The organism is Paenirhizobium naphthalenivorans, assembly GCF_007992095.1.
Taxonomy (GTDB): domain Bacteria; phylum Pseudomonadota; class Alphaproteobacteria; order Rhizobiales; family Rhizobiaceae; genus Allorhizobium; species Allorhizobium naphthalenivorans.
The window spans coordinates 56,204-158,564 of sequence record NZ_BJZP01000009.1 but is presented as its reverse complement, the minus strand read 5'-3'; the positions used below and the strand labels follow the sequence as shown (position 1 = coordinate 158,564).

Here is a 102,361-nt window from a genome sequence, read left to right as displayed (position 1 = left end):
CAAATGTGAGTCAGAGCCACGTCTCGGTGGAAGTCAACATCGCTATCACCCTTGCGGGAAGTGCTGATTTTCTCTTGACCCCGATTAGACCGGCAGTCTAATCGAGGTCAAGAGCATTGTGAATACAGCTGCGGATCATCTTATGGACCATCGACATCAGGCACGCGAACGCTTGCGGAAACTGCCGGACGGCCAACGCACCGCCTGGCTCGATACGGCAGAAGAGGAGTTCAGGGAGCGCGGGTTCGAAAGCGCATCACTGAACCGGATTCTCACGCGTGCCGGCATCAGCAAGGGCCAAGCCTACTATTACTTCGCCGACAAGGGAGAACTCTATCGCGCTGTGATCGAGCGGGCGATCACAGAACTGACCGGGCTAATCGACGCGCGCCTGCCAACCCCGGATTCCGCCGTGAGCTACTGGCGTCAGACGGGCGCGCTCTTCGGCAAAGTGACGACGATCCTCAAGCGGAATGATCGTCTGGCCGAACTCGGGCGTGGCATCTACCGCGAAGCGGCTGCACAGACCGCCATTGCCGACCTGCTCGTCCCCTTGCACGACCACCTCGAGCGGCTGATCGAAACCGGGCAGCAAATCGATGCCGTCCGCTCGGATTTACCCCTGACCTTGCTGGCCGACATGACCTTCGCCGTGGCGCGCCAAATCGACCAGTGGTTTGCCCTGAACACGCAAGACCTCGACGAGCAACGCGCGCTCGACCTCAACCACAGGGCTGTGGGCCTCGTGATCGCCATGCTGGCACCCGATGGATGCAGCCACCGAGCTGGCCTGTTCGGCCACGTCACCTTGAAGGATTGAACTCATGACCATCTCCCGTTTCGCCGTCGTCGCCCTTCTCGTCGCTTCGGCCCTCAATCTGAGCCTGATGGTGCCTGGAGGGTTCGTCGAGACCCGCGATTTCAGCGCTTATCCTGCGATTGTGCTCGGCGCATTCAACGTGTTCCTGACCGTGCTTGGCCTGGGAAGCTTGGTGCTCGCCTTTGTCCTCGCACGCAACGGCAAAGGATATGGCTTGTCGGCGCTTGCCGGTCTCGCCTTTGTCTGCGTTTATCTGCTCGACCTCATCCGTGTTTTCCCGGTGACGCCCAACCCTATGTCGCTTCTTTTGGCCACACTCGAATGGCTCGGTACCGGCCTCGGCGGGGCCTTGGTCGTGGTGGCGATCACGCTTGCCCGGCACGAGGCAACGAATTCGGAAACCTTGGACGGACTATCGTTTCCCGCGCCGGTGATAGTCGGTCTTGTCCTCGTGACGCTGATCATTGTCGCCTATGCGACCAGGTCCGCGATGGGCATATAGGTCATGGTGTGTCTGACCTGCACGGCCCGCCATATTCTCCATTTCCTCGACAAAACCGATCCCTAGTCGCCCATTATCAGGGTGCGTAAGCGGACCAGCACCTTTCTCCAGCGAACCTCCTCGATGAAGGGCGGCCGGCGGGTGAGGCCTTTGTTTTTCGTCTCCGGCAACGCTGGTCGCGGCGGCGACGGCGCGCTATGAGGACGACAGGAGACCGCCATGTTCACCCTCGAGCACACCGAGACATTTTCCCAGGACATCAAGAAGAGCCGGTTCATCGCGCGTGCGGCGCCGGTCGCGAGCGAGGATGAGGCCAAGGCCTTCCTCGCCGCCATCAACGATGCGTCGGCCAATCACAATTGCTGGGCCTGGCGCGTCGGCCAAGCCTATCGCTTCAGCGATGATGGAGAGCCGAGTGGGACCGCCGGCAAGCCGATCCTGCAGGCCATCGACGGCCAGGCGCTGGATGGTGTCGCGGTTGTGGTGACGCGCTTCTTCGGCGGCATTCTCCTCGGCAGCGGCGGTCTCGTGCGGGCCTATGGCGGCACGGCGGCGATGTGTCTCCGGGCGGCGACCAAAGTCGAGATCATTGCAAGGGTCGAGGGCGAGATTGTCGCCGTTTTTTCCGACCTTGCCGTGCTCAAGGCAAGGCTCTCAGCCCTGCCCGACCTGATCATCCTCGGCGAGGAATTCACCGCGACCGGCGCGATCCTGAGCCTAGCCCTGCCCGCCGAAGGCGCGGAAAGGGCCTGCATGCTGGTGAGCGATGTCACCAGCGGACGCGCGGTTCTGCGGCTTGCCGACGCCTAGCACCGACCGGGCGGTCGAAAACAGATCAGTGGACGGTGGTTTCGGGCGATTCGCCGCGCAGCAGGTTGAAAGCCTCGGCAAGTGCGGCGACGAGAATATCCGTCAGTTCATCGCCCTTGTTCTCAACCAGGAGCATCTGGATCGCGGCGTCCTGTCGCTCGAAGAATTGATCCGGTTCATTCGTCATTCTATCAGTCCCCTCATGGTGCCGATTCAGTCTGCATCGTTCGGGACTGTTTAACGCCAGCAGGCTTGCGCCGGGCTGTGATGCCCGGCTCGGCCCATGCCGGACGAGGGGGGGTCAGGCGGTTTGCGGCTCCCCACCTGCTCCATCTCCGGCGACGATCTCGCCGAATTTGGCGAAGAACTGACCGGCCAGCTTCTTAGAAGTCGAATCGATCAGCCGGCTTCCCAGCTGGGCAATCTTGCCGCCGACCTCGGCCTTGACCGTGTAGGTGAGGATCGTCGCATTGGGACCGTCGGCGGCAAGAGAAACGTCGGCGCCACCCTTGGCGAAACCGGCAAGCCCACCCTTGCCCTCACCCGCAATCGTGTAGGAATGTGGCGGATTAAGATTCTGCAGTTCGACGGAACCCTCGAACTTCGCCTTGATCGGACCGACCTTCAAAACCACCTTGGCGGTCATACTAGTGTCGGACGTCTTATCCAGGCTTTCGCAGCCGGGTATTGCCTGACGCAATACATCCGGATCGTTCAGGGCCCGCCAAACCGCCTCTACCGGTGCTTCGATCCGTTCGCTGCCATTCATATCCATGATGCTTTTCCTCCCAGGGCGAGCGTCCCACTGGCGCTCCGCCCCTCCCCGGGCCGAACGGCAGCTCTTAGAAGGCCAGCTTACAGACGGCCGCGCGGATCGCAAGGGACCCGCCGCAACGATCGAACGATCAGACGAGAACGGCCTGTTCGATACGGTCTTCGGCACCGAAGAATTTCAGATAGCGTTCGACCTCGGCCGGATCGCCGGTTGCCTTTCTCGGGTTATCGGAAAGCTTGACGGCCGGATGGCCATTGGCCTCGCTGACCTTGCAGACCAGCGAAATGGGTTTCAGCCCCTCGATCTCGCGCGGCGCGCAGCCAGCGAAATCATTGGTCAGGTTGGTGCCCCAGCCAAAGCTCATGCGCACCCGACCCTCGAAATGACGATAGGTATCAATGATAGCATTAACATCGAGACCGTCGGAAAAGATCAGCAGTTTCTTCCGGGGGTCGCGCCCCATCTTCTGCCACCATTCGACAATCTTCTCGCCGCCCTCGATCGGTGGGGCGCTGTCGGGACGAAAGCCCGTCCAGTCCGCAACCCACTCCGGCGCATTGCGCAAAAAGGCGGCGGTTCCGTAGGTGTCGGGGAGCACTATAAGAAGATTGCCGCCATAGAGGCGGTTCCAGTCACGCATGACGTTATAGTTTGCGGCGAGCAGTTCCGCATCGGTCTGGGCGAGAGCGGCGGTAACCATGGGCAGTTCGTGAGCGTTGGTGCCGACGGCCTCCAGATCGGAATCCATGGCAAGCAATACATTGCTGGTACCGGTGAAACCCGGACCGATGCCTTCCTTCAGTGCCTCGACGCACCAGCGCTGCCAGAGGAAGCTGTGCCGGCGACGGGTGCCGAAATCGGAGATCCTGAGGCCGGGCAATTCGCGCAGTCGCTCGACCTTGGCCCACATTTTGGCCTTGGCGCGGGCATAGAGCACGTCGAGAGTGAAAAGGCCCATGTTCCTGGACACCGTGCGCGAGCGCAACTCGTTGATGATGGCAAGGGCCGGGATTTCCCACATCGTCGTTTCCTTCCACTTGCCGTGAAAGTTGAGGACGAACTGGCCATCCTTCTTGGACAACTCGTATTCGGGCAGCTGGAAGTTGGCGAGCCAAGCGAGAAACTCCGGCTCGAATATCTGCTTGGTGCCGTAGAACGTATTGCCGGCCAACCAGATACCTTCCTTCTTGGTAAGGCGCAGGGAACGGGCGAAATCGAGCTGCTCCCGCAGTTCCCCCTCGTCGATCTCCTCGGCGAGACGCACGCTCGTGGTCCGATTGATCAGGGTGAAGGTCGCGTCAACATCCGGGTAGAGCTTCCAGATCATCTGTAGCATCAGCAGCTTGTAGAAATCAGTATCAATCAGGCTGCGGATAATCGGATCGAGCTTCCAGCTGTGGTTGAAAACTCGAGTCGCTATGTCAGTCTTGGTCATTGGGGGACCGCCCTGCAGGTCTCGGCCGGTGGGGCCGTCGTCGGCCGAGATTCGCCCCTGCCGCTTCCGCGTTACTTATCGGAAATCCACCCTGCAAAGTCCATAGGGGCCAATTGCTGCTGGACCGGCGTCTGCAAAACCCTGACGGGCCTCGGTCGGAGTCAAAGTCCATGAACGCATGCGGCGCTTAGCGCTGTCAGACAGGTCAACTCTGCTGTTCATCGGACGTCTCCCTCTGGTTCTGAAACGCGGCACCGCAGTGCCGCTGTCTTAGATCAAACGGAGGCAGCGCGCGATTTTTCCGAAGCGTAGGCCCATAGGCTGCGTCAATAGCCCGCCGCGGCATCCACGACATGTTCAAGCGGCTGACCCGATTCAAACCGGGCGATCTGGCCTTCGACATGACGGAAAAGCGAGCCAACATCGGAGGAGGCAGCGGCATGGGGCGTGATGATAACATTGTCCAAGGCCCAGAGCGGGCTTTCGGGTGGAAGCGGCTCCGATTCGAAGACGTCGAGCGAAGCGGCTCCAAGGACACCATTTTCCAGTGCGGCAACGATGTCGGTCTCAACCTGACTGCCGCCACGGCCGGCGTTGATAAAGACCGGCTTGCCGAGCGCGCGCCCCTGGCGAAGCCTGGCGAAGAGCGAGGCATTGTAAAGCCCGTGTGTCTCAGGCGTCAGCGGCAAGAGGCCGACCAGGATGTCTGTGCGGGCGAGGAAAGCGTCCAGTCCGGCGGCATCGAAGGTCTCGACGCCGTCGATCCGCTTCTTGCGACGCGACCAGCCGACAACATCAAAGCCCATCATTTTGAGCTTGGCGGCCGCGTCCTGGCCCAGCACACCGAGGCCCATAACGCCGACTGTCACGTCGCGGGCTTCCGGCTGGGGCGAGACCTCGTCCCAGACATGGTTGCGCTGCTGGCGAGCATAGGGCAGCACACCGCGCAGGTGGCTCAGGCATTGCAGCACGACCCATTCACTCATGCGGTCGGTCAAGCTGCGGTCGACGAAACGGACGACCGGCAGGTCCGGCAGATCGTAAGCCGAGAGGATGTGATCGACGCCTGCACCGCCGGAGAAGATCACCCGCAGATCGCGAGCGCGCTCGAACAGAGACGGATCGGGCTTCCAGACGACGGCATAGGACACGCCGGACAGGTCCCGGCCAGCATTCTGTGGCTCGGCCATGTCAATGACAGTGCGACCAGCAAAGGCGCCCTTCAGGGCTGCGATTACGCTTTGGCGCACGAATTTCAGGTCGATGACGACTGCATTCCGGTCAGGCATGGTGACAGATCCATTATTGACTGATGCCGCCGATCTCGACGGCTTCAAGGTTGAAGGCTGCGGCCATCAGCGCACGGGTATAGTCGGCCTTCGGTGCACGGAAGATCTCGGCGGCAGGGCCCTGCTCCACTACTTTGCCAGCGCGCATGACGATCACCTCGTTGGCGAGCGCCTTGACCACCCGCAGGTCGTGGCTGATGAAAAGATAGGCGAGGTCGTGTTTCCTCTGCAGGTCGCGCAGGAGATCGACGACCTGGGCCTGGACGGTCATGTCGAGCGCCGAAGTCGGTTCGTCAAGCATGACGAAGCGGGGCTTCAGCACCATGGCGCGGGCAATGGCGATGCGCTGGCGCTGGCCACCGGAAAATTCATGCGGGTAGCGCCAGCGGGTCGCGGTATCGAGGCCGACCTCATCCAACGCCCAGCAGACACGGGAATCTCGTTCGGCGGCCGACAACGTGCGCTCATGCACCTTCAGTCCCTCGGCGATTATTTCGCCGACCGACATGCGCGGGCTTAACGATCCGAATGGGTCCTGGAAGACGATCTGCAGGCGATCGCGCAGAGGCCGCATCTCGGCGAAGGAGTATTTGTCGATGTCTTGGCCGATGAAGCTGATCCGGCCGCTGGAGGAGATGAGACGGGCAAGCGCCAGACCGAGCGTCGTCTTGCCCGAACCGGATTCGCCCACGACGCCGAGCGTCTGGCCGGCGCGCAGGACCATATCGACACCGTCGACCGCCTTCACATGATCGACCACCTTGCGCAGGAAGCCGGCTTTGATCGGGAACCACACGCGGATGTCGTCACCCTGCATGACGACCGGCTTGGTCTCATCAAGGGCCGGCGGTTCGCCGCGGGGCTCGGAGGCCAGGAGCTTCTTGGTGTAGTCGTGCTGCGGTTTGGTGAAAATGTCCTCGACCAGACCGCTTTCGACAATATTGCCCTTGGTCATCACACAGACCTTGTCGGCGAACTTACGCACGATGCCGAGATCATGAGTGATAAACAGCATGGACATGCCATGATCGGCCTTGAGCTGACGCAGCAGGTCGAGGATCTGCGCCTGCACCGTCACGTCGAGCGCGGTGGTCGGCTCGTCGGCGACCAGAAGTTTTGGCCGGTTGGCCAACGCCATGGCGATCATGACACGCTGCCGCTGGCCGCCGGACAACTCGTGCGGATAGGCAGAAAGACGCTTTTCCGGATCGCGGATGCCAACCTGGCGCAGGAGCTCCAGCGTGCGCACGCGCGCCACCTCGCCGGTGATTGCCTGATGCAGCTCCAGGATCTCACCGATCTGCTTCTCGATGTTGTGAAGCGGATTGAGCGAGGTCATCGGCTCCTGAAAGATCATGGTGATGTCATCGCCACGCACAGCGCGCAGCTCGGCTTCCGACGCGGTCATCAGGTCGCGGCCCTCGAACAGGACCTCACCCGAGGGATGGCTCGCGGACGGATAGGGCAGGAGCTTCAGGATGGAGGCGGCGGATACCGATTTTCCGGAGCCGGATTCGCCGACCAGCGCCACGACCTCGCCGGGCGCGATGTCGAAGGACACCCGATCGACAGCGAGCGTTTCCTGATCCCCCTGGTGGAAGACGACCGAAAGGCCGCGGACGGAAAGAAGGGGCGCAGTCATCTGAATGTCTTCCTCGGATCGAAGGCATCGCGCACCGCCTCGCCGACGAAGATCAGGAGTGAAAGCATGATCGACATGGTGAAAAAGGCGGTGAGGCCGAGCCAGGGTGCCTGAAGATTGCGCTTGCCCTGGGCGATCAACTCGCCGAGCGATGGCGAGCCAGGCGGCATGCCGAAGCCAAGGAAATCGAGGGAGGTCAGCGTGGTAATCGAGCCCGAGAGGATGAAGGGCAGGAAGGTCAGCGTCGCGACCATGGCATTGGGCAAAAGGTGGCGCAACATGATGGTCCAGCTGCCGACGCCGAGCGCGCGGGCGGCATTCACATATTCAAAGTTTCGGGCCCGCAGGAATTCGGCCCGGACGATGCCGACAAAACTGACCCAAGAGAACAGAAGCATAATTCCGAGCAGAACGAAGAAGCCGGGCGGCAGGATGGCGGCGATGATCAGCAGGATGTAGAGCACGGGCATTGACGACCAAATCTCGATGAAGCGCTGCATCAGCAGATCAGTCCAGCCGCCAAAATAACCCTGAATGGCGCCGGCGCTCACGCCGATAATCGCCGAGAAAAGGGTCAGGATCAGGCCGAACAACACCGATATGCGGAAGCCGTAAATCATCCGTGCGGCGACATCTCGCGCTTGATCGTCGGTGCCGAGCCAGTTGAGGTTGCCGACAACGCAGTTCGGATCCTCGGTCTTCAGCGGATAGGCGGCGCATCGCTCTTCGTTGTCCATCAGCCAGAAGGGCGCGGTCGGAGCCGAATGGGGGATTTCGGAATTGACCGTGCGGTAGGAGTAGCGGATCGGCGGCCAGAGCATCCAGCCATTGGCGTTGATCTCGTCCATAACGAAGGGCGAGCGATAGTCGGTGACCGCCAGGAAGCCGCCAAACTTCTCCTCCGGATAGTCGACGACGACGGGAAAGAGGATCTCGCCCTTGTAGGAGGCAATCAACGGACGGTCGTTGGCGATGAACTCGGCAAACAGCGACAGCACGAAGAGAACCATGAACAGCCAGAACGACCAGTAACCGCGCTTGTTGGCCCGGAAGTTCTCCAGACGCCGCTTGTTGGTCGGCGAGAGCCACGGCTTCCTGATCGGCGCCACGGCATCGGTACGGGTGACGTCGAGAGAGGTCATGTCAGACATCCCTTCGCTCGAAATCGATGCGCGGATCGATCCAGGTGTAGATCAGGTCGGAGACCAGGCTGACGACGAGGCCCATGAGCGAGAAGATGTAGAGCGTGGCGAAGACGATCGGATAGTCGCGATTGACGACGGCGAGGTAGCCGAGGCGGCCGAGGCCGTCGAGGGAGAAGATGTTCTCGATCAACAGTGAACCGGTGAAGAAGGCGGAGATGAAGGCGCCGGGAATGCCGGCGATGACGATCAGCATGGCGTTGCGGAAGACGTGGCCATAAAGCACCTGACGTTCTCCGAGTCCCTTGGCACGTGCAGTCACCACGTACTGCTTCTTGATCTCCTCGATGAAAGAATTCTTGGTCAAGAGCGTGGTCGTGGCGAAGGCCGAGAGCAGGAGCGCCGTCAGCGGCAGGGTAAGGTGCCAGAAGTAGTCGAGGATCTTCTGCCACCAGGAGAGCTCGGCGAAGTTGTCCGAGATCAGGCCGCGCAGCGGGAACCAGTCGAAGAAGGATCCGCCGGCAAACAGCACGATCAGCAGGATGCCAAACAGGAAACTTGGCACGGCATAGCCGATGACAATAACGCCCGAGGTCCAGACATCGAAGGGCGAGCCGTCCTGGACCGCCTTCTTGATGCCGAGCGGAATGGAAATCGCGTAGGAAATGAGCAGGATCCATACGCCAAGCGAGATTGACACCGGCATTTTCTCTACGATCAGGTCGATGACCGTGGTGTTGCGGAAGAAACTCTCGCCGAAATCGAAGCGGATGTAGTTCCACATCATCTCGAGGAAACGGGTGAGCGGCGGTTTGTCAAAGCCGAACTGCTTTTCCAGCTTGGCGATCAGTTCCGGATCAAGCCCCTGCGCGCCACGATATTTCGCCCCCATCTCATCACCGGCAAACTGCTGGTTGAGCATGTCGCCGCCGCCAGAAAGGCGCTGGTCGGCACCGTCGCCCTGGCCGGTCAGTTGGGCAATCACCTGTTCGACCGGGCCACCGGGCGCGAACTGAATGACCAGGAAGGAAATCGCCATGATACCAACGATGGTCGGGATCATCAGCAGGAGGCGCCTCAGGATATAGGCACCCATCAGCGATGAAATCCGCTCAATAGGCTGAGAACACCGTCCATTGCTCTGCTACCCAATACGTTCTCTCCTTGTTGCCTTTGGAAGCGCCGTCTAGCCGCGCTGATTCGTGGGTTCCATTGGTAGCGGCTCATAGTGGAGACGCAAGGCCCCTCCTATTGAGCCACAGATTTGGACCACCATATGTCTGGAAAGCCGATGCCATAGGTCGGGAGTTCTTGCGGATGGGTGAGCCTGTTCCAGTAGGCAATCTTGGTCTCGCCGGAATAGAACAGCGGCACCACAAAGTGATTGGCTAGAAGAACGCGGTCCAGCGCCTTGACTGCCGCCACCTGTTCCTCGCGGCTCGGGGCCGTGTTAATCATACCGATCAGCTGATCGACAGCCGGATCAGAAATGCCGGCATAATTGCGCGATCCGGCCGTATCCACCGACTGCGAGCCCCAGTAATTTGCCTGTTCATTGCCGGGATTCATCGTCTGTGCCCACACGACCCAAATCACGTCATAATCAAAGCTGCGGGTGCGGTTGATATATTGCGAAGCATCCACCGTGCGCACACGAGCATCGACGCCAATCTTCTTGAGACTAGCGACATAGGGTAGAACTGATCGCTCAAACGAAGGGCTGCTCAGCAGGATCTCGAAGCTCATCGGCTGGCCGGTTTTGCTGTTGACCATACGGTTGCCCTTGAGCTCCCATCCGGCCTCTTTAAGCAAGGCAATGGCCTTGCGGAGATTGTCCCGGACCTTCTGCGGATCACCACCGACCGGGTTGGTGTAGGGTGTAGTGAACACCTGCGACGGCACCTTGTCCTTCAGGGCCTCAAGCATTTCCAACTCGCGCCCCTGCGGAAGACCTGAGGATGCGAGTTCCGTGCCCCAGAAATAGCTGTCAACACGCTTCAATCCGCCGTAGGCGAGGTTCTTGTTCAGATCCTCGAAGTCGAAGGCATAGTTCAAGGCTTCGCGCACGCGGGGATCTTTGAATATCTCTCGGCGCATGTTCGGCACCATCGCCTGCATGATGCCGGTGGCCCGGAATGGGTTGGGCAGGGACTCGCGGATCACGAGGCCATCCTTGACTGCGGCAAAGTCATAACGGGTCGCCCAGCGGCTGGAGCTTTGCTCCTGGTAGTAGTCGAGCGTGCCGGCCCGGAAGGCCTCGAATTCGACGTCGGCGTCAGAGAAATAGGTGTGCGTGATCACCTTGAAATTATTCTGGCCGATATTGATCGGCAGATCCTTGGCCCAATAGTCATCGCGCAACTCGTAGCGGATTGTCGACCCAGGCTGAAAGGCGGCGATCTTATAAGGCCCCGAGCCCATCAGCGGTTCAAGAGTGGTGCGCGAGATGTCGCGCTGCCGGCCCTGCGCGTCCTTGCCCTCCCACCAGTGTTTCGGCAGAATTGAAAAGTCGCCGACGATGGACGGCAGTTCACGGTTGTTTTTTTCGTCAAAACGGAAGGTGACCTCACGGTCTCCGGTCTTCTCGGCGCTGATCACGTGCCGGTAATAGCTGGCGTAAAGCGTGCTGTGGTGTTTCGCACCGTTGAAGCTGAAGATTACATCCTCCGGCAGCACCGGTTGGCCATCGGCCCATTTCGCCTCCGGCCGTAGCCTGAAGGTGACCGAAGACAGGTCTTCCGGATAAGAAAGCGCTTCTGCCAGAAGACCGTATGTGACGGAGACTTCATCTTCCGATTGCCGCATCAGCGTGTCGAAGACGGAGGCGATGCCTGCGGCAGGGGTGCCTTTGTCGATCAGGGGGTTGAAGCTGTCGAACGTGCCTTCATCCGAAAGACGTAACTCTCCACCTTTCGGCGCATCGGCATTTACATAGGGTAAATGCTTGAAATTAGAAGGTAATTTTGGCTCACCTAGAACCGCAATCGCGTGGCGCCATTGAGTTTCGCTCGCTGAAAGCTGAAGCGGCGCAGTGACCGAAAGCAACAGCGCAGCAACACCAAATCCAACACGTGCCAAATCCATCCAAATCACCCCTCGTTTCTTATGGATAACAGGAACAATAGGCCAAACCACGGCAAAAAACAGACCGGCCGCACGCAAGAACACAAAGGGCCGCGGAAAACACGGATTCACCAAATTCCCGTTCCAGAGTATCGTTGTGGCAAATCACCTGGAGGGGACGGGTGGTCCTTGATGTGGTGGAAAACGATATGACGAAAATGGTGCGCGGAAGGTTGAAGGCTATGGCAAGAGGGCTGGCCGTGGCGGCGGGTCTTCTCTCTGCGGTCGCTGGCGGGGCTGCCGCGGAGAACCGGCCGGCCAAAGAACTATTCGGAGGCATGAAACTACCGGCGCGCGCTGCACCTTCCCCCTATGGTTCCTATGCCAAGGGCTGCATTGCCGGCGCTGTCGCCATTCCGTCCGACGGACCCAACTGGCAAGCCATGCGTCCATCCCGCAACCGGCGCTGGGGACACCCGCAGATGATTTCGCTGATCGAGCGACTGTCGAAGGACGCACCCAGTGTCGGCTGGCCGGGCATCCTGATCGGTGACATATCGCAGCCCCGCGGCGGTCCAATGCTCAACGGCCACGCTTCGCATCAAATCGGCCTCGACGCCGACATCTGGCTGACACCGATGCCGGACCGCCGGATGTCGGCCAAGGAGCGCGAGGACCTTCCCTTCACCACGATGCTCAAGGAAAACAAGTTCCTGACCGTCAATGACAAGGTTTGGACACTCGCGCACGCCCGCCTGATCATGCTGGCGGCGAGCTATCCGCAGGTCGAGCGCGTCTTCGTCAATCCGGCGATTAAGAAGAAGCTCTGCGACACGTGGACCGGCGACCGCACGGCACTCGGCAAGGTGCGGCCGATCTACGGCCATGACGCGCATTTCCACATCCGTATCAAATGTCCGCAAGGTGCCTCGGGGTGCAAGCCGCAGGCGGCGGTTCCGCCCGGCGACGGCTGCGACAAGTCACTGGCATGGTGGTTTACCGCCGAGCCATGGGCCAAGCCGAAGAAGGACCCGAACGCCCCACCGCCGAAGCCGCCGCGGCCGACGCAGCTGTCCGACTTGCCGAAGGCCTGCGCCGTCGTCTTGCAGGCGCCGGCAGCTGAGAGCGAAATGGCCGCGACCTATGGCGGCGGCGCTCCGATCTCCGCGCTGACTGCCGCGCCGGCGATCCCGAACGGCGCGGTCCCGGCCCTTGCGGCGCAAATGCCGGAGCTCCCCGATGTCGTGCCGATCCCACTTGCGCGCCCTGCCGGCTATTGACACACAAAACGCTTCGTCAAGACTCTTCTCAAGCACCTCGTCCTGGGTTAGAAGGCGATCAAATCGATTTAAATCCAAAAGACAGTTAACTATGACCCGATGTGTCGCCCTGATTGCCCATGACCAGAAGAAGGACGACATGGCGGACTTCGCCGATCGTCATCAAGCGCGGCTGTCCGGCTGGCGGATTGTCGCGACCGGCACGACCGGCGGCCGGATCCAGACCGCCTGCCGTTCCCTTGAAGTGACCCCGCTAAAGAGCGGACCACTTGGCGGTGACCAGCAGATCGGCGCGATGATCGCCACAGGCGAGATCGACATGCTGATTTTCTTCGTCGATCCTTTGACATCCATGCCACATGATGTCGATGTGAAGGCGCTGATGCGACTGGCGACAGTCTACGACATTCCCATGGCGCTCAACCGCGCCACAGCCGAAATCCTGATGATCACCCACGCAAACTGAACCACCCGCCCGACTCGCAGCGGCCCAAACGGAACCGGACATGCCCAAGCCCATCGACAACGACAAGCTGACCTTTCCCATCCTGATCGGCGACATCGGGGGCACGAACGCCCGCTTCTCCATTCTGATCGACGCCTATGCCGAGCCGAGGCAGTTCCCAATCGCACACACTGCCGATTTCGCCACGATAGACGAAGCGATCCAGGTGACCGTGCTCGACAAGACTTCGGTGCAGCCCCGTTCGGCGATCCTGGCCATCGCCGGACCAATCAAGGGCGACGAGATCCCGCTCACCAATTGCGACTGGGTGGTGCGACCCAAGGCGCTGATCGCCGATCTCGGCTTCGCTGAGGTTTTGCTGGTCAACGACTTCGAGGCTCAAGCCCTCGCGGTGGCCTCGCTTGCCGAAAAGGACCGAGCGCCGATCGGCGCCAATAACGTCAGCCCGATCGCCTCGCGTGTCGTGCTCGGGCCGGGAACCGGCCTCGGCGTGGCGGGTCTCGTCCATGCCCAGCATACTTGGTTTCCCGTGCCCGGTGAGGGCGGTCATGTCGACATCGGCCCGCGCAGCGAGCGCGACTTCGCGATCTTCCCGAACCTGACACCGATCGAAGGCCGCATCTCGGCCGAACAACTGCTGTGCGGTCGCGGCATCGTCAACATCTATCATGCCGTCTGCGCGACTGACGGTATCGAGCCGAAATTCACCCTCCCGGCCGACATCACCGCCACAGCCCTGTCAGGAGCGGACACCCAGGCCGTGGAGACCATCAGCCTGTTCGTCACCTATCTCGGTCGGCTCGCAGGCGACATGGCGCTGATCTTTATGGCGCGCGGCGGCGTTTTCCTCTCCGGCGGCATTTCCCAGAAAATCATCCCCGCCCTCAAGCGGCCGGAATTTCGTCAGGGCTTCGAGGACAAAGCTCCGCATACCGCGCTGATGAAGACGATCCCGACCTTCGTCGTCACCCACCCCCTCGCCGCCCTTTCGGGCCTTGCAGCCTTTGCTCGGACACCCGCCAATTTCGGCCTGGCGACCGAAGGACGGCGCTGGCGAGGCTGAGTTGCCGCTTCGGCCCGCATCGGATTGACTATGGCCAAACGGCATTCGACTGGCTATAGAGCGCGCAGCGCGGGCCAATGGCGCATGCCGCAGCCCATTTCCAACGGGAACGCCCTCATTTGAACGCCAGCAGGACAAACCAGACACCGGTCAGCTCGACAAGCGTAACATCGGTCCTTAAGCGCATCATCGCGGAAAACGGCCGTGACCATGTGCGCGGCTATCTGTTTGCCATTGCCTGCTTGGCAACCGTCGCCCTGACGACGGCTTTCACCGCCTGGATCATGGAAGCGGTCGTCAACGAAGCCTTCGCCAACCAGCGCGCCGACATCGTCTGGCTGATCTGCGGTTCGATCCTCGCCGCTTTCATACTGCGCGGTTTCGCCGGCTATGGCCAAGCGGTCACGCTGTCGAAGATCGGCAACAACATCGTTGCACGCTACCAGCGACGGCTCTACTCGCACCTGATGACCCTATCGCTCGGCTACTTCACCGAGTCCCGCTCGGCGCGCATGGCCGCCCAGATCAGCCAGAACATCAGCGGCATCCGCGACGTGTTGAACCTCACCGTAACCTCGATGGCGCGCGACCTGCTGACGCTCATCGCGTTGATCGGCGTCATGGTGTTCAAGGACCCGGTTCTGTCGCTGATCGTCTTCGTGGTCGCGCCGCCACTGCTCTATGCGATGCGCTATATTTCCAAGCGGCTTCGCAGCGCCACGAAGGAATCGGTCGTTTTCAACAGCCACGTGCTGGGAGCGATTCAGGAGACGATCCAGGGGATTGCCATCGTCAAGGCCTTCACCATGGAGGAGGAGCTTGAGCGCAAGGTCCAAGGCACGATTGACGCGGCGGAAAAGCGCTCCAACCGGATCGCTCGCCTGAGCGAGCGCACCTCGCCAATCACCGAGACCTTTGCCGGCGTGGCGATCTCCAGCGTGCTAGCCTATGCCGCCTTCCGGTCGATCTATGGCGGCGTCCTGCCGGGCGCCTTTTTCTCCTTCATCACCGCCCTTCTGATGGCCTACGAGCCGGCCAAGCGACTGGCCAAGCTCCAGGTGCAAATGGAGCGCGCCGTAGTCAATGCCCGGATGATCTACGAGATCCTCGACATGCAGACCCACCAGCGCGACAAGGATGGCGCTGCCGATCTCAAGGTGACCGAGGCGCGCATCGAATTTCGCGGCGTAACTTTCGCCTATGGCGAAAATGAAGCGATCCTCAAGGGCATCGACTTCGTCGCCGAGGGCGGCAAGACGACCGCGCTGGTCGGACCCTCCGGTGCCGGCAAGTCGACGGTGATCACCTTGATTCCGCGATTCTACGATCCGCTCGAGGGCGCGATTCTGATCGACGGCCAGAATATCGCCGACGTCACAAAGGCTTCGTTGCGCAAGCATATCGCCTATGTCTCGCAGCAGCCCTATCTCTTTGAAGGTACGATCCGCGACAATATTCGCTACGGCCGTCCAGACGCCACCGTGGCCGAGATCGAGGAAGCCGCGCGGCTTGCCAATGCCCATGATTTCATTCTGGCTCAGCCGCTCGGTTATGATACGCCAGTCGGAGAAAACGGCGTGACCTTGTCCGGTGGCCAGCGCCAGCGGCTATCGATCGCCCGTGCTCTGGTGCGCAATGCGCCGATCCTGCTTCTGGATGAGGCGACATCGGCGCTCGACACCGAGTCGGAGGCCTCCGTGCAGAAGGCCCTCGACAAGGCTATGACGGGCCGAACCGTGGTGGTCGTCGCCCACCGGCTGTCGACCATCCGCCGCGCCGACAAGATCATCGTCATGCAGGCCGGCCGAATCGCCGAAGAAGGTGCGCATGACGACCTTGCACAGCGTCCAGACGGGCTCTACGCTCGTCTAAACCAACTCCAACCGACCGCCACCACGGACGACTTCATCTAGGGACCGCGCCCATGCAGGATGCTATGAAACTCGTCGTGGTGGGTGCCGGTGGCCGGATGGGGCAGACGCTGATCCGTATGATCGAGACGACCGAAGGGGTGAAGCTGAATGCCGCGGTCGAGCGCCAGGGCTCCCCCCTGGTCGGCCGCGACGCAGGCGATCTCGTCGGGCTAGGCACCATCGGCGTACCTGTCACCGATGACCCGCTCGCCGCCTTTCTCAACGCCGACGGTGTCATCGACTTCACCTCGCCCACGGCCTCAACCGAATTCGCAGCACTTGCCGCCCAGGCGCGCATCGTCCATGTCGTTGGCACGACGGGGTGTCTGCCCGAACACGATACCAAATTCGAGGCCGCATCGCGCCATGCCCGCATCGTCAAATCGGGTAATATGAGCCTCGGTGTGAATCTGTTGTCGGTGCTCGTACAACAGGCCGCGCGCGCGCTCGACGCCGCCGGCTGGGACATCGAGGTGCTGGAAATGCACCACAAACACAAGGTCGACGCACCATCCGGCACGGCACTTTTGCTGGGCGAAGCGGCCGCCCGCGGTCGCGGCATCGATCTCGCCACGCATTCCGTACGGGTCCGTGACGGCCATACCGGCGCACGCGAGACCGGTTCGATCGGCTTTGCCACATTGCGTGGCGGCTCTGTGGTCGGCGAACATTCGGTCATTCTCGCCGGTGAGGGCGAATTGGTAACACTCAGCCACAGCGCCGGCGACCGCTCGATCTTCGCCCGCGGCGCGGTCAAGGCGGCGCTCTGGGCGCGCAACCAGAAACCAGGTCTTTATTCGATGCTCGACGTGCTCGGGCTATCTTCGTCCATCTGACAAACAATGCGGAGGAATTTCCGATGAGTGGTACTCTTGTGCTCGTGCGCCATGGGCAGAGCGAATGGAACCTGAAGAACCTGTTCACCGGCTGGAAGGATCCAGGCCTGACGGAGCTCGGGGTTCAGGAAGCCAATGCCGGCGGCAAGGCACTCGCCGACTACGGCATCAAGTTCGACATCGCCTTCACGTCGGCACTTTCGCGCGCGCAGCGCACCTGCCAGATCGTGCTCGACAATGTCGGCCAGCCCAATCTCGAGACGATCCGTGACGAGGCACTGAATGAGCGCGACTACGGCGACCTTTCCGGCCTTAACAAGGATGACGCGCGCGCCAAATGGGGCGAAGAACAGGTGCACATCTGGCGCCGCTCCTATGACGTTCCGCCTCCGGGCGGCGAGAGTCTGCGCGATACTGGCGCCCGTGTATGGCCCTATTACCTGACCGACATCCTGCCGCGCGTTCTCAGTGGTGAAACCGTTCTGGTCGCCGCCCACGGCAATTCACTGCGGGCGCTCGTCATGGTGCTGGACCGCCTGTCCAAGGAAGAGATCCTCAAGCTCAACCTCGCGACCGGCGTTCCGATGGTCTACAAGCTGAACCCGGACTCGACCGTCAAGTCGAAGGAAGTCCTGGGCGACATGTCGGGCGCACACTGACGCGCCCAGCTTCCATCAATTGGTGATGGTGAATTCGACGCGGTCAGCGGGAAACCGTGTGACCGCGTATTGCATTGGAATGCCGTCCATATCCGTGTTGAGCGCGCGCGTCACGAGAACAATAGCGCCGGGAGTGAGCGCCAGGTCGGCCACATCGTCTGGTTCGGCATGAATGGCTGAAATCTCGGTCACCTCACGCAGGTAGTCCGCCACGCCGAGATCTTCGAGCGCACAGGTGATCGAGCCTCTTCGGCGAAAGGCCACGTCGATTCCGTGGAAGCGCTCGGCCGGGAACCATGTCGTAGTGCGAGAGAGCGGCCGGCCGTCTGCCTTGCGCAGGGCATCGAGGCGGATGACCGGTTCGCCGATGGCGAGTTTGAGCCGCCGCGCCACATCCTCACTCGCGGGCTCCCGCCCTGATGACAACAGCAAGCCTTCCAGATCTCGTGCCTGCGCGCCGATGCCCTCGGTGAAGCGGGTGCGCCGCGCGATCGGAAAGGTGAACTTGTCCCTTCGCACGATCATCGTTCCGCGGCCCTGCGCGGCGCGGACGATGCCTTCCTGCGCCAAAGCCGCGAGCGCACTTCTCACCGTATGGCGGTTGACACCGAACGCTGCGGCAAGCTGCGTTTCCGCCGGCACCATGCCGGTCGCGTCATAGTCGCCTTGCGTGATCGACGCTCTTATCCTGTCGGCAATCTGCCGCCAGAGCGCCACGCCCTTTTGTCGTTCCATGGATTTCTGTTGTGTCATGTCACACGCTTGTCATGCCCGATTGGTAGCCATACAGTAACTTGTATGATTGTCTATATTACTAGACATTTAGAGGCCTGACAATGGAAGCAAAACAGGAAAATACGGAATCGGCGACGACGGAGCGGAAGCGGGTTGTGAACCTGCTGGCCCGTGCCGCGCTCAATGACCTGAGCCGCGCGTGGAACGGCCTATCCAAACAACCCGAAGTACAGATTCTGCGGGGGCCGGAGACCGGCCTCGTCATGGTGCGTGGCCGGATCGGCGGGGGTGGATCTCCCTTCAACCTGGGGGAGGCGACTGTCAGTCGCGCCACGGTAAGGCTGGACAATGGCCTGGTTGGGCATGGCCACGTCCTCGGCGCCAATCTCAAGCGCGCCAAGCTCGCTGCGGTTTTCGATGCGCTGTGGCAAGACCAGTCCCATCGCGAAATGGTCGAAGCCCAACTGCTGCAGCCGATCGAGGCCCAGACCGCCACGGACAAACGGCGGAAATCGGAGGAGACGGCTGCGACGCGCGTCGATTTCTTCACCATGGTACGGGGAGAAGACTGATGAACGCGAAGATCGAAGCTCTGACGGGCGGTTTTGCCGAACCGGTGCATCACGCCCAGAGCGTATTCCGCATGATGATGGACTGCCTGTCGCGGCCCGGGACAATCAAATCCATCCTGCCGGAGGTTGAACCACCAAAGCCGATGGGTATTGCCGCCGGCGCGATCGCGCTGACGCTTCTTGATCATGATACGCCAGTCTGGCTGACGCAGGGGCTCGCCAAGTCGACGGCGGCGGAATGGATCTCCTTCCACACCGGCGCGCCGCTCACCCGCGAGAAGTCGGAAGCGCGCTTCGCCTTTGCCGAGGCCGGTGCCTCGCTCTCCTCTTTCGGCCTTTTCGCCACCGGAACCCAAGAATACCCTGACCGATCGACGACGATTGTTCTGGAGGTAACCAGTCTCGAGAATGGCGCACCACTCAGGCTGACTGGACCGGGCATCCGCGACAGTACGGCGGTGTCTCCCCAGGGATTGCCCGAGATGTTCCTGCGGCAGTGGGCTGACAACCGCACACTCTTTCCGCGCGGCATCGACGTCGTTCTTACCGCCGGACACCAGATGCTCGGCCTGCCGCGCACCTGCAAGATCACGCCGAAGGAGGTTTGAGACCATGTATGTTGCCGTCAAGGGCGGGGAAGCCGCTATCGACAATGCACATCGACTGATGGCCGATCGGCGCCGCGGCGACCGCTCGCTTCCGGCGCTGACCATCGAGCAGATCGTCGAGCAGCTCGGCCTCGCCGTCGATCGCGTCATGGCGGAAGCCTCGCTGCATGATCGTGCACTGGCCGCGTTGGCCGTCAAGCAGGCGAGAGGCGACATGATCGAGGCGATCTTCCTCCTCAGAGCCTATCGCACCACACTGCCACGCTTCGGTTACTCGGTGCCGATCGACACCGAGCAAATGCAAGTCGAGCGCCGTATCTCCGCCACCTACAAGGACCTGCCCGGCGGCCAGCTGCTCGGCCCGACCTTCGACTATACGCACCGGCTGCTAGACACCTCGCTGCTGGAGGATGGCGGAGTGACCGAGCCCGTGCACAAGGAACCGCTCGGTGAAGCCGTGATGCGAGTGTCAGAAATCCTCGCTGAAGAAGGCTTGATCGAAGCCGATGGCGACATGCCGCCGGATCACATCGCCGGCGACATCACACGCGAGCCGATCGAATTCCCGATGGAGCGTGATACGCGCCTCCAGGCGCTCGCGCGCGGCGACGAGGGTTTCCTGCTTGCGCTGGCCTATTCGACCCAGCGCGGCTATGGCCGCACGCATCCCTTTGTCGGCGAGATCCGCATCGGCGAGGTGGAAGTCGAGCTGGACGTCCCCGAACTCGGCTTTGCCGTTTCGCTCGGAGAGATTCGCGTCACCGAGTGCCAGATGGTCAACCAGTTCAAGGGTTCAGCCAAGGCGCCGCCGCAGTTCACCCGAGGTTATGGCCTCGTCTTTGGCCAGAGCGAGCGCAAGGCCATGGCCATGTCGCTTGTCGATCGGGCCTTGCGCGTCAACGAATTCGGCGAAGACATCGTCGCACCGGCGCAGGACGAGGAATTCGTCATTTCACATTCCGACAACGTCCAGGCAACTGGCTTCGTCGAGCATCTCAAGCTACCCCACTATGTCGACTTCCAAGCCGAGCTTGATCTGGTCCGACGCATGCGTGGCGAGTTCGAGGCGATGCAACGCAAGCAGCAAAGCGCATTGGCCGAGGCTGCAGAATGACAGAACCATATTCAATCGCGGTTCTGCGCGCTGAACCAATAAGCGCTACCGACCGTGGATGCGATCATGACCGCAATAATGATTGTGAGAATGACACTGATATCCATTTCCAGCACCTCCTTCTGATCCAGGACAACGCTCGATGACGCAGAAAGTTTCGCAATATTCCGGACTGGCGAGTTATAATTTCGCTTATCTGGACGAACAGACAAAGCGGATGATCCGCCGGGCGATCCTCAAGGCGATCGCGATTCCCGGCTACCAGGTCCCCTTCGCCTCACGCGAAATGCCCATGCCCTATGGTTGGGGCACCGGCGGCGTACAGGTAACGGCCTCGATCATCGGTCAGGATGACGTGCTGAAGGTGATTGACCAGGGTGCCGACGACACGACTAATGCTGTGTCGATCCGCGCCTTTTTCCAGAAGGTCGCCAATGTCGCCGTCACCACCCACACCAAGGACGCGACGATCATCCAGACACGCCATCGCATCCCCGAGGAAAAGCTGAAGGAAAACCAGGTGCTGGTCTACCAGGTGCCAATCCCGGAACCCTTGCGCTTCCTCGAGCCGCGCGAGACCGAGACGCGCAAGATGCATGCGCTAGAAGAATATGGCCTCATGCACGTCAAGCTGTATGAGGATATCGCCAAGAATGGCCGGATCGCCACGACCTATGCCTATCCGGTCAAGGTCGCAGGGCGCTATGTCATGGACCCCTCGCCGACGCCGAAATTCGACAATCCGAAGATGCACATGTCGGAGGCGCTCCAGCTGTTCGGCGCCGGCCGCGAGAAGCGGATCTACGCCGTGCCGCCGTTCACCGAAGTCGTGAGCCTCGATTTCGAGGACCATCCGTTCGAGGTCCAGACCTTCGACAAGCCATGCGCGCTGTGCGGCGCGGAACAAGTCTATCTCGACGAGGTTATCCTCGACGATAAGGGTGGGCGCATGTTCGTCTGCTCCGACACCGATCACTGTGAAGAGCGCCGCGAGCATGGCCATGTTGGCCACCTGGGCGTTGCGAAGGAGGCCGCCGAATGACCGACATGCCGCTTCTCAAGGTCCGCGACCTGTCGAAATTCTATGGCAAACGTATCGGTTGCAGCAATGTCGCCTTCGAGCTCTGGCCCGGCGAGGTGCTGGCGATCGTCGGCGAGTCGGGTTCTGGCAAGACAACGTTGCTCAACTGCCTGTCGACTCGGCTGATGCCAACCACCGGCACGGTCGAATACCACATGCGCGACGGTGGCTATCGTGACCTCTACCACATGAGCGAGGCCGAGCGGCGTTTCCTGATGCGCACAGACTGGGGCTTCGTCCACCAGAACCCGGCCGATGGCCTGCGCATGACCGTATCGGCCGGCGCCAATGTCGGCGAGCGGCTGATGGCGGTGGGAGACCGCCATTATGGCAACATTCGCCGTACCGCCAGCGACTGGCTGGAGCGGGTGGAGATCAGCACGGACCGCATCGATGACCAGCCGCGCGCCTTTTCCGGCGGCATGCGCCAGCGCCTTCAGATCGCCCGCAACCTGGTGACCGGTCCACGCCTCGTCTTCATGGACGAGCCGACCGGCGGCCTCGACGTCTCGGTGCAGGCGCGCCTACTCGACTTGGTGCGCGGCCTCGTCAACGATCTCGGCCTATCGGCCATTGTCGTCACCCATGACCTCGCCGTCGCCCGGTTGCTGTCCCATCGCATGATGGTGATGAAGGACGGCCACGTCATCGAGCAGGGGCTGACCGATCGTGTCCTCGACGATCCGCGCGAGCCCTACACCCAACTGCTCGTCTCTTCGATTCTGCAAGTCTGATAGCCAGGAGAGGAAATTCCAATGGCAACGCCCCTCGTCGTCTCGGACGTCTCCAAGAGCTTCACCATGCACCTGCGCGATGGCCTGCGCCTGCCGGTGGTGGCCAATGTATCCTTCTCGGTCGCTTCTGGCGAATGCGTCGTGCTTGGCGGCCCCTCCGGCATCGGCAAGAGCTCAATCCTGAAAATGCTCTACGGCAACTATGCCGTCGATGCCGGCCAGATCCTGATCGACCACAAAAACCGCATCATCGACATCGCCAGCGCCGATCCGCGCTCGGTGCTTGAAGTTCGGCGCGCGACGCTCGGCTATGTCAGCCAGTTCCTGCGCACCGTGCCGCGCGTCGCCACCATCGACGTCGTCGCTGAGCCCTTGGTGGCGCGCGGCGTCGCGGCCGAGCAAGCGCGCGAACGCGCCGCCGAGCTGCTGGCGAAGCTCAACCTACCGCGCGATCTCTGGCAACTGCCGCCCGCCACCTTCTCGGGCGGCGAGCAACAGCGCGTCAACATCGCCCGTGGCTTCATCACCGACCACCGCATCCTGTTGCTCGACGAGCCGACCGCCTCGCTCGATGCCGCCAACCGCGCCGTCGTCGTCGAAATGATCCGCGCCAAGAAGACGGCCGGCATCGCCCTACTTGGTATCTTTCACGACGAGGAAGTACGGGAAGCTGTTGCCGACCGCATTCTCGACGTGTCGCAGTTCTCGCCCAGAAAGATTGCCGCATGAGCAAGAAACTCGGGCTTGAGCCTCTTATCCACGAGAGCGCCAGCGTAACAAACGCGACGCTCGGTCGCTACACCGAGGTGGCAGAGCGCTGTCGGCTCGACGAGGTCGTCATGGGCGACTATTCCTACATCATGCAGGACGGTTCGGTGTGGTGCGCCGAAATCGGCAAGTTCGCCAATATCGCGGCGGCTGTGCGGATCAACGCCACCAACCATCCAACGTGGCGGGCGACACTGCATCACTTCACCTATCGCGCCGCCGACTATTTCGACGGCGCCGCAAACGACCACGACTTCTTCGAATGGCGCCGGGGAAACCGGGTCACGATCGGCCATGACGTATGGATCGGTCATGGCGCCACTGTCCTGCCCGGCGTGACCGTCGGCAACGGGGCCGTGATTGGCGCAGGCGCTGTCGTATCGAGGGATGTCGCGCCCTACACGATCGTCGGTGGCGTTCCCGCCAGACTGATCCGCGAACGCTTCAACGCCGAGACCGCCACCGGCATGGAAGAACTTTCCTGGTGGAACTGGGATCATGACCGGCTGTTTGCCGCGCTTTCTGATTTCCGCACTCTCGACGCCCAGGAATTTGTCGAAAAATATGTTCGTTAATCATTATTTTTCAATATCTTAGGTAATTTTACATTTCCTACACAAATCTGACATTCGCGCTTCACGGTCCCTCGCTAAAGCCAGTGCGATCCGATGAATAGGACGTCGAAAGAGCCGAGATGAAATTCCAGCTGAAGAATGTCACCCGCAAGTTCGGCCAGCATGTCGCAGTGGACAGCGTGAACGTGGAGATTGATCGCGGCGAGATGGTCGGGGTCATCGGCCGATCCGGCGCCGGGAAATCGACGCTTCTGCGCATGATCAACCGGCTGGTTGATCCCTCCTCCGGCTCGATCCATTTCGGCGATGTCGAAGTCTCTGCCCTTCGCGGCTCCGGCCTGCGCAACTGGCAGCGCGACTGCGCGATGATCTTTCAGCAGTTCAACCTGGTACCCCGTCTCGACGTGCTGACCAATGTTCTGCTCGGCCGGCTCAACCATCGTCCGACAGCACTCAGTATCCTTAACATCTTCACCCGTGAAGAACGCATCATGGCGATCGCCGCGCTCGAGCGCCTCGGTATCGAGCAGACGGCCCTTCAGCCGGCCGGCACGCTGTCCGGTGGTCAACAGCAGCGTGTTGCGATCGCCCGCGCCCTGATGCAGGGGCCCAAGGTAGTGCTGGCCGACGAGCCGATCGCTTCGCTCGACCCGCTGAACGCCAAGATCGTCATGGATGCCCTGAGGGACATCAACAAGCGTGAGGGCATCACCGTCGTCACCAATCTGCACACGCTCGACACCGCACGCAATTACTGCTCCCGCATCATCGGCATGGCCAAAGGCTGCGTCGTCTTCGACGGGCCGCCAGACCAACTGACCGCTGAGACGGTCCAGGAAATCTATGGCGCAGACGCGAATGGTGACGGTGTCAATGAAAGCATGACGTCGACCAGCATTCGAATTCCGAGTGCCCCGGCGGCATCCGGCGCCCCCGCATCCCCCGGTTTCAAGGCTCTGGCCGTCGCCGAAGCTTGAAATCAAGACGATCGACCGCCCGCGTGAAGGGCACCCCATTGATCAGAACGCTCTCCGGACTGTCCGGAACAAAGGAGATGAACTCATGCTGAAGAAGACCCTTCTCGCCGCCGTGGCGCTCGTTTCGCTCGCCGGCGTCGCAGCAGCCGAAGACCTCAAGGAATTCCGCATCGGCATTCTGGGCGGCGAAAACGAAGCCGACCGTCTGCGCAATTTCCAGTGCATGGTCGACAAGCTGCCGGCCGCTATTGGCGTCGAAAAGGTCGCGCTGTTCCCGGCCGCCGACTATGACGGTGTAATCCAGGGTCTGCTCGGCGGTACCCTCGACTACGCAGAACTCGGCGCTGCCGGCTATGCCAAAGTATACCTTACCGACGCAAAGGCTGTTGAACCGATCCTCACCACCGTCCAGACCGACGGCTCGATGGGCTATCACTCTGTCATGGTTGCCCGCAAAGACAGCGGCATCACCAAGCTCGAAGACATGAAGGGCAAGAAGCTCGGCTTCGCCGATCCGGATTCGACGTCTGGCTACCTGATCCCGACCGTTACCCTGCCGGAGGCCATCGGCGCCCCGGTCAAGGAATTCTTCGCTGAAACCGGCTTCGGGGGCGGCCACGAAAACCTCGTTCTCGAAGTGCTCAAGGGCACTTTCGACGCTGGCACTACCTGGGCCTCTGGCGTTGGCGAATTCAAGGACGGCTACACTTCGGGCAATCTGCGCAAGATGGTCGACAAGGGCATCCTGAACATGGACGACCTCGTTCAGCTGTGGGAATCGCCGCTGATCCCGAACGGTCCGATCGTTGTGCGTTCGTCCATGAACGACGACATGAAGACAAAATTCAAGGACTTCATGATGGGCCTGCCGAAGTCTGACCCGGCTTGCTTCGCCGCCATCCAGGGTGGTGACTACACCGGCTTCGCCGAGGTCAATGTCGACTTCTACAAGCCGATCATCGACGCCCGCAAGGCAACCATCGGCGGCTGACCAGCCCTGATTATCCCGAGCCGGCGGACGCTTTGCAGTGTCCGCCGGTTTACTTTGACATCGCAGTCCTCGACCGCGCGAGATGCCAGAAGGCGGCCCCCTGCCATGAGTTCGACCACCCTGCCCAAGCTGAGTGAAAAGGGCGCCCTCATAGAGAACCACTGGCGTGAACTCGCCCGTGGCCGGCGCTTCTACACCACCATTTCTCTCGCGGTTCTGGCCTTCGCCCTTTGCGGATCGCTATGGTTCGCCAACGAGACGAATTCCGGCAAGTTTCTCGATCGGTTGCCCCATCTCTTCGACTTCGTCGGCGACCTGATACCGCGTGATCCAATCGAAGTGTGGCGCGCCCTCTTCGACCTGCCATCCCCTTATTTCGACGGCAGCCTGCAATACGATTATCCGGAAGGCCGTTACTACATCACCGAGACGCTCTACGTTCCGGAATATTTCTACAAGATGACCGAGACGCTCAACATCGCGCTGCTCTCGACCATCATCGGCTCGTTCTTTGGCTTCATCCTCTCCTTTTTCGCGGCAAGGAACATGACGCAGAACGTGTGGATCCGCGGTAGCGCCCGACGTTTCATGGAGATCCTGCGCGCGTTCCCGGAAATCGTACTGGCCGGTTTCTTCCTTGCTATCCTGTCATTGGGCCCGATCCCGGCGATCATCGCGGTTTCGATTCACACAATCGGCGCACTCGGCAAGCTGTTCTTCGAGGTGATCGAGAACGCCGACATGAAGCCCGACGAGGGATTGAAAGCCGTCGGCGCCAATTGGGTCGAGCGGGCCTGGTTCGGCATGGTCCCACAGGTCATGCCAAATTTCATCAGCTATTTTCTGCTGCGCCTCGAAATCAACGTGCGCGCCTCGACCATCATCGGCGCTGTCGGCGGTGGCGGCATCGGCGAGCAACTGCGGCTTTCTATCAGCCGTGGGCACGAGGCCAAGACGCTGGCTATCGTGCTGCTGCTGTTCCTAACGATCATCGCCGTCGACAATCTATCCGCATGGCTGCGACGCAGGTTCGTCGGCGACCAGGCTTTCCAGGCCGTGACGTAGGAGTCTGCCATGAACACACTGACAACCGCTGAGCTGGCCGCCGTTGCCGCTCGCCACCCGCACCTGCTTCAGCCATCCTTCTGGATGCGTTTCCGCTTTCCCCTGATTGGTGGCGCAACCGTTCTCTACCTGGTTTTTTGCTGGTGGTTTTTCGCGATCGGGCAGGTTCTCGGATCGGCAAACTGGCCGATCGCGGGCACCTATCTGGCAGACTGGATTTCCTATGAGGTGCGTCCCGATATCGAGATCGCCAGAGATGGCACAATGCAGATCAGCTATCCGCGCTACGATCCTCTGGGCCCCAACCCCAATCCGGACTGGCTCTCGGCGAACCGGGAAACGGTAACCCGCACCATTGAAATCCCCGGGACCACATCGCAAACGCCAACGCAGCCGAAATCCTCATTCAGTTTCGTCGCCCCGAGCAATTCCGGCACCCAGGAAGAAGCGACGCAGGCACGGACGCAAACCCGTACAGAGGAAGTCGTGACCCATGCCGTTGTGGCCATGAACTCCACCGACCGCATCGACATTTCAGGAAAGGCGGTCGAGGTCTATCGGGGCGCTGACAAACTCGGCATATCCCTGAGCCGTAATGATGGCGTGACCGCCGATCGCGACCTGCCGGATTGGGCAACCCAGCGTCAGCCCGGCGAGAAGATCGTGCTCGCCTTCGGATTTTCCGGCTGGGCGGAAGTCCGCGACGATGTCGTGAAGGTCCACAAGCGCTTCCTCGGCTGGGAGAACTTCTTCTTCGACATCGATTCTCCGTTCTTCGGCATGTCATTCACAAAGGTGGTGGGACTGATCACTGTCGGGCCGCGACTCGATCCGGCCAGAAGCAATCTCATGCTGGCGTTGGACAATATCCTATACAATCCGTCCTGGCAGCATCTGGACGTATGGACGAAGTTGCTCCAGACCATCGTCATGGCCTTCGTCGGCACACTGTTCGCGATGATCGTGGCCTTCCCGCTTTCCTTCATTGCGGCGCGCAACATCACCCGGAACAGGCCGGTCAACCAGCTCATCAAGCGCTTCTTCGATTTCCAGCGCTCTGTCGACATGTTCATCTGGGCCCTGTTCTTCACCCGCGCCTTCGGCCCCGGGCCGCTGGCCGGCATTTCGGCGATCTTTTTCACCGACACGGGCACACTGGGAAAGCTCTACGCAGAGGCGCTCGAAAACATCGATGACAAACAGCGCGAGGGTGTGAAATCGGTTGGTGCGCAAACCATCGCCGTCCAGCGGTTCGGCGTGCTGCCCCAAGTCCTGCCGGTCTTTGCATCGCAGGCATTGTATTTCTGGGAATCGAACACGCGCTCCGCGACCATAATCGGCGCTGTTGGCGCCGGGGGCATCGGCCTGAAACTATGGGAAGCAATGCGAACCAATGCCGACTGGGAGAACGTCGCCTATATGGTCGTGCTGATCCTGATTGTCGTCTTCATTTTCGACGGCATATCCAATGCCCTGCGCTCACGACTGATGGGAAACAAGCACTGAATTCCACACCTTCTCCCAGCTGCATCATCAATCTGTCATGCTGATCGGCTAGCGACACCGACTTGCAGTTTGACCCACCATCCCGTCATTGTGGGGTGGAGAATCGACACCAAGGAAACCTGCCTTGCGCTATGCGCTCTATTTCACACCGCCCGCCAACGATCCACTGACCCGGACCGCATCCGCTTGGCTTGGCCGCGACGCCTTTACGGAAGAGCGCTACACCGGAGGCCCAGACGGGGCTTTCCCGGCGGAGGACTTCGCCGCACTCACCGCCGACCCACGACGATACGGCTTTCATGCGACGCTCAAGGCACCGTTCGCGCTCGCCGAGGGTAAGACCGAGCTCGAACTGATGCAGCGTTTTTCCGCCTTTTGCGCTGAACAACCGGCCTTCGACATTCCCGCGATCACGGTCGGTGAGATCGGGCCCTTCTTCGCACTGGTGCCGGCCGAGCCCTGCCAGACACTTCAAGATTTCGCCACCTGTGTGGTCGAAACGTTCGAGCCCTTTCGCGCTCCACTTTCCGAAGCCGACATTGCCCGGCGCAAGCCAGAGCGACTGAGTGAGGCGCAACGCACTTATCTCATGCGCTGGGGCTACCCTTATGTCATGGAGGAATTTCGCTTTCACATGACGCTGAGCGGCCCGGTCGAACCGGCCAAGGCCGACGTTATGCGTCAATTGGCCAAGGCCCGCTTTTCCCCCTTCACTGGCAAGCCACTGCACGTCTCCGGCCTCGCACTCTTCGTCGAGCAGGAGCGCGGCGCACCCTTCACCGTCCACACATGGCAGCCGCTTGCAGGCGCCTGAACCCTTGAAAGTTTATCGCATGTCTGCCGAGACCATTATCTCCAATGCCCGTATCGTTCTGGAGGACCGGGTTATCGAAGGCGCCGTCCAAATCCGCGACGGCCGTATCGCCGACATTTCGGAAGGTCCGATGCGCTCCGGCGAGGATTTCGGCGGCGATTATCTGATCGCCGGGCTGATCGAGTTGCACACTGACCACCTCGAATCGCATTATTCACCCCGACCCGGCGTGCGCTGGCATAAAACTTCGGCGATCCAGGCGCACGACGCCCAGGTGGCGACAGCCGGCATCACCACGGTATTCGACTGCCTGCGCATGGGGTCAGACGAGGAAGGCGGCTTCTCCAAGGGCGAAATGCGCGAGATGGCCGATGCCATCCAGGCCGCCGAGCGCGAGGATCGTCTGCGGGCCGAACACCTCATCCACCTGCGCTGCGAGGTCTCCTCCGCCGATGTCCTCGACCACTTTTCGGATTTCGAGACTGATCCCTATGTGCGCCTCGTCTCGCTGATGGACCATGCCCCGGGCCAGCGGCAGTTCCAGACGATGGAGCAATACACACTCTACTACAAGACCAAGCGCGGGCTGTCAGACGATGCCTTCGCCCACTTCGTCGCCCGCCGACAGGAATCCTCCGCGCAATATGCCGGCCCACATCGCGATGCGCTGGCGAAGGCCTGCGCCGCGCGCGGCATCACGATGGCGAGCCATGATGACGCCACGCTCGACCATGTCGAGGAAGCCAAAGGCTATGGCGTGCGGCTTGCAGAATTTCCGACCAGCCTCGAGGCCGCCGAGGCCTCACACAAGGCCGGCATGAGCGTGCTGATGGGTGCGCCGAACGTGGTGCGCGGCAAGTCGCATTCCGGCAATATTGCCGCTCGTGATCTTGCCGGCCTCGGTGTACTCGACGTCCTTTCGTCCGACTATGTACCACTCAGCCTACTGCATGCGCCCTTCGTGCTGGCGGACGACTGCGACGAAATCAGCCTGCCGCAGGCACTCGCCATGGTCACCTCGACGCCAGCCCGTACCGTTGGCCTCGATGATCGGGGCCGGATCGCTCCGGGCCTACGCGCGGACCTGGTCCGCGTGCGGCGGGACGAAGGCGTTCCGGTGGTGCGCTCAGTCTGGCGGGAAGGCCGCAGGGTCACCTAATGAACAGCCATTCTGGCATAGTGCGAGACAAGGTTTCCACCGGCACCATGGTTGCCGTGGTCGGCCCGAGCGGCGCCGGCAAGGACAGCCTGCTTGCCATAGCCATGGCACATTTCGCCGGGCGGCCGGATGTTCATTTCGTTCAGCGGGTTATCACCCGGCCTGAGGACGCGGGTGGGGAGAAGCACATCTGCGTCTCATCGCCCGAGTTCGAGGCAATGCGCGCGCAGGGCGCCTTCGCGGTAGACTGGGATGCCCATGGGCTTCGCTACGGCATTCCCGCATCGGTGCACGAGAAGCTGGCTCTTGGCCATATGGTGATTGCCAACGGCTCGCGCTCGGCGCTGCCGCGCTGGGCGCAAGCCTTTTCGCCGCTGCTGATCATCAACGTCACAGCCTCGCCGGAAGTTCTCGCGGGACGGCTGGTCGCTCGCGGTCGTGAAACCCGGGACGAAATCCTCCATCGACTGAACCGCAGTTCGCTGACGATCGAGGGCAATTATGATGTCGTCACGATCGATAACAGCGGAGTGCTGGCCGAGGCCGGAGCCAAGCTGATTTCGATACTCGAGCGCGTACTGGCAGGGCGTTCGCAGGCTGAAACCTGACGTCAGCCCGCCTCGCCGATGCGTTCGATCGACTGAAGCAGCGCGACGGCATGCGAGAGAGCCGTACCGCCAGCTTCGATCATCTGCGGCAGGATCAGCCATTCGAGCGTCCAGGCGCTTCCAGAGCGTTCCTGCTCGTGGATCAAAGCCTGATGGATACCGGCTACCTGCGAGGCATTGAAGCGAGCCAGCGTCACCAGAATTTCCGCGAGAACAGGGTTGCGCTTGTGCGGCATGGCAGAAGATCCGCCAGCGCCCGAAAGCTCGATCTGGTCAATACCGTTCTGGGCCATAAGAGCGACATCGATGCCGACCTTACCCAGAGCACCGGTTAGCCGCGACAGGAAGGACGCGAATTCTGCGATCCGGTCCCGATCCGTATGGGGCACATAGGCCGGCGCGGTAAGGCCGAGTTCGGTCGCCATCGCTACCCGTACAGGACCGATCCTGTCGCCAAATTTGTCGGCCGTGCCGGCGGCGCCGGCAAGCGACAGAATCAACAGCCGATCGGCAACGCCCGGAAGCACTGAAGCAAGCTGCGCCAAGGCCTTGCGCCAGACCGCGACGCGGTCAGCGACGGAGATCATGATGGCAGCCTGCATACGCGAACGAGCCATCAACGGACGGCTCCCGAAGCGCTGGATCAGACTGCTGAGAAGATCGTCAACAGTCTCCAAGCGCTGAGCAAGCAAGCCAAGTACAGGCTTCAGCTTCAGCGCCAGGGCGGTGTCAATCACATCTTGGGTCGTGGCGCCGAAGTGGACAGCCGCCGCCGCTTTGCCGCCAATCGCCTCACGCATCTGTGTGACCAGCTCTGGAACCGGGACACCGTCGCGCAAGGTTGCCTGGGTGAGACGCGCCATATCCGGCTGAAAGCCGTCAAGGCGGGCAGCGATGGTCGCGGCATGGGCCTTGTCGATCAACCCACAAACAGCTTCGGCACGCGCAAGCGCGACCTCGAAGCGGATCATCGCTGCAAGATCCGCCTTTTCCCCGAGCATGTCGGCGATGTCGGCATCGCCGAGCAGGCGGGCATGGTAAGGCAGAGCCGTCAACGCCATCACTCAGACACGCTCCAGTGCGATGGCAATGCCCTGCCCGACACCGATACACATGGTCGACAGCGAATAACGCCCGCCCGTCAGGGACAACTCCAGGGCCGCCGTGCCGGTGATGCGGGCACCGGACATGCCGAGCGGGTGACCGAGAGCGATTGCGCCACCGTTGCGGTTGACGCGCGGGTCGTCGTCGGCAATGCCGAGCGTGCGCAGCGTGGCAAGACCTTGGGAGGCGAAGGCTTCATTCAGCTCGATGACGTCGAACTGATCCTGCGTCATGCCGAGGCGGGCCATCAGCTTTTGCGAAGCGGGCGCTGGACCGATACCCATGACGCGCGGCGCAACGCCGGCGGTCGCGCCGCCGAGAATGCGAGCGATCGGCGTCAGGCCATGCTTCCTCGCCGCTGCTTCCGAGGCGACAATAAGGGCCGCCGCGCCATCGTTGACGCCGGAAGCATTACCGGCCGTCACAGTACCACCTTCCTTTTTGAAGGGTGTGCCCAGCTTGGCCAGGATCTCCATGGTCGTGGCACGCGGGTGCTCATCCCGATCGACGACGAGCGGATCGCCCTTACGCTGCGGGATTGTCACCGGGGTGATTTCCCTGGCGAGACGTCCGTTTTCCTGCGCAGCCGCAGCCTTGGCCTGCGAACGGACGGCGAAGGCGTCCTGGTCCTCGCGGCTGATGCGGTAATCCTCGGCAACATTTTCGCCGGTCTCCGGCATGCTGTCGACGCCGTACTGCTTCTTCATCAACGGGTTGACGAAGCGCCAACCGATCGTCGTATCGTAGATCTCGGCATGGCGGGAAAAGGCTGTCTCGGCCTTCGGCATGACGAAGGGCGCACGCGACATGCTTTCGACGCCGCCGGCGATCATCAGCTCGGCCTCGCCCGACTTCACCGAGCGGGCGGCGCTGATGATGGCATCCATACCAGAGCCGCACAGACGATTGATCGTCGTGCCCGTGACGCTGACCGGCAAGCCGGCCAGGAGTAGCGACATGCGGGCGACGTTGCGATTATCCTCGCCCGCCTGGTTGGCGCAGCCGAAGATTACGTCTTCCACCGCCTCGAAATCGAGTCCGGCATGCCTGGCCATCAGCGCCTTCAGCGGAATGGCGCCGAGATCGTCGGCACGCACCGAAGATAACGAACCGCCGAAACGACCGATCGGGGTGCGGACATAGTCGCAAATGAAAGCTTCGGTCATTTCTGTCTTCCTCAAAGTTCAGGGACCACGAGATCGGCGACCGGGCCGTCCACATGCAAGGGAGCGCCGGTCATCGCCTGGAGTTCCTCCATCGACATTTCGGCAAGCTTCTCGCGCACTACGAAACGGCCATCAACAATATCTATGACGGCGTGGCTCGTGTAGACGCGCGTAATACAGCCGACACCAGTCAGCGGGAAAGCACATTTTTCAACGAGCTTGGGCTCACCTTTCTTGGTGACATGCTCGGTGATGACAAAGACCTGCTTGGCGCCATGGACAAGGTCCATCGCACCGCCGACGGCCGGCACACCCTTGGAACCGACTCGCCAATTGGCCAGATCACCGTTCTGCGCGACCTGATAGGCGCCGAGAATAGCCACGTCGAGGTGACCGCCTCGGACCATGGCAAAGCTGTCGGCATGATGAAAGAAGGAGGCGCCGGGCTTCAGGGTCACGGCCTTCTTGCCGGCGTTGATGAGGTCCCAGTCCTCTTCGCCTTCCGGCGGCGCCTCGCCGAAATTGAGGATGCCGTTCTCGGTGTGAAAGATTGCCTGCCGGCCCGGAGGCTGGTAGCGGGCGACCATTTCCGGAAAGCCGATGCCGAGGTTCACATAGGCGCCGTCGGCGATGTCCTGAGCGGCGCGCCAGGCGATCTGGGCGTTGGAAAGCTTGATGTCTTCGCGCGTATCGACGGTCATACGTAGGCCACTCCGGCTCGGATGAGCTCTTCTTCCTGCTGCGGGTTTGCAATTTCCACGACGGAGTTCACGAAGATGCCCGGCGTGATCACATGCTCTGGATCGATGCCGCCAGCGGGTACGAGCCTCGACACCTGGGCGATGGTCTTTGCAGCCGCCATGCACATCAGCGGATTAAAATTACGGGCAGCCTTGTTGTAGGTCAGGTTACCGTGCGTATCGCCGAGATGGCCCTTGACGATGGCGAAGTCGGCCTTCAGCCAGCGCTCCTGCACGTAGGGACGGCCATCGAATTCGGCGATCACTTTGCCTTCAGCGAGCTCGGTGCCATAAGCCGTGGGCGTATAGAAAGCCGGGATACCGGCGCCGCCAGCCCGGATGCGCTCGGCGAGCGTTCCCTGGGGCACGAGTTCCAGCTCAATCTCGCCGGCCAGATATCTGTCGGTGAAGGCGCGCGGATCGGATGAGCGCGGAAAGGAACAGATCATCTTCCTGACCATGCCGGCGTCAATCATGGCAGCAATACCGATACGGCCATTGCCGGCATTGTTGTTGATCACCGTAAGCCCCTTGGGGCCCTTATCGATCAGGGCGTGGATCAGCTCGATCGGGGCGCCGGAGCCGCCAAAGCCGCCGATCATCACGACCGCGCCATCGCCGATGTCGGCGACGGCTTCGGCCGCGCTTGCGATTGTCTTGTCCATTCAAATCTCCGTCCCGGCCCAGTCAATAGCCTAGCCGATCAGTAAAGTCCGCCGAAAGACCGGCGCGCCGATGAGGGCACGCCGGGTTCGCGTCAGATGTCAAAAAAGACCGTTTCGTTCTCGCCCTGAAGGTGAATGTCGAACCTGTAGCCGTCCCCCTCGCGGGTGGCGATGAGGGTCGGCACACGCACCTTGTGCTCGATGCGGGCGAGCACCGGATCGGCAGCGTTGGCCTCGGCCTCGTCGGCAAAATACATGCGGGTGTGCAGGCCGATATTGATGCCGCGCGCGACGATCCACACCGTGAGATGCGGTGCCATCAGCCGGCCATCGGTGAACGGCACACGACCGGGCTTGATCGTCTGGAAGACGAATTCACCGCTCACCATGTCGGCCGGGCAACGGCCCCAACCGAGGAAATCCGGATCCGCCTTACCGCGTGTTTCCGACGGGCTGTTGTACAAGCCGTCTGCATCGGCCTGCCAGATCTCGACCATGGCGTCCTTCAGCGGTGTACCAGAGCCGTCGATGACCTGACCGCGAATGGTGATGCGCTCGCCCCGGGTCTTATCGTTGTAGAGTGGGCCGGAACCGAGGTCCTTCTCGTAGACACCTTCGATGCCGGTAAAGCTCGGAGTGCAGCCAATATGGACGTAGGGACCTGCAGTCTGGGAGGCCGATTCCTTGAGGTAGCCAAGCGATTGAACCATGTCAGTTGCCCTCCATACGATTTTCAAACAACGTCGAGCGACGGCCACGCAATACGATGTCGAATTTGTAGGCACGCATGTCGTGCGGCAGGGTGGCGTTCATGTCGAGCGGCGCGATGAGACGTTTGATCGCCTCTTCGTCCGGGATCGTCTTGACGATCGGACAGCGCCAGATCAGCGGGTCGCCTTCGAAATACATCTGGGTGATCAGGCGCTGGGCGAAACCATGGCCAAAGATCGAGAAGTGGATATGCGCCGGGCGCCAGTCGTTCACACCGTTCGGCCAGGGATAAGGACCCGGCTTGATCGTCTTGAACCAGTAATAGCCATCCTCGTCGGCGATCGTGCGCCCGACACCACCGAAATTCGGATCCAGGGCCGCGAGATAGGTGTCCTTCTTGTGCCGGTAACGGCCGCCGGCATTGGCCTGCCAGAACTCGACCAGAGCCCCGGCGACACCCTTGCCACGTTCATCCATAACACGACCATGGACGAGGATGCGCTGGCCGATCGGGCTCTCGCCCGGCTTGGCGTAATTGACGATCAGGTCGTTATCGAACTCGTTCAACATGCCATGGCCAAACACCGGGCCGGTGATCTCGCTCTTCGTGCCCTCAAGCGAAATCAGCGCGCGCTGCGGCGAACGCAGCACGGTCGTCTTGTACCAAGGCGTATAGGGTGGCGGCTGCATATCACGATCGCGAGGGAAAAAGCCCCCCGTTTCGGGCATGACGTTCTTCATTTTCCTTCCTCCGTCTTTGTATCCGCCTCTATGTCGCGAAGCGCATTCTTGGCGATCTTGATCGCATGGTTCGCCGCGGGCACACCGGCATAGATCGCCACGTGCAGCAGTGCCTCCATAATGTCGTCGGGCGTCGCGCCGGTATTCTTCGTCGCCCGCACATGCATGGCCACTTCGTCATGGTGGCCAAGCGCGGCGAGCAGCGCGATGGTAACCATCGAGCGCTCGCGCTTGGTCCAGTTCGGCCGCGACCAGACATGACCCCAGGCAGCCTCGGTAATCAGATCCTGGAATGGCTCGTCGAAGGCAGTTTTCGACTTTTGCGCCTGATCCACATAGCTATCGCCCAGCACGCTGCGGCGAGTCGCCATGCCCTGATGATAACGCGGGGACTTTTCCGGGGTTTCGCTCATCTCAGTCCTTCATGCCTTCTTGAGGAACGGCTGCAAGAGCGCCGCCAGTTGCTCCGGTTGTTCGACGCAGGGGATATGGCCGCAGCCCTCGATGGTCTCGAAGCGCGCACCGGGGATCGCGCTGGCTGTCGCCTTGACCAGCTCGGGCGGGGTAGAGCCATCCTGGTCACCCACCACGCAGAGAACAGGCACGGAAATCGTCGCCAGCGCATTGGTGAAGTCAGTGTCGCGAATGGCCGCGCAGGTTGAGGAATAGCCGGCCACGGCTTGGCGACTCATCATCAAACGGTAACCGGCGAGATCGTCCGCACGCTCCTGATGGAAGTCCGCAGTGAACCAGCGCTCCATCACATTGTCGGCTATGCTTTCCAGTCCGTCTTTGGCGATAGCGTCGATGCGCGCGTTCCAAGCGTCCGGCGCGCCGATCTTCGCCGCCGTGTCGCACAGCACCAGCTTCTTCACCATGTCAGGGCGCTTTTGCCACACGCCCTGGCAGATAAGACCACCGACCGAGAGACCACAGAAGACCGCCCGCTTGATGCCGACATGTTCGACGAGGGCGATCAGGTCATCGACAAGATCCGCCATGCCGAAGGGTTTATCGGCCCCACCCGTCAGGCCGTGACCACGGCTATCATAGAGCAGCACGGAGATATCCTCGCTAAGCTCATCGAACAGCGGCAGCCAGATACGAAAATCGGTGCCGAGCGAGTTAGAGAATACGACGAGATTCTTCGCATCCGGCTCGCCGAGCAGTTCGTAGTGGACGGGAATGTCGTTGATTGTGGCGAAAGCCATGATTTTCTCCTCACTGGGTAGAGTGTTATTCGATGCATTTCGGTGGGTAAAATGATATTTCTTCTCCAACGCATAACAAAAATGGCATGAATTATGGATCAGAGGATCAAATTCCGACACTTGCAGACCTTCCTTGAGGTCGCACGCCAGAGGAGCGTCGGCAAGGCCGCCGATGCGCTGGCAATCACCCAGCCGGCGGTGACCCGGACGATGCGGGAGCTTGAGGAGATCCTCGGCGTGGCTTTACTAGAGAAGGAAGGAAGGGGTATCCGCGTTTCGCACCTTGGCGAGGTGTTCCTCAAGCACGCGGCCGAAAGCCTGGCTTCGGTGCAGCGGGGGATGGATTCGCTCGCCCAAGCCATGAAATCGGAAGGGCCACCAATCAGCATTGGCACGCTGCCGACCGCATCGGCGACCTTCATGCCGGACGCGGTCGCCGAGTTCCTGGCGAGCGGCACAGGCAGCCAGGTAAAAATCGCCACCGGCGAAAACCGCGTGCTGCTGGATTCTTTGCGCCTTGGCGAGCTGGATCTCGTTGTCGGACGCCTCGCCGCGCCGGAGCGGATGGCCGGGCTCTTCTTCGAGCCGCTCTACAGCGAGGAGGTGGCTATCATCGTGTCGCCCGGTCATCCGCTTCTGGCGCGACGCAATTTCACACTGGGGGCGCTTGCCAACTATACCGTTCTGATGCCGAACAAGGGCTCGGTGATCCGGCCCTACGTTGACCGGCTACTGCTGACGAATGGCATACCGGACCTGCCGAAGATGCTCGAAACCGTCTCGGCCTCCTTCGGCCGCGCCTTCGTGATGCGGCATAATGCTGTATGGTTCATCTCGCGTGGTGTCGTGGTCGACGAACTGGAAAGCGGCCGATTGGCCGAGCTTTCCATCGATATGAGTGAAACGCGCGGCGCGGTTGGGCTGACGACGCAGGCGGGCGTCGAGCCAAGCGCGGCCCTGGCGCTGATGATGCAGACGATCCGCAACCACGTCGCGGCGCGGACCGCACTCTTCTGAACGCGGCTTAGTGGGCCTCATCCCAATTGTCGGCAGCGCGCGCATCAACCTTGAGTGGCACGCGCATGGATACGGCCGGCATGGCGGCATGTTCCATAGTCCTTACGATGACCGGCATGGCAGCGTCCACGGCATCGTCTTCCACTTCAAAGATCAATTCGTCATGGACCTGCAGGAGCATCCGCGCCTTCTCGCGAAGGCCGGCGGCGGCAAGCGCCGGCTCGACTTTGATCATCGCCCGGCGGATGACATCGGCGGCTGATCCCTGGATCGGTGCGTTGATTGCTGCGCGCTCATTGAAGGCGCGCATGGACGGGTTCGACGACTTGATCTCCGGGTAATGGGCACGGCGACCGAAGATGGTTTCGACATAGCCGTGCTCACGGGCAAAGGCCTTGGTGCTCTCCATGTAGTCCTTGATGCCCGGGAAGCGCTCGAAATACTTCTTGATGTAATCGCCGGCCTCCGAACGCTCAATGCCGAGCTGGTTGGCAAGCCCGAAAGCTGAAATCCCGTAGATGATACCGAAATTGATTGCCTTGGCGCGACGACGTACTTCGGAGGGCATGCCTTCGACCGGAACACCGAACATTTCGGAAGCGGTCATCGCATGGATGTCGATGCCGTCGGCAAAGGCCTGGCGCAGTTGTGGGATCTCCGCAACATGGGCAAGCACACGCAGTTCGATCTGGCTGTAGTCAGCCGACAACAGCTTGTGGCCGGGCGTCGAGACGAAGGCGGTCCGGATCTTGCGGCCTTCGGCGGTACGCACCGGGATGTTCTGAAGATTGGGCTCGGAGGAAGACAGACGCCCGGTGGTGGTCGAAGCCAGCGAATAGCTGGTATGGACCCGTTTGGTCTCAGGATGGACGAAGCCGGGGAGCGCATCGGTATACGTCGATTTCAGCTTGGTCAGCTGGCGCCAGTCGACGATCTTGCGCGGCAGCGGCGCGCCTTCGGCAGCGAGATCCTCCAGAACCTGGGCCGAGGTCGACCACTGGCCGGTCTTGGTCTTCGAACCGCCCGGCAGCCCCATCTTGCCGAACAGGATGTCGCCGAGTTGCTTGGGCGAGCCAATATTGAAGCGCTCGCCAGCCAGTTCGTAAATCTCGTCCTCGAAGGCGGCAGCCTTCTGGCCAAGCTCGCCGGAGAGGCGCGACAGGATCTGGCGGTCGATGGAAATGCCGCGCTCTTCCATATCGACCAGGACCGGCACCAGCGGGCGTTCCAGCCGCTCATAAATGCGCGTCAGCTTTTCCGCCACAAGGCGGGGCTTGAGTACCATCCAAAGCCGCAGCGTGACATCTGCGTCTTCCGCCGCATAGGCCGTTGCCTTGTCGATGTCGACAAAGTCGAAGGTGACGGATGACTTGCCGGAGCCGGCGACCTCCTTGTAGGCGATCGGAGTGTGCCCCAGAAGGCGCTCCGAGAGCGCATCCATGCCGTGGGTCGTCTTGCCTGCATCCAGCACGTAAGACATCAGCATGGTGTCATCGAAGCCCTGAATGACGATGCCATAGCGCTTCATCATCAGATAGTCGTACTTGAGATTCTGAGCGACCTTGAGGATGGAGGAATCCTCGAGCAGGTCCTTCAGCGCCGAAAGCGCCGCTTGCATAGGGATCTGGCCTTCGGCCAGCTTCAGTCCGTCGCTGAACAGATCATCGCGGCCGGTCTTGTGCGCAAGCGGAACATAGGCGGCGCGAATATCGGTCGATCCAGTACTCTGGCCATTGTCGGCGATCGCCAAAGAGAAGCCGACCAGCTCTGCGCGCATCGGATCGATCGACGTGGTCTCGGTATCGAAGGCGACAAGGCCGGTCTCGCGGGCCGCGGCAATCCAGGCGTTCAGCGCCTCGAGATCGCGAATCGTCAAATATGCGGTGGTGTCGATTTTCCGCCCGTGGAAAGCGGCAGCGCGTGCGGCAGCAAGATCGGCCGGCGCCGGATCGCCGTTTGCGGTCGCGGCAATCGTGGTCGCCTTGCCCGTTTCGCCCCCCGTTACCGGCGGAGCGGATGCCTCTTCATCTGCCGACGTCGCAGAATCGAGATCCGGGCCGTGGGCCGCAGCACCCCATTCGAACTTGACCGGCGCCGGATCGATAGCGGACGCATCACAATCGCAGGCTTCGGCGACGCGGCGGGTCAGCGTGGTGAATTCCATCGTCTTCAGGAAACCGACCAGCCTCGGCCCATCCTGTTTCTCCAGCACCAGCGCGTCGAGCGGCATGTCGACAGGCACATCAGTCTTCAGCGTCACCAATTGACGCGACAGACGAACCAATTCGGTATTGGCGATGATGTTCTCGCGACGCTTGACCTGCTTGATCTCGCCGGCCCGGGCCAGCAGCGTATCGAGATCGCCGAACTCCTGCAGAAGCTGGGCCGCCGTCTTCGGACCGATACCCGGAACGCCGGGAATATTGTCGGTCGAATCGCCGGTCAGCGATTGCAGGTCAATCATCTTTTCCGGCGGAACGCCCCATCTCTCAACGACCTCCGGAATGCCGATCTGTTTGTCCTTCATGCTGTCGTACATGTGGACCATGGGGGTTACGAGTTGCATCAGATCCTTGTCGGAGGAAATGATCGTCACGTCGGCACCGACCGCCTCGGCCTGCCGGGCATAGGTGGCGATCAGATCGTCCGCCTCGAAGCCTTCTGCTTCGATACAGGGCAGGTTAAAGGCCCGGGTCGCTTGACGGATCAGGCCGAATTGCGGGATCAGCTCCTCCGGCGGTGCCGAGCGATTGGCCTTGTATTGCGGATAGAGCTCCTTGCGGAAGGTTTTCGACGAATAGTCGAAAATGACGGCGAAATGGGTTGGCGTTACCCCGACGTTCGTGTCGCGCGCGTCCATCAGCAACTTCCACAACATGTTGCAGAAGCCAGAGACAGCACCGACCGGCAGGCCGTCCGACTTACGGGTCAGCGGGGGAAGGGCGTGGAAGGCGCGGAAGATGAAACCCGAGCCGTCGACGAGGAAGAGATGATCGCCTTTTTTCATGTGGGCATGGATAGCGCGGGGCGCCCGGGGCGTCCATATAAAGTTCGCCTGAGGCCGGTCGTCCCGAACACACAAACGTTACAGATTTGTAATCCAGCCTTCCCTTGAAAAGCCGCATTTCACCACACATTTCATAGTCACCGGCGCCTGATCACGCCGCGGTCTGAATGAGGCTCGTCCCCCGCCGCTTCAGACTGGACAAAGGCCTTATCCCCCTCTCCGGGCCTTTGTCCCTCATTCGAAGCCGCCATGGTATCCGCCCCCAAGCCATGGCGGCTTCTTTATGTCCGGATCATTGTTCGTTCCCCGCCACCTCCCCAAAAAGACCCGCCATGGAACTGGATCGCCTGCGATTTATTCTTGAGCCCACATCAGAACCGGCTTATCCATTGGCATGGCTCAAAATCGTTCTGATTCCGCCACCTACCTTGCTGGCCAATTGGCCAAGGGATTTGCCCGCGCTCTTCAGGTGCGTGCGACAAAACTGGGGTTTTCGGCCGGTCAACTGCCCGTGTTGATAGAGCTATGGAACGAAGAAGGGCTCACTCAGAAACAGCTTCTCGAGCGGGTCGATATCGAACAGGCGACCATGGCCAACACACTGTCACGCATGGAGCGCGACGGCCTGATCAAGCGCCACCCGCATCCTTCCGATCGGCGCGCGCAAGTCATCTTCCTGACCGACAAGGCCCGTGATCTCGAGCACGAGGCGCTCGCCGCTGCCAACGAGGCGGATCAGGCGCTTTTCTCCGGATTTCGCCGTTTCGAGAAAGAACTGATGCTCGAATATATGCGCTGGGCGATCGAAAACGCCCGCAAGCTCTAACCACAGCGCCTCGACCGGTTGACGCATTTTAATTTTGCCCGCCCTCGAAACGCTCTGGCCTTTGGTCTATCGTCCTGACGATTTGCAATCTGCAGGATAAATGCCATGACCGATATTTCCGCCGTACTCGACCGCGCCGACCAGACCTTGCCCGGCAGCCTGGAGCGCCTGTTCGATCTCGTCAGGATCCGCTCGATTTCGACCGATCCGGCCTTCAAGGCCGAGTGCCGCAAAGCCGCAGAATGGCTGGTCAACGAGTTGACCGGGCTTGGTTTCGAGGCCTCCATGCGCGACACACCCGGCCATCCGATGGTCGTCGCCCACCACGCCGGGGCAAAACCCGACGCGCCGCACGTCTTGTTCTACGGCCACTACGACGTTCAGCCGGTCGATCCGCTGAACCTTTGGGAAGAGGATCCCTTCGCGCCGACGATCAAGGAGATCGAACCGGGCCGCAAGGTTATCACCGGTCGCGGCACATCCGACGACAAGGGACAACTCTTGACCTTCGTCGAAGCGTGCCGCGCCTATAAGGCTGTACATGGCAGCCTGCCGATCAAGGTCAGTATCCTGTTCGAGGGTGAGGAAGAATCTGGATCGCCCTCGCTCAAGCCATTCCTGTCCGCCAACGCGGAAGAGCTGAAGGCCGACTATGCGCTGGTCTGCGACACCAGCATGTGGAACACGGAAACACCAGCCATTGCGGCGGCACTACGCGGCTTGGTCGGCGAAGAAATAATCGTTACGGCGGCCGATCGCGACCTTCACTCGGGCCTGTTCGGCGGCGCTGCGGCCAATCCGATCCACATCCTGGTCGAGATATTGGCTGGCCTGCATGACGAGACCGGCCGCATCACCCTGCCCGGCTTTTATGAAGGAGTCGAGGAGACACCAGCCAATATCAAGGCATCCTGGGAAACACTCGGCCGTACGGCAGAAGGCTTCCTTGGTGAAGTCGGCCTGTCGATCCCCTCGGGCGAAAAAGGCCGCTCGGTGCTGGAGCTTACCTGGGCACGGCCGACGGCGGAAGTGAACGGTATTACCGGCGGATATACCGGCGAAGGCTTCAAGACCGTGATCGCCGCCAAAGCCTCGGCCAAGGTTTCGTTCCGCCTGGTCGGCGAGCAGGACCCGGCGAAGATCCGCGAGAGCTTCCGCGCCTATGTACGCTCCAAGATCCCGGCCGACTGCTCGGTGGACTTCCACGAGCACGGCGGTTCGCCCGCGATCCAGCTGTCCTACGATTCCCCTGTCCTGACCAAGGCGAAGAACGCTCTGTCGGACGAATGGCCAAAGCCGGCCGTCGTCATCGGCATGGGCGGCTCGATCCCGATCGTCGGCGATTTCCAGAAAACGCTCGGCATGGATTCCCTGCTGGTCGGCTTCGGCCTGACCGACGACCGCATTCACTCGCCAAACGAGAAATACGACCTGAAGTCCTTCCATAAAGGCATCCGGTCGTGGATCCGCATCCTGGATGCGCTGGCCTCGGCGTAAGAAAACTGAAGGCGCGTCGCCTTGCCAGCCGGCGCGCTTCGCCTGTTCAGGCCAGAAACGGCAGCGCTCCGCTCAGGCCCAGAAACGCAAAAAGGCCGGGGGATACCCGACCTTTCCTATCCCGTTTCGACGCCCCTGCCAGTACATCCGTGGTCAGGAGCGGAAACGAGCAATGCGCATTTCCGGACATGGCCTTTACCTATCGGTATCAGCCAGCGTCCCATGATCACTAGAATGAAGTGAAGTGATTAACCGATGATTAATTCCCTTCGCATTCCTGATCCAAAACGCTGCAACACATCAATCAATGGCTGCATGCACTGGTTGGACCCTAGATGGGTAGGCCCGGTTGCGATATCAAGGCCCATCTCCTTTTCGCACTTGCCCAGCTTCGGGACATGCGCTTAGAATTGCATCATGAGCCTTGAATCCGTCCGTTCTTTCTTCGCTGAAAAAGCCCCCGAAATCACCGTCATCGTCACCGATGCAAGCTCTGCGACGGTCGCATTGGCTGCGGAAGCCCATGGCGTCGAACCCGACCAGATCGCCAAGACGATTTGCCTGAGGGTCGGCGACACTATCGTGCTGGTCGTCACTGCCGGCACCAAGCGGCTCGACAATCGCAAGTTCAAAGACCGTTTCGGCGTCAAGCCGCGCATGCTTGGGGCGGAAGAGGTGGTCGAAGTGACCAGCCATCCGGTCGGCGGCGTCTGCCCCTTCGGCCTGCCTTCCGACCTCAAGGTCTATTGCGACATCTCGCTGAAGGCCTTCGGCCAGGTGGTGCCTGCCGCAGGCGCTACCAATTCGGCGGTTCATATCGCACCGCAACGCATGGCAGAACTGGTGAACGCCGAATGGGCGGATCTCTGCCAATAGACCGCACGAACGATCTCTTTGAACGACTGGCGCAAGCCGCGGCTGCAAGGGATTGTTTACCGCGTCTTAACCCCCCCTTAAATCGCCGCATTTAGAGTCCAGTCCTCCGGCCGCGCCTTCGCTTTCGTCATGCGGCTGTCATTCACAGCGCGAAACGAGACGCCGAGGAAGCCGGCATCGAAGGCGCACAGTTTTCTGGAGCAAGATCGCCGGCCATGGCACTAAAAGGCAAATCCCGTAAACGCGTCGAGCCGACCTTTCAGGGCGAGCCCGACGACGATGAGGAGATTCGCCTCGACGCCGGCGACCGGATCGGTGGCAAGGGCACGAGCCGAAGCACCAGACAACAGGCACCGAAGTCACCCAAGTCCGCCTCCACGCCGCGCGAACGTCGTGGCGGAGCCAAGCCCAAACGTCGCGCCAGAGGCCTCACAGGCCTGCTCGGCCGCGTGATCTACTGGTGCATCGTGCTTGGTATCTGGGGGGCGATCGGTGTCGGCGGGATCGTGATGTATTACGGCGCGCGCATGCCGAGCGCCAGTTCCTGGTCGATTCCCGAGCGGCCACCCAATCTCAAGGTTCTCTCCGTCGAGGGCACGGTGATCGCCAATCGCGGCGCAACCGGTGGCGAGGCGCTGGCGCTCGAGGACATGTCGCCTTTCATCCCGCAGGCTGTCATCGCCATTGAGGACCGACGTTTCTATTCGCATTTCGGCGTGGATCCACTCGGTCTTGCGCGGGCGGTGGTGACAAATCTCATCAGTCGCCGCACCGTACAGGGCGGCTCGACATTGACGCAGCAGTTGGCCAAGAACCTGTTCCTCTCACCGGAGCGGACGATCGAACGCAAGATCCAAGAAGTGCTCCTGTCCTTCTGGCTCGAACACAAGTTCACCAAGGACCAGATCCTGGCGATGTATCTCAACCGCGTCTATTTCGGTTCCAACGCCTATGGCGTCGAAGCGGCATCACGGCGCTACTTCTCCAAGTCGGCCCGCGACGTGAATCTAGGCGAAGCGGCGCTACTGGCGGGTCTGCTCAAGGCGCCGTCGCGGCTGTCGCCGGCGCGCGACCCGCAAGCGGCGGAAGCCCGGGCGCAGGTCGTGCTTGGCGCGATGCGCGAGGAAGGCTACATCTCGGACGACGAGATCAAGACAGCGATGTCCCAGACGCCGACAACGGCCAAGCGCTACTGGACCGGGGCCAGTCAATATGTCGCCGACATGGTGGTCGAGGAGACGAAGCGCCTCGTCGGCACAATCAGCGAGGACCTTGTCGTCGAGACGACCATCGACATGGGGCTGGAGAAGAAGGCCGAGGCCGTGATCGTCAAGGCGCTCGATACCGACGGCGCAAAGCTCAACGCTTCGCAAGCCGCACTTGTCTCCATCGATGGCACCGGGGCGATCCGCGCCCTCGTTGGCGGCAAGGACTATGCCGAAAGCCAGTTCAACCGTGCCGTCAAGGCCAAGCGCCAACCCGGATCGGCCTTCAAGCCGTTCGTCTATGCGGCAGCACTCGAAAACGGCATTCGTCCCGATTCGATCCGCAATGACGCGCCGGTCAGGATCGGCAAGTGGACGCCGGAGAATTATGACCAGAAGTACCGCGGCCCCGTGACACTCAGTCAAGCGCTTGCCAACTCGCTCAATACCATTGCCGCGCAACTGGTGATGGAGGTCGGCCCCGATCACGTTATCAAGCTCGCCCACCGGCTCGGCATCGAATCGGAATTGCAGGCCAACGCTTCGATCGCACTTGGGACTTCGGAAGTATCCCTGCTTGAACTGACCGCCGCCTATGCCCCGTTCATGAACGGCGGCTACAAGGCGACGCCGCACATCATTCGCCGGATTTCCAATGCCGACGGCAAAGTTCTTTACGAGAACGACTACGCGGAACCGCCGCGTGTCCTCGGCGAGCCTCTGATCGCCGACATGAACCGTATGTTGAAGGGCGTCATAACCGATGGCACCGGCAAGAAAGCCCGTCTGTCCGGATGGGAAGCGGCCGGCAAGAGCGGCACGACCCAATCCTTCCGCGACGCGCTGTTTGTCGGTTACACCAGCAACCTGACAACTGGCGTGTGGTTCGGCAACGACGACGGTCAGTCAATGAAGAAGGTGACAGGCGGCGGATTGCCCGCCAAGGCCTGGCACGATTTCATGACGGCCGCCCATGCCGGTCTGACGCCGGACCCTCTCTCCGGCAGCGACTATATCGAGCCACAGCCGGAACCGATGACGATCGGCACCATCCTCTCAGACGTGTTCTCCGGCGGAGAGACACGTTATCCGGCGGCCCCGGGCACACCGGCAGCACGCCAGTCGGACTTGCCACCAACGGGGATTCCGCAGGGCGATCCCTATCGGCCTCAGGCGGGTGGTCCCATTCCGCCCGCAGACGTCGGCGGGGACTCTCCGGTTCAGCCGGCAAACCGGCGCACAACGCTGCTCGACCTCATTATGGGTCAATGAGGCCGAAACGGCACTGCCGGCTTGCAACGGCGCGGGTCAACAACCATGTTTGTGCTGCAGCCCAGCGTATGGTTTGACCACTCCCGGTCTGTGCGAATCCGACGGGGCATTTTCTGTCCGCGAGGTGATGGAGCAATCGGAGCCAATCTGTTCTTTTTACTGGATTACAGCGAGTTTCCAGCCTTGCAGTCAGAAAAACCGCTTCTTATATACGCGACATAACCGCGGTTAAGGCCGCGAGATCCCAGACCATCCACGTCGAGGGGCTGTCAAGGGAATGCCTTTCGAGGGTTCAGACAGTCTGCTTCAAGGAGAGAATCACATGGCTAAAGTTATCGGCATCGACCTTGGAACCACCAATTCCTGCGTATCCGTCATGGACGGCAAGGACGCGAAGGTCATTGAGAATTCCGAAGGCGCACGCACCACGCCCTCTATGGTCGCCTTCACAGACGACGGCGAGCGTCTCGTTGGTCAGCCCGCCAAGCGTCAGGCTGTCACCAACCCGACCAATACCCTGTTTGCTGTGAAGCGCCTGATCGGTCGCCGTTATGAAGATCCGACCGTCGCAAAGGACAAGGGCCTGGTTCCTTTCCATATCGTCAAAGGCGACAATGGCGACGCTTGGGTCGAGGCTCAGAACAAGGCTTATTCGCCGGCACAGATTTCGGCTATGATCCTTCAGAAGATGAAGGAAACCGCGGAAGCCTATCTCGGCGAGAAGGTCGAGAAGGCCGTCATCACCGTTCCGGCATACTTCAACGACGCCCAGCGTCAGGCGACCAAGGATGCGGGCCGTATCGCCGGCCTTGAGGTCCTGCGCATCATCAACGAGCCGACTGCGGCAGCACTTGCCTATGGCCTCGATAAGAAGGATGGCAAGACGATCGCCGTCTACGACCTTGGCGGCGGTACTTTCGATATTTCGGTGCTGGAAATCGGCGACGGCGTCTTCGAGGTGAAGTCGACCAATGGTGACACCTTCCTTGGCGGTGAGGACTTCGACATGCGTCTGGTCGAATATCTCGCAGCTGAGTTCAAGAAGGATCAGGGCATCGACCTGAAGACTGATAAACTTGCCCTTCAGCGCCTCAAGGAAGCCGCCGAAAAAGCCAAGATCGAGCTGTCCTCGTCGCAGCAGACCGAAATCAATCTGCCGTTCATCACGGCCGATGCATCCGGTCCGAAGCATCTGACGCTGAAGCTGACCCGTTCCAAGTTCGAAAACCTGGTCGATGACCTCGTCCAGCGTACCGTTGCTCCTTGCAAGGCAGCACTCAAGGATGCTGGTGTGACCGCAGCGGAAATCGACGAAGTGGTTCTGGTCGGCGGCATGAGCCGCATGCCGAAAGTCCAGGAAGTCGTCAAGCAGCTGTTCGGCAAGGAGCCGCACAAGGGTGTAAACCCGGATGAAGTAGTCGCCATGGGTGCCGCCATTCAGGCTGGTGTTCTGCAGGGTGACGTCAAGGATGTCCTCTTGCTCGACGTGACCCCACTGTCGCTCGGCATCGAGACCCTCGGCGGCGTCTTCACCCGTCTGATCGACCGCAACACGACGATCCCGACCAAGAAGAGCCAGACCTTCTCGACCGCGGAAGACAGCCAGTCGGCCGTGACCATCCGCGTATCGCAGGGCGAACGTGAAATGGCTGCTGACAACAAGCTGCTCGGCCAGTTCGACCTCGTTGGCCTGCCGCCGGCACCGCGCGGTGTTCCGCAAATCGAAGTCACCTTCGACATCGACGCCAACGGCATCGTGCAGGTTTCGGCCAAGGACAAGGGCACCGGCAAGGAACAGCAGATCCGTATCCAGGCCTCCGGTGGCCTCTCCGACGCCGACATCGAGAAGATGGTGAAGGACGCAGAAGCACACGCCGAGGAGGACAAGAAGCGCCGGGCCGGCGTCGAAGCCAAGAACCATGCCGAAAGCCTCGTGCATTCGACCGAGAAGTCGTTGACCGAGTTTGGCGACAAGGTTTCGGAAGATGACCGCAAGGCCATCGAGGACGCGATTGCGGCCCTCAAGTCGGCAATGGAGGCCTCCGAGCCGAATGCCGAGGATATCCAGGCCAAGACCCAAACCCTCATGGAAGTCTCCATGAAGCTCGGCCAAGCGATCTATGAAGCCCAGCAGAGCGAACAGGGCGAAGGCGCCTCGGAAGGTGGCAGCGACGAGGATGTCGTCGACGCCGATTACGAGGAAGTCAAGGACGACGACTCGAAGAAGTCGGCCTGATGCAGCGGCCTGAGCGACGTATTACCTTCAAAGGGCTGGCCTTCGGGCCAGTCGTATTTTCGCTGGCCCTCTGCGCAAGCGCCGCTATGGCGCAAGATAGTGGTCAGATGGAAACGGTCTTTCGCAAGGTGAGCGCCGCAGAGGCCACCATCGTCAAGGCGATCGGTGCGGGCGACAGCCGGCAGCTTTCCAAGACAGGCAGTGAACTCGGCCGGATCATCGAAGCGGCGCTGAAGCGCCGCGAGGATGGCGGCCGCGTGACTTCCTGCGACATGGCGGCCCATTCACTGGCCTATCTTGCTGTATCCGTCGCGGATGGCTTGGCCAACAAGGGCGAGCCGCGCCGTTTACTGATCGAAGACGCCCGCGCTGCGGCTTCGGACTTCCAGAAGGACATGTCCGCCTGCGAAAAACAGGCCGGCAAGAAGACTGGCAGCCACGCGAGCGTGGAGAGAGCTTTGAGAGCTTTGTAAAACCATGGTAAAAGCAGATTTCTACGAAACCCTCGGGGTCACGAAGACCGCCGACGAAAAGGAGCTGAAGAGCGCCTTTCGTAAGCTGGCGATGAAATTCCATCCGGACAAGAACCCCGGAGACGCGGAAGCAGAAAAGAAGTTCAAGGAACTCAACGAGGCCTACGAGATGCTCAAGGACCCGCAGAAGCGGGCAGCCTATGACCGTTTTGGCCATGCAGCCTTCGAGCAAGGTGGCGGCGGCTTCAATCCGGGCGGCGGATTTGCTGGCGGCGGATTCTCCGACATTTTCGAGGATATCTTCGGGGAGATGATGGGTGGCGGCCGTGGCGGCCGGGCCCGTTCGACCGGCGGTCGCGAACGCGGCGCCGACCTTCGCTACAACATGGAGATTTCCCTCGAGGAGTCCTTCACTGGCAAGACCGCACAGATCCGGGTTCCGACCTCGATCACTTGCGAGGCCTGCACCGGCACCGGCGCCAAGCCGGGCACGAAGCCAACCACTTGCGCCACCTGCCAGGGCTCTGGTCGCATTCGCGCAGCCCAAGGCTTTTTCTCCATCGAGCGCACCTGTCCGACCTGCCACGGTCGTGGCCAGACGATCTCCGACCCCTGCACCAAGTGCAGTGGTCAGGGGCGTGTGACAGAGGAGCGCTCACTGTCGGTCAATATTCCGGCCGGTATCGAGGACGGAACGCGCATTCGCCTGCAGGGCGAAGGCGAGGCTGGGATGCGGGGGGGACCCTCGGGTGATCTCTACATCTTCCTGTCGGTCACACCGCACGAGTTCTTCCAGCGTGATGGTGCGGATCTCTATTGCTCCGTGCCGATCTCCATGACGACCGCGGCTCTTGGCGGCACATTCGATGTGGTGACACTCGACGGCGCCAAGTCCCGCGTGACGGTTCCGGAGGGCACCCAGGTCGGCAAGCAGTTCCGCCTGAAAGGCAAGGGCATGCCTGTGCTGCGCTCGACGCAGATGGGCGATCTCTACATCCAGATCCAGATCGAGACGCCGCAGAAGCTCACCAAGCGACAGCGCGAACTACTGCAGGAATTCGACCAGTTGTCCTCTAAGGAGAATAACCCGGAGTCGACCGGTTTCTTTGCCCGGATGAAGGACTTCTTCGATACCTTGAGCGACTGATTCAGTCGTGACAGCGCGGAATAGTTCACGCGAGCCGGAGGGGCCCCCTCCGGCTCGCTTTTTTTTGATCGGACCTCAGTCGATGGTCACCGGGCGCGACTGGCGCAGGATAAACCAGGCGAAACGCTGCTGGATCATCGGCGCAATGCCATAGACGATACTGAAAACCATAAGTGGCGCCAGAATTGCGGTCCGCTGCCAGATCGGCCAACCGTCGGTCAGCGGCATCAGGATATAGAGGATGGCGGTGACAAAGGGGTAGATGGCGGCCAGCATGAGAATGGACAGCCGAAACCTGGAGGGGGCGAGGCGGGAGGCGGAATTGTCGGACATGGGAAGCTCCATAAGAACGGTACGTTTCGTTCTATATCGGAACGGATCGTTTCGTTCAATAGACAATCGTGCTATGGCATCGCGAAGCAACGGAAGGCCATAGGATGGGAAAGCCGACAACCACGCGACGAACATCAATTGGATCGCAGCGCAATCCGGCAAGCGAGGAGGCGATTCTCCAGGCGGCCCAGGCCATTCTACTGGAAGGCGGCCTGCAGGCCTTCTCGATCGAAGCCGTGGCCAAACGGGCAAAGGCCGGAAAGCCGACCATCTACCGCTGGTGGCCATCGAAGGCCGCGCTGCTGCTCGATGTCTATCACCGACAGAAGGATGGCGTTCCCCATCCCGATACCGGCGATGTACGTGAGGACCTCGTGCAGTTTCTCGCTGGGCTCATGGGCTTCTGGCGCGACGGAGGCGGAGCGATCTTCCGATCGATCATCGCCGAAGCTCAGAGCGATGCCGGCGCGCTTGAGGCCCTTCAGAGCTACGTCCTGTCGAGATGCCTACAGACCGGCGAGATTCTCCGGCGGGGGCAAGCGCGCGGCACGGTTCGGAATGACATCGACCCCGACCTGGTAATCGAACTCTTTTCCAGCTTCGCCTGGAGCCGGCTGCTCACCAGCCGGCTAGAAGTGACGCGACAGCAGGTCGAGCAGATCGTCTCGGCTGTGGTGGACGGCGTCGCCGCGGAAAGTCAGCATCAGTAGTGGGGCGGCCGGGTAATCGCCGGCGCCTCAAGAGCCTGCTCCTCGAGCGAAAGAAAGCGCTCGGTCAAGCGATCGAGCTTGGCACGCGTCTGTTCGACCACCTTCCACTGCTGCGTGAGCTGGTCGGATAATTCCTCGATGACCCGAGACTGATGGGCCACCGTTTCTTCGAGCCGCAGGATGCGGTCTTGCTGATCGGTCATGCTCTCGCTCCCTTTCAAGGCTGCGGCGCTTGTGACGGATGCCGGCCGCGTGGTCAATGGCGGCAAAGCGCATGGACACCCGCCTAGCGCTGCTTCTTTTTCTTATAAGGCATCAGCATGATGGCCGAGGCGGTGACCGCAGCGGCGAAGGTCAGCGCCAGCGGAACAGCAATCAAAGCGGCCGGCAGAACAGGATTGCGCGCCCGCGCCAGATGACGGCCGAGCCCGCCGATGTCAAACCACATAAGCATGCCAGCGACGACCAAGCCGAGCGCCGCGCCAAACAGCGCATTACCGGCAAGAAAGCGCAGCATCTCCCAGTGATCGCGGCGAGCTTCCTCCGGCGTCAGTTCGTCTCGATCTGAATTCATCTCGCACCCCCGCATTCGCGTCGTCAACGTCCAGATACACCTGCGTGCCGTACCGGTCCATGCGTCCGAACGTCCACGCCGCTCCAACCGCCCCACGCTTGCCCGAGAAAACAGCAGGACTACCTTGCCATTGCCGGCCTTTCAGCCTAGCTCAGGAGGGTACAAGACCGGACAACAATGACGCACAAGACCTCGATCCACCGGCTGAAACTCACGGATTTCCGGAATTATCCGACCGCGACACTCGCGCTCGACGGGCGACATGTCGTGCTGACCGGGGAGAACGGCGCCGGCAAGACCAATCTGATGGAGGCCGTGTCCTTCCTCTCGCCCGGGCGAGGCCTTCGCCGTGCCGTTCTTGCCGATGTCGTTCGCGTCGGAGCGACGGGCGGCTTTTCGATCTTCGCTGAGGTCGAAGGAATGGAGGGCGTGGTCGAAATCGGTACCGGAACGGAGGGCGAAGGGGAAACCGTCGTGCGCCGGCTGCGCCTCAACGGTACGCCAACCAGATCGGTCGATGAACTGACTGACCACCTGCGCATCCTGTGGCTTACGCCGTCGATGGACGGGCTCTTCACCGGACCTGCCGCCGACCGGCGACGCTTCCTCGACCGACTGGTTCTTTCACTCGACCCGGCGCACGGACGCCGTGCCAGTGATTTCGAGCGCGCCATGCGCAGCCGTAACAGGCTCCTGTCGGAAGGCCGTTTCGATCCGGCCTGGCTTACCGGCATCGAGCAACAGATGGCGGCCCTTGGCGTGGCGATGACGCTGGCCCGCCGGGAAATGCTGGGGCTACTCGCCGGCCTGGCCAGAAGCCCGGACGATTCGAGCTTTCCCTCGGCACAGCTGGCGCTGAAAGGCTTTTTCGACAAAACGGAAGGGCCAGCGATCGAGCTTGAGGACCGCTACGGGGAAGCACTGGCCAGTGGCCGCTACCGCGATGCGGCCGCCGGCCGGACGCTCGAAGGGCCGCACCGCGCCGATCTTCTGGTGCGCCATGCCGACAAGGACATCGAGGCGGAACGTTGCTCGACCGGCGAACAGAAGGCTCTGCTCGTTGGCCTGATCCTCGCCCATGCCAAACTGGTTGCCACCATGACCGGGCATGCGCCAATCCTGCTGCTCGATGAGATCGCTGCGCATTTCGACGAAGGCCGGCGTGCGGCGCTGTTCAACCGGATCGATGCGCTCGGCGGTCAGGCCTTCATGACTGGCACGGACCGGTCGATGTTTTCGGCGCTCGGCGAGCGCGCCCAGTTCATAACCGTACGCGACAGCGTGCTTGTCGCTTGACGGCCTTTCCCGCCCCAGCCAGCCATGCCATTATTGTGCCCATGGATCCGCTCAGCCCCGAAGAAATATCCCGTTATCATCGGCATATCCTGCTCCCCGAGATCGGCGGGCAAGGACAACAACGCCTGAAGGCCGCCCGGGTCCTGATGATCGGCGCCGGCGGGCTCGGAGCGCCGGCGTTGATGTATCTCGCTGCCGCCGGCGTCGGCACACTCGGCATCGTTGACGACGACCGCGTCTCGTTATCCAACCTGCAACGCCAGGTCATCCATGACAACGGCACGATCGGCGAGGAGAAGACGCGGAGTGCCGCGCAAGCCATTGCCCGGCTCAATCCGCATGTCACAGTCCTACGGTTTGAGGGGCGTTTCGACGCACGGTTCGCCGGGGACTATCTGGGCGGCTTCGATCTTCTGGTCGATGGGTCTGACAATTTCGACACGCGCTATGCCGCCGCCGATGCGGCTGAACATGGTCGGATCCCGCTGGTGACCGGTGCTGTCGGCCGCTTCGACGGATCGCTCACTGTGCTGAAGCCCTATGAAGCGAATGACAGGGGGGAACCCAATCCGCGCTACCGCGATCTTTTTCCCGAACAGCCGCCGGCCGGCCTGGTGCCCGCCTGCTCAGAGGCAGGCATCATCGGCGCGCTGACCGGCGTGATTGGCACCCTGATGGCAATGGAGGCGATCAAGCTGATCACCGGAATTGGAGAGCCTTTGATCGGCCGTTTGCTGCTCTATGATGCCCTTTCGGCCCGCTTCGACACCATTCGTTACAAGCGGCGCAAGGCGACCGCCGCGCCATGAGTGTCGAGCTTATCCGGATTGACGGTAACTTCACTCGCCATGACGCACTGCTGGCAGTCATCCTGTCGGCCTTTTCCTCCATGGACGGGCGGATCGAGCCGCCCTCCTCCGCGCACGCGCTGACACCCGTTTCTCTCAGACAAAAGGCCGCATTGGAAATCGCCTTCGCCGCGATGGACAACGGTCAGCTTGTCGGCTGCGTCTTCCTGAAGCCGGAGGACAACATGCTCTACATCGGCAAGCTCGCGGTGCTGCCCGAGGCGCAAGGCAAGGGGATCGGCCGGATGATGCTCGCCAGAGCCGAAGTGGTCGCGCGCGAGCTCGGTCTATCCACACTCCGGCTGGAAACGAGAATAGAACTCACCGAAAACCATCAGTTGTTCGCCCAATGGGGTTTTAGCAAGACCGCGGAAAACCGTCATGCCGGCTTTGATCGGACCACATCGATCGAGATGCGGCGGGAGCTTGTGTAAAAAGTTCCCGGAACGCCAACCGAATCAGGTCCGGCTGGGCAAGACGCGGTTCGGCGGACGGTGACCATCGAAATAGGTGCGGATGTTGATGATCACCTTGTCGCCCATGTCGATGCGACCCTCGATCGTCGCCGAGCCGGTATGTGGCAAGAGCACGACCTTGCCTTGATTCGCCAGCTTGACCAGCTTCGGATTCACCGCCGGCTCATTCTCGAACACGTCGAGACCGGCGCCGGCGATCGAGCCATCGCGCAGGCACAGGATCAGCGCATCCTCGTCAATAATGTCACCGCGCGCGGTATTGACGATGTAACTGGTCGGCTGCATCAGCGCCAAGCGGCGCGCCGAGAGAAGATGAAAGGTCGCTGGCGTCGACGGGCAGTTGACCGAGACGATGTCAACGCGGGCGAGCATCTGGTCGAGACTGTCCCAATAGGTCGCTTCCAGATCGTCCTCGGTCGTCGGATTGACGCGCTTGCGGTTGTGGTAATGGATCGACAGGCCAAAGGCCTTGGCGCGGCGCGCAACGGCGGTGCCGATGCGGCCCATGCCGATGATGCCGATACGCTTGCCCCATATGCGGCGCCCAAGCATCCAGGTCGGAGACCAGCCACTCCACTCACCCGGCTGATCCATCAGGATGCGCGCGCCCTCGACCAGACGACGCGGCACTGCGAGGATCAATGCCATGGTCATGTCGGCGGTGTCCTCGGTCAGGACGTTCGGTGTATTGGTGACGGTAATGCCCTTTTTCGCCGCCGCATCGACGTCGATATGGTCATAGCCGTTGGAAAAACTGGCGATCAACTTGAGCTGCGGACCCGCCTGCTCGATCAGGGCGGCATCGATGCGGTCGGTGACCGTCGGGACCAGAACTTCAGCGCTCTTCACGGCGGCGACCAGTTCCGGTTGGCTGCGCGGCTTGTCATCGACGTTCAACTCAGTCTCGAACAATTCGCACATGCGGGTTTCCACGGCGTCCGGCAGCTTCCGGGTGATGTAGACCTTGGGTCTTTTCCTGTTCGTCATGGGAAGAATCGATGCCTTGTTCAGAGGTCGTTAACCAAGACGGGGGATAATTTCCCCGTTCAGGGCATTTTCTACCAAACCCGTCGGCGAAGACAAACAAAACCTCGCAGGTCGGTGCCCGTTTTCTGGCAGAACCTGGCAGATCGCAGTCGGGACCGCGAAAACGCCCTTGAAATCTTAGAGCGATCGGAACCGCCATGCGTCACTTTGTGCTTCGTGCCTCCCTCATTGCGTCGATCGCCCTCGGGTTTTCGCCGATGGGCGGGCCGATAGCAGAAGCCCAAGCTGTCTCCAAGGGATCGAGCGGCCTGCCGTTGCCGCGCTTCGTCAGCCTGAAAGCCAAGCGGGTCAATCTACGCATCGGCCCTAGCACCGACTATGCGGTGTCCTGGCTCTACCTGAAATCCGGCCTACCGGTGGAAATCATCCAAGAATACGAGAACTGGCGACGCATCCGGGACGCGGACGGCACCGATGGTTGGGTAAGCCAGACACTTCTTTCGGGAGAACGCACCGCGATCGCCGCACCGTGGATGCGTGGCAACAACGTCTACGTGAACCTGCGCGCCGATTCGCAATCGACCGCACAGGTGGTCGCCAAGCTCGAACCGGGCGTGGTGATCCGGCTCGACGAATGCACCGGCAACTGGTGCCGGGCGGAGGTCAGCGGCGTCACAGGCTGGGTCGCGCAGGGCGAGATCTGGGGCGCCTATCCGGGCGAGGCCTTCAAATAAGCCCGGCTTCGCGTGCCGCCTTGGACAGTGAACCGAGCGGCCGCGGACCAATCTGCTGGATGACGATGCCAGCAGCAAGGCAGCCGATGCGGCCGCAGTCTTCGAGCGTACGCCCTTGGGTGTAGCCATAGAGGAAACCGGCAGCGAACAGATCGCCTGCGCCAGTCGTGTCGACCAGTTCGTCGATCACCGTCGCCTCCACACGAATACGCTCTTTGCCCTTGAGGATCACCGCCCCTTCGTCACTCATCGTCACCGCAGCGAGCTTGCAGTCACCCGCCATTTTTTCCAGCGCAAAATCGAAGTCGTCAGTCTCGTAGAGCGAAAGGGCTTCCTGCTTGTTGGAAAAGACGATGTCGACGACACCGGAGCGCATCAGGTCCAGGAATTCGTCACGGTAGCGGCCAACGCAAAAGCTGTCGGACAGGGTCATGGACATTTCGCGGCCATTCTCGTGGGCGATGCGGGCGCATTCGAGAATGGCCTGCTTGGCACGCGGCGGATCCCAGAGATAGCCCTCGAAATAGGTGACCTTCGACTGGGCGACGATTTCCGGTTCGACGTCTTCGGGACCGAACTCGACGCAGGCGCCGAGATAGGTGTTCATCGAGCGCTCACCGTCCTCGGTGACGAAAATCATGCTGCGCGCGGTCGGTGGGAAGGTGCCTTCCGGCTTTGTCTCGTAATGCACACCCTGGGCGCGGATGTCGTGTGCGAAGATCGTGCCCAACTGATCCTGCGCGACCTTGCCGAAATAGGCGGCCTTGCCGCCAAGGCTGGCGATGCCGGCTGCCGTATTGCCGGCACTACCGCCGGAGGCTTCGACCGCAGGCCCCATAAGGGCATAGAGTGTCTCGGCGCGCTCGGCATCAATCAGGTTCATTGCTCCCTTGGTGATGCCGTTGTCGACGAGAAAGGAATCCTCGCAACGCGAAATGATGTCGACGATGGCGTTACCGACGGTGAGAACATCGAACCTGCTCATAAATTCCGGATCTCCGATAATGTTATTTTTTGGTCATAGCCGTTTTTCCTCCGCAGGAAAGCGAAAACCGCAACGCGGGAAGAAATCCGAAGACGTCATTCCCTTGTCATGCAGACGCCTTAGAAAGCCCTCAAGTGAAGACGGCATGAAGCGGCTCACAGGCATCGCCGTCCGCGGGGGGACATGTTCGTCCCCGATTGAACTCGCATCGACCACGGATGTACTGGCGACGCGGCTTCAGGCCCGGCAAGATCGGGAGGGAAGGCGGGGGAAACCCCGCTTTTTTCTTGTCAGACAACCGTACTCGCAAACGCTGATCAGTACTGGCCGTCCAGCCCGCATCACGGTAAATCTCGGCTCCTCGCCCCCCCTTGAGAGCCATTCCGCCCATGTATGAAATTGCCCAAGACGTCTTTCCGATCTTCATCCTCATCCTGTTTGGCTGGGGGCTCGTCAAAACCCGGATCCTGAACGCCGACATTGGTGACGGCTTGGGCGAATTCGTCTTCAAGGTCGCGGTTCCGGTCCTGCTCTTCAGGACCATCTCCCATGCCGACTTCCATGGGGCTTCGCCGTTCCGCCTCTGGATCGCTTACTTCTCCGGCGTCGCAGTGACCTGGGCTCTCGGTCATTTTCTGGCAACGCGTTTCTTTGGACGAGATGCCCGCGTGGGGGTTCTGGCCGGGGTATCCTCCGCCTTTGCCAACAACATCTTCATCGGCTTGCCCCTCGTCGAACGTACCGTCGGAAGCGATGGCATCGTCGCGGTGTCGATCTTGCTAGCCGTGCACCTGCCCCTGATGATGGTTATCGGAACGGTACTGATGGAGCGCGCCGAGCACAAGGTGAACGGCGGCGAGGCTCGAGGGCTGGTGAACGTACTGCGCCAAGTCGGTACCAATCTAGTGCGTAACCCGCTGATCATCGGCCTTGCCGCAGGTCTTGTCGTGCATGTGAGTGGGCTTGAATTTCCCGGCGTTTTGGCAAGCGTGGTGGATCAAATCACCGCCATGGCGGCGCCGGCCGCGCTGATTTCGCTCGGCATGGCGCTCAACAAATACGGAATCAACGGCAATGTCCGCATTGCGGTGGTCGTCACGAGCCTAAAACTGCTCGTGATGCCGGCCTGTGTCTGGCTTGCCTGCCGGGCCCTGGGATTGAGCGCCGACTGGACGGCGGCCCTCGTACTGACCTCCTCGGTCCCGACCGGCATCAATGCCTGGCTGATCGCCAACCGCTTTGGTGTCGGACACGGGCTGGCCGCTTCGGCCATCTCGCTCTCGACCGCCGTCGGGGTGCTCAGCGTGACGCTTTGGGCCTGGATCCTGCAGTAGCCGGCACACAGTTATATGTCGCTCAACGAAAAATGCCCGGGCAAAGCCGGGCATTTTTCATTTGTCTCACAAACCGGCCGGAAAAGACCCTGCCTTAGTTGTTCGCGGCCGGTGCCGGTGCGGCTTCAGTGGTCGGGGTAGCCTCAACCGGAGCAGCGGCGGCATCGGCGGCCGGCAGCGGAACCGGGGTGTCGGCCAGCGTGCGCAGATAGGCAATCAGGTTGGCGCGCTCTTCTTCCTTCTTCAGGCCGGCAAAGCCCATGGCCGTTCCGGCGATGAACTTCTTCGGAGCCGTCAGGAAGTGGTTCAGGTTTTCATAGGTCCAAGTGACCGAACTGCCCTGCGAAAAATCCTTCATCCCGGCCGAGTAGGCAAAACCCTCATGCGATGCGACCGGACGCCCAACAACGCCGAAAAGATTCGGGCCAACCTTGTTGGCACCACCCTTGTCGGCGTTATGACAGCTCGTGCACTTCTTGAAGATCGTTTGACCAGCGGCAGCATCGGCGCTTGCCAGGAGCGTGGCAATCGGCGTTTCCGTGGCAGCAGCGGCGTCAGCGCCAGCTTGGGCGTCGGAGGAAGCCTCAGCAACGATGGCATAGCCTTCCTTCTCCGGAACCTCCGAACGGAAAATGCCTTCCGACGCTATGGATACGGTCATCAGAACGAAAACGGTGCCAAGAAGAGCACCAACACCCATGTTCACATACGAGTTCATCTGCAAACGCTCCCATGCAGCCGGCGGATCAGCGACCGGACGATCTTGAAATCGCGCGGAACCTATGTCTTTTGCTTGACAGTTGCAACACGATTGTGATCCCCAATTCGGGACTTTTTGACACTTTTCCGGCGCATTTTGAAGGGACTGAGGATGAATAACGACGAATTGGGTAAGACCCTCGTGCTGATCCCGGCGCGCATGGCCTCGACCCGCCTGCCCGGCAAGCCGCTTGCCGATATCTGCGGACTACCGATGATCGTGCAGGTGGCCAAGCGGGCACGCGAGGCGAATGTCGGACGAATCATCGTCGCTGTTGATGATCAACGGGTCTTCGATGCGGTCAAGGCCGCCGGCTTCGAAGTGGTGATGACCCGCGTCGACCACCAGTCCGGGTCGGACCGCATTCATGAAGCCCTCACCAAGGCCGATCCTGACGGCCTGGTCGAGACCGTGATCAACGTGCAGGGCGACTTGCCGACGATCGAGCCGGAGACCATCCGTGCGGCGCTACGCCCGCTCGACGATCCCGCCGTCGACATTGCCACGCTGACTGTCGAGATCACCGACGAGGAAGAGAAGACCAATCCGAATGTCGTGAAAGTCGTCGGCTCGCCACTTTCCGACACGCGTCTGCGCGCGCTTTATTTCACACGTGCCACCGCACCGCACGGCAAGGGACCGCTCTACCATCACATCGGTCTTTACGCCTATCGCCGCGCAGCGCTTGAGCGCTTCGTCCAGCTTCCCCCCTCCTCCCTGGAAAGACGCGAATCCCTGGAACAGCTGCGAGCACTCGAAGCTGAAATGCGTATCGACGTCGAAATCGTCAACTCCATCCCGCTTGGTGTCGATACGCCCGCCGATCTTGAGAAGGCAAGGCAAACACTGACTTCAACGCCGGCTTAAGAGAATGGACAGCCCGATGACCTCGAAGACCAACAGAATCGCCTTCCAGGGCGAGTTCGGCGCCAATTCCGACATGGCGTGCCGCGACATGTTCCCGGAGATGGAACCTCTCCCTTGCCCCACGTTCGAAGATGCCTTCGTGGCACTCGAGACCGGCGAGGCGGATCTGGCGATGATCCCGATCGAAAACACGCTGGCAGGCCGTGTTGCCGACATCCACTATCTGCTGCCGCTATCGCGGCTGCACATAGTCGGTGAGTATTTCATGCCAATCCGCTTCCAGCTGATGGTGCTGCCTGGCGTGAAAATGGATGAGATTCGCACCGTCCACAGCCATATCCACGCGCTCGGTCAGTGCCGTAAAATCATTCGCGGCAACGGCTGGAAGGCAGTCGTCGCCGGCGATACCGCTGGCGCGGCGAAACTGGTGGCGGAAATGGGCGACCGCAGCATGGCGGCGCTCGCTCCGCGACTTGCCGCCCCACTCTATGGTCTCGATATTCTCGCGGAAAATGTCGAGGATTCTGAAAACAACGTTACCCGCTTCGTCATATTGTCGCGCGATAAGGTCGAGCCGAAGCGGCAGAGCGACGACGAAGTCTTTATCACAACCTTCATCTTCAATGTGCGCAACATTCCCGCCGCGCTCTACAAGGCGATGGGCGGCTTCGCCACGAATGGCGTCAACATGACAAAACTCGAAAGCTATCAAATTGGTGGCAAGTTCATCGCGACGCAATTCTATGCCGACATTGAAGGACATCCGGATGACGCCCCGGTGAAGCGGGCGCTGGAAGAATTGCGTTTCTTTTCGGAGAAGGTGCACATCCTCGGCGTCTACAAGGCCCATGCCATGCGCGGCAAATTCTGAGGCCGAAGCCTCAGCGCTTCCAATCGAGCCAGTCGGTGATCAGGCGGCGGGCGATCGTTCCGTCGATCGGTAGGCTGAGCCCCTTGACCGAGCCCTGCTCAATCAGTTCGGCAACCTCCGCCCGGCCGAACCAGCGGCAATCGGCAAGTTCGGCTTCATCCGCATGGACGTCGTAAGAGACGGCCTCGGCATAACAGCCGATCATCAGCTGATGTGGCATCGGCCAAGGTTGCGACGCGTGATAGCGAACACGGCCGATCTCGATGCCCGATTCTTCGCGGGTCTCGCGCCGCACCGCATTCTCGATCGTCTCGCCCGGCTCGACGAAGCCAGCGAGACTGGAATACATGCCCTCGGGGAAGCGGTGATTGCGGCCAAGCAGGCAGCGGTCGCGCTTCTCATCGATCGCCAGCATGATCGCCACCGGATCGGTGCGCGGAAAGATCTCGTGGCCGCAGGCCGTGCAGACGCGCTTGTACCCACCGATGCGGCTCTCCATTGCCGAGCCGCATCGACCACAGAAGTGGTTGTCGGCGTTCCACCGCAAAAGGCTGAGTGCCTGTGCCGCCTCTCCGACCAGATCCTCGCCGATCAGCCGGTCGCGAAACAGCGCGCGGGCATCGGCCGGCTTGTAATGGCTCGCCAGATCCTCGGTCGGGCATTGCACCGGCACGGCAATCCTCGGCTCGCCACTTGTCTGGAAACCGAGCAACACTGCATTGCCGAAGTCGGGGCTGAGTTCCGCCAGTTCATAAGGCGCGAAGAGCGGGTCGAGGACCTGCCCGTCGTGCTTCAGGACCAGCTTGGCGTCGCAGAAGGCGAGGATGTGGGTCCCCTCCACCGCGAGCGCCTTTTCAAGCGATGTCTCGTCGCGGTGCTCACTGTCGCGAGAAAGGGCGTTTCGGGAAAAAGCGGTCAGATCGCTCGGTTCTGGATGCGGGCCGTCAAAGTCAAAAATCGATTTTTTCATGAGTGAAGGGCTTCGAGTATCTTCTGCTGGAGGGCACGTCGTTCGTCGGCGCCATAGGGAGCGGCGGTTCCGTGGCCCCAGACGGGACCCGGCCAGTTGGCATCACCCTCCATGCGGGCGATGACATGGACATGCAGCTGGCGAACGATGTTGCCGATCGCCGCGACATTGATCTTGGTGGCACCGGTCGCCGATTTGAGGGCAGCGGCAACAGTATTCTGTTCGAAGGTCAGCACGGCCTGATCGAGCGGCGTCAACTCGAAGACTTCGGACACGCCGGGACGCTTGGGCACCAGCACAAGCCAAGGCCAGCGGCAGTCGTTTATCAGCCGCAGTTCGCACAGGCCCAGATGGACCAGAAGCACGCTGTCCCGCGCCAGCCGCTCATCAAGCACGAATTTGTCCAAGGCATCCCTCCTTGCGTTTTTCCACTTCATAACAGTTTTTTACGGGCTTGGCTTGCATTTGATCGTGTAATTGCCGATATGTGGGTCGGGAGGTTGGTGGTGGACGAGCCACTCGCCAACCGGGTCAGGTCCGGAAGGAAGCAGCCCTAACGAGCGCGGCACGGGTCATCGTGCCAGCCTCCCACCTTCCGTTTCATTTGGCCGGCCTCAACGCGGGCCAAACCGTGCCCGGGCATCGGGTCTTCGACAGACGCTGGCAGGGCGATGAGCGATTTCGAGCCGACACCATCGAATTCCGAAGGTAGCGCCACCGGCTACCGGGTTCTCGCCCGCAAGTACCGTCCCAAGGATTTCACCGACCTGATGGTCGGCCAGGAGCCGATGGTGAGAACGCTCACCAACGCCTTCGAGACGGGCAGGATCGCGCAGGCCTATATGCTGACCGGGGTGCGCGGGGTGGGCAAGACCACGACCGCCCGTATTCTGGCGCGCGCACTTAATTACAAGACACCCGAAATCGACAAACCGACGATCGACCTGCAGATTCCCGGCGAACATTGCCAGGCGATCATGGAAGGCCGACATGTCGATGTGATCGAGATGGACGCCGCCTCCCACACTGGGATCGACGACATCCGCGAGATCATTGAACAGGTGCGCTATCGCCCCGTCTCGGCGCGTTATAAAGTCTACATCATCGACGAAGTGCACATGCTGTCGACGCAGGCCTTCAACGGTTTGCTGAAAACGCTCGAAGAGCCGCCCGAGCATGTGAAATTCATCTTCGCCACAACCGAGATCCGCAAGGTTCCGATCACCGTTCTTTCACGCTGCCAGCGGTTCGACCTTCGCCGCATCAGCGCCGCCGATCTTGTCGGGCTATTCTCGACGATCTCGGCCAAAGAAGGCATCACGGTCGACGACGAGGCTCTGGCCATGATCGCCCGGGCGGCCGAAGGCTCGGCGCGCGACGGGTTGTCGCTGCTTGATCAGGCGATCGCGCATGGCAGCGGCGTGGTGATGGCGGAAGCCGTGCGCGCCATGCTTGGCCTTGCCGACCGTGCCCGCATCGTCGATCTCTTTGATCACATCGTTCGTGGTGATGCCTCGGCCGCTTTGGCCGAATTCGGTAGTCAGTATGAGGCCGGTGCCAATCCAACCGTGGTTTTGACCGACCTTGCCGATTTCACTCATCTTGTGACCCGGCTCAAGTATATTCCCTCCGCGTCGCAAGATCCTTCGCTGAGCGAAGTCGAGCGGGTGCGGGGTGCGGAGCTTGCCGACAGCGTTTCGGTCTCAACACTCTCGCGGATGTGGCAAATGCTGTTGAAAGGCATTCCCGAGGCTGAGAATTCCTCACGGCCTGCCGGCGCCGCCGAGATGGTCATCATTCGCCTGTCGCATGCCGCGCATCTCCCCTCACCCGAGGATGCGGCGCGCCGTTTGCTGGAACTCTCCGCCGGGGCCGACAGCACGCAGTCTGGCGGAGCGCCACGCGGCGGCAATGGCGGTGGTGCGACTGCCGCCTATCGCGCGGCAGCCGTGGCCCAGCAGTCCGCCGACGTCTCGGCCAGACCTTCTGGCAACGCCCAGCCGGTGGCGCGCTTGCACAGTGTGCCCCAGCCGGAGAATGCACCGATGGCGCTCGGCCGCACGGAGGCGAAACCAGCCGAGGCCCAGCCACAACCTAAGGTGCACATCAATTCGCTCGAAGAGCTGGCGGAACTCTGCACCCGGAACCGCGACCCGAAACTGAGGGCATTGCTGCGCAACTTCGTCCGGCTGGTGCGCGTCGAGCCCGGGCGGCTGGAGATCAACCTGCCGGCGGAAGCGCCGAAGACGCTGGTCAGTGACTTGCAGAAGCGGCTGGAGGAATGGACCGAGATCCGCTGGATGGTCATCCTGAGCCGCGAAACGGGACAGCCGACGCTGGTCGAGACGGAAGCCTCGACCCGCGAGGCGCGCCTTCTCGACGCGCGGCAGGATCCCGACGTTGCGGCAATCCTTTCCCGCTTTCCGGGAGCGAAGATCACCGACGTCCGGATCCGCGCGCCGATCGTAGAGGAAGATATGCCGAGCCTTCCTGCGGCAGCTGAATCGGCCGAGGGTGACATTCTGCCCGGCGACGACATCGAATTCTGACGAGACCGAATTTACCCGAGACATCAAGGAGACACGACAATGCGTGACATCATGGGTATGATGGGCAAGGTCAAGGAAATGCAGGCCAAGATGGAGAAGATGCAGGCAGAAATCGCCTCGCTCGAAGTCGAAGGCAAGTCCGGCGGAGGACTGGTCACCGTGACCATGACCGGCAAGGGCGATCTCAGGGGCTTGAAGATCGATCCGTCACTCTTCAAGGAGGACGATGTCGAGATCCTCGAAGATCTGATCGTCGCCGCCCACAAGGATGCCAAAGACAAGGCCGAGGTTGTCATGGCCGAAAAGACAAAGGAAGTCACCGCCGGCCTGCCGATCCCGCCCGGCATGAAGCTACCGTTCTGAGGCTTTCCGGTTCAGGCGCATACAGAGAACGGTTGCCCTCGGGTGGCCGTTTTTGCTAGCCCGTCAGGAAAGCCCGAGGCGGCCAATGAATGGGTGCGGCGAAACAGCTGTTACGCTCGGCGTCGTAGTGCTTCCTGCCATAGGTCGCCATGAAATCGAGCATGGTGATGCGACAGTAGTCCTTTCGACGATTCCTTTGCGCGACGATATGGGGTAGAGGCGGCCAATGGCAAAACGAGTCACCGGTCCGGAAATCGAAAAACTCATCCAGCTTCTGGCCAAGGTGCCAGGGCTTGGTCCCCGCTCGGCGCGTCGCGCGGCGCTGCATCTGATCAAGAAGAAAGATCAGTTGATGGGGCCGCTGGCGCATGCCATGGGCGAGGCCTTCGACAAGGTGAAGGTCTGCTCGCATTGCGGCAATGTAGACACGGTTGATCCCTGCACGGTCTGCACCGATGACCGGCGCGACCAATCGGTGATCATTGTGGTCGAGGATGTTTCCGATCTCTGGGCGCTGGAGCGCGCGAGCGCGATGAACGCCGCCTATCATGTTCTCGGCGGCACGCTCTCTCCGCTCGACGGCATTGGGCCGGATGATCTCAACATCAAGGGACTGATCGACCGCGTGGCGAAGGGCGGGATTCGCGAGATCATCATCGCCGTCAATGCCACTGTCGAGGGACAAACCACAGCACACTATATTACCGATCATCTGGCCGGCCTCGATGTGAAGATCACTCGGCTCGCGCACGGCGTGCCGGTCGGCGGCGAGCTGGACTATCTCGACGAGGGCACACTTTCGGCCGCTTTGCGCGCCAGAACGGCGATCTGATTCGCTGTCCAGACATGGGAGACGCGGCATGACTGGCATACCCCCTCGGTGCCCCGCCAGGCATCTCCCCCTCAAGGGGGCCATGCTCCGTATATTCACATCGGCCGTATCAGCCTGCCTCCTGTGGAGCGCACCAGCCACCGCCGCCCCTTCCAAGGCAACGGTCGAGCAACAGTTCCAGATCTGGCTTGTTAACGACCTGTGGCCCGAAGCAAAGGCCGCAGGCGTTTCCCGTCCCGCCTTCGACGTCGCGGTGAAAGGGCTCAAGCTGAACTGGGATCTTCCCGATCTGGTGCCGCCCGGCACGGCACCACCGAAGGAACGCAAGCAGAGCCAAGCGGAATTTTCCTCGCCCGGTGCCTATTTTTCGGAAAAGCGGCTGCAGGGACTGGCCGGCACCGGGCGCAACCTCGTTGAACGCTATGCCTCGACACTGCGCAAGGTCGAGGCGACTTACGGCGTGCCGGGCTCAATCGTCGTCGCGATCTGGGGACGCGAATCCGGTTTCGGCGGCGCCAAACTGCCCTATTCGGCGGTCGAGGTACTGGCCACCAAGGCCTTCATGTCCACCCGCAAGGACCTCTTCCTCCGCGAATTGATCTCGGCGTTGCACATCATCGAGGGCGGCGATATCGGCGCGGCACAGATGAAGGGCTCCTGGGCAGGCGCCCTCGGCCAGCCGCAATTCATGCCGACCAGCTATCTGAAATATGCCGTCGACTTCGACGGCGACGGTCATCGCGACATCTGGAACTCTGTGCCTGACAGCCTGGCTTCGATCGCCAACTATCTGAAGAAGAGTGGCTGGCAAGCGGGGCGCGACTGGGGCTTCGAGGTCAAAATCCCCGATGGCGTCAGTTGCGCCCAAGAAGGCCCCGATCAGGCCAAACCGCTTTCCGACTGGGCGGCGCAGGGCATTAACCGCATTTCCGGCAAGCCCTTTCCTCGCGGCGAGCTTACCGCCTCGATGATGATGCTGGTGCCGGCCGGAACGCACGGACCGGAATTCATCGTCAGCCCGAATTTCTACGTTTTGAAAGAATACAACAATTCCGACCTCTATGCGTTGTTTATCGGCAATCTGGCTGACCGCATCGCTTATGGCAGTGGCACGTTCACCGGCAGTTGGGGCGATGTCGGCAAGATGCTGCGCTCCGATGTGCTCGCCATGCAGAAGGCGCTGGTCGCCAAGGGCTATGATGTTGGCAATGTCGACGGCCTGCCGGGCTACAAGACGCGTCGTTCGCTCGGCGACTGGCAGGAGAAGAACGGCCTCAAACCGACCTGCTTTCCAGATGCATCGCTGAAGAGCAGGCTGCGCTAGAGTAGCTGGTCGCCTGGCTCTTCAATGCGGCTCGACATGTGGTTTGTGGAAGACGTCGTCGGTTGGCGGGATCGCCTGACGCTCGATCATCCGATGAACGCGCGGCTTCTCCTTTCCGCGATGCAGGGCCAGAAGCTTGTCCGTCGTCTCTGCATCGGCCTTGGTGCGGCGCTGATTATGGCGGACATATTCGACCCAGGTCGCAGTATGATAGGTTTCCGTCCAGATATCGGGATTTTCAAGGTCGCGCATTAAAGCCCAGTTTCGAGCGCCGTCGCGAAGGCGGATGCGGCGGCGTTCGACCATGACCGCCAGGAATTCCGGCAGATCCTCGTCAGCGATCTCATAGTCGATATTGATGACGATCGGGCCGCTGCGCGGGCGAATATCGAGACTGAGCGGCGGCTCGGCGAAACGGTTGAGCGGATCAAGGTCGAGTGAAGCGAACGGCGGCATGGGGAGCCTGAGACCGATCCCGACACCGACGATCATCAGCAGGCTGGATGCGAAGAAAGCATTCGTCACGCCGTGGCTCTCCGCCACAAGGCCCCAGATCCAGCTGCCGCCTGCCATGCCGCCGAAGGTCGCGGTCTGATAGAGCGAGAGCGCCCGTCCGACCACCCAGCGCGGCGTAGACAACTGCACAACAGTGTTGAACAACGACAGCGCCAGAACCCAGCAGGCACCAGCAACGACAAGGGCCAGACTGGTTACCACCGCATAGGGACTGATACCGATCACCGTGGCACTCAGGGAAAATCCGGCGAAGGCGCAACGCACAATGTCCTCACTGGACAGCATTTCGCGTAGGCGCGAGTTGGCCAGCGCGCCCGCAATCGCGCCCGCTCCAAAGGCACCGAGCATGATGCCATAGGTGAGTGCGCCGCCGCCGATCAGATCGCGCGCGACGACTGGCAACAGCGCCATGACCGCGCTTGCGGTAAAACCGAAGACGAAACCGCGGAACAGGACCTTGCCGAGGTTGGGCGACATCGCGACATAGCGAAGACCGGCCGCGATCGCCTGGCCGAGCGCCTCGCGCGGCAGGGTTCTCTTCGGCAGGTCAGGCCGCCACCGGTAAAGAGCAAAAACAAGGGTAAAATAGCTGAGCGAATTGGCGGCAAAAGCAGCGGCAGCACCTGCGGCGGCCACAATCATGCCCCCAATCGCCGGGCCGACGCTACGAGTAATGTTGAAACCGACACTGTTGAGTGACACGGCGCCAGCCAGATCATCGCGCGGTACCATGTCGCCGACGGAGGCCTGCCACGATGGATTGTTGAGTGCCGTGCCGCTGCCGATCAGGAAGGTGAAGAACAGCAGGAGCCAGGGCGTGATCAGGCCGAGATAGGCAAACAACGCGAGCAGAGTAGAGGCGCAGAACATGAAGACCTGCGCAGTCAGCATGACGCGGCGGCGATCGTAATTGTCGGCGATCGCCCCAGAAAGCAGCGAGAACAGCATGAGCGGTAGCGTGGTGGAGGCCTGCACCAGCGCCACCATGTTTTCCGACTGGGAGATCGACGCCATCATCCAGGCAGCGCCAACCCCTTGGATCAAACCACCGAGATTGGAGGCGATGCTGGCGCTCCATATTCTGCGGTAAACCGGATGTCTCAATGGGGACAGGAAGGATCTGCGCTCTGGCACGTCGTGGACACCTTATCTTAGGTCTCGTCTCTGGCGGGAGTGACTATACAATGGCAGGAATGGTCTTTCTGGTGAACTAACATCACCCAACCTGAGAGCACAAACATGCAGCTGCGTGTGAAAAGCTTGCAATTCCACCGGCACCCGCGTATATAGCCTTTAAATTCTTGATCGACAGATGAAGGGTGGGGCCGCGAGGACCCGCTCTTTTTTGTTGGCGATCGGACCTATCCGGGAGTATTAGATTGTCTGACAGCATGCCCACGCCGCAAGCCGGCGAAGTGCGTATCATCGTAGAAACGGGCCTTGATCGGCGTATCGCCGAGATCATCGAACCGGTTCTGGTCGCGATGGGATACAAGCTGGTTCGGGCCCGGCTGATGAACCAGAATGGCCTGACACTGCAGGTCATGGCCGAGAAGAACGATGGCACCATGACCGTCGTGGATTGCGAAGAAGTGTCCATGGCGATCTCTCCGGTACTGGACGTCGAGGATCCCGTCGACAAGGCCTATCACCTTGAAGTGTCTTCGCCGGGCATCGATCGCCCGATGGTGCGTATATCGGATTTCGAACGGTGGCAGGGTCATATCGTCAAGTGCGAGACCTCCATTCTGGTCGACAATCGCAAGCGGTTCCGCGGCAAGATCACCGAAGTCGATGCCGATGGCTTCACGCTGGAACGCGATCAGGTCGCCTACGGTGAGGAGCCGCGGGTCAAGATTCCGTTCAACACGCTGAGCGAAGCGAAGCTGATTTTGACGGACGACCTCATCCGCGATGCGCTCAGGGCCGACAAGCTGGCGCGGGCGGAAGCCGCAAACCAGAATGACGAAGACAGCGAAGCATAACGTTTGACTAACCGCCTCGAGGGCCATGGCCCCGGCAGGAAGACGGAGACTTAAGACAATGGCAGTCAGTGCTAACCGGCTCGAGCTCTTGCAGATCGCGGACGCGGTCGCCCGTGAGAAGGTCATCGACCGCGAAATCGTTCTTGCCGCGATGGCCGATGCCATCCAGAAGGCCGCTCGCTCGCGCTACGGCTCCGAAACCAATATCCGCGCCGACATCAATTCGAAAACCGGTGAGATCCGGCTGCAGCGCCTGCTGGAAGTCGTTGAGAAGGTCGAGGACTATTCGACCCAGATAGCCCTCGAACTGGCGCGCGACCGCAATATCGAAGCCAAGATCGGTGATTTCATCGCCGACCCGCTGCCGCCGATGGATTTCGGCCGTATCGCCGCCCAGTCGGCCAAGCAAGTCATCGTGCAGAAAGTGCGCGAAGCCGAACGTGACCGCCAATTCGACGAGTTCAAGGACCGCGTCGGTGAAATCGTCAACGGCACCGTGAAGCGCGTCGAATACGGCAATGTCATCGTCGACCTCGGGCGCGGCGAAGGCATCATCCGTCGCGACGAGATGATCCCACGCGAAGCTTTCCGCTACGGCGACCGTGTCCGCGCCTATGTCTACGACGTGCGCCGCGAGCAGCGTGGCCCGCAAATCTTCCTGTCGCGTACCCACCCGCAGTTCATGGTGAAGCTGTTCACCATGGAAGTTCCGGAAATCTACGACGGCATTATCCAGATCAAGTCAGTTGCCCGTGACCCGGGCTCGCGCGCCAAGATCGCCGTCATCTCCAACGACTCCTCAATCGATCCGGTCGGAGCGTGTGTGGGTATGCGCGGTAGTCGCGTCCAGGCCGTCGTTGGCGAGCTTCAGGGTGAGAAGATCGACATCATTCCGTGGTCGAGCGACCCCGCCTCCTTCATCGTCAACGCCCTTCAGCCGGCCGAAGTCGCCAAGGTCGTCCTCGATGAGGATGCGGAACGCATCGAAGTCGTCGTTCCGGACGAGCAGCTTTCGCTCGCCATCGGTCGTCGCGGTCAGAACGTGCGCCTCGCCTCGCAGCTGACCGGTTGGGACATTGACATCATGACGGAAGCCGAGGAATCCGAGCGCCGCCAGAAAGAATTCAACGAGCGCACCAACCTGTTCATGGATGCTCTCGACGTCGACGAAATGGTCGGCCAAGTACTCGCTTCGGAGGGCTTTGCCCAGGTCGAGGAGGTCGCCTATGTCGATCTCGACGAAATCTCCTCGATCGAGGGATTCGACGAGGACACGGCTCAGGAAATCCAGACCCGCGCTCGCGAATATCTGGAAAAGATCGAGGCCGAAATGGATGCCAAGCGCCGCGAACTCGGCGTGTCCGATGAACTGCGCCAGATCGACGGCCTGACCTCGCAGATGTTGGTCGCGCTCGGCAAAGACGGCATCAAGACGATTGAGGACTTTGCAGGCTGCGCCGCCGACGACCTGGTCGGCTGGAGCGAACGCAAGGACGGCGAGACGAAGAAGTTCGAGGGTCTGTTCTCGAAGTTCGAAGTTTCGCGCGCAGAAGCCGAGAACATGATCGTTCAGGCCCGCCTTGCGGCCGGCTGGATCACCGAGGAAGACTTGGCAACCGAGACGGTCGCCGAGGAAGAAGTCGAAGGCGAGCAGGAAGCGTGATGAGCGAGCCGGCTCCGGACACGGCTCACGACGAAGAGGATTTCGACGTGGGCGAAGTGAACGGACGCATGTGCATCGCCACGCGCGAAAGCGGTTCACCGGAAACGCTGATCCGCTTCGTGGCCGCGCCGGATGGGTCCATCGTCCCCGACCTGAAGCGTGCGCTTCCCGGTCGGGGCTGCTGGGTCTCCCCCAGCAGGGCGGCCGTCGACAAGGCAGTGGCGAAGAAGCTCTTTGCCCGGGCGCTGAAGCGCGATGTGAAGGCGGACCCCAATCTTGGCGAGACCGTCGATCGATTGCTCGCACAGCAGCTTGCCGGGATGATGAATCTGGCCCGCAAGGCGGGCCAGTTTGTTACCGGATCGGCGAAGGTCGAGGCCGCAGTGCGCAGCGGCCAGGCGATTGCCGTCTTCCACTCGACGGAAGCGGCAACCGACGGCGTGAGAAAGATAGACCAGGCACGCAAGGCTTGGCACCTCGGAATGGAGACAGAGGCGGAAATCCCCTCCTACCGCCTGCTTACCGGGGCGGAAATGGACGAACTGATGGGCCAGAATGCGTTTATCCATGCTTGCGCGCTTGCAGGGCAGGCCGGTGAAGGTGTAGTGAAACGCGCAAACGTGCTTGAACAGTACCGCACAGGCGGGCTGCCCCAGAAAAAGGATGTCGTTGACATGCCGAAGCAATGACGCGTTCACCGGCTTCAGCCGGACGCATTATCGGAATGTACGAATTGAACGACAAGGTCTGATGCGCCGCATCCGTCCTTGTCCAAGGAACGGAACGGAATGACCGACAACAAAGACGACAAGACACTCAGCGCACCGGGCAAGAAGACCCTCACCCTGAAACCGTCAGGCGTGGCCCAGGGTACCGTGCGCCAGGATATGGGTCGAGGTCGAACCAAGGCCGTCGTGGTCGAGACGCGCAAGCGCCGGACGACCCGCCCTGAAGACGAAAAGATTGTAACGCCGGTCGCGCCGGTGGTTGTGCGCGCGCCCGAGCCTCCCGCAGCACCGGTTGTCCAGGCTCGCCCGGCGGCGCCCGCTCCGCAAACCCGCACTCACCAACCGACGACTCAGCCACAGCGCCCGGCACCGCAACAGCCCACTCGCCAGGAACGTCCGCGCGGCGCCGTCTTGCATGACCTTTCGGCTAGCGAAATGGAAGCGCGCCGTCGCGCCCTGATCGAAGCCCAGGCTCGAGAAGTCGAGGAAGCCAAGCAGCGCGCCATTGACGAAGCTCGCCGCCAGGCCGAAGCCGAAGAACGCGCTCGCCTTGCGGCAGAAGAGGCGGCCCGTCGTGCTGCCGAACCGCAGCCCGAACCTGAGGAAGAGGCACCGGTCGTCGAAGATAAGCCGGCTGTCGCAGCTCGCCCGACTACCACTCCGACGGCCCCTGTGCCGCCGAGTGCCGTGCGCGGTCGCAAAGCGGCCAACGACGAGGAGGAAGAGCGTGCTGCTCCTCGCGGTGCGCCGACTCGCGGCAAGGTCGCGATCCCGGCTCCCGCCAAGGTACCGCCGCGCCCGAAGGCTGAAGAAGAACGCCGCCGCGGTAAGCTGACGGTAACCACCGCGAATGTCGATGAAGAGGGCGCCTCGCGTGGCCGTTCGCTCGCTTCGATGCGTCGCCGCCAGGAGAAGTTCCGCCGCAGCCAGATGCAGGAGACGCGCGAAAAGGTCATGCGCGAGGTCATCCTGCCGGAGACCATTACCATCCAGGAACTGTCGCAGCGCATGTCCGAACGCGCAGTTGACGTCATCAAGTACCTGATGAAGGAAGGTCAGATGATGAAGCCGGGCGACGTCATTGACGCCGACCTCGCCGAAATCATCGCCACAGACTTCGGTCATACCGTCAAGCGCGTTTCGGAATCGGACGTCGAAGAAGGCATCTTCAACGTGGCAGACGACGCGGGGGAACTGGTATCGCGTCCGCCGGTCGTCACCATCATGGGCCACGTAGACCACGGCAAGACCTCGCTGCTTGATGCGATCCGCAAAGCCAATGTGGTCGCCGGGGAAGCCGGGGGTATTACCCAGCATATCGGTGCCTATCAGGTCGAACAGAACGGTCATAAGATCACCTTTATCGACACCCCCGGCCACGCCGCCTTTACCGCGATGCGTGCCCGTGGCGCCCAGGCGACCGACATTGCGATCCTCGTGGTTGCAGCTGACGACAGCGTGATGCCGCAGACGATCGAATCGATCAACCATGCCAAGGCAGCGGGTGTTCCGATCATCGTGGCGATCAACAAGATCGACAAGCATGAGGCAAACCCGGACAAGGTGCGCCAGCAGTTGCTGCAGCATGAAGTCTTCGTGGAATCCATGGGCGGCGAAGTGCTCGACGTCGAGGTTTCGGCCAAGAACAAGGTCAACCTGGATAAGCTTCTCGAGGCCGTGCTTCTGCAGGCTGAAATTCTCGACCTCAAGGCCGACCCGACGCGGACGGCTGAAGGTACAGTGATCGAGGCCCAGCTTGACCGTGGACGTGGTGCCGTTGCAACCGTTCTCGTTCAGAAGGGTACGCTGAAACCTGGCCAGATCATTGTCGCCGGCGATCAGTGGGGCCGTGTTCGTGCTCTGGTCAACGACAAGGGCGAGCACGTCAAGGAAGCGGGTCCAGCCATGCCAGTCGAGGTTCTTGGCCTGTCCGGTACACCGGCGGCCGGGGACAGGTTCGCGGTTGTCGAGAACGAGGCACGCGCTCGCGAGATTTCCGAATATCGTCAGCGTCTGGCCCGCGACAAGGCGGCTGCCCGCCAGTCCGGTCAGCGTGGTTCGCTCGAACAAATGATGAGCCAGCTTCAGAACAACGGAATGAAGGAATTCCCGTTGGTCATCAAGGGCGACGTGCAAGGCTCGATCGAAGCCATTGCCGGCGCGCTCGACAAGCTCGGAACCGACGAAGTTCGTGCTCGCATCGTGCATTCGGGTGCTGGCGGCATCACTGAGTCGGACATCACTCTGGCAGAAGCATCGAATGCGGCCATCATCGGCTTCAACGTTCGTGCCAACGCCCAGGCCCGCACGGCGGCCGAGCGCGCCGGCATCGAGATCCGCTACTACAACATCATCTACGATCTGGTGGATGACGTTAAGGCGGCGATGTCGGGGCTTCTCTCGCCGGAACGTCGCGAGACCTTCCTCGGCAATGCCGAGATCCTCGAGGTGTTCAACATCACGAAGGTCGGGAAGGTCGCGGGTTGCCGCGTCGTCGAAGGCAAGGTCGAACGTGGTGCCGGGGTCCGCCTGGTGCGCGACAACGTCGTCATCCACGAAGGCAAGCTCAAGACGCTCAAGCGCTTCAAGGACGAAGTCGCCGAAGTGCCGGTCGGCCAGGAATGTGGTATGGCCTTCGAGAACTACGAAGACATCCGCGCTGGCGATACCATTGAGTGCTTCCGCGTGGAACACATCACGCGCACACTCTAAGGCGACGACCCGCACGGGACAATAATACGGGCGCCGGACGATCCGGCGCTCGCTTCGTTTGAGGCGAAAAGACATGACCAGACCAACTTCTTCCGCTCCATCGCAACGCATGCTGCGTGTCGGCGAACAGGTGAGAGCCGCGATCACGCAGGTGCTCCAGCGCGGCGAAGTGCGTGATCCGGTAATCGAAAAGACCGTGATTTCCATCTCTGAGGTTCGCATGTCACCGGACCTCAAGATCGCCACCGCATATGTCACGCCGCTGGGCGTTTCCGACCATCAATCGGTGATCGATGCGCTGAATCACAATGCCAAATATATCCGTGGACGGCTCGGCCCCCAACTCAGACAGATGAAATACATGCCCGAGGTCAGGTTCCGCGACGATACCAGTTTCGACAATTACAAGAAGATCGACGCGCTCCTGCGTTTGCCGGAGGTCCAGCGCGACCTCGGCCACACCGATAGCGACGACGAACAAGAATAGAGACGCATGTCCAAACCCCGCAAGCCCAAGGGCCGACCGATTTCCGGCTGGCTGATCCTCGACAAGCCGGTGGATTTCGGCTCGACCGAAGCCGTTTCCAAAATCAAATGGCTGTTCGACGCCCAGAAGGCCGGCCATGCCGGCACACTCGATCCGCTCGCCTCCGGCATGTTGCCGATTGCGCTCGGCGACGCCACCAAGACGGTGCCTTACGTCATGGATGGGCGCAAGATCTACGAGTTCACAGTGACCTGGGGCGAGGAACGCTCTACCGACGACCTCGAAGGCGAGGTGACTCAGGCTTCGGACCAGCGGCCCGGCGAGGAGGATATCCGCGCACTGCTACCGAATTATACCGGCGTCATCTCGCAGGTCCCCCCACAATTCTCGGCAATCAAGATCGCCGGCGAGCGTGCCTATGACCTAGCTCGCGAAGGTGAAACCGTCGAGATCCCTTCCCGCGAAGTCGAGATCTTCCGGCTGACCTTGCTCGGTTGCCCGGATGCCGATCGCGCCGAGTTCGAAGTCGAGTGCGGCAAAGGCACCTACGTCCGTTCTCTGGCGCGCGATTTCGGCCGGGAGCTGGGCTGCTACGGCCACATTTCTTCGCTCCGGCGCACCTTCGTCGCGCCCTTTGCCGAAGAGACCATGGTACCGTTAGCGGAACTCAAGGCGCTCGAGGCGATTGAGGACAAGCAGGATCGACTCGCCGCTCTGGACGCATTCCTGATCGACACAGGCGAAGCGTTGTCCAGTCTGCCGCATGTTGCCATAACCGAAGACCAGGCACACCGCCTGCGAATGGGCAACCCGATCCTGCTGCGCGGCCGCAATGCGCCTGTCGCGGAAGCCGACGCATTCGTCACCTGCTTCGGTAAGCTTGTCGCGATCGGTGAGATTGGCGAGGGAGAATTCCGGCCACGACGCGTTTTCACCTGATCGGCGCCTGGACAATCAACGCTTTCATTTCACCGCGGAATGAGCTATAGGCACGCCAGCATGGCGGCTTGCCGTCTGCTTTCACGGCCTTTGCTGGACGGCATCCCGGCATATGGCGACTTTTTCTCCTGATATTCAGAAAGGATTTCCGATGTCGATCACTGCAGAGCGCAAGGCTGCCCTCATCAAGGAATATGCAACCGTCGAAGGCGACACCGGTTCGCCGGAAGTCCAGGTTGCTATCCTGACGGAGCGGATCAACAACCTCACCGAGCACTTCAAAGACCACAAAAAGGATAACCATTCCCGCCGTGGTCTGCTGACGATGGTTTCGACCCGCCGCTCACTTCTTGACTACGTCAAGAAGAAAGACGTAGCCCGCTACAGCAAGCTCATCGAGCGTCTGGGCATTCGCCGCTAAAAATCTCCCGGCGGACCGTCATCATGGCGGTCCGCCGGCTCTCTTTCGGGACAGACGTCCCACATGGTCATGAATGGCAGGATTGCTGCATGGCCACGACTGCATGGCAGACCGGATGGGCCGGCGCTGCCAAAACCAACCGATGACCTGTCATGGGGCAGGATTGCCGGACGCTTTGCCGATGAAGATCGGCCAGCCTGAGAGACCTATATCTCTCTTGCTTAGACGCAGGACACCACGCCTCCGCCAAAGGCACCTGCCCTCAAAGCCTCCCGCTGTCTTGCCCGTGATGCGTCAGCATCTCCGCGGTCGCGAACGGCTCCCTTGGAGCCTCGGCTTAAGGGCCCGCAGACCGTGGGAAAAGGACAAGATAGATGTTTGATATCCATAGCGTGGAAATCGAATGGGCAGGCCGCCCGCTCAAGCTTGAAACCGGCAAGATTGCCCGTCAGGCTGACGGTGCCGTCATGGCCACCTACGGAGAGACCGTCGTCCTCGCCACCGTTGTTTCGGCCAAGTCGCCGAAGCCGGGCCAGGACTTCTTCCCGCTCACCGTCAACTACCAGGAAAAGACCTACGCTGCCGGCAAAATCCCGGGTGGCTATTTCAAGCGCGAAGGTCGTCCCTCGGAAAAGGAAACGCTGGTTTCCCGCCTGATCGACCGTCCGATCCGCCCGCTCTTCCCGGACGGCTACAAGAACGACACCCAGGTCGTCGTCACCGTCGTTCAGCACGACCTTGAGAATGACCCGGACGTTCTGGCTATGGTTGCCGCTTCGGCTGCCCTGACGCTGTCCGGCGTTCCCTTCATGGGCCCAGTCGGTGGCGCTCGCGTCGGCTATATCAATGGCGAATACGTTCTGAACCCGCATCTCGACGAGATGGATGAGTCGGTGCTCGACCTCGTCGTTGCCGGCACCCAGGACGCTGTTCTCATGGTGGAATCCGAAGCCAAGGAACTGAACGAAGAGATCATGCTCGGTGCCGTCATGTTCGGCCACAAGGGCTTCCAGCCGGTGATCGACGCGATCATCAAGCTTGCAGAAGTGGCAGCCAAGGAACCGCGCGACTTCACCCCGGAAGACTATTCCGCGCTCGAAGCCGAAATGCTGGCCATGGCTGAGGCTGAACTGCGCGACGCCTACAAGATCACCGAAAAGGCCGCGCGCTACGCCGCCGTCGACGCCGTGAAGGCCAAGGTCAAGGCGCATTTCCAGCCTGAAGGCGAGGAAGCAAAATATACGGCCGAAATCATCGGCTCGGTCTTCAAAACCTTGCAGGCTAAGATCGTCCGCTGGAACATCCTCGACACCAAAAGCCGCATCGACGGCCGCGACCTGGAAACCGTTCGTCCGATCGTCTCGGAAGTCGGCCTCCTGCCGCGTACGCATGGTTCGGCGCTCTTCACCCGTGGCGAAACCCAGGCGATCGTTGTCGCTACGCTCGGTACCGGCGAAGACGAGCAGTACGTCGACAGCCTGACCGGCATGTACAAGGAACGCTTCCTGCTGCATTACAACTTCCCGCCCTACTCGGTCGGTGAAACGGGCCGTATGGGCTCCCCGGGCCGCCGCGAAATCGGCCATGGTAAGCTCGCTTGGCGCGCCATTCGTCCGATGCTGCCGTCTCCGGAACAGTTCCCTTACACGCTGCGCGTCGTATCGGAGATCACCGAATCGAACGGCTCGTCCTCTATGGCAACCGTCTGTGGCACTTCGCTGGCGCTGATGGATGCAGGCGTTCCGCTGGCAAAGCCGGTTGCGGGTATCGCCATGGGCCTGATCCTAGAAGGTGACCGTTTCGCGGTTCTCTCGGACATCTTGGGCGACGAAGATCACCTCGGCGACATGGACTTCAAGGTTGCCGGCACCTCGGATGGCATCACTTCGTTGCAGATGGACATCAAGATCGCCGGTATCACCGAAGAGATCATGAAGGTTGCTCTGAGCCAGGCACAGGGCGGCCGCAAGCACATCCTCGGCGAGATGTCGAAGGCCATCACCGAAGGCCGCTCGCAGCTTGGCGAATTTGCTCCGCGCATCGAAGTCATGAACATCCCGGTCGACAAGATCCGCGAAGTCATCGGCTCGGGCGGTAAGGTCATCCGCGAAATCGTCGAAAAGACCGGCGCCAAGATCAATATCGAAGACGATGGCACGATCAAAATCGCATCCTCTTCCGGCAAGGAAATCGAAGCGGCCCGCAAATGGATCCACTCAATCGTCGCCGAGCCGGAAGTCGGCGTCATCTACGAGGGCACGGTTGTAAAGACCGCTGATTTCGGCGCCTTCGTCAACTTCTTCGGCTCGCGTGACGGCCTCGTGCACATCTCGCAGCTCGCTTCCGAGCGCGTTGCCAAGACCTCAGACGTCGTCAAGGAAGGCGACAAGGTCTGGGTCAAGCTGATGGGCTTCGACGAGCGCGGCAAGGTTCGTCTCTCCATGAAGGCCGTCGACCAGACGACCGGAAAGGAAATCGTCGCCGAAAAGAAGAATGACGGCGAAGCCGCCGAATAATCGGCCCCCTACCTTTGCACCAAGGCGCGGAATCCATTCCGCGCCTTTTTTATTCGCTCGGAGAACTCTGCCATGAGCCGCGATACGCTGAAGACCCTGTTCCACCCCTTTGCCAGCGAAACCGTCGCCGCACCCGCGGCCGGCGAACGCTTCCTCTTTCTCGGCGCCGAGGCCGGGTTCGCCCCTCCCGAAGCCTTTGGCGCCACGATCGTCCCGGTACAGGGCCATAGGGGAGAATATCTACGGTTGCAGGCCGCAAGGCTCGAGCCCCTGTCACACGTCGAGGGCGAGGCCTATGACGGCGCACTGGTCTTGCTCGGCAAGCACCGCGGCGAGAACGACGATCGTGTCGCCGAGGCATTGAGCCGCGTGAAGACGGGTGGCTTGGTCGTAATTGCCGGCGGCAAAGAGGACGGCGTCCAGCCGATGCGCAAGCGCCTCGCTGCCCTCGGCATCGAGGCCGAACACATGCCGAAGTACCACGGCGTCGCCCTGTGGTTCAACACGCCGGAAGACGCCGGCCCGGCGGCCGCCAAGCTCGCCGCGCGCGAGACGCTTGTGGAAGGACGTTTCCACACACGCCCTGGCATGTTTTCGCATGATCGTATCGATGATGGCTCCGAGCTTCTGGCAAGCCGTCTGCCCGAGAACTTTGATGGCAATGCCGCCGACTTCGGAGCGGGCTGGGGCTATCTTTCGGCCATGCTTGCCACGCGCTCGCCCCGGACTGCCCGTATCGATCTGTTCGAGGCTGATTACCAGGCACTGGAATACGCCAAGACCAATCTGGCGGAGAACTGCCCCCAGTTGACGGCGCGCTTCTTCTGGCAGGACCTGACCCGCGAACCGGCCAAGGAGAAATACGATCTCGTGATCATGAACCCACCCTTCCATCAGGGACATGCTGCTGAGCCGAGCCTTGGTCAGACGATGATCAAGGCTGCCAGCCAGGCGCTGCGCGGCGGGGGCATACTGCTGCTCGTTGCCAATCGGGGCCTGCCCTATGAGAACATCCTGTCCGAGGACTTCCGCGAGCATGGAGAGACCTGCCGGAATGCGCGCTTCAAGGTGCTCTGGGCCAAGAAGTAGGCTTGGCTGAGCAGCATAGGACATCGTTGGTGATCTGACGGCATCCGGGTCTTCCGGACGCCGTGTCTCTCGACAAGCAGCGCAATGAGACTTAGCTTATGACGCCATTGGCTTATCATTGGACGCCATATATTCGATGCCTAATAGATCTATTGCCGACGAACTCACCACCGTTGCGGGTGTTGCCTCCGCGGTCGCTGCTCATGCGCAGTCCTACGGCATTGATATTGTGCCAATTTGCGGCGCGCTAGAGATTGAGCCGGAGATATTTCAGAGTCTCACGGCACGCATCAGCCTCGACCGACTCTGCCGGCTTCTTGAGGCTTGTGCGCTATTGGCAGACGACGAGGCATTCGGACTGAAATGTGTCGACCGCTTTGTCCCGGGCTCAACAGGCCCCTTCGGCTACGGACTGATGACAGCGCCAACCGTGCGCGAATTTGTGCGCTTTCTCGCCCTGCATATGCAATACGCGACCTACGCCAGCAATCTGCGCATCACCATTGATGGGCGTGGTGCATGCTTTTCATGGTCTTTTGCCCCGGCGATCGTAAAACGCGACCAATATGTTGACATGGGCGTTGCCCTCACGATGCAGCGTCTGCGCGATATTGTGGGGCTTCATACCGATCTCGTCGAAGTAGACCTTGAACGACCCCGACCAAAGACCCCGCAGGTTTTTCGCGATTACCTGACAAAGAGGCTGCGCTTCGGTTGCCGGGAGAATGCCCTGCGTATTCCGCTGAGCATTCTCGATACGAGGAACCCCAAGGCCGATGCACGGCTGTTCACGTTGATGGATATCCAGTGCCGGTCCATGCGACCGGATGCCGATTATCAAGAGGGAGACTTCATCGATCAGGTACGCAGGTTCCTGATTTTGCGCATGGCGGAACAAAATTCGTCGCTGAGCGACATCTCTCCGCACTTTGGCATATCCGAACGTACCTTTCAGCGCCGACTTGCGGAAGAGAATACGAGCCTCGCGGAAATCCGCGATGACCTCCGACGCGAGTTGAGCCTCAATCTGCTCACCGGGAGCGAATTGTCGATCTCGGAGATCTGCTATCGCCTTGGCTATTCCGCACCGAGTGCGTTCACCCGATCGGTCACGCGCTGGTTCGGCCGCACACCGAGCGAACTACGCGGACGCAGAGGTGCCTGAATGCGATCTGGAAGTAGAATTGCAATCTCGATCTGTCTATTGACATCGCCCTCGAAACAGTTCGGAATAGTACTGGTTGATTGAATCTGACGAGTGCAGATTTTCGCCTTCCGTCCGTAAAGTAAAGTTTTTGGCGGCCGCCGCGAATTACAATGGCGTTTCTTTTCCCTATATCGCTAACGATACAGACGCCGTGGTCAAAAACGACTGCTGGCAAAACGTGGCGGCGACCTCAGAACATCATGGCGAATAGAAAAATGTCCGGCGAAGAGACGTCGGGCGTTACAGTCGAATTGACCGAGGCGGAAGTGAAATGTCTGACGATGGTCGCTGAGGGCAAGCGGCCACTCGACATCTGCAGCCTGCTTCTGCTGTCAGAGATCGAGGTGGACAGCACACTGGATTCCGCAGAACGAAAGCTCGGTGCACGCAATCGGTTCCATGCGGTCAGCGTGGCGATGTTGATGGGCTCCATCGCGATGGAGCAAGACCCAAAACCGGAGTAAGCCGGAAAGAACCCGGCTGGCGTACCACTCCGTGTTCATGCCTGGCGTGATATGAGGTCGCGCCAGGCATTTTTTATTGCTCCGTCGAGGGCTTATTCCACGTCCGAACTGCGCAGCGTGTCAAGCGTCGGCATGGATGTGATGTTATAGCCAGCATCGACGTAGTGGATCTCGCCGGTCACGCCGCGCGCAAGATCGGATAGCAGGTAAAGGGCGGAATTACCGACATCCTCGATCGTGACGGTGCGACGTAGCGGCGCGTTCTTCTGCTGCCAAGAAAGCATGGCGCGCGCATCTGAAATCCCCGCGCCAGCCAGTGTGCGGATCGGACCCGCAGAGATCGCATTGACACGAATGCCGCGCGGGCCGTAGTCGCCGGCCAGATAGCGCACAGACGCCTCCAGAGCGGCCTTGGCGACACCCATAACGTTATAGTTTGGCATGAGACGCACGGAACCGCCATAGGTCAACGTCAGCATCGCACCGCCTTCCGACATCAAGTCGGCTGCGCGCTTGGCAATCTCGGTAAACGAGAAGCATGAGATCACCATGGTACGGCTGAAATTATCCCGCGTCGTGTCTGCATAGAGCCCCTTGAGCTCATTTTTGTCGGAAAAGCCGATCGCATGCACGACGAAATCAAGCTTGCCCCAACGTTCCTTGAGCGCGGCGACGACCGCGTCGACAGAGGCGAGATCCTCAACATCGCAAGGCAGGAGGAAGTCGGATCCGAGCTCTGCCGCCAGCGGCTTCACGCGCTTTCCGAGCGCTTCGCCCTGATAGGTGAAGGCCAGTTCCGCACCTGCCCCGCTCAGCGCCTGGGCAATGCCCCAGGCGATCGAATGGCTGTTCGCGACGCCCATGATGAGGCCGCGCTTTCCCTGCATAGAGGCGATCATGCCGTTATCCATTGTGACGCTGGAAGACCAGGGTTGCGTTGGTTCCACCGAAGCCGAACGAGTTCGACAGAACGGTATCGATCTTCGCATCATCGATGCGCTTGCGGACGATCGGCACGCCGTCAAATTCCGGGTCGAGTTCGGTAATGTGGGCACTTTCGCCGATGAAGCGCTCCTGCATCATCAACAGGCCATAGATCGACTCCTGCACACCGGCAGCACCCAGAGAGTGGCCCGTCAGCGACTTGGTCGACTGTACAGGTGGAATCTTGTCGCCGAAGACTTCGCGGATCGCGCCGATCTCCTTCGAATCTCCAACCGTCGTCGACGTGCCGTGGGTATTGATGTAGTCTACCTCGCCCGTCACCGTTGACAGCGCTTGGCGCATGCAGCGCACGGCGCCTTCGCCCGAAGGAGCAACCATGTCATAACCGTCCGAGGTCGCACCATAACCGACGATCTCGGCGTAGATCTTGGCGCCACGGGCCTTGGCGCGTTCCAGCTCCTCAAGCACCAGTACCCCCGCGCCGCCGGCGATGACGAAGCCGTCGCGCGACACGTCATAAGCGCGCGAGGCGGTCGACGGCGTTTCGTTATGCTTGGAGGACATGGCACCCATAGCGTCGAACAGATCGGACATGGTCCAGTCGAGATCCTCGTGGCCGCCGGCGAACATCATATCCTGCTTGCCCCACTGAATCATCTCCATCGCATTGCCGATGCAATGCGCAGAGGTCGAGCAAGCCGAGGAGATCGAATAGTTCACCCCGTGCAGCTTGAACCAAGTTGCAAGCGTCGCGGATGCCGTTGACGACATGGCCTTCGGCACGGCGAACGGACCGATACGTTTCGGGCTGTTGTTCTGGCGAACAATGTCGGCCGCATCGACGATCTGCTTGGTTGAGGGACCGCCGGAACCCATGATGATGCCAACGCGCTCGTTCTGGGCGTAGTCTGCCTCTTCGAGACCGGCATCGGCGATTGCCTGCTTCATGGCAACGTGATTCCAGGCTCCGCCCTGCGACAGGAAGCGCATGGCACGGCGGTCGACGAGCTCCGTCGGGTCCAGGCTGGGCTTGCCCCAAACCTGGCACCTGAAGCCGTGCTCAGCGAAATCGGGAGAAAAGGTGATGCCCGACTTCGCCTCACGCAGCGATGCGGTTACTTCAGCCGCATCGGCGCCGATCGAGGACACGATGCCAAGTCCCGTTACAACTACCCGTCTCATTTCTCAGACCTTCTTACAAAAACGATTGGACAATGCCTCTCAGGCCGTCTTTTCCTTCGACAGACCAACCCGCAGGTCAGTTGCCTGGTAGATGGTTTCGCCATCGGCTTTCAGCCAGCCATCGGCAGTGCCGAGAACCAAGCGGCCGCGCATGACGCGCTTGAAGTCGATACCGTATTCGAGCAGCTTGGTGGTCGGGCGGACCATGCCCTTGAATTTCACTTCGCCGGTCGACAGGGCCATGCCGCGCCCCTCTTCCCCGAGCCACCCCAGGAAGAAGCCGGTCAGTTGCCACATGCCGTCAAGGCCGAGACAGCCGGGCATGATGGGGTTGCCCTGGAAGTGGCAGGGGAAATACCAGTCGTCGGGGCGGACATCGTATTCGGCGCGAATGTAACCCTTGTCGAAGGCGCCACCCGTCTCGGAAATGTCCGTGATGCGATGGACCATTAGCATCGGCGGCAGGGGGAGCTGCGCATTGCCAGGACCGAACAGCTCGCCGCGACCGCAAGCGAGTATCTCTTCATAGTTATAGCTGGATTGTCTTGGTGCCATTTTCTTCTTTTCCCCCCTAGGCGTCTCGTTAACGGACCCTTAGAGCAAGATAGGGATAAAATGAAGTCCCACAATAGCCGCACCGCTGACTTCACGGTCCACTGGCATCGGGTGGCTTCCGCCGTCGCATACAGGATGCACACCTCAAGGACCAGACCCTAAACCGGCAGATCGGGGCTTTTTCGGCACTTTGTGCCATCGCCGGCCGGTGGAATCTATTGAAAGGGTGATGCGCAAAAGTTATATCAGTCTATGAAGTCAGATGATCATAGTCAGACAATGCGGAGAGCGTCTTCATGACGGTTGAGGATCGCACCGGTACAGAATTGAAATTGCGGCATCATGGACTGCGTCCAACGCGGCAAAGGATCGCGCTGGCGAGCCTGTTATTCGCGAAGGGCGACCGTCACCTGACTGTGGAAGAACTGCACGAAGAGGCGACGGCCGCCAAGGTTCCCGTTTCGCTCGCGACCGTTTACAATACGCTTCACCAGTTCACCGAAGCCGGCCTGATCCGGGTCCTCGCGGTCGAAGGCGCCAAGACTTATTTTGACACCAATGTGTCCGATCATCACCATTTTTTCATTGAGGGAGAGAACGAAGTTCTCGATATCCCGATCAATAGCATCGTTATCGACAATCTCCCCGAGCCTCCGCTAGGCATGGAGATTGCCCATGTTGACGTTGTGATTCGCCTTCGGACGAAGAAGGATGAGGCTTAAGCCCTTTTCTAGAGGACGTCCTGCGGCGGTCGGCCCGGACGAGATTTGTAGCTGGGGAAACTCCAGCCAAACCGCAACGCACCGCCGCGGATAGCAAAGGCGGTCGTCGCCCCCAAGATTGATGCGACATAGAGCGGCGTGCCCAACGCGGTCGCTGCAGTGAAGGCACAAGCTCCGACAAGCGCCGCCGTGACATAAATCTCCGGACGCAAGAGCACCGAGGGCTCCCCGGCGATGATGTCGCGCAGAATCCCGCCGAGAGCAGCGGTCAATGTGCCCGTAACAATCGCAACCGTCGGCGAACCGGTGGCCGCCAGCCCCTTGGCCGCGCCCATGACGCAATAGGCCGAAAGCCCGATAGCATCCAGCCAGATCAAAAGCCGATAGCGCGACTCGAAGAGATGGGCCGTGAAGAAAACCAGCACACCAACAAAGGCGCAAACCAGGATATAGCCGGGATCGCGCACCCAGAAGACCGGAACATTGCCAAGCACCAAGTCGCGCAAGGTCCCTCCGCCAATGCCGGTGATGGCGGCGAGAAAGAGGAAACCGATCACGTCGAGCTCCTTGCGCGAGGCGGAAAGCGCGCCGGTCGCCGCGAAGACGGCAACTCCCGCATAGTCTAGAAATCCGAGCAGCGTCATTTCAGCATCTTCCTGCGAAAGCGTTCGGCAAGCATACCGGCGTCAGGGCCGCACAAGCACGGAAACATATGGTAGAGGAAAAAGAACTCATCTTCCTGGGGCGACTGCCGTGAAATACCTGCTTCTTGCCGTTCTGCAAATCGCGTTTCTGTTGACCGCAAGCTCCGCAGCGCTGGGCCAGCAGCAGCTTATCAGCGATCCCGAAATATACGAAAAGGAACATTTCCAGAAGCGCTGCAATGCCGTGAAGTTTGGCCCCGACTTCATCACGAGGCTGGACATCAACAATGATGGCATCATCGACGCCGTGGTTAACGAAGGCGAGATCGTGTGCGACGGCATGCGCGGACCCGACTGCACCGACGACGGCTGCCCTTACAACTTCTATCTTCAGGTGAAGGAAGGTGGCTACTTCATGATCGCCACCGCCAAGATGTATGGCTACGACTTCATCAAGCGCTTCGGCAACATGGTCTTCGTGATGCAGATGCATCCTCGCTATTGCGAGCGCACCGACGAGGCAATCTGTGAGATCACCGTGCGGGTGCGAGGCACTAAGTTCCTGACCATCTCGAAGAAATGAACTTCCTGTACGCTCGCACTCAGGGCGCCGGATACAAGGCCCCGATTCGGCCCATCAGGTAATAGGCAGCAAGGCCTGTCCACTCGCGCACAGCTGTCGCCATCTGCTGAGCGTTCAACGTCGGCTGGGTGAAATCCAGGGCAAGCCTCACCTTCCCACTGGTGCGATAATCCGTCGGCCAAGGAACGATCGCAAGACCTGCGGAGCGAAACAGCCCGACGGCACGGGGCATGTGGAAGGCCGATGTGATCAGAAGGCAGTTCTGCAACCCATTCTGCAACAGCAGCGACCGGCTGTTGTCGACATTCTCGGCAGTCGTGCGCGACCGCGTCTCGCGCAGCAATCGGTCGGACGAAATCCCGAAGACCGTGAAGAACCGGTCGGACGCAACAGCATCACCCTCATAGCGGCCACTCAGGGAGCCATCGCCACCTGAAACCAGAATGACCGATTGCGGAAACCGGCGGGCAAGCCGCAGCGCCTCGACAAAACGGTCGGCGGCCTGGTTCATCTCGATCCCGCCACGCGTCGTCGTCACCTCCGTCTCGAAAGAGCCACCGAGCACAATCATGCAGGAAAGCGACTGCGGATCGTCGGCCGGTCTGGGGAAGCGTGCTTCGAGCCCCTGCAACACGTAGGAGCCGGTTGTTGTATAGAGCGTCACGAACAGGATGGCGCAAGCGATGGCCCCAAGCGCGACACCTGACCGGCGCAGACCGGCACCAAGCGCGACGAGGGCAAAGAGGACCGCCAGGAAGGCCAGCGACAACGGCTGGGCAACCACCCAGAACAGCTTGGAGATCAGGAACATGCTTTTTTCTCCTTCTTGGCGCCCTCGCGGCGACGCCGGAACGGGCCTACGCCCTCTCGCGACGACATAGGGCTCTCGCCTGCAACAGCTTCGCTCAAGGCAGGTCCCTTAAGCCTCCAGCACTCGAAAACAAAGACTTTCCGCGCTTATATCTGGGGGCCCTATGCGCTTCGCGATCGATACTCTGGACGAAGCGGGTAACAGCCGCATCTATATCGGCGTTCCGCTCGGCCGCTCTGGCGGCAAACTGCGCCTTCAACTCCGCAACGGAGAGACCGAACTCGACATCGAGCGCATTACCGACTGGTTCCAGATCGACCAGACGACAAGTCTGGACCGCGGAGAGCTATTCTATTGACGGGCCCACTTCGCCACTTCGACTAAGAAGCTACGAGGCACGCGCTCGCAAGATCAGGGCGACGGCGCAACGCGAACCGCTGATCGACGGCGGAACCAGCCGACAGCGATCCCCAGCGCCCCGACGGCCACCGTGAGAATCAGGGCGGTCAATCCCGTGCCAAAGCGCACCAACGATCCGGCCAGAGGCACCACATCGGCAAGAACGCCGAGGATGGAAACGACCAGGCCCGCGCCTTCCGTCAGCGTCCAATAGGCCTTGATCGCCCTCGTTCCACACCAGCGCGACAATCGCCCCCACGATCAGGATGATCCCGATAGCAATGCCGATTGGCGCCGTCTTCAACCGCGCGAATAAATCCATATTGCGGATTTCCTAGAGTGAATTTCGGGCGCCACCAAACGTCGAGACGATCAGAAGCCCGACTTGTTTTAGCCGAACACGCCGTTGCAAAGCAGTCAAACGTCAAAGCGATGCCGTGCGAGACACACAAAAAAGAATACCAAAATCAATGTCTGGGAAATTTGGTGGAGCTAAGCGGGATCGAACCGCTGACCTCTTGCATGCCATGCAAGCGCTCTCCCAGCTGAGCTATAGCCCCATCAAGGGTCCGGCGATGCCGGTTCCGGGAACCCGACCGAAGCGCTGCTTCCGTTGGGGTGGCGGCTTATTACTTCCGGGTTACGGAGATGGCAAGCCGAAAAATGCAGGCTCGGAGTTTTTTTCACTTTCCGAGCCTGACAGGGTTGGATCAAACTTCGTCGTCGTCGCCGGTGACACCAATGATGCCGGTCATGTCGTCGTCATCATCATCCTCGTCAGCTTCGAGGAAGGTGTCATCGTCGTCGTCATCGATCTCGACATCGTCGTCGCCGATGTCCGGAATATCGTCGTTGCCGCCGTTGTCATCCGCGTCCTCGAGCGAGACCAACTCGACCTCGTTGTTCTCGGAATCGACTTCGGCTACTTCTTCCTCTTCAGCCTTTTCCATGATCGAAGCGACCGAGGTCTCTTCGAAATAGGACAGCGGCCAGGATTTGCCGGTGTAAGGCGATACGATCGGATCCTTGCCCAGATCGTAGAATTTCTTCCCCGTATCAGGGCAGGTGCGTTTGGTGCCAAGTTCTGCTTTCGCCACTGTCAAAGCCTCTTGAAGTCCTGAAGAATATACCGGCGCGTGCGGTCGATCCGGTCTCTACCCGGTCAAACTGATAGCGGGTCCCCATAGTCGTTGCAATCTCTTCTGTCAAAGGCAAACTTCGCAGCCAACGCCGGGTTTTTGGCCGACCAGGGATGACCGTATCTCCGCTTTGTGTTAACGAGCCCGAAAATCGCGCCGATGGCGTGGCGGCCTAGCCCGCCGCTCGTCCCGTGGCGCGCCGGGAAAAGCTGACTAGGGGAGGATAACCTGCATGGCGCACGGAGCCCTGTCGAACCCCGCTATGGCGCGACGAGGCTGTGACACGCATCTCGACAAGCGTATCGCATAAGCGCGCCGATCATGGGGCTTACATTCAGTGCCCCGGAACGGCTGGCTAGGCAGCCGTGATCGCCATCAGTTTCCCGGACCTCACCAGCCTCACGGCAGGACCGGGCGCCCGAAACGAAATGTAGGAAAGCAGAGCCGCATGACTTCACCGTTCATCATCGCCATCGACGGACCGGCCGCCGCAGGCAAGGGGACGCTTTCCCGGCTGATCGCAGAGCATTATGGCTTCCACCATCTCGATACGGGGCTAACCTATCGAGCGGTGGCCAAGGCATTGCTTGATGCTGGCCTGCCACTCGACGACGAGACCGTGGCCGAGAAAATGGCGATCGAGATGGAGCTTGCCGGCCTCGATCGCTCGGTTCTTGCGCAGCACCACATCGGCGAGGCCGCCTCGAAAATCGCCGTCATGCCGGCCGTACGGCGAGCGCTAGTCGCAGCCCAGCGCAAGTTCGCCACCAAGAAGCCCGGCACGGTCCTCGACGGACGCGACATCGGCACGGTCGTCTGCCCGGATGCAACTATCAAGCTCTACGTCACCGCCTCACCGGAAGTGCGCGCTCGGCGCCGTTACGACGAAATTGTCGGCGGCGGCGGAGCCGCGGTGTTCGACGAGGTATTCTCCGACGTGAAGAAGCGCGACGAACGTGACATGGGTCGCGCTGACAGCCCTTTGAAACCTGCGGACGATGCGCACTTGCTAGACACGTCGGAAATGAGTATAGACGCGGCATTCCGGGCGGCCTGCGACCTGATCGATGTTGCCCTGAAGAAAGATTGAACTGCGGAAACCGGTCTTCCGGCTTCCTTGATCAAACCAGCCGATATGATCGTCCCCGCGCCGGACAGCCCCTTGAGGGCGGACGATCTTCCGGCCTTGTACAACTCGAACCCCCCCGGCGCATACCGCGTCCTGATGGATGCGTTTAGGAGATTTCATGTCTGTTTCTACTCCCTCGCGCGATGATTTCGCAGCAATGCTCGAAGAGTCCTTTGCCAAGACCGATCTGGCAGAAGGCTATGTAACCAAGGGCATCATCACGGCCATCGAGAAGGATGTCGCCATCGTCGACGTCGGCCTCAAGGTCGAAGGCCGCATCGCGCTTAAGGAATTCGGCGCCCGCGCCAAGGACGGCCAGCTGAAAGTTGGCGACGAAGTTGAAGTCTATGTCGAGCGCATCGAAAACGCGCTGGGCGAAGCTGTTCTGTCGCGCGAAAAGGCTCGCCGCGAAGAAAGCTGGATCAAGCTCGAAGCCAAGTTCGAAGCCGGAGAACGCGTCGAAGGCGTCATCTTCAACCAGGTCAAGGGTGGCTTCACCGTCGATCTCGACGGCGCTGTTGCCTTCCTGCCGCGTTCGCAGGTCGACATCCGTCCGATCCGCGACGTCACCCCGCTGATGCACAACCCGCAGCCCTTCGAAATCCTCAAGATGGACAAGCGTCGCGGCAACATCGTGGTATCGCGCCGTACGGTTCTCGAAGAGTCCCGCGCCGAGCAGCGTTCTGAAATCGTTCAGAACCTCGAAGAAGGCCAGGTTGTCGACGGCGTCGTCAAGAACATCACCGATTACGGTGCATTCGTTGACCTCGGCGGCATCGACGGCCTGCTGCATGTCACCGACATGGCATGGCGTCGCGTCAACCATCCTTCGGAAATCCTGTCCATCGGTCAGTCTGTCAAGGTTCAGATCATCCGCATCAACCAGGAAACCCATCGCATCTCGCTCGGCATGAAGCAGCTCGAGTCGGATCCGTGGGATGGCATTGCCGCCAAGTACCCGGTTGGCAAGAAGATCTCCGGTACGGTCACGAACATCACCGACTACGGTGCATTTGTTGAGCTGGAGCCGGGCATCGAAGGCCTCATCCACATCTCGGAAATGTCCTGGACCAAGAAGAACGTTCATCCCGGTAAGATCCTGTCCACGACGCAGGATGTTGACGTGGTCGTTCTCGAAGTCGATCCGTCCAAGCGCCGTATCTCGCTCGGTCTCAAGCAGACCCTCGAGAACCCGTGGCAGGCATTTGCCTTTAGCCATCCGGCTGGCACTGAAGTCGAAGGCGAAGTCAAGAACAAGACCGAATTCGGCCTGTTCATCGGCCTCGAAGGCGACGTCGACGGCATGGTTCACCTGTCGGATCTCGACTGGAACCGTCCGGGCGAACAGGTCATCGAGGAATACAACAAGGGCGACATGGTCAAGGCCGTCGTTCTCGATGTGGACGTCGACAAGGAACGCATCTCGCTCGGCATCAAGCAGCTCGGCAAGGATGCCGTTGGCGATGCAGCCGCTTCGGGTGACCTGCGCAAGAACGCTGTCGTTTCTTGCGAAGTCATCGGTATCAATGATGGCGGCATCGAAGTGAAGCTGGTCAATCATGAGGACATCACGTCCTTCATCCGTCGCGCCGACCTGTCGCGTGACCGTGATGAACAGCGTCCGGAGCGTTTCTCAGTCGGTCAGGTTGTTGATGCCCGCATCACCAACTTCTCCAAGAAGGATCGCAAGGTCATGCTGTCGATCAAGGCTCTCGAGATCGCTGAAGAGAAGGAAGCCGTCGCACAGTTCGGTTCGTCCGACTCGGGCGCTTCGCTCGGCGACATTCTCGGCGCGGCTTTGAAGAACCGCGGCGGCGAATAAGCCCTCATCCAACTGAAACAAGAGAGCCCGCCGGTCATCGACCGGCGGGCTCTTTCATTTTGTCAGATGGGACACTGCAAGCGACCCAGAACATCATTGGCCGTTCATGCCCAGCCGGCCATTCGCCAATAGAGGTCATTTGGGGTTTCGCCCTCGCCACGCGCTTCGCCCGGCGTTATGTCGTCTTCGTCGTGCCCCAATAGCGCCTCGGTTTCCTCCGGCTCTGGCGTCTCGCGCTCACCCTGGTCGTCAGCGTTTTCACCGGACTGACGCTCGCTGTTTCCGTCGCCATCCTGCTCCTCGTTGAACCGGTGCTTCAGCTCCTGTTCCTCAACGACCTCATCTGCAGCGAAGAGGTAATTGACCAGCGGCAGCGGAACACCGTCGCGGCTCACGGGCATCTGCCGCTGGAGCGTGTTTTCCAAATTGGGAATGTCCTCGAGACGGTTAGCCTTTTCGGCCCTGGTGTCATTGGCGCCTTCGGCTTGCAGCGTGGAACTTTCCGCCTCGTCGAATACCGCATTCTCGTGTTCGGCAGAGGACGGCGCGCGCTCCGCAAGCGCCTGTTGCTTATCAGCCGCCGCGGCAGGAGGTCCGGAACCTTTTTCATCCTCGACAGGGCCGAGACCGGAAGGACGCAGCAGGCGTTCCGGACCGGGAAAGAGATCTTCGAGCGTCGCGGAAGCGGGAGGCGGGTTCCCGGAGTCAGTCGCAACCTCCTCTTTCCAGCCTTTCAGCACAAAGAGCGTCTGTGTCGTTCTTGCAGCCTGTGGCGCTACCTCGTTCTGCACCTTCACCAAACTGGGGACTGACGGAATCTGGAACTCGTCGCCGGTATCCGCCTCGATGGCCGCCGCTTCGACCGAAACTTTTGCCGGGAGGCTTGGCGGCGCGGGCACACGAGTCGCAGGTGCTTCGCTCTTCCCCGCCGTCGGCGCCTGGGACGGCGGTGCGGCATCCTGCTTCGAGAGGCGCTCCTGAGAGGGCTCGAAACCCTCCCTTGCCACAAAGCTTCCAGCGCGCGCATCCTGTATGGCTTCGCCCTGCACAGGATGCGCGGCGCTGAACGACATTGTCGTCTGGAGGGCGCGCGCCGCCGCGATCTTCAATATCTTGCGCGACCGCTCATCCTGGGAGCTGAGCAGCCTACCCTTAGCCACCGAGGCAAATGGGTCATCAGGTAGATCACCCCGGAGATCGGCCTCGGCGGCAAGCGCCCCTTGCGTTTCTGGAGCCGCCAGTTCGGCGCGAGGAGCCGGCCCAGGCGACCGAGCCGCAGATGTGCCCAACCCATTGCCGGCCATTGCCGGCGAGGCACTCGACAGCACAGAGGCGGGGCGCAGATCGCCCGCGTTCTGGCGATAGGATGTCACCACACTCCTGGCAACGAGATCCTTGTCCTTGGCGCGATACAGCTCGAGATAAATCGCAAGGGTCGCAGCTTCCGGTCCAGCCGGATTGCGGAAGGCCTCGATGAGGGTGTGCAATTGCAGTCCACCAAACATCTGCGCCAACTGACGCTGCACCGATTGCCGCGTCTGGGGCGACAGATCGCCGATTGCTTGAACAAGACGACCGGCGTAGCCGCTGAGGCTTTCCCCCTCGGCCCGCTCCATGCCAAGCCGGCTTCCCAAGAGATTAACCAGAATTGCCAAATTGTCGGACATCCGCTCCTGGCCCGACAAGAGAAGAATGCCGAGGCGGCCGGCGATCGCGGCGTTCTGTTCCAATCCGTTCGCGGCCTGCGGAACCAGGCCCTGCGGGCGGGCATTCGCCATCACTGCGCCCTCCTGCGCGGCGCGTGGATCCTGAAAGCTGGCGGACGAATTGGCGGCGGTGTTGACCGGAGGCAGCATGGCAGCTCCCTATCCTGAAAATTGCTGAAGAATCACTGGCAATAACGCACCGCTCATGCGGCCGGATTTTCCGTCGAAGCCGACGGCGCCCTCAAGAAGGCATCTGCTCTATCGATGATTCGATAGTGTGCGGGACAAGACTTAACAAGATGTTAACCAAATTTGCCGTGACGCAGCTTGCCGCCCGGAGCAGCCTCCCGTACTCCTTATTGCCGAAACGATTCCCGCTAGGGCGGGTCTTTCGCCCTGCCAACGAATCCCTGGACGCTGCACGATGAACCACCAGAATCCCATTCTGAACACCGACAGCTACAAGCTCGGGCATTATATGCAATATCCGGAAGGCGTGCGGGCGATCTCCAGCTACGCGACCACCCGCGGCTATTCCTACAAGCCGGAGGTCATGTTTTTCGGTTTGCAGATGTTCCTCAAGGAATACCTGACCCAGCCGATCACGATGGTCGACATCGACGAGGCCGAAGAGATCGCGACATTGCACGGCCAGCCCTTCGATCGGGCAGGCTGGCTCCATGTTCTCAATGCCCACGGTGGACATCTGCCGCTGAGGATCGAAGCCTTGCCGGAGGGTATCGCCGTGCGCCGGGGCGTGCCTGTGGTGCAGGTCGTCAATACCGATCCGCAACTGGCATGGCTCACTTCCTACATGGAGACCGCACTGCTTCGGGCAATCTGGTATCCTTCAACGGTGGCAACGCTTGCATGGCGTCTGCGCCAGACGATCCAACCCTTCCTCGAACGCACATCCGATCGGGTCGATGAACTGATGCCGCGCATGGTCAGCGATTTCGGCGCCCGCAGCACGACGAGCCTCGAACAGACTGCAATCGGCGGCGTAGCCCATCTCGTGCACTTCCACCTGTCCGACTCGCTACCGGCCATCCTCCAGGCGCGCCGCTCCTACGGGGCGTTGATGGCAGGCCACACGGTGCCGGCTTCGGAGCACACAACAATGACCGCCTGGGGTCAGGCTCGCGAGAGCGAGGCCTTTGCCAATATGATCGACCGTTTCGGGCGCTTCGGGGCCTACTCGGTGGTGTCAGATAGCTATGACCTGCACAATGCCGTCGCCGAAGTCTGGGGCAAGACACTGCAAACCCGGGTGCGCGCCGCCGGCGCCACACTGATTGTCCGCCCCGACAGCGGCGATCCGATCGACACCCCGGTCCAGGTCATCGCTCAACTCGCCTATGCCTACGGCACCCGCCTCAACGCTCGAGGCTTCAAGGTGCTTGATGAGCATGTGCGCGTCATCCAGTCGGACGGCGTGACGCTGCAGGATATCCAGATGATCCTCGGCAGGCTCGAGGGCATGGGATTTGCCGCCGAGAACATCTCTTTCGGCGTCGGCTCAACGCTGCTGCAGAAGCTCAGTCGCGATACCCTGTCCTTTACCATGCTTTCAAGCGCAATGCAGAACGATGACGGAACCTGGCAGGATATCGGCCGGCGACCGGCCAATCCGAACGAACGCACGCTGGATGTCGGCAGGCGGGCAGTGGTCCGCGATGGGAACGATATCCTCACCATACGCCTCGGAGACATTGGACGCCGCGAGAATCTGCTGCGGTGCGTCTGGCAGGATGGTCGCTTGATAAAGGACTGGAGCTTCGAGGAAATCAGACGCCAAGCCGACGCGGCCATGCAACGGTAAACGTCAGGGAGAAACGTTCCTGAACATGCGATAGAGCCCGTTATCGTCGGAGTTGACGGCGGAAATCTCGCTTGAACTGTCGGCAGGCTGCTCAGCGTGGTCATGGCCGAGCGCATCGAGCCAGGTGGCGGGAACGTAGCGCTTCTCCGGCTCGCCGGAAAAGTCCTGGTCGTCCGCCTCGTCCCATCGGATATCGCCGGCGAGTTGCAGTGTCGAAGTTGCGTCCTGTCCGAGCCATTGACTGAAGATGTCGCCGGCCGCGGAGTCTTCGATAACACTCCGGGGGTCGGCTGGAGCAAGAGCAGTGCGGGTCGCACCCTCTACAGGTTTTGTCGATGCTTCCATGATGGCCGCACTCATGTCTTCGGTCTTCAATTCGGTTGACCGATAGAATGCCCCGGAGACGTTAACAAAATCTGCGCGAGCGCATCGAATGGGCCTTCGCGGCACCTCTGCCCTCTCACCGTCCAGCACAAGACCCAGCGACCCCACACCCAGGCGGGCGCCATATAGCATCACCGGATTCCGGGTGCGGTGCTGGTCCAGATCGAAGCGAAAGCGAACAAGGGCGGGCGCCGCCTGACTCTGGCGATGGCCTGACCACATGGCGATCAGCTATGGGCGAAGATGTCGGTCTCGTCCCAACCCAGCAGGTCGAGCTTCGCGCGGGTCGGCAGGAATTCGAAGCAGGCTTTGGCATGCTGGATCCGCCCATCGCGAACAAGGCGAGCAGTCAACTTGTCGCGCAGGGCATGCAGGTAGAGCACATCCGAGGCGGCGTATTCAAGCTGTGCCGGGGAGAGTATTTCAGCCGCCCAGTCGGACGACTGTTGAGCCTTGGAAATGTCGACCTCGAGCATTTCCTTGAGGTTGTCCTTGAGCCCGTGGCGATCGGTATAGGTTCGGCTGAGGCGCGAGGCGATCTTGGTACAGAAAACCGGCGTGGTGGTGACGCCGAAGGTGTGGAAGAGGACAGCGATGTCGAAGCGACCGTAGTGGAAAATCTTCTCGCGGCTCTGGTCGGCAAGCATGGCGACAAGGTTCGGCGCCTCTTTCTGACCAGCCGCAATACGAATGACATCGGCCGTACCGTCGCCGGGCGAGAGCTGAACCACGCAGAGGCGGTCGCGCCGCGGGATCAGACCCAACGTTTCAGTGTCGATGGCAATCGCCCCTGTATAGCGCGCCGCATCGGCTGTGGAAATGTCACCCTCATGATAGCGGATCGTCGCTGCCATTCTTGCCTCCAGATCGCGGTCAACTTCATTGCCGCGGCTATAACGGAAAGTAGGGCAAAGCACTACCGCTTTCGGCCATGCATGCCCAACAGGCTCAATAGCCAGACCTCAAGGTACGGGGCCGGCTCACGGGGCCCTCGTTCGTCAGTTCGCTGAACGCCAGCGTCTGATCGAGGTGGGAGGCACGCAGCTCAAGAAGTTTCTCCGCATAGCGCAGACGAACCGCGAGATAGTTCGGATCCTCGGCGACATTGTGCAGTTCCATGGGATCCTCGCCCAGGTCGAACGGAAGCGGCGGCAGGCCGCAGAAGTGCACGTATTTGAAAGCCTCGTCATGCAGAACCGCCAGATTGCACTGGTCGGAACGCAGTCCGAAGTGCATCTCGCGCGTACCGCCGACCAAATCGCGGAAATCAAACTCGTAGAAGGCCGCATCTCACCAGTGCCGCGGCTCGTCTCCGGCGATAAAGGGCATTAGGGGCTGGCCGTCCTGATGGTTTCGGGCAAGCAGACCGAGCTGCTCGCAAAGCGTCGGCATGATATCGGCGGCGCTGGTGAAGACCTCGACCTGCCTGCCGGCTACCGATGCCGTGGCCGGATCGCGAATAACGAGCGGGATATGGTAACTGCCCTTGTGATAGCCACCCTTGCCGAGGGCCCAATGGTCGCCCATCATTTCGGCATGATCGGAGGTGAAGATGACAATGGTGCTTTGCCATTGGCCACTGTCGCGCAGCACAGACACAATGCGGCCGAACTGCGCGTCGACTTCGGCGATCATTCCGGAATAGACGGCGCGGATGCGAACGAAGTCCTCCGCTGTCAACGCATCGATTCCCCCTTGGGCACCATAAATGAAGCTCGACTGCACTTGTGCGGCTATCGCGAAATGGGCGAAGGGGTGGATAGACGTTTCCGCCTCGCGCCTTACGGCGCGCGTAAGCCGGGCCACACTACCTGCGGCAAACATGCGATTATAGGGCTCTGGCACACAGAACGGCGGATGTGGTCGGAGAAAGGAGACATGGGCGAACCAAGACCGATCCTGCATCTCGCGCCAGGCAAGGAAGGCATCCGTGAGGAAGGCGGTCTGCGTCTCATCCTTTGAATAGGCGGGCGCCGCGCCGATCTCGCTTGTCGCATGCACGTCACGGGCCCAGGCGTCCTTGTGCCCCTTCGAGCGCAGCTAGGCGAGCCAGTGTCGCTCATGCTCCAGCAATATCTGACCGACAGTGAAGCCGGGAAGAACGCCCTCGTAACTGGTCAGAACCGGGTCATTCGGGTCGACCGCGCGTGGGTCGAGCGAGACGTCTGTGTAACCAAACAGGGTCGAATCATAGCTGCCGCGACATGCGACGAGAGCGATATTGTCGAAGCGCGCGTCAAGCGGCGAACCGTTCTGGCGGACGCGGTGATTCGCTTGGTAAAGCCCGGTATAGAGCGTCGCACGTGCCGGCGAACAGGGCGCCGTTCCGGCATAGTGGCGACGAAAGAGAACTCCCTCATCGGCCAGCGCATCGACGTTCGGCGTCCTCACCGTCGGATGCCCGGCCGCCGACAGGCAGTCGCCGCGCCATTGATCGGCGGTGACAAGCAGCATATTCGGCTTCATGCGACGGGCTCCGGCAGGGCTGGTGTTGCGCACGGTCATTTCACCGACCGCATGCCCGCAGTTTCCTTGCTTCGACGATAGAAGCAAATGGAAAAGACACGCTGGTGCGGCCCGCCCGCCGCGAGGGCGCCTCTTGACGAGGAGTCCCTCTCCTTGCGTTGCCAACAAGGGCTTTCGACAAGTTCGCCCAAGGAATGTTCAATTTCGGGTCACCATCCCTTGCTGCCCCCATAATTGGAGGGAGCTTGGGCACGGCGGTTTTTATTTTTCGGGACTAGCCATGCATAAAACGCACTGCTGCATTGCAGCAACAGGACTCGCAATCGGCGCGCAATAGAGTAGATTAGCAACATCGAAGCGGCGCACTCCTCCTCCCAGCGCCGCCCGATAGGATCGGCAATACTCCTCCTCCTCCCAATTGCCGATCAAGTTTAAGAGCCTGGCGCACCTCCTCCCGCGCCAGGCTCTTTTCGTTTTGGCGTAATAGCCTGCATCTCGATTGTCCTCATTTCGCAAATCTATGGCGACCATTCGACCGCTCTATTTGGAAATCCGCTGTGATGGCGGATATTCGGACGCCTTGACGCGATCCGACCCAACCATCTACGGCCGGCCGCCCATCTTGAGGGAGTTTCGATGGCTGACAATGCGACAGTGACGATTCGCGAGGCGGGTCCCGAGGACACCGGAACGCTGCATGCAGCTCTCCTGGCGCTCGCACGCCACACCGGCGATGAGCACAAGATCGAAAGTACCCCACAGGATCTGCTCGACCACGGGTTCGGCGCGCAGCCTGCGTTCGAGGCGCTGATCGCCGAGGTAGACGGGCGGTTTGCTGGCATGTGCCTCAGCTTTCCGAGCTTCTCCACCTGGCGCGGACAGCCCGGCATCTATGTGCAGGACCTCTATGTCGAAAACGTGTTTCGCGGGCGACGGATCGGCGAGCGCCTGTTGCAGGCAGCCGCCGCCAAGGGATATGCAAGCGGCGCCCGCTACCTCAGGCTTTCGGTCGATCAGGCCAATGTCTCCGCCCAGTCCTTCTACGAACGCGTCGGGCTTAGCCACTCACGCGCCGAACAAATCCACATGATGCGGGGCGAGCAATTCGAGGCCTTCGCGCAGCAATGGACCCCGGGCCAATGAAGACCGCCGCAGCCTGAAACGCACCTTCGACAGCGTCGCGCCGTATCCACCATTACGGGCGTAAACATTGCCTCATTCCTGCTATAGCTCTACCTACAGCCGCAGCGGTAAACACGACGACAAGAGGAGACGGGCACTATGGCAGTGAAATTCGGAACGAGCGGCCTGCGCGGCCTGTCCACGGAACTGGCCGGCAGCGTCTCGGCTCTCTATTCAACCGCTTTCGCCCGCTTCCTGCTTGATCAGGGCCTAGCCACGCCCGGCAGCCCGGTTGTTGTCGCTCAAGATTTCCGCCCATCGAGCCCCGAGATCGCCGCAACCGTCATGGCCGCACTGAAGCGCGCGGGCCTGACGCCTATCGACTGCGGTCCGATCCCGACGCCGGCACTGGCGCTCTATGGCGGCAAGATCAACGCCGCCGGCATCATGGTCACCGGCTCGCACATCCCGGCAGACCGCAACGGCATCAAGTTCTACCGGGCGGGCGAAGAGATCACCAAGGCGGATGAGGCGGCGATCACCGCACTTGCCGACACGCTGTCCGGCGATGTGGTGGCCAACAAGGTCGAAGCCGGGCGCGGCGAGAACCAAGAACAGGCGGCGACTGAGCTCTTCCTCGCCCGGAACACGGCGATTCTGCCGGCCAGCACGCTGAAGGGTTTGCGCATTGGTATCTACCAGCACAGCACTGTAGCGCGCGACATGATGGTGACGGTGTTCGAGCATTATGGCGCGCAGGTTTTTCCGCTTGGCCGTTCCGAGCAGTTTATACCGGTCGATACCGAAGCCGTGTCCGACGAAACGATCCGACTGCTGGCTGAGTGGAGCAACGCGCTTTCGCTCGACGCGATCGTTTCGACCGATGGCGACGGTGACCGGCCGCTGGTGGCCGACGAGCACGGGCGGCCGCTGCGAGGCGATTTCCTCGGACTCATCGCTACCCGTTTTCTCGGCGCAAAGGTGGCGGTGACACCGGTCACCTCGAATTCCGGGCTGGAAGCGGCGGGCGGTTTCGAGGTGGTGCGTACCCGCGTCGGTTCTCCCTTCGTCATCGCCGCGATGGAGGAAGCGCTTGCCGCCGGCAAGTCGGGCGTGATCGGGTTCGAGGCAAATGGTGGGCTCATGCTGGGATCGCCTTTTACCATCGGCTCCGTGACGCTGAAGGCGCTGCCAACACGCGACAGCTTTCTGCCGGCGCTTGCGGTGCTCGGCACGGCGGCCAGGGCCGGACAGTCACTCTCGGCTCTCGCGACTACCTACCGTCTGCCGATCGCGCTCAGTGACCGTCTGGAGGACTTTGCCGTCGAACGCAGTACGGCCCTGATGGCGCATCTTCGTGCATCAGCCGACAATCTCTCAAGCTTTGTGGCGCCGCTCGGCCAGGTCAAATCGGTGAGCGACATCGACGGACTGCGGGTCACGCTTGCCGATGACAGCGTCGTTCATTTCCGCCCCTCGGGCAATGCGCCGGAAATGCGCTGCTATGTCGAGGCGCCCGACCAGACGACTGCCGAAGCGCTGCTTGCCAAGGGGTTGAAGACACTCGCTGGCTGGCAACCGACCGCCTAGTCGTCGGTCACCAGGATCGCGCGGAAATCGTTGACATTGGTGCCGGTGGCCCCCGGTACGAAAAGGCCGTCGGCAAGCGAAAAGGCAGACCAAGCGTCGTGACCGGCAAGATAGGCCTGGGGATCGCCGCCAGCGGCGCGAATGCGCGCCGCTGTCGTACCATCAGCAAAGGCGCCAGCGTTGTTTTCCGAACCGTCGATGCCATCTGTATCGGCAGCGAGCGCATGAAGGCCCGCCGTCCCCTCGATATCGAGCGCGAGCGACAGCAGAAGCTCGCTGTTGCGCCCGCCCTTGCCGTAATGGTCACTGGAAATCGTCACCGTCGTTTCGCCGCCTGAGAGGATCACCACCGGCTTGGCAAAGGGACGGTCCCGCGCCTGCACTTCCCGAGCGATAGCCGCATGCATCCGGCCGATGTCGCGCGCCTCACCCTCAATCGCGTCGGAGAGGATGACAGCCGGCACACCGATTTGCCTTGCCTTCTTCGCCGCAGCCTCAAGCGACACGCGGGCCGAGGCGATGACGTGAACCTCATTTCGGGCAAAGGCCGGATCCGCCGGGTCCGGCGCTTCGGCCGCCTTGGTCTTCAAATGGGCCATCACAGAGGCAGGGAGCCGCATGCCGTATTCGGCGATGATAGCAAGCGCCTCGTGGGGAGAGGTTGTCGACGGTACGGTCGGACCGGAGGCAACGAAGGCGGGATTGTCGCCCGGCACGTCGGAGACGATCAGGCTAACGACGCGGGCTGGTGCGCAGGCCGCGGCGAGGCGTCCGCCCTTAATGCGCGAGACATGCTTGCGGACCGTGTTCATCGCCGAGATAGGAGCGCCGGAGGCCAGCAGCGCCTTGTTGACAGCAATCTCGTCATCCAGCGTCAGACCCGCCGGTGGCGCCGGGAGCAATG

The 102,361-nt window shown here is 61.0% G+C and carries 100 protein-coding genes, 1 tRNA gene, 1 other RNA gene and 1 pseudogene (1 of these 103 only partly in view); 63 read left to right on the top strand and 40 right to left on the bottom strand.

From position 1 onward, the window contains the following. The first annotated feature begins 142 nt into the window (after window positions 1-142). The 3 genes from RNA01_RS11630 to RNA01_RS11620 all read left to right on the top strand — a co-directional run bounded on the left by RNA01_RS11630 (window position 143) and on the right by RNA01_RS11620 (window position 2,132). Window positions 143-820, top strand: a complete 678-nt coding sequence (locus RNA01_RS11630; protein ID WP_147180367.1) for a TetR/AcrR family transcriptional regulator — start codon at window positions 143-145, stop codon at window positions 818-820. A 4-nt stretch (window positions 821-824) separates the two neighbouring features. Then, complete coding sequence (locus RNA01_RS11625; protein ID WP_147180366.1) at window positions 825-1,322, top strand: DUF8051 family protein; 498 nt, start codon at window positions 825-827, stop codon at window positions 1,320-1,322. A gap of 219 nt (window positions 1,323-1,541) precedes the next feature. Then, on the top strand, window positions 1,542-2,132 hold the full coding sequence (locus RNA01_RS11620; protein WP_147180365.1) for an IMPACT family protein: 591 nt from the start codon (window positions 1,542-1,544) through the stop codon (window positions 2,130-2,132). A 25-nt stretch (window positions 2,133-2,157) separates the two neighbouring features. On the opposite strand, the gene RNA01_RS23675 is transcribed toward RNA01_RS11620, so the two are convergent. From RNA01_RS23675 to RNA01_RS11585, 8 genes are all read right to left on the bottom strand, one after another. Continuing rightward, entirely contained in the window at window positions 2,158-2,319 is a 162-nt protein-coding gene (locus RNA01_RS23675; RefSeq protein WP_170253429.1) for a hypothetical protein, read from the bottom strand. Between the two features lie 114 nt (window positions 2,320-2,433). Beyond that, on the bottom strand, window positions 2,434-2,907 hold the full coding sequence (locus RNA01_RS11615) for an SRPBCC family protein (protein ID WP_147180364.1): 474 nt from the start codon (window positions 2,905-2,907) through the stop codon (window positions 2,434-2,436). 130 nt (window positions 2,908-3,037) lie between these two features. Further along, complete coding sequence (gene pncB, locus RNA01_RS11610) at window positions 3,038-4,342, bottom strand: nicotinate phosphoribosyltransferase (protein WP_147180363.1); 1,305 nt, start codon at window positions 4,340-4,342, stop codon at window positions 3,038-3,040. Between the two features lie 326 nt (window positions 4,343-4,668). Then, window positions 4,669-5,631, bottom strand: coding sequence for a 2-hydroxyacid dehydrogenase (locus RNA01_RS11605; RefSeq protein ID WP_147180362.1), 963 nt, complete (start codon window positions 5,629-5,631; stop codon window positions 4,669-4,671). Between the two features lie 13 nt (window positions 5,632-5,644). Then, window positions 5,645-7,273, bottom strand: coding sequence for an ABC transporter ATP-binding protein (locus RNA01_RS11600; RefSeq protein ID WP_147180361.1), 1,629 nt, complete (start codon window positions 7,271-7,273; stop codon window positions 5,645-5,647). After that, window positions 7,270-8,415 carry an ABC transporter permease gene (locus RNA01_RS11595; RefSeq protein WP_147180360.1) on the bottom strand — a complete coding sequence of 382 codons (1,146 nt, stop codon included), beginning with the start codon at window positions 8,413-8,415 and terminating at the stop codon, window positions 7,270-7,272. The genes RNA01_RS11600 and RNA01_RS11595 overlap by 4 nt, the downstream gene beginning before the upstream one ends. 1 nt (window position 8,416) lies before the next feature. Further along, window positions 8,417-9,511, bottom strand: a complete 1,095-nt coding sequence (locus tag RNA01_RS11590) for a microcin C ABC transporter permease YejB (RefSeq protein ID WP_147180359.1) — start codon at window positions 9,509-9,511, stop codon at window positions 8,417-8,419. Window positions 9,512-9,663: 152 nt separating this feature from the next. Then, window positions 9,664-11,499 (bottom strand): extracellular solute-binding protein, encoded by a 1,836-nt coding sequence (locus tag RNA01_RS11585; protein ID WP_147180358.1) that lies wholly within the window; start codon window positions 11,497-11,499, stop codon window positions 9,664-9,666. A 188-nt stretch (window positions 11,500-11,687) separates the two neighbouring features. Between RNA01_RS11585 and mepA the strand changes: the two genes are divergently transcribed. From mepA to RNA01_RS11555, 6 genes are all read left to right on the top strand, one after another. After that, on the top strand, window positions 11,688-12,758 hold the full coding sequence (gene mepA / locus RNA01_RS11580) for a penicillin-insensitive murein endopeptidase (protein WP_284727804.1): 1,071 nt from the start codon (window positions 11,688-11,690) through the stop codon (window positions 12,756-12,758). Window positions 12,759-12,849: 91 nt separating this feature from the next. Continuing rightward, window positions 12,850-13,224 (top strand): methylglyoxal synthase, encoded by a 375-nt coding sequence (locus RNA01_RS11575; protein ID WP_147180357.1) that lies wholly within the window; start codon window positions 12,850-12,852, stop codon window positions 13,222-13,224. 40 nt (window positions 13,225-13,264) lie between these two features. Continuing rightward, window positions 13,265-14,287: a glucokinase gene (locus RNA01_RS11570; RefSeq protein WP_147180356.1), complete on the top strand. Its 1,023-nt coding sequence runs from the start codon at window positions 13,265-13,267 to the stop codon at window positions 14,285-14,287. A gap of 119 nt (window positions 14,288-14,406) precedes the next feature. Continuing rightward, a complete protein-coding gene (locus tag RNA01_RS11565; protein WP_147180355.1) occupies window positions 14,407-16,200 on the top strand; it encodes an ABC transporter ATP-binding protein in 1,794 nt (597 codons plus the stop codon). Between the two features lie 23 nt (window positions 16,201-16,223). Continuing rightward, entirely contained in the window at window positions 16,224-17,036 is an 813-nt protein-coding gene (dapB, locus tag RNA01_RS11560) for a 4-hydroxy-tetrahydrodipicolinate reductase (RefSeq protein ID WP_371864063.1), read from the top strand. Between the two features lie 23 nt (window positions 17,037-17,059). Continuing rightward, on the top strand, window positions 17,060-17,695 hold the full coding sequence (locus RNA01_RS11555; protein WP_147180353.1) for a 2,3-bisphosphoglycerate-dependent phosphoglycerate mutase: 636 nt from the start codon (window positions 17,060-17,062) through the stop codon (window positions 17,693-17,695). Window positions 17,696-17,710: 15 nt separating this feature from the next. Here the strand turns inward: RNA01_RS11555 and phnF are convergent, their stop codons facing one another. Then, entirely contained in the window at window positions 17,711-18,448 is a 738-nt protein-coding gene (phnF, locus tag RNA01_RS11550; RefSeq protein WP_170253427.1) for a phosphonate metabolism transcriptional regulator PhnF, read from the bottom strand. A gap of 83 nt (window positions 18,449-18,531) precedes the next feature. Between phnF and phnG the strand changes: the two genes are divergently transcribed. The 14 genes from phnG (at window position 18,532) to phnN (ending at window position 31,002) form a co-directional block, all read left to right on the top strand. Beyond that, the gene (gene phnG, locus RNA01_RS11545) at window positions 18,532-19,002 is read left to right on the top strand and encodes a phosphonate C-P lyase system protein PhnG (protein WP_147180352.1); all 471 of its coding nucleotides are present in this window, start codon (window positions 18,532-18,534) and stop codon (window positions 19,000-19,002) included. Then, window positions 19,002-19,610, top strand: a complete 609-nt coding sequence (gene phnH, locus RNA01_RS11540) for a phosphonate C-P lyase system protein PhnH (RefSeq protein WP_147180351.1) — start codon at window positions 19,002-19,004, stop codon at window positions 19,608-19,610. Before phnG ends, phnH begins: the two co-directional genes overlap by 1 nt. Before the next feature lie 4 nt (window positions 19,611-19,614). After that, a complete protein-coding gene (locus RNA01_RS11535) occupies window positions 19,615-20,724 on the top strand; it encodes a carbon-phosphorus lyase complex subunit (protein WP_147180350.1) in 1,110 nt (369 codons plus the stop codon). Window positions 20,725-20,866: 142 nt separating this feature from the next. After that, window positions 20,867-21,766 carry an alpha-D-ribose 1-methylphosphonate 5-phosphate C-P-lyase PhnJ gene (locus tag RNA01_RS11530; protein WP_147180349.1) on the top strand — a complete coding sequence of 300 codons (900 nt, stop codon included), beginning with the start codon at window positions 20,867-20,869 and terminating at the stop codon, window positions 21,764-21,766. Further along, complete coding sequence (gene phnK / locus RNA01_RS11525; protein WP_147180348.1) at window positions 21,763-22,539, top strand: phosphonate C-P lyase system protein PhnK; 777 nt, start codon at window positions 21,763-21,765, stop codon at window positions 22,537-22,539. Before RNA01_RS11530 ends, phnK begins: the two co-directional genes overlap by 4 nt. 21 nt (window positions 22,540-22,560) lie before the next feature. Next, window positions 22,561-23,268 carry a phosphonate C-P lyase system protein PhnL gene (phnL, locus tag RNA01_RS11520; protein WP_147180347.1) on the top strand — a complete coding sequence of 236 codons (708 nt, stop codon included), beginning with the start codon at window positions 22,561-22,563 and terminating at the stop codon, window positions 23,266-23,268. Continuing rightward, complete coding sequence (locus tag RNA01_RS11515) at window positions 23,265-23,882, top strand: DapH/DapD/GlmU-related protein (protein ID WP_147180346.1); 618 nt, start codon at window positions 23,265-23,267, stop codon at window positions 23,880-23,882. The genes phnL and RNA01_RS11515 overlap by 4 nt, the downstream gene beginning before the upstream one ends. A 119-nt stretch (window positions 23,883-24,001) precedes the next feature. Further along, complete coding sequence (gene phnC / locus RNA01_RS11510; protein WP_147180345.1) at window positions 24,002-24,859, top strand: phosphonate ABC transporter ATP-binding protein; 858 nt, start codon at window positions 24,002-24,004, stop codon at window positions 24,857-24,859. Window positions 24,860-24,944: 85 nt separating this feature from the next. Then, entirely contained in the window at window positions 24,945-25,850 is a 906-nt protein-coding gene (gene phnD / locus RNA01_RS11505; protein WP_147180344.1) for a phosphonate ABC transporter substrate-binding protein, read from the top strand. Window positions 25,851-25,955: 105 nt separating this feature from the next. Next, the gene (gene phnE, locus RNA01_RS11500; RefSeq protein ID WP_147180343.1) at window positions 25,956-26,915 is read left to right on the top strand and encodes a phosphonate ABC transporter, permease protein PhnE; all 960 of its coding nucleotides are present in this window, start codon (window positions 25,956-25,958) and stop codon (window positions 26,913-26,915) included. 9 nt (window positions 26,916-26,924) lie between these two features. After that, window positions 26,925-28,421 carry a phosphonate ABC transporter, permease protein PhnE gene (phnE, locus tag RNA01_RS11495; protein WP_147180342.1) on the top strand — a complete coding sequence of 499 codons (1,497 nt, stop codon included), beginning with the start codon at window positions 26,925-26,927 and terminating at the stop codon, window positions 28,419-28,421. A gap of 124 nt (window positions 28,422-28,545) precedes the next feature. Further along, window positions 28,546-29,235 (top strand): DUF1045 domain-containing protein, encoded by a 690-nt coding sequence (locus tag RNA01_RS11490; protein ID WP_147180341.1) that lies wholly within the window; start codon window positions 28,546-28,548, stop codon window positions 29,233-29,235. A gap of 19 nt (window positions 29,236-29,254) precedes the next feature. After that, window positions 29,255-30,394, top strand: coding sequence for an alpha-D-ribose 1-methylphosphonate 5-triphosphate diphosphatase (locus RNA01_RS11485; protein WP_147180340.1), 1,140 nt, complete (start codon window positions 29,255-29,257; stop codon window positions 30,392-30,394). Continuing rightward, the gene (gene phnN, locus RNA01_RS11480) at window positions 30,394-31,002 is read left to right on the top strand and encodes a phosphonate metabolism protein/1,5-bisphosphokinase (PRPP-forming) PhnN (RefSeq protein ID WP_235916584.1); all 609 of its coding nucleotides are present in this window, start codon (window positions 30,394-30,396) and stop codon (window positions 31,000-31,002) included. The genes RNA01_RS11485 and phnN overlap by 1 nt, the downstream gene beginning before the upstream one ends. Before the next feature lie 2 nt (window positions 31,003-31,004). On the opposite strand, the gene RNA01_RS11475 is transcribed toward phnN, so the two are convergent. From RNA01_RS11475 to pcaD, 8 genes are all read right to left on the bottom strand, one after another. Further along, window positions 31,005-32,063 carry a 3-carboxy-cis,cis-muconate cycloisomerase gene (locus RNA01_RS11475; protein ID WP_147180378.1) on the bottom strand — a complete coding sequence of 353 codons (1,059 nt, stop codon included), beginning with the start codon at window positions 32,061-32,063 and terminating at the stop codon, window positions 31,005-31,007. A 3-nt stretch (window positions 32,064-32,066) separates the two neighbouring features. Then, a complete protein-coding gene (gene pcaF, locus RNA01_RS11470) occupies window positions 32,067-33,272 on the bottom strand; it encodes a 3-oxoadipyl-CoA thiolase (protein ID WP_147180339.1) in 1,206 nt (401 codons plus the stop codon). 11 nt (window positions 33,273-33,283) lie between these two features. After that, window positions 33,284-33,973: a CoA transferase subunit B gene (locus RNA01_RS11465; protein WP_147180338.1), complete on the bottom strand. Its 690-nt coding sequence runs from the start codon at window positions 33,971-33,973 to the stop codon at window positions 33,284-33,286. Continuing rightward, window positions 33,970-34,677, bottom strand: a complete 708-nt coding sequence (locus RNA01_RS11460) for a 3-oxoacid CoA-transferase subunit A (RefSeq protein ID WP_147180337.1) — start codon at window positions 34,675-34,677, stop codon at window positions 33,970-33,972. Before RNA01_RS11460 ends, RNA01_RS11465 begins: the two co-directional genes overlap by 4 nt. A 92-nt stretch (window positions 34,678-34,769) precedes the next feature. After that, window positions 34,770-35,387, bottom strand: a complete 618-nt coding sequence (pcaG, locus tag RNA01_RS11455) for a protocatechuate 3,4-dioxygenase subunit alpha (protein ID WP_147180336.1) — start codon at window positions 35,385-35,387, stop codon at window positions 34,770-34,772. 1 nt (window position 35,388) lies between these two features. Beyond that, window positions 35,389-36,129 (bottom strand): protocatechuate 3,4-dioxygenase subunit beta, encoded by a 741-nt coding sequence (gene pcaH / locus RNA01_RS11450; protein ID WP_147180335.1) that lies wholly within the window; start codon window positions 36,127-36,129, stop codon window positions 35,389-35,391. Further along, window positions 36,126-36,542, bottom strand: a complete 417-nt coding sequence (gene pcaC, locus RNA01_RS11445) for a 4-carboxymuconolactone decarboxylase (RefSeq protein ID WP_147180334.1) — start codon at window positions 36,540-36,542, stop codon at window positions 36,126-36,128. Before pcaC ends, pcaH begins: the two co-directional genes overlap by 4 nt. Before the next feature lie 9 nt (window positions 36,543-36,551). After that, window positions 36,552-37,340, bottom strand: a complete 789-nt coding sequence (pcaD, locus tag RNA01_RS11440; RefSeq protein ID WP_147180333.1) for a 3-oxoadipate enol-lactonase — start codon at window positions 37,338-37,340, stop codon at window positions 36,552-36,554. Between the two features lie 90 nt (window positions 37,341-37,430). Here pcaD and pcaQ point away from each other — a divergent pair, with 90 nt between their 5' ends. Then, window positions 37,431-38,357: a pca operon transcription factor PcaQ gene (pcaQ, locus tag RNA01_RS11435; protein ID WP_147180332.1), complete on the top strand. Its 927-nt coding sequence runs from the start codon at window positions 37,431-37,433 to the stop codon at window positions 38,355-38,357. A 7-nt stretch (window positions 38,358-38,364) separates the two neighbouring features. Here the strand turns inward: pcaQ and polA are convergent, their stop codons facing one another. Further along, a complete protein-coding gene (gene polA, locus RNA01_RS11430; RefSeq protein ID WP_147180331.1) occupies window positions 38,365-41,364 on the bottom strand; it encodes a DNA polymerase I in 3,000 nt (999 codons plus the stop codon). Window positions 41,365-41,758: 394 nt separating this feature from the next. Between polA and RNA01_RS11425 the strand changes: the two genes are divergently transcribed. From RNA01_RS11425 to dnaJ, 7 genes are all read left to right on the top strand, one after another. Continuing rightward, a complete protein-coding gene (locus RNA01_RS11425) occupies window positions 41,759-42,190 on the top strand; it encodes a MarR family winged helix-turn-helix transcriptional regulator (RefSeq protein WP_147180330.1) in 432 nt (143 codons plus the stop codon). Window positions 42,191-42,295: 105 nt separating this feature from the next. Next, window positions 42,296-43,687 (top strand): dipeptidase, encoded by a 1,392-nt coding sequence (locus RNA01_RS11420; protein WP_147180329.1) that lies wholly within the window; start codon window positions 42,296-42,298, stop codon window positions 43,685-43,687. 417 nt (window positions 43,688-44,104) lie between these two features. Next, complete coding sequence (locus RNA01_RS11415) at window positions 44,105-44,563, top strand: YbaK/EbsC family protein (RefSeq protein WP_147180328.1); 459 nt, start codon at window positions 44,105-44,107, stop codon at window positions 44,561-44,563. Between the two features lie 215 nt (window positions 44,564-44,778). Beyond that, a complete protein-coding gene (locus tag RNA01_RS11410; protein ID WP_147180327.1) occupies window positions 44,779-47,040 on the top strand; it encodes a transglycosylase domain-containing protein in 2,262 nt (753 codons plus the stop codon). A gap of 322 nt (window positions 47,041-47,362) precedes the next feature. Next, on the top strand, window positions 47,363-49,276 hold the full coding sequence (dnaK, locus tag RNA01_RS11405; protein ID WP_147180326.1) for a molecular chaperone DnaK: 1,914 nt from the start codon (window positions 47,363-47,365) through the stop codon (window positions 49,274-49,276). Beyond that, window positions 49,276-49,749 (top strand): hypothetical protein, encoded by a 474-nt coding sequence (locus tag RNA01_RS11400; RefSeq protein ID WP_147180325.1) that lies wholly within the window; start codon window positions 49,276-49,278, stop codon window positions 49,747-49,749. Before dnaK ends, RNA01_RS11400 begins: the two co-directional genes overlap by 1 nt. 4 nt (window positions 49,750-49,753) lie before the next feature. After that, window positions 49,754-50,896 carry a molecular chaperone DnaJ gene (dnaJ, locus tag RNA01_RS11395; RefSeq protein ID WP_147180324.1) on the top strand — a complete coding sequence of 381 codons (1,143 nt, stop codon included), beginning with the start codon at window positions 49,754-49,756 and terminating at the stop codon, window positions 50,894-50,896. A gap of 75 nt (window positions 50,897-50,971) precedes the next feature. On the opposite strand, the gene RNA01_RS11390 is transcribed toward dnaJ, so the two are convergent. Next, entirely contained in the window at window positions 50,972-51,229 is a 258-nt protein-coding gene (locus tag RNA01_RS11390; protein ID WP_147180323.1) for a putative antibiotic biosynthesis monooxygenase, read from the bottom strand. A 104-nt stretch (window positions 51,230-51,333) separates the two neighbouring features. Between RNA01_RS11390 and RNA01_RS11385 the strand changes: the two genes are divergently transcribed. Next, window positions 51,334-51,939, top strand: a complete 606-nt coding sequence (locus RNA01_RS11385) for a TetR/AcrR family transcriptional regulator (protein ID WP_147180322.1) — start codon at window positions 51,334-51,336, stop codon at window positions 51,937-51,939. Here the strand turns inward: RNA01_RS11385 and RNA01_RS11380 are convergent. Next, window positions 51,933-52,142 (bottom strand): SlyX family protein, encoded by a 210-nt coding sequence (locus RNA01_RS11380; RefSeq protein ID WP_147180321.1) that lies wholly within the window; start codon window positions 52,140-52,142, stop codon window positions 51,933-51,935. The genes RNA01_RS11385 and RNA01_RS11380 overlap by 7 nt on opposite strands. Window positions 52,143-52,225: 83 nt before the next feature. Then, the gene (locus tag RNA01_RS11375; RefSeq protein WP_147180320.1) at window positions 52,226-52,513 is read right to left on the bottom strand and encodes a hypothetical protein; all 288 of its coding nucleotides are present in this window, start codon (window positions 52,511-52,513) and stop codon (window positions 52,226-52,228) included. Between the two features lie 177 nt (window positions 52,514-52,690). On the opposite strand from RNA01_RS11375, the gene recF reads away from it, so the two are divergent. Genes recF through RNA01_RS11360 form a run of 3 tightly spaced genes read left to right on the top strand, consistent with a single transcriptional unit; the run spans window position 52,691 to window position 55,091 of the window. Then, a complete protein-coding gene (gene recF / locus RNA01_RS11370; RefSeq protein ID WP_147180319.1) occupies window positions 52,691-53,809 on the top strand; it encodes a DNA replication/repair protein RecF in 1,119 nt (372 codons plus the stop codon). Between the two features lie 41 nt (window positions 53,810-53,850). Continuing rightward, window positions 53,851-54,618, top strand: coding sequence for a molybdopterin-synthase adenylyltransferase MoeB (locus tag RNA01_RS11365; protein WP_147180318.1), 768 nt, complete (start codon window positions 53,851-53,853; stop codon window positions 54,616-54,618). Next, window positions 54,615-55,091 (top strand): GNAT family N-acetyltransferase, encoded by a 477-nt coding sequence (locus RNA01_RS11360; RefSeq protein WP_147180317.1) that lies wholly within the window; start codon window positions 54,615-54,617, stop codon window positions 55,089-55,091. Before RNA01_RS11365 ends, RNA01_RS11360 begins: the two co-directional genes overlap by 4 nt. A gap of 24 nt (window positions 55,092-55,115) precedes the next feature. Here RNA01_RS11360 and RNA01_RS11355 read toward each other — a convergent pair whose 3' ends face one another. Further along, window positions 55,116-56,120, bottom strand: coding sequence for a 2-hydroxyacid dehydrogenase (locus RNA01_RS11355; RefSeq protein ID WP_147180316.1), 1,005 nt, complete (start codon window positions 56,118-56,120; stop codon window positions 55,116-55,118). A gap of 197 nt (window positions 56,121-56,317) precedes the next feature. Between RNA01_RS11355 and RNA01_RS11350 the strand changes: the two genes are divergently transcribed. Continuing rightward, window positions 56,318-56,854, top strand: coding sequence for an SH3 domain-containing protein (locus tag RNA01_RS11350; protein WP_170253426.1), 537 nt, complete (start codon window positions 56,318-56,320; stop codon window positions 56,852-56,854). Here RNA01_RS11350 and RNA01_RS11345 read toward each other — a convergent pair. Then, a complete protein-coding gene (locus RNA01_RS11345) occupies window positions 56,847-57,839 on the bottom strand; it encodes an adenosine kinase (RefSeq protein WP_147180315.1) in 993 nt (330 codons plus the stop codon). The genes RNA01_RS11350 and RNA01_RS11345 overlap by 8 nt on opposite strands. A gap of 389 nt (window positions 57,840-58,228) precedes the next feature. Here RNA01_RS11345 and RNA01_RS11340 point away from each other — a divergent pair, with 389 nt between their 5' ends. Further along, window positions 58,229-59,173, top strand: coding sequence for an AEC family transporter (locus tag RNA01_RS11340; protein ID WP_147180314.1), 945 nt, complete (start codon window positions 58,229-58,231; stop codon window positions 59,171-59,173). 94 nt (window positions 59,174-59,267) lie between these two features. On the opposite strand, the gene RNA01_RS11335 is transcribed toward RNA01_RS11340, so the two are convergent. Continuing rightward, window positions 59,268-59,891: a c-type cytochrome gene (locus RNA01_RS11335; protein WP_147180313.1), complete on the bottom strand. Its 624-nt coding sequence runs from the start codon at window positions 59,889-59,891 to the stop codon at window positions 59,268-59,270. 153 nt (window positions 59,892-60,044) lie between these two features. Between RNA01_RS11335 and RNA01_RS11330 the strand changes: the two genes are divergently transcribed. Next, window positions 60,045-60,800 (top strand): 3-deoxy-manno-octulosonate cytidylyltransferase, encoded by a 756-nt coding sequence (locus RNA01_RS11330; RefSeq protein ID WP_147180312.1) that lies wholly within the window; start codon window positions 60,045-60,047, stop codon window positions 60,798-60,800. Window positions 60,801-60,816: 16 nt separating this feature from the next. Beyond that, window positions 60,817-61,671 (top strand): prephenate dehydratase, encoded by an 855-nt coding sequence (locus tag RNA01_RS11325; protein WP_147180311.1) that lies wholly within the window; start codon window positions 60,817-60,819, stop codon window positions 61,669-61,671. 10 nt (window positions 61,672-61,681) lie between these two features. Here the strand turns inward: RNA01_RS11325 and nudC are convergent, their stop codons facing one another. Next, a complete protein-coding gene (nudC, locus tag RNA01_RS11320) occupies window positions 61,682-62,641 on the bottom strand; it encodes an NAD(+) diphosphatase (protein ID WP_147180310.1) in 960 nt (319 codons plus the stop codon). Next, the gene (locus RNA01_RS11315) at window positions 62,638-63,078 is read right to left on the bottom strand and encodes an HIT family protein (RefSeq protein WP_170253425.1); all 441 of its coding nucleotides are present in this window, start codon (window positions 63,076-63,078) and stop codon (window positions 62,638-62,640) included. Before RNA01_RS11315 ends, nudC begins: the two co-directional genes overlap by 4 nt. 58 nt (window positions 63,079-63,136) lie before the next feature. Between RNA01_RS11315 and ffs the strand changes: the two genes are divergently transcribed. The 5 genes from ffs (at window position 63,137) to RNA01_RS11290 (ending at window position 67,709) form a co-directional block, all read left to right on the top strand. After that, window positions 63,137-63,233, top strand: an RNA gene (gene ffs, locus RNA01_RS11310) — signal recognition particle sRNA small type. Window positions 63,234-63,312: 79 nt separating this feature from the next. Continuing rightward, a complete protein-coding gene (locus tag RNA01_RS11305) occupies window positions 63,313-65,190 on the top strand; it encodes a DNA polymerase III subunit gamma/tau (RefSeq protein WP_147180308.1) in 1,878 nt (625 codons plus the stop codon). Window positions 65,191-65,229: 39 nt separating this feature from the next. After that, on the top strand, window positions 65,230-65,553 hold the full coding sequence (locus tag RNA01_RS11300; RefSeq protein WP_147180307.1) for a YbaB/EbfC family nucleoid-associated protein: 324 nt from the start codon (window positions 65,230-65,232) through the stop codon (window positions 65,551-65,553). Window positions 65,554-65,779: 226 nt separating this feature from the next. Next, on the top strand, window positions 65,780-66,385 hold the full coding sequence (recR, locus tag RNA01_RS11295; protein ID WP_147180306.1) for a recombination mediator RecR: 606 nt from the start codon (window positions 65,780-65,782) through the stop codon (window positions 66,383-66,385). An 82-nt stretch (window positions 66,386-66,467) separates the two neighbouring features. Next, a complete protein-coding gene (locus RNA01_RS11290) occupies window positions 66,468-67,709 on the top strand; it encodes a lytic murein transglycosylase (RefSeq protein WP_147180305.1) in 1,242 nt (413 codons plus the stop codon). 21 nt (window positions 67,710-67,730) lie between these two features. Here the strand turns inward: RNA01_RS11290 and RNA01_RS11285 are convergent, their stop codons facing one another. Continuing rightward, on the bottom strand, window positions 67,731-69,359 hold the full coding sequence (locus RNA01_RS11285; protein ID WP_147180304.1) for an MFS transporter: 1,629 nt from the start codon (window positions 69,357-69,359) through the stop codon (window positions 67,731-67,733). A 257-nt stretch (window positions 69,360-69,616) separates the two neighbouring features. Between RNA01_RS11285 and rimP the strand changes: the two genes are divergently transcribed. The 11 genes from rimP to RNA01_RS11230 all read left to right on the top strand — a co-directional run bounded on the left by rimP (window position 69,617) and on the right by RNA01_RS11230 (window position 82,436). Continuing rightward, the gene (gene rimP, locus RNA01_RS11280) at window positions 69,617-70,210 is read left to right on the top strand and encodes a ribosome maturation factor RimP (RefSeq protein WP_147180376.1); all 594 of its coding nucleotides are present in this window, start codon (window positions 69,617-69,619) and stop codon (window positions 70,208-70,210) included. Between the two features lie 58 nt (window positions 70,211-70,268). Continuing rightward, window positions 70,269-71,873 (top strand): transcription termination factor NusA, encoded by a 1,605-nt coding sequence (nusA, locus tag RNA01_RS11275; RefSeq protein WP_147180303.1) that lies wholly within the window; start codon window positions 70,269-70,271, stop codon window positions 71,871-71,873. Further along, complete coding sequence (locus RNA01_RS11270; RefSeq protein ID WP_371864061.1) at window positions 71,870-72,562, top strand: RNA-binding protein; 693 nt, start codon at window positions 71,870-71,872, stop codon at window positions 72,560-72,562. The genes nusA and RNA01_RS11270 overlap by 4 nt, the downstream gene beginning before the upstream one ends. Window positions 72,563-72,661: 99 nt before the next feature. After that, a complete protein-coding gene (gene infB, locus RNA01_RS11265) occupies window positions 72,662-75,313 on the top strand; it encodes a translation initiation factor IF-2 (protein ID WP_147180301.1) in 2,652 nt (883 codons plus the stop codon). 73 nt (window positions 75,314-75,386) lie between these two features. After that, on the top strand, window positions 75,387-75,800 hold the full coding sequence (rbfA, locus tag RNA01_RS11260; RefSeq protein WP_147180300.1) for a 30S ribosome-binding factor RbfA: 414 nt from the start codon (window positions 75,387-75,389) through the stop codon (window positions 75,798-75,800). A gap of 6 nt (window positions 75,801-75,806) precedes the next feature. Then, a complete protein-coding gene (gene truB, locus RNA01_RS11255; RefSeq protein ID WP_147180299.1) occupies window positions 75,807-76,739 on the top strand; it encodes a tRNA pseudouridine(55) synthase TruB in 933 nt (310 codons plus the stop codon). 151 nt (window positions 76,740-76,890) lie between these two features. Continuing rightward, window positions 76,891-77,160: a 30S ribosomal protein S15 gene (rpsO, locus tag RNA01_RS11250; protein WP_147180375.1), complete on the top strand. Its 270-nt coding sequence runs from the start codon at window positions 76,891-76,893 to the stop codon at window positions 77,158-77,160. A gap of 374 nt (window positions 77,161-77,534) precedes the next feature. After that, window positions 77,535-79,676: a polyribonucleotide nucleotidyltransferase gene (gene pnp, locus RNA01_RS11245; RefSeq protein ID WP_147180298.1), complete on the top strand. Its 2,142-nt coding sequence runs from the start codon at window positions 77,535-77,537 to the stop codon at window positions 79,674-79,676. A 72-nt stretch (window positions 79,677-79,748) separates the two neighbouring features. Further along, window positions 79,749-80,765, top strand: coding sequence for a class I SAM-dependent methyltransferase (locus tag RNA01_RS11240; RefSeq protein WP_147180297.1), 1,017 nt, complete (start codon window positions 79,749-79,751; stop codon window positions 80,763-80,765). 136 nt (window positions 80,766-80,901) lie between these two features. Beyond that, a complete protein-coding gene (locus RNA01_RS11235; protein ID WP_147180374.1) occupies window positions 80,902-81,930 on the top strand; it encodes an AraC family transcriptional regulator in 1,029 nt (342 codons plus the stop codon). 242 nt (window positions 81,931-82,172) lie between these two features. Continuing rightward, window positions 82,173-82,436, top strand: a complete 264-nt coding sequence (locus tag RNA01_RS11230) for a helix-turn-helix transcriptional regulator (RefSeq protein WP_170253424.1) — start codon at window positions 82,173-82,175, stop codon at window positions 82,434-82,436. Between the two features lie 92 nt (window positions 82,437-82,528). Here the strand turns inward: RNA01_RS11230 and fabI are convergent, their stop codons facing one another. From fabI to fabA, 3 genes are read right to left on the bottom strand one after another with little or no spacing between them, the layout of a single operon-like run. Then, window positions 82,529-83,335 (bottom strand): enoyl-ACP reductase FabI, encoded by an 807-nt coding sequence (fabI, locus tag RNA01_RS11225; RefSeq protein ID WP_147180295.1) that lies wholly within the window; start codon window positions 83,333-83,335, stop codon window positions 82,529-82,531. 4 nt (window positions 83,336-83,339) lie between these two features. Then, window positions 83,340-84,563: a beta-ketoacyl-ACP synthase I gene (gene fabB, locus RNA01_RS11220; protein ID WP_147180294.1), complete on the bottom strand. Its 1,224-nt coding sequence runs from the start codon at window positions 84,561-84,563 to the stop codon at window positions 83,340-83,342. A 39-nt stretch (window positions 84,564-84,602) separates the two neighbouring features. After that, the gene (fabA, locus tag RNA01_RS11215; RefSeq protein ID WP_147180293.1) at window positions 84,603-85,118 is read right to left on the bottom strand and encodes a 3-hydroxyacyl-[acyl-carrier-protein] dehydratase FabA; all 516 of its coding nucleotides are present in this window, start codon (window positions 85,116-85,118) and stop codon (window positions 84,603-84,605) included. A 296-nt stretch (window positions 85,119-85,414) separates the two neighbouring features. Between fabA and irrA the strand changes: the two genes are divergently transcribed. Continuing rightward, on the top strand, window positions 85,415-85,840 hold the full coding sequence (irrA, locus tag RNA01_RS11210) for an iron response transcriptional regulator IrrA (protein ID WP_147180292.1): 426 nt from the start codon (window positions 85,415-85,417) through the stop codon (window positions 85,838-85,840). An 8-nt stretch (window positions 85,841-85,848) separates the two neighbouring features. Here the strand turns inward: irrA and RNA01_RS11205 are convergent, their stop codons facing one another. After that, on the bottom strand, window positions 85,849-86,484 hold the full coding sequence (locus RNA01_RS11205) for a trimeric intracellular cation channel family protein (RefSeq protein ID WP_147180291.1): 636 nt from the start codon (window positions 86,482-86,484) through the stop codon (window positions 85,849-85,851). A 109-nt stretch (window positions 86,485-86,593) separates the two neighbouring features. Between RNA01_RS11205 and RNA01_RS11200 the strand changes: the two genes are divergently transcribed. Continuing rightward, window positions 86,594-87,067 (top strand): hypothetical protein, encoded by a 474-nt coding sequence (locus tag RNA01_RS11200; RefSeq protein WP_147180290.1) that lies wholly within the window; start codon window positions 86,594-86,596, stop codon window positions 87,065-87,067. 19 nt (window positions 87,068-87,086) lie between these two features. On the opposite strand, the gene RNA01_RS11195 is transcribed toward RNA01_RS11200, so the two are convergent. Continuing rightward, window positions 87,087-87,878 (bottom strand): YdcF family protein, encoded by a 792-nt coding sequence (locus RNA01_RS11195; RefSeq protein WP_147180289.1) that lies wholly within the window; start codon window positions 87,876-87,878, stop codon window positions 87,087-87,089. 163 nt (window positions 87,879-88,041) lie between these two features. On the opposite strand from RNA01_RS11195, the gene RNA01_RS11190 reads away from it, so the two are divergent. After that, the gene (locus RNA01_RS11190; protein ID WP_147180288.1) at window positions 88,042-88,236 is read left to right on the top strand and encodes a hypothetical protein; all 195 of its coding nucleotides are present in this window, start codon (window positions 88,042-88,044) and stop codon (window positions 88,234-88,236) included. A gap of 53 nt (window positions 88,237-88,289) precedes the next feature. Here RNA01_RS11190 and RNA01_RS11185 read toward each other — a convergent pair whose 3' ends face one another. From RNA01_RS11185 to RNA01_RS11175, 3 genes are all read right to left on the bottom strand, one after another. Then, window positions 88,290-88,526, bottom strand: a complete 237-nt coding sequence (locus RNA01_RS11185) for a TMEM43 family protein (protein WP_147180287.1) — start codon at window positions 88,524-88,526, stop codon at window positions 88,290-88,292. Between the two features lie 235 nt (window positions 88,527-88,761). Further along, window positions 88,762-88,837 (bottom strand) — tRNA-Ala (locus RNA01_RS11180). 150 nt (window positions 88,838-88,987) lie between these two features. Further along, window positions 88,988-89,374, bottom strand: coding sequence for a TIGR02300 family protein (locus RNA01_RS11175; protein ID WP_147180286.1), 387 nt, complete (start codon window positions 89,372-89,374; stop codon window positions 88,988-88,990). A 490-nt stretch (window positions 89,375-89,864) separates the two neighbouring features. Here RNA01_RS11175 and cmk point away from each other — a divergent pair, with 490 nt between their 5' ends. After that, complete coding sequence (gene cmk, locus RNA01_RS11170) at window positions 89,865-90,506, top strand: (d)CMP kinase (RefSeq protein ID WP_147180285.1); 642 nt, start codon at window positions 89,865-89,867, stop codon at window positions 90,504-90,506. Between the two features lie 157 nt (window positions 90,507-90,663). Further along, window positions 90,664-92,367 (top strand): 30S ribosomal protein S1, encoded by a 1,704-nt coding sequence (gene rpsA, locus RNA01_RS11165; RefSeq protein WP_147180284.1) that lies wholly within the window; start codon window positions 90,664-90,666, stop codon window positions 92,365-92,367. A 104-nt stretch (window positions 92,368-92,471) separates the two neighbouring features. On the opposite strand, the gene RNA01_RS11160 is transcribed toward rpsA, so the two are convergent. Next, complete coding sequence (locus RNA01_RS11160) at window positions 92,472-94,223, bottom strand: hypothetical protein (protein ID WP_147180283.1); 1,752 nt, start codon at window positions 94,221-94,223, stop codon at window positions 92,472-92,474. A gap of 274 nt (window positions 94,224-94,497) precedes the next feature. On the opposite strand from RNA01_RS11160, the gene RNA01_RS11155 reads away from it, so the two are divergent. After that, window positions 94,498-95,895, top strand: a complete 1,398-nt coding sequence (locus RNA01_RS11155; protein ID WP_147180282.1) for a nicotinate phosphoribosyltransferase — start codon at window positions 94,498-94,500, stop codon at window positions 95,893-95,895. A 3-nt stretch (window positions 95,896-95,898) separates the two neighbouring features. Here the strand turns inward: RNA01_RS11155 and RNA01_RS11150 are convergent, their stop codons facing one another. The 3 genes and pseudogenes from RNA01_RS11150 to RNA01_RS11140 form a co-directional block, all read right to left on the bottom strand. Continuing rightward, window positions 95,899-96,255, bottom strand: coding sequence for a hypothetical protein (locus tag RNA01_RS11150; RefSeq protein ID WP_147180281.1), 357 nt, complete (start codon window positions 96,253-96,255; stop codon window positions 95,899-95,901). A 251-nt stretch (window positions 96,256-96,506) separates the two neighbouring features. Then, the gene (locus RNA01_RS11145; RefSeq protein WP_147180280.1) at window positions 96,507-97,133 is read right to left on the bottom strand and encodes a ribonuclease D; all 627 of its coding nucleotides are present in this window, start codon (window positions 97,131-97,133) and stop codon (window positions 96,507-96,509) included. 94 nt (window positions 97,134-97,227) lie between these two features. Next, window positions 97,228-98,784: pseudogene (locus tag RNA01_RS11140) on the bottom strand (sulfatase-like hydrolase/transferase). A gap of 597 nt (window positions 98,785-99,381) precedes the next feature. On the opposite strand from RNA01_RS11140, the gene RNA01_RS11130 reads away from it, so the two are divergent. Both RNA01_RS11130 and RNA01_RS11125 read left to right on the top strand, forming a co-directional pair. Beyond that, a complete protein-coding gene (locus tag RNA01_RS11130) occupies window positions 99,382-99,888 on the top strand; it encodes a GNAT family N-acetyltransferase (protein ID WP_147180278.1) in 507 nt (168 codons plus the stop codon). Window positions 99,889-100,026: 138 nt separating this feature from the next. Next, window positions 100,027-101,457: a phosphomannomutase gene (locus RNA01_RS11125; protein WP_147180277.1), complete on the top strand. Its 1,431-nt coding sequence runs from the start codon at window positions 100,027-100,029 to the stop codon at window positions 101,455-101,457. Here the strand turns inward: RNA01_RS11125 and RNA01_RS11120 are convergent. Beyond that, window positions 101,454-102,361: the 3' portion of a glycerate kinase type-2 family protein gene (locus RNA01_RS11120; protein WP_147180276.1), read on the bottom strand. It continues 370 nt past the right edge of the window; 908 of the gene's 1,278 nt are visible here — the last part of the coding sequence; the start codon falls outside the window, past its right edge; the stop codon is at window positions 101,454-101,456. The genes RNA01_RS11125 and RNA01_RS11120 overlap by 4 nt on opposite strands.

Excerpts from the sequence above, each read along its gene's own strand:
- dnaK (WP_147180326.1), top strand. The coding sequence starts at position 47,363 with ATGGCTAAAGTTATCGGCATCGACCTTGGAACCACCAATTCCTGCGTA.
- RNA01_RS11230 (WP_170253424.1), top strand. The coding sequence starts at position 82,173 with ATGGCGAATAGAAAAATGTCCGGCGAAGAGACGTCGGGCGTTACAGTC.
- RNA01_RS11620 (WP_147180365.1), top strand. The coding sequence starts at position 1,542 with ATGTTCACCCTCGAGCACACCGAGACATTTTCCCAGGACATCAAGAAG.
- dnaJ (WP_147180324.1), top strand. The coding sequence starts at position 49,754 with ATGGTAAAAGCAGATTTCTACGAAACCCTCGGGGTCACGAAGACCGCC.
- RNA01_RS11575 (WP_147180357.1), top strand. The coding sequence starts at position 12,850 with ATGACCCGATGTGTCGCCCTGATTGCCCATGACCAGAAGAAGGACGAC.
- RNA01_RS11315 (WP_170253425.1), bottom strand. The coding sequence starts at position 63,078 with ATGAAGTGGAAAAACGCAAGGAGGGATGCCTTGGACAAATTCGTGCTT.
- RNA01_RS11410 (WP_147180327.1), top strand. The coding sequence starts at position 44,779 with ATGGCACTAAAAGGCAAATCCCGTAAACGCGTCGAGCCGACCTTTCAG.
- RNA01_RS11355 (WP_147180316.1), bottom strand. The coding sequence starts at position 56,120 with ATGACGAACAGGAAAAGACCCAAGGTCTACATCACCCGGAAGCTGCCG.
- RNA01_RS11330 (WP_147180312.1), top strand. The coding sequence starts at position 60,045 with ATGAATAACGACGAATTGGGTAAGACCCTCGTGCTGATCCCGGCGCGC.
- phnK (WP_147180348.1), top strand. The coding sequence starts at position 21,763 with ATGACCGACATGCCGCTTCTCAAGGTCCGCGACCTGTCGAAATTCTAT.
- RNA01_RS11420 (WP_147180329.1), top strand. The coding sequence starts at position 42,296 with ATGACCGATATTTCCGCCGTACTCGACCGCGCCGACCAGACCTTGCCC.
- RNA01_RS11515 (WP_147180346.1), top strand. The coding sequence starts at position 23,265 with ATGAGCAAGAAACTCGGGCTTGAGCCTCTTATCCACGAGAGCGCCAGC.
- RNA01_RS11340 (WP_147180314.1), top strand. The coding sequence starts at position 58,229 with ATGTATGAAATTGCCCAAGACGTCTTTCCGATCTTCATCCTCATCCTG.
- rpsA (WP_147180284.1), top strand. The coding sequence starts at position 90,664 with ATGTCTGTTTCTACTCCCTCGCGCGATGATTTCGCAGCAATGCTCGAA.
- RNA01_RS11555 (WP_147180353.1), top strand. The coding sequence starts at position 17,060 with ATGAGTGGTACTCTTGTGCTCGTGCGCCATGGGCAGAGCGAATGGAAC.
- dapB (WP_371864063.1), top strand. The coding sequence starts at position 16,224 with ATGAAACTCGTCGTGGTGGGTGCCGGTGGCCGGATGGGGCAGACGCTG.
- infB (WP_147180301.1), top strand. The coding sequence starts at position 72,662 with ATGACCGACAACAAAGACGACAAGACACTCAGCGCACCGGGCAAGAAG.
- RNA01_RS11400 (WP_147180325.1), top strand. The coding sequence starts at position 49,276 with ATGCAGCGGCCTGAGCGACGTATTACCTTCAAAGGGCTGGCCTTCGGG.
- RNA01_RS11365 (WP_147180318.1), top strand. The coding sequence starts at position 53,851 with ATGGATCCGCTCAGCCCCGAAGAAATATCCCGTTATCATCGGCATATC.
- RNA01_RS11300 (WP_147180307.1), top strand. The coding sequence starts at position 65,230 with ATGCGTGACATCATGGGTATGATGGGCAAGGTCAAGGAAATGCAGGCC.
- phnE (WP_147180342.1), top strand. The coding sequence starts at position 26,925 with ATGAACACACTGACAACCGCTGAGCTGGCCGCCGTTGCCGCTCGCCAC.
- pcaG (WP_147180336.1), bottom strand. The coding sequence starts at position 35,387 with ATGGTTCAATCGCTTGGCTACCTCAAGGAATCGGCCTCCCAGACTGCA.
- RNA01_RS11360 (WP_147180317.1), top strand. The coding sequence starts at position 54,615 with ATGAGTGTCGAGCTTATCCGGATTGACGGTAACTTCACTCGCCATGAC.
- pcaC (WP_147180334.1), bottom strand. The coding sequence starts at position 36,542 with ATGAGCGAAACCCCGGAAAAGTCCCCGCGTTATCATCAGGGCATGGCG.
- RNA01_RS11530 (WP_147180349.1), top strand. The coding sequence starts at position 20,867 with ATGACGCAGAAAGTTTCGCAATATTCCGGACTGGCGAGTTATAATTTC.
- RNA01_RS11590 (WP_147180359.1), bottom strand. The coding sequence starts at position 9,511 with ATGGGTGCCTATATCCTGAGGCGCCTCCTGCTGATGATCCCGACCATC.
- RNA01_RS11160 (WP_147180283.1), bottom strand. The coding sequence starts at position 94,223 with ATGCTGCCTCCGGTCAACACCGCCGCCAATTCGTCCGCCAGCTTTCAG.
- pncB (WP_147180363.1), bottom strand. The coding sequence starts at position 4,342 with ATGACCAAGACTGACATAGCGACTCGAGTTTTCAACCACAGCTGGAAG.
- recR (WP_147180306.1), top strand. The coding sequence starts at position 65,780 with ATGGCAAAACGAGTCACCGGTCCGGAAATCGAAAAACTCATCCAGCTT.
- phnD (WP_147180344.1), top strand. The coding sequence starts at position 24,945 with ATGCTGAAGAAGACCCTTCTCGCCGCCGTGGCGCTCGTTTCGCTCGCC.
- phnH (WP_147180351.1), top strand. The coding sequence starts at position 19,002 with ATGAACGCGAAGATCGAAGCTCTGACGGGCGGTTTTGCCGAACCGGTG.
- RNA01_RS11380 (WP_147180321.1), bottom strand. The coding sequence starts at position 52,142 with ATGACCGATCAGCAAGACCGCATCCTGCGGCTCGAAGAAACGGTGGCC.
- phnN (WP_235916584.1), top strand. The coding sequence starts at position 30,394 with ATGAACAGCCATTCTGGCATAGTGCGAGACAAGGTTTCCACCGGCACC.
- RNA01_RS11605 (WP_147180362.1), bottom strand. The coding sequence starts at position 5,631 with ATGCCTGACCGGAATGCAGTCGTCATCGACCTGAAATTCGTGCGCCAA.
- polA (WP_147180331.1), bottom strand. The coding sequence starts at position 41,364 with ATGAAAAAAGGCGATCATCTCTTCCTCGTCGACGGCTCGGGTTTCATC.
- nudC (WP_147180310.1), bottom strand. The coding sequence starts at position 62,641 with ATGAAAAAATCGATTTTTGACTTTGACGGCCCGCATCCAGAACCGAGC.
- RNA01_RS11570 (WP_147180356.1), top strand. The coding sequence starts at position 13,265 with ATGCCCAAGCCCATCGACAACGACAAGCTGACCTTTCCCATCCTGATC.
- rbfA (WP_147180300.1), top strand. The coding sequence starts at position 75,387 with ATGACCAGACCAACTTCTTCCGCTCCATCGCAACGCATGCTGCGTGTC.
- RNA01_RS11475 (WP_147180378.1), bottom strand. The coding sequence starts at position 32,063 with ATGGCGTTGACGGCTCTGCCTTACCATGCCCGCCTGCTCGGCGATGCC.
- pcaH (WP_147180335.1), bottom strand. The coding sequence starts at position 36,129 with ATGAAGAACGTCATGCCCGAAACGGGGGGCTTTTTCCCTCGCGATCGT.
- recF (WP_147180319.1), top strand. The coding sequence starts at position 52,691 with ATGACGCACAAGACCTCGATCCACCGGCTGAAACTCACGGATTTCCGG.
- RNA01_RS11130 (WP_147180278.1), top strand. The coding sequence starts at position 99,382 with ATGGCTGACAATGCGACAGTGACGATTCGCGAGGCGGGTCCCGAGGAC.
- cmk (WP_147180285.1), top strand. The coding sequence starts at position 89,865 with ATGACTTCACCGTTCATCATCGCCATCGACGGACCGGCCGCCGCAGGC.
- fabB (WP_147180294.1), bottom strand. The coding sequence starts at position 84,563 with ATGAGACGGGTAGTTGTAACGGGACTTGGCATCGTGTCCTCGATCGGC.
- RNA01_RS11290 (WP_147180305.1), top strand. The coding sequence starts at position 66,468 with ATGCTCCGTATATTCACATCGGCCGTATCAGCCTGCCTCCTGTGGAGC.
- RNA01_RS11595 (WP_147180360.1), bottom strand. The coding sequence starts at position 8,415 with ATGACCTCTCTCGACGTCACCCGTACCGATGCCGTGGCGCCGATCAGG.
- phnF (WP_170253427.1), bottom strand. The coding sequence starts at position 18,448 with ATGACACAACAGAAATCCATGGAACGACAAAAGGGCGTGGCGCTCTGG.
- RNA01_RS11600 (WP_147180361.1), bottom strand. The coding sequence starts at position 7,273 with ATGACTGCGCCCCTTCTTTCCGTCCGCGGCCTTTCGGTCGTCTTCCAC.
- RNA01_RS11460 (WP_147180337.1), bottom strand. The coding sequence starts at position 34,677 with ATGGACAAGACAATCGCAAGCGCGGCCGAAGCCGTCGCCGACATCGGC.
- RNA01_RS11375 (WP_147180320.1), bottom strand. The coding sequence starts at position 52,513 with ATGAATTCAGATCGAGACGAACTGACGCCGGAGGAAGCTCGCCGCGAT.
- RNA01_RS11335 (WP_147180313.1), bottom strand. The coding sequence starts at position 59,891 with ATGAACTCGTATGTGAACATGGGTGTTGGTGCTCTTCTTGGCACCGTT.
- RNA01_RS11625 (WP_147180366.1), top strand. The coding sequence starts at position 825 with ATGACCATCTCCCGTTTCGCCGTCGTCGCCCTTCTCGTCGCTTCGGCC.
- RNA01_RS11325 (WP_147180311.1), top strand. The coding sequence starts at position 60,817 with ATGACCTCGAAGACCAACAGAATCGCCTTCCAGGGCGAGTTCGGCGCC.
- RNA01_RS11390 (WP_147180323.1), bottom strand. The coding sequence starts at position 51,229 with ATGTCCGACAATTCCGCCTCCCGCCTCGCCCCCTCCAGGTTTCGGCTG.
- RNA01_RS11190 (WP_147180288.1), top strand. The coding sequence starts at position 88,042 with ATGCGCTTCGCGATCGATACTCTGGACGAAGCGGGTAACAGCCGCATC.
- RNA01_RS11125 (WP_147180277.1), top strand. The coding sequence starts at position 100,027 with ATGGCAGTGAAATTCGGAACGAGCGGCCTGCGCGGCCTGTCCACGGAA.
- irrA (WP_147180292.1), top strand. The coding sequence starts at position 85,415 with ATGACGGTTGAGGATCGCACCGGTACAGAATTGAAATTGCGGCATCAT.
- RNA01_RS23675 (WP_170253429.1), bottom strand. The coding sequence starts at position 2,319 with ATGACGAATGAACCGGATCAATTCTTCGAGCGACAGGACGCCGCGATC.
- RNA01_RS11150 (WP_147180281.1), bottom strand. The coding sequence starts at position 96,255 with ATGAGTGCGGCCATCATGGAAGCATCGACAAAACCTGTAGAGGGTGCG.
- RNA01_RS11305 (WP_147180308.1), top strand. The coding sequence starts at position 63,313 with ATGAGCGATTTCGAGCCGACACCATCGAATTCCGAAGGTAGCGCCACC.
- RNA01_RS11615 (WP_147180364.1), bottom strand. The coding sequence starts at position 2,907 with ATGGATATGAATGGCAGCGAACGGATCGAAGCACCGGTAGAGGCGGTT.
- RNA01_RS11205 (WP_147180291.1), bottom strand. The coding sequence starts at position 86,484 with ATGACGCTGCTCGGATTTCTAGACTATGCGGGAGTTGCCGTCTTCGCG.
- RNA01_RS11195 (WP_147180289.1), bottom strand. The coding sequence starts at position 87,878 with ATGTTCCTGATCTCCAAGCTGTTCTGGGTGGTTGCCCAGCCGTTGTCG.
- phnL (WP_147180347.1), top strand. The coding sequence starts at position 22,561 with ATGGCAACGCCCCTCGTCGTCTCGGACGTCTCCAAGAGCTTCACCATG.
- RNA01_RS11350 (WP_170253426.1), top strand. The coding sequence starts at position 56,318 with ATGCGTCACTTTGTGCTTCGTGCCTCCCTCATTGCGTCGATCGCCCTC.
- fabA (WP_147180293.1), bottom strand. The coding sequence starts at position 85,118 with ATGGCACCAAGACAATCCAGCTATAACTATGAAGAGATACTCGCTTGC.
- RNA01_RS11240 (WP_147180297.1), top strand. The coding sequence starts at position 79,749 with ATGAGCCGCGATACGCTGAAGACCCTGTTCCACCCCTTTGCCAGCGAA.
- rpsO (WP_147180375.1), top strand. The coding sequence starts at position 76,891 with ATGTCGATCACTGCAGAGCGCAAGGCTGCCCTCATCAAGGAATATGCA.
- RNA01_RS11155 (WP_147180282.1), top strand. The coding sequence starts at position 94,498 with ATGAACCACCAGAATCCCATTCTGAACACCGACAGCTACAAGCTCGGG.
- pcaD (WP_147180333.1), bottom strand. The coding sequence starts at position 37,340 with ATGGCTTTCGCCACAATCAACGACATTCCCGTCCACTACGAACTGCTC.
- phnG (WP_147180352.1), top strand. The coding sequence starts at position 18,532 with ATGGAAGCAAAACAGGAAAATACGGAATCGGCGACGACGGAGCGGAAG.
- phnE (WP_147180343.1), top strand. The coding sequence starts at position 25,956 with ATGAGTTCGACCACCCTGCCCAAGCTGAGTGAAAAGGGCGCCCTCATA.
- mepA (WP_284727804.1), top strand. The coding sequence starts at position 11,688 with ATGACGAAAATGGTGCGCGGAAGGTTGAAGGCTATGGCAAGAGGGCTG.
- RNA01_RS11585 (WP_147180358.1), bottom strand. The coding sequence starts at position 11,499 with ATGGATTTGGCACGTGTTGGATTTGGTGTTGCTGCGCTGTTGCTTTCG.
- phnC (WP_147180345.1), top strand. The coding sequence starts at position 24,002 with ATGAAATTCCAGCTGAAGAATGTCACCCGCAAGTTCGGCCAGCATGTC.
- RNA01_RS11235 (WP_147180374.1), top strand. The coding sequence starts at position 80,902 with ATGCCTAATAGATCTATTGCCGACGAACTCACCACCGTTGCGGGTGTT.
- RNA01_RS11415 (WP_147180328.1), top strand. The coding sequence starts at position 44,105 with ATGAGCCTTGAATCCGTCCGTTCTTTCTTCGCTGAAAAAGCCCCCGAA.
- rimP (WP_147180376.1), top strand. The coding sequence starts at position 69,617 with ATGCCCACGCCGCAAGCCGGCGAAGTGCGTATCATCGTAGAAACGGGC.
- RNA01_RS11535 (WP_147180350.1), top strand. The coding sequence starts at position 19,615 with ATGTATGTTGCCGTCAAGGGCGGGGAAGCCGCTATCGACAATGCACAT.
- nusA (WP_147180303.1), top strand. The coding sequence starts at position 70,269 with ATGGCAGTCAGTGCTAACCGGCTCGAGCTCTTGCAGATCGCGGACGCG.
- RNA01_RS11485 (WP_147180340.1), top strand. The coding sequence starts at position 29,255 with ATGTCTGCCGAGACCATTATCTCCAATGCCCGTATCGTTCTGGAGGAC.
- RNA01_RS11345 (WP_147180315.1), bottom strand. The coding sequence starts at position 57,839 with ATGAGCAGGTTCGATGTTCTCACCGTCGGTAACGCCATCGTCGACATC.
- pnp (WP_147180298.1), top strand. The coding sequence starts at position 77,535 with ATGTTTGATATCCATAGCGTGGAAATCGAATGGGCAGGCCGCCCGCTC.
- RNA01_RS11425 (WP_147180330.1), top strand. The coding sequence starts at position 41,759 with ATGGCTCAAAATCGTTCTGATTCCGCCACCTACCTTGCTGGCCAATTG.
- fabI (WP_147180295.1), bottom strand. The coding sequence starts at position 83,335 with ATGATCGCCTCTATGCAGGGAAAGCGCGGCCTCATCATGGGCGTCGCG.
- pcaF (WP_147180339.1), bottom strand. The coding sequence starts at position 33,272 with ATGACCGAAGCTTTCATTTGCGACTATGTCCGCACCCCGATCGGTCGT.
- RNA01_RS11385 (WP_147180322.1), top strand. The coding sequence starts at position 51,334 with ATGGGAAAGCCGACAACCACGCGACGAACATCAATTGGATCGCAGCGC.
- truB (WP_147180299.1), top strand. The coding sequence starts at position 75,807 with ATGTCCAAACCCCGCAAGCCCAAGGGCCGACCGATTTCCGGCTGGCTG.
- RNA01_RS11630 (WP_147180367.1), top strand. The coding sequence starts at position 143 with ATGGACCATCGACATCAGGCACGCGAACGCTTGCGGAAACTGCCGGAC.
- RNA01_RS11465 (WP_147180338.1), bottom strand. The coding sequence starts at position 33,973 with ATGACCGTCGATACGCGCGAAGACATCAAGCTTTCCAACGCCCAGATC.
- RNA01_RS11145 (WP_147180280.1), bottom strand. The coding sequence starts at position 97,133 with ATGGCAGCGACGATCCGCTATCATGAGGGTGACATTTCCACAGCCGAT.